Source organism: Streptomyces sp. NPDC002446, from assembly GCF_053595675.1.
The window spans coordinates 56,667-149,654 of record NZ_JBSFYC010000011.1 but is presented as its reverse complement, the minus strand read 5'-3'; the positions used below and the strand labels follow the sequence as shown (position 1 = coordinate 149,654).

At 68.4% G+C, this 92,988-nt stretch carries 80 protein-coding genes and 14 pseudogenes (1 of these 94 cut by a window edge); 40 read left to right on the top strand and 54 right to left on the bottom strand.

Annotated elements, in window-relative coordinates; genetic code table 11:
• Positions 1-1,042 precede the first annotated feature (1,042 nt).
• Both ACWD6P_RS09655 and ACWD6P_RS09650 read left to right on the top strand, forming a co-directional pair.
• Positions 1,043-3,670, top strand: coding sequence for a Helicase associated domain protein (locus ACWD6P_RS09655; protein ID WP_451443475.1), 2,628 nt, complete (start codon positions 1,043-1,045; stop codon positions 3,668-3,670).
• Positions 3,671-3,899: 229 nt separating this feature from the next.
• Positions 3,900-4,019, top strand: a pseudogene (locus ACWD6P_RS09650) (SAM-dependent methyltransferase); the annotation flags it as partial.
• 123 nt (positions 4,020-4,142) lie between these two features.
• On the opposite strand, the gene ACWD6P_RS09645 reads toward ACWD6P_RS09650, so the two are convergent.
• The 3 genes from ACWD6P_RS09645 to ACWD6P_RS09635 all read right to left on the bottom strand — a co-directional run bounded on the left by ACWD6P_RS09645 (position 4,143) and on the right by ACWD6P_RS09635 (position 10,159).
• Complete coding sequence (locus ACWD6P_RS09645; protein WP_451443474.1) at positions 4,143-4,499, bottom strand: DUF6300 family protein; 357 nt, start codon at positions 4,497-4,499, stop codon at positions 4,143-4,145.
• The gene (dnaE, locus tag ACWD6P_RS09640) at positions 4,496-8,140 is read right to left on the bottom strand and encodes a DNA polymerase III subunit alpha (RefSeq protein ID WP_451443473.1); all 3,645 of its coding nucleotides are present in this window, start codon (positions 8,138-8,140) and stop codon (positions 4,496-4,498) included. Before dnaE ends, ACWD6P_RS09645 begins: the two co-directional genes overlap by 4 nt.
• A 606-nt stretch (positions 8,141-8,746) precedes the next feature.
• The gene (locus tag ACWD6P_RS09635; RefSeq protein WP_451443472.1) at positions 8,747-10,159 is read right to left on the bottom strand and encodes an FG-GAP and VCBS repeat-containing protein; all 1,413 of its coding nucleotides are present in this window, start codon (positions 10,157-10,159) and stop codon (positions 8,747-8,749) included.
• 662 nt (positions 10,160-10,821) lie between these two features.
• Between ACWD6P_RS09635 and ACWD6P_RS09630 the strand changes: the two genes are divergently transcribed.
• The 4 genes and pseudogenes from ACWD6P_RS09630 to ACWD6P_RS09615 all read left to right on the top strand — a co-directional run.
• Positions 10,822-12,684 (top strand): ricin-type beta-trefoil lectin domain protein, encoded by a 1,863-nt coding sequence (locus ACWD6P_RS09630; RefSeq protein WP_451443471.1) that lies wholly within the window; start codon positions 10,822-10,824, stop codon positions 12,682-12,684.
• A gap of 524 nt (positions 12,685-13,208) precedes the next feature.
• Complete coding sequence (locus ACWD6P_RS09625; protein WP_451443470.1) at positions 13,209-13,475, top strand: hypothetical protein; 267 nt, start codon at positions 13,209-13,211, stop codon at positions 13,473-13,475.
• Positions 13,476-13,630: 155 nt separating this feature from the next.
• Positions 13,631-13,705, top strand: a pseudogene (locus ACWD6P_RS09620) (hypothetical protein); the annotation flags it as partial.
• 14 nt (positions 13,706-13,719) lie between these two features.
• Positions 13,720-14,049: pseudogene (locus ACWD6P_RS09615) on the top strand (transposase); the annotation flags it as partial.
• 61 nt (positions 14,050-14,110) lie between these two features.
• Here the strand turns inward: ACWD6P_RS09615 and ACWD6P_RS09610 are convergent.
• The 8 genes from ACWD6P_RS09610 to ACWD6P_RS09575 all read right to left on the bottom strand — a co-directional run bounded on the left by ACWD6P_RS09610 (position 14,111) and on the right by ACWD6P_RS09575 (position 23,565).
• Positions 14,111-15,559 (bottom strand): radical SAM protein, encoded by a 1,449-nt coding sequence (locus ACWD6P_RS09610; RefSeq protein ID WP_451443469.1) that lies wholly within the window; start codon positions 15,557-15,559, stop codon positions 14,111-14,113.
• Positions 15,560-15,564: 5 nt separating this feature from the next.
• On the bottom strand, positions 15,565-15,789 hold the full coding sequence (locus tag ACWD6P_RS09605; protein ID WP_451443468.1) for a hypothetical protein: 225 nt from the start codon (positions 15,787-15,789) through the stop codon (positions 15,565-15,567).
• 160 nt (positions 15,790-15,949) lie between these two features.
• Entirely contained in the window at positions 15,950-16,186 is a 237-nt protein-coding gene (locus tag ACWD6P_RS09600; RefSeq protein WP_451443467.1) for a hypothetical protein, read from the bottom strand.
• Positions 16,187-16,408: 222 nt separating this feature from the next.
• On the bottom strand, positions 16,409-19,510 hold the full coding sequence (locus tag ACWD6P_RS09595) for a lantibiotic dehydratase (RefSeq protein WP_451443466.1): 3,102 nt from the start codon (positions 19,508-19,510) through the stop codon (positions 16,409-16,411).
• Complete coding sequence (locus ACWD6P_RS09590) at positions 19,507-20,814, bottom strand: lanthionine synthetase C family protein (RefSeq protein WP_451443465.1); 1,308 nt, start codon at positions 20,812-20,814, stop codon at positions 19,507-19,509. The genes ACWD6P_RS09595 and ACWD6P_RS09590 overlap by 4 nt, the downstream gene beginning before the upstream one ends.
• A complete protein-coding gene (locus ACWD6P_RS09585) occupies positions 20,814-21,218 on the bottom strand; it encodes a hypothetical protein (protein ID WP_451443464.1) in 405 nt (134 codons plus the stop codon). The genes ACWD6P_RS09590 and ACWD6P_RS09585 overlap by 1 nt, the downstream gene beginning before the upstream one ends.
• A 697-nt stretch (positions 21,219-21,915) precedes the next feature.
• Positions 21,916-22,125, bottom strand: a complete 210-nt coding sequence (locus ACWD6P_RS09580) for a hypothetical protein (protein ID WP_451443463.1) — start codon at positions 22,123-22,125, stop codon at positions 21,916-21,918.
• Between the two features lie 807 nt (positions 22,126-22,932).
• Positions 22,933-23,565 carry a type III effector protein gene (locus ACWD6P_RS09575; RefSeq protein ID WP_451443462.1) on the bottom strand — a complete coding sequence of 211 codons (633 nt, stop codon included), beginning with the start codon at positions 23,563-23,565 and terminating at the stop codon, positions 22,933-22,935.
• Positions 23,566-23,692: 127 nt separating this feature from the next.
• On the opposite strand from ACWD6P_RS09575, the gene ACWD6P_RS09570 reads away from it, so the two are divergent.
• The 3 genes from ACWD6P_RS09570 (at position 23,693) to ACWD6P_RS09560 (ending at position 25,024) form a co-directional block, all read left to right on the top strand.
• The gene (locus ACWD6P_RS09570) at positions 23,693-24,124 is read left to right on the top strand and encodes an Hsp20/alpha crystallin family protein (protein ID WP_451443461.1); all 432 of its coding nucleotides are present in this window, start codon (positions 23,693-23,695) and stop codon (positions 24,122-24,124) included.
• Positions 24,125-24,224: 100 nt separating this feature from the next.
• Entirely contained in the window at positions 24,225-24,620 is a 396-nt protein-coding gene (locus ACWD6P_RS09565) for a DUF2267 domain-containing protein (protein WP_451443460.1), read from the top strand.
• 2 nt (positions 24,621-24,622) lie between these two features.
• Positions 24,623-25,024, top strand: coding sequence for a pentapeptide repeat-containing protein (locus ACWD6P_RS09560; RefSeq protein ID WP_451443459.1), 402 nt, complete (start codon positions 24,623-24,625; stop codon positions 25,022-25,024).
• Between the two features lie 39 nt (positions 25,025-25,063).
• On the opposite strand, the pseudogene ACWD6P_RS09555 reads toward ACWD6P_RS09560, so the two are convergent.
• The 3 pseudogenes from ACWD6P_RS09555 to ACWD6P_RS09545 form a co-directional block, all read right to left on the bottom strand.
• Positions 25,064-25,279 (bottom strand): annotated as a pseudogene (locus ACWD6P_RS09555) (IS630 family transposase); the annotation flags it as partial.
• Positions 25,276-25,617 (bottom strand): annotated as a pseudogene (locus ACWD6P_RS09550) (DUF6879 family protein); the annotation flags it as partial. The pseudogenes ACWD6P_RS09555 and ACWD6P_RS09550, both read right to left, overlap by 4 nt.
• Positions 25,580-25,853 (bottom strand): annotated as a pseudogene (locus tag ACWD6P_RS09545) (hypothetical protein). The pseudogenes ACWD6P_RS09545 and ACWD6P_RS09550, both read right to left, overlap by 38 nt.
• 308 nt (positions 25,854-26,161) lie before the next feature.
• Between ACWD6P_RS09545 and ACWD6P_RS09540 the strand changes: the two are divergent.
• Genes ACWD6P_RS09540 through ACWD6P_RS09530 form a run of 3 tightly spaced genes read left to right on the top strand, consistent with a single transcriptional unit; the run spans position 26,162 to position 28,497 of the window.
• On the top strand, positions 26,162-26,800 hold the full coding sequence (locus ACWD6P_RS09540; protein WP_451443458.1) for a hypothetical protein: 639 nt from the start codon (positions 26,162-26,164) through the stop codon (positions 26,798-26,800).
• Entirely contained in the window at positions 26,797-28,173 is a 1,377-nt protein-coding gene (locus ACWD6P_RS09535) for a nucleotidyl transferase AbiEii/AbiGii toxin family protein (RefSeq protein WP_451443457.1), read from the top strand. The genes ACWD6P_RS09540 and ACWD6P_RS09535 overlap by 4 nt, the downstream gene beginning before the upstream one ends.
• A 42-nt stretch (positions 28,174-28,215) precedes the next feature.
• Positions 28,216-28,497, top strand: a complete 282-nt coding sequence (locus ACWD6P_RS09530; protein WP_451443456.1) for a hypothetical protein — start codon at positions 28,216-28,218, stop codon at positions 28,495-28,497.
• Here the strand turns inward: ACWD6P_RS09530 and ACWD6P_RS09525 are convergent.
• The 4 genes from ACWD6P_RS09525 to ACWD6P_RS09510 all read right to left on the bottom strand — a co-directional run bounded on the left by ACWD6P_RS09525 (position 28,422) and on the right by ACWD6P_RS09510 (position 34,086).
• The gene (locus ACWD6P_RS09525; protein ID WP_451443455.1) at positions 28,422-29,120 is read right to left on the bottom strand and encodes an Lsr2 family DNA-binding protein; all 699 of its coding nucleotides are present in this window, start codon (positions 29,118-29,120) and stop codon (positions 28,422-28,424) included. The genes ACWD6P_RS09530 and ACWD6P_RS09525 overlap by 76 nt on opposite strands.
• Positions 29,121-29,315: 195 nt before the next feature.
• Entirely contained in the window at positions 29,316-30,137 is an 822-nt protein-coding gene (locus ACWD6P_RS09520; RefSeq protein ID WP_451443454.1) for a class I SAM-dependent methyltransferase, read from the bottom strand.
• Between the two features lie 548 nt (positions 30,138-30,685).
• Positions 30,686-32,329 (bottom strand): immunity 49 family protein, encoded by a 1,644-nt coding sequence (locus ACWD6P_RS09515; RefSeq protein ID WP_451443453.1) that lies wholly within the window; start codon positions 32,327-32,329, stop codon positions 30,686-30,688.
• 884 nt (positions 32,330-33,213) lie between these two features.
• The gene (locus tag ACWD6P_RS09510) at positions 33,214-34,086 is read right to left on the bottom strand and encodes a helix-turn-helix transcriptional regulator (RefSeq protein ID WP_451443452.1); all 873 of its coding nucleotides are present in this window, start codon (positions 34,084-34,086) and stop codon (positions 33,214-33,216) included.
• A 231-nt stretch (positions 34,087-34,317) separates the two neighbouring features.
• Here ACWD6P_RS09510 and ACWD6P_RS09505 point away from each other — a divergent pair, with 231 nt between their 5' ends.
• The 4 genes from ACWD6P_RS09505 (at position 34,318) to ACWD6P_RS09490 (ending at position 37,930) form a co-directional block, all read left to right on the top strand.
• Positions 34,318-35,169, top strand: coding sequence for an oxidoreductase (locus ACWD6P_RS09505; RefSeq protein ID WP_451443451.1), 852 nt, complete (start codon positions 34,318-34,320; stop codon positions 35,167-35,169).
• 184 nt (positions 35,170-35,353) lie between these two features.
• Entirely contained in the window at positions 35,354-35,758 is a 405-nt protein-coding gene (locus ACWD6P_RS09500; RefSeq protein ID WP_451443450.1) for a VOC family protein, read from the top strand.
• 541 nt (positions 35,759-36,299) lie between these two features.
• A complete protein-coding gene (locus ACWD6P_RS09495; RefSeq protein WP_451443449.1) occupies positions 36,300-36,707 on the top strand; it encodes a DUF6193 family natural product biosynthesis protein in 408 nt (135 codons plus the stop codon).
• A gap of 257 nt (positions 36,708-36,964) precedes the next feature.
• Positions 36,965-37,930, top strand: a complete 966-nt coding sequence (locus tag ACWD6P_RS09490) for an SUKH-3 domain-containing protein (protein ID WP_451443448.1) — start codon at positions 36,965-36,967, stop codon at positions 37,928-37,930.
• A gap of 133 nt (positions 37,931-38,063) precedes the next feature.
• On the opposite strand, the gene ACWD6P_RS09485 is transcribed toward ACWD6P_RS09490, so the two are convergent.
• From ACWD6P_RS09485 to ACWD6P_RS09470, 4 genes are all read right to left on the bottom strand, one after another.
• A complete protein-coding gene (locus ACWD6P_RS09485) occupies positions 38,064-38,321 on the bottom strand; it encodes a hypothetical protein (RefSeq protein WP_451443447.1) in 258 nt (85 codons plus the stop codon).
• 503 nt (positions 38,322-38,824) lie between these two features.
• Positions 38,825-39,412, bottom strand: coding sequence for a hypothetical protein (locus ACWD6P_RS09480; protein WP_451443446.1), 588 nt, complete (start codon positions 39,410-39,412; stop codon positions 38,825-38,827).
• Positions 39,413-39,711: 299 nt separating this feature from the next.
• Complete coding sequence (locus ACWD6P_RS09475) at positions 39,712-39,858, bottom strand: hypothetical protein (RefSeq protein ID WP_451443445.1); 147 nt, start codon at positions 39,856-39,858, stop codon at positions 39,712-39,714.
• 211 nt (positions 39,859-40,069) lie between these two features.
• Entirely contained in the window at positions 40,070-40,426 is a 357-nt protein-coding gene (locus ACWD6P_RS09470) for a hypothetical protein (RefSeq protein WP_451443444.1), read from the bottom strand.
• Positions 40,427-40,512: 86 nt separating this feature from the next.
• Here ACWD6P_RS09470 and ACWD6P_RS09465 point away from each other — a divergent pair, with 86 nt between their 5' ends.
• The 4 genes from ACWD6P_RS09465 (at position 40,513) to ACWD6P_RS09450 (ending at position 42,351) form a co-directional block, all read left to right on the top strand.
• Positions 40,513-41,124, top strand: coding sequence for a hypothetical protein (locus tag ACWD6P_RS09465; protein ID WP_451443443.1), 612 nt, complete (start codon positions 40,513-40,515; stop codon positions 41,122-41,124).
• Positions 41,111-41,326, top strand: a complete 216-nt coding sequence (locus ACWD6P_RS09460; RefSeq protein ID WP_451443442.1) for a hypothetical protein — start codon at positions 41,111-41,113, stop codon at positions 41,324-41,326. Before ACWD6P_RS09465 ends, ACWD6P_RS09460 begins: the two co-directional genes overlap by 14 nt.
• Positions 41,327-41,434: 108 nt before the next feature.
• Positions 41,435-41,884 (top strand): Rmf/CrpP fold protein, encoded by a 450-nt coding sequence (locus ACWD6P_RS09455; protein WP_451443441.1) that lies wholly within the window; start codon positions 41,435-41,437, stop codon positions 41,882-41,884.
• 221 nt (positions 41,885-42,105) lie between these two features.
• Complete coding sequence (locus tag ACWD6P_RS09450) at positions 42,106-42,351, top strand: hypothetical protein (protein WP_451443440.1); 246 nt, start codon at positions 42,106-42,108, stop codon at positions 42,349-42,351.
• A 552-nt stretch (positions 42,352-42,903) separates the two neighbouring features.
• Here the strand turns inward: ACWD6P_RS09450 and ACWD6P_RS09445 are convergent.
• Positions 42,904-43,497 (bottom strand): TetR/AcrR family transcriptional regulator, encoded by a 594-nt coding sequence (locus ACWD6P_RS09445; RefSeq protein WP_451443439.1) that lies wholly within the window; start codon positions 43,495-43,497, stop codon positions 42,904-42,906.
• Positions 43,498-43,605: 108 nt separating this feature from the next.
• Between ACWD6P_RS09445 and ACWD6P_RS09440 the strand changes: the two genes are divergently transcribed.
• Together ACWD6P_RS09440 and ACWD6P_RS09435 are read left to right on the top strand one after the other, a co-directional pair.
• A complete protein-coding gene (locus ACWD6P_RS09440; protein ID WP_451443438.1) occupies positions 43,606-45,030 on the top strand; it encodes an aldehyde dehydrogenase family protein in 1,425 nt (474 codons plus the stop codon).
• Between the two features lie 41 nt (positions 45,031-45,071).
• Positions 45,072-45,496 (top strand): annotated as a pseudogene (locus tag ACWD6P_RS09435) (hypothetical protein); the annotation flags it as partial.
• Positions 45,497-45,580: 84 nt separating this feature from the next.
• Here the strand turns inward: ACWD6P_RS09435 and ACWD6P_RS09430 are convergent.
• Positions 45,581-46,003 carry a winged helix-turn-helix transcriptional regulator gene (locus tag ACWD6P_RS09430; RefSeq protein ID WP_451443437.1) on the bottom strand — a complete coding sequence of 141 codons (423 nt, stop codon included), beginning with the start codon at positions 46,001-46,003 and terminating at the stop codon, positions 45,581-45,583.
• A 114-nt stretch (positions 46,004-46,117) separates the two neighbouring features.
• Between ACWD6P_RS09430 and ACWD6P_RS09425 the strand changes: the two genes are divergently transcribed.
• Entirely contained in the window at positions 46,118-47,041 is a 924-nt protein-coding gene (locus ACWD6P_RS09425) for an NADP-dependent oxidoreductase (RefSeq protein ID WP_451443436.1), read from the top strand.
• 116 nt (positions 47,042-47,157) lie between these two features.
• Here the strand turns inward: ACWD6P_RS09425 and ACWD6P_RS09420 are convergent.
• Positions 47,158-47,270: pseudogene (locus tag ACWD6P_RS09420) on the bottom strand (IS5/IS1182 family transposase); the annotation flags it as partial.
• Between the two features lie 71 nt (positions 47,271-47,341).
• Positions 47,342-48,139: a class I SAM-dependent methyltransferase gene (locus tag ACWD6P_RS09415; protein WP_451443435.1), complete on the bottom strand. Its 798-nt coding sequence runs from the start codon at positions 48,137-48,139 to the stop codon at positions 47,342-47,344.
• A gap of 146 nt (positions 48,140-48,285) precedes the next feature.
• Between ACWD6P_RS09415 and ACWD6P_RS09410 the strand changes: the two genes are divergently transcribed.
• Positions 48,286-49,731, top strand: a complete 1,446-nt coding sequence (locus ACWD6P_RS09410) for an NF041680 family putative transposase (protein WP_451443480.1) — start codon at positions 48,286-48,288, stop codon at positions 49,729-49,731.
• Between the two features lie 227 nt (positions 49,732-49,958).
• On the opposite strand, the gene ACWD6P_RS09405 is transcribed toward ACWD6P_RS09410, so the two are convergent.
• A complete protein-coding gene (locus ACWD6P_RS09405; protein WP_451443434.1) occupies positions 49,959-50,639 on the bottom strand; it encodes a hypothetical protein in 681 nt (226 codons plus the stop codon).
• Positions 50,640-51,591: 952 nt separating this feature from the next.
• Between ACWD6P_RS09405 and ACWD6P_RS09400 the strand changes: the two genes are divergently transcribed.
• From ACWD6P_RS09400 to ACWD6P_RS09385, 4 genes are all read left to right on the top strand, one after another.
• Positions 51,592-52,149, top strand: coding sequence for a Uma2 family endonuclease (locus ACWD6P_RS09400; RefSeq protein WP_451443433.1), 558 nt, complete (start codon positions 51,592-51,594; stop codon positions 52,147-52,149).
• A 610-nt stretch (positions 52,150-52,759) separates the two neighbouring features.
• The gene (locus ACWD6P_RS09395; protein WP_451443479.1) at positions 52,760-53,731 is read left to right on the top strand and encodes a GNAT family N-acetyltransferase; all 972 of its coding nucleotides are present in this window, start codon (positions 52,760-52,762) and stop codon (positions 53,729-53,731) included.
• A gap of 1,155 nt (positions 53,732-54,886) precedes the next feature.
• The gene (locus ACWD6P_RS09390; RefSeq protein ID WP_451443432.1) at positions 54,887-55,339 is read left to right on the top strand and encodes a MarR family transcriptional regulator; all 453 of its coding nucleotides are present in this window, start codon (positions 54,887-54,889) and stop codon (positions 55,337-55,339) included.
• The gene (locus ACWD6P_RS09385; RefSeq protein WP_451443478.1) at positions 55,339-55,650 is read left to right on the top strand and encodes a replication initiation protein, RepL2; all 312 of its coding nucleotides are present in this window, start codon (positions 55,339-55,341) and stop codon (positions 55,648-55,650) included. Before ACWD6P_RS09390 ends, ACWD6P_RS09385 begins: the two co-directional genes overlap by 1 nt.
• A gap of 997 nt (positions 55,651-56,647) precedes the next feature.
• Here the strand turns inward: ACWD6P_RS09385 and ACWD6P_RS09380 are convergent.
• The 4 genes and pseudogenes from ACWD6P_RS09380 to ACWD6P_RS09365 form a co-directional block, all read right to left on the bottom strand.
• Positions 56,648-57,550 (bottom strand): aminoglycoside phosphotransferase family protein, encoded by a 903-nt coding sequence (locus tag ACWD6P_RS09380; protein ID WP_451443431.1) that lies wholly within the window; start codon positions 57,548-57,550, stop codon positions 56,648-56,650.
• A 247-nt stretch (positions 57,551-57,797) separates the two neighbouring features.
• Positions 57,798-58,095, bottom strand: a pseudogene (locus tag ACWD6P_RS09375) (hypothetical protein).
• A gap of 650 nt (positions 58,096-58,745) precedes the next feature.
• Positions 58,746-59,372, bottom strand: coding sequence for a hypothetical protein (locus ACWD6P_RS09370; protein ID WP_451443430.1), 627 nt, complete (start codon positions 59,370-59,372; stop codon positions 58,746-58,748).
• Positions 59,372-60,259, bottom strand: coding sequence for a ParA family protein (locus ACWD6P_RS09365; RefSeq protein ID WP_451443429.1), 888 nt, complete (start codon positions 60,257-60,259; stop codon positions 59,372-59,374). The genes ACWD6P_RS09370 and ACWD6P_RS09365 overlap by 1 nt, the downstream gene beginning before the upstream one ends.
• Before the next feature lie 3,260 nt (positions 60,260-63,519).
• Between ACWD6P_RS09365 and ACWD6P_RS09360 the strand changes: the two are divergent.
• Positions 63,520-64,046: pseudogene (locus ACWD6P_RS09360) on the top strand (transposase); the annotation flags it as partial.
• Positions 64,047-64,133: 87 nt separating this feature from the next.
• Here ACWD6P_RS09360 and ACWD6P_RS09355 read toward each other — a convergent pair.
• The gene (locus ACWD6P_RS09355) at positions 64,134-65,822 is read right to left on the bottom strand and encodes an MFS transporter (RefSeq protein ID WP_451443428.1); all 1,689 of its coding nucleotides are present in this window, start codon (positions 65,820-65,822) and stop codon (positions 64,134-64,136) included.
• Positions 65,823-65,888: 66 nt separating this feature from the next.
• Here ACWD6P_RS09355 and ACWD6P_RS09350 point away from each other — a divergent pair, with 66 nt between their 5' ends.
• Entirely contained in the window at positions 65,889-66,317 is a 429-nt protein-coding gene (locus tag ACWD6P_RS09350) for a MerR family transcriptional regulator (protein ID WP_451443427.1), read from the top strand.
• A gap of 634 nt (positions 66,318-66,951) precedes the next feature.
• Positions 66,952-68,082 carry a hypothetical protein gene (locus tag ACWD6P_RS09345; RefSeq protein WP_451443426.1) on the top strand — a complete coding sequence of 377 codons (1,131 nt, stop codon included), beginning with the start codon at positions 66,952-66,954 and terminating at the stop codon, positions 68,080-68,082.
• A 215-nt stretch (positions 68,083-68,297) separates the two neighbouring features.
• Here ACWD6P_RS09345 and ACWD6P_RS09340 read toward each other — a convergent pair whose 3' ends face one another.
• Positions 68,298-69,323, bottom strand: coding sequence for a tyrosine-type recombinase/integrase (locus tag ACWD6P_RS09340; protein ID WP_451443425.1), 1,026 nt, complete (start codon positions 69,321-69,323; stop codon positions 68,298-68,300).
• Between the two features lie 316 nt (positions 69,324-69,639).
• Positions 69,640-70,377, bottom strand: coding sequence for a dienelactone hydrolase family protein (locus ACWD6P_RS09335; RefSeq protein ID WP_451443424.1), 738 nt, complete (start codon positions 70,375-70,377; stop codon positions 69,640-69,642).
• 522 nt (positions 70,378-70,899) lie between these two features.
• Between ACWD6P_RS09335 and ACWD6P_RS09330 the strand changes: the two genes are divergently transcribed.
• Positions 70,900-71,139 (top strand): hypothetical protein, encoded by a 240-nt coding sequence (locus ACWD6P_RS09330; protein ID WP_451443423.1) that lies wholly within the window; start codon positions 70,900-70,902, stop codon positions 71,137-71,139.
• 92 nt (positions 71,140-71,231) lie between these two features.
• Positions 71,232-74,252 carry a Tn3 family transposase gene (locus tag ACWD6P_RS09325; RefSeq protein WP_451443422.1) on the top strand — a complete coding sequence of 1,007 codons (3,021 nt, stop codon included), beginning with the start codon at positions 71,232-71,234 and terminating at the stop codon, positions 74,250-74,252.
• A gap of 212 nt (positions 74,253-74,464) precedes the next feature.
• On the opposite strand, the gene ACWD6P_RS09320 is transcribed toward ACWD6P_RS09325, so the two are convergent.
• From ACWD6P_RS09320 to ACWD6P_RS09290, 7 genes and pseudogenes are all read right to left on the bottom strand, one after another.
• Entirely contained in the window at positions 74,465-75,607 is a 1,143-nt protein-coding gene (locus ACWD6P_RS09320) for a type III polyketide synthase (RefSeq protein WP_451443421.1), read from the bottom strand.
• Between the two features lie 85 nt (positions 75,608-75,692).
• A pseudogene (locus ACWD6P_RS09315) lies at positions 75,693-76,361 on the bottom strand (MMPL family transporter); the annotation flags it as partial.
• Positions 76,362-76,434: 73 nt separating this feature from the next.
• Complete coding sequence (locus tag ACWD6P_RS09310) at positions 76,435-77,658, bottom strand: beta-ketoacyl-[acyl-carrier-protein] synthase family protein (RefSeq protein ID WP_451443420.1); 1,224 nt, start codon at positions 77,656-77,658, stop codon at positions 76,435-76,437.
• On the bottom strand, positions 77,648-77,917 hold the full coding sequence (locus ACWD6P_RS09305) for an acyl carrier protein (RefSeq protein ID WP_018543077.1): 270 nt from the start codon (positions 77,915-77,917) through the stop codon (positions 77,648-77,650). The genes ACWD6P_RS09310 and ACWD6P_RS09305 overlap by 11 nt, the downstream gene beginning before the upstream one ends.
• A gap of 52 nt (positions 77,918-77,969) precedes the next feature.
• The gene (locus tag ACWD6P_RS09300) at positions 77,970-78,473 is read right to left on the bottom strand and encodes an acyl-ACP desaturase (protein WP_431040778.1); all 504 of its coding nucleotides are present in this window, start codon (positions 78,471-78,473) and stop codon (positions 77,970-77,972) included.
• A 64-nt stretch (positions 78,474-78,537) separates the two neighbouring features.
• Positions 78,538-78,771: pseudogene (locus ACWD6P_RS09295) on the bottom strand (acyl-ACP desaturase); the annotation flags it as partial.
• 198 nt (positions 78,772-78,969) lie between these two features.
• Positions 78,970-79,278, bottom strand: a complete 309-nt coding sequence (locus tag ACWD6P_RS09290) for a hypothetical protein (RefSeq protein ID WP_451443419.1) — start codon at positions 79,276-79,278, stop codon at positions 78,970-78,972.
• A 568-nt stretch (positions 79,279-79,846) separates the two neighbouring features.
• Here ACWD6P_RS09290 and ACWD6P_RS09285 point away from each other — a divergent pair.
• Positions 79,847-80,131 (top strand): hypothetical protein, encoded by a 285-nt coding sequence (locus ACWD6P_RS09285; RefSeq protein ID WP_431040776.1) that lies wholly within the window; start codon positions 79,847-79,849, stop codon positions 80,129-80,131.
• Between the two features lie 56 nt (positions 80,132-80,187).
• On the opposite strand, the gene ACWD6P_RS09280 is transcribed toward ACWD6P_RS09285, so the two are convergent.
• Positions 80,188-80,415 (bottom strand): hypothetical protein, encoded by a 228-nt coding sequence (locus ACWD6P_RS09280; RefSeq protein WP_431040775.1) that lies wholly within the window; start codon positions 80,413-80,415, stop codon positions 80,188-80,190.
• Positions 80,412-80,756, bottom strand: a complete 345-nt coding sequence (locus ACWD6P_RS09275; RefSeq protein WP_451443418.1) for a hypothetical protein — start codon at positions 80,754-80,756, stop codon at positions 80,412-80,414. Before ACWD6P_RS09275 ends, ACWD6P_RS09280 begins: the two co-directional genes overlap by 4 nt.
• A 301-nt stretch (positions 80,757-81,057) precedes the next feature.
• Between ACWD6P_RS09275 and ACWD6P_RS09270 the strand changes: the two are divergent.
• From ACWD6P_RS09270 to ACWD6P_RS09255, 4 genes and pseudogenes are all read left to right on the top strand, one after another.
• A pseudogene (locus tag ACWD6P_RS09270) lies at positions 81,058-81,276 on the top strand (transposase); the annotation flags it as partial.
• Positions 81,277-81,430: 154 nt separating this feature from the next.
• Complete coding sequence (locus tag ACWD6P_RS09265; protein ID WP_014173936.1) at positions 81,431-81,793, top strand: MarR family winged helix-turn-helix transcriptional regulator; 363 nt, start codon at positions 81,431-81,433, stop codon at positions 81,791-81,793.
• Entirely contained in the window at positions 81,790-83,223 is a 1,434-nt protein-coding gene (locus tag ACWD6P_RS09260; RefSeq protein ID WP_451443417.1) for an MFS transporter, read from the top strand. The genes ACWD6P_RS09265 and ACWD6P_RS09260 overlap by 4 nt, the downstream gene beginning before the upstream one ends.
• 33 nt (positions 83,224-83,256) lie before the next feature.
• The gene (locus ACWD6P_RS09255; RefSeq protein ID WP_451443416.1) at positions 83,257-83,550 is read left to right on the top strand and encodes a DUF1330 domain-containing protein; all 294 of its coding nucleotides are present in this window, start codon (positions 83,257-83,259) and stop codon (positions 83,548-83,550) included.
• 130 nt (positions 83,551-83,680) lie between these two features.
• Here the strand turns inward: ACWD6P_RS09255 and ACWD6P_RS09250 are convergent.
• From ACWD6P_RS09250 to ACWD6P_RS09220, 7 genes and pseudogenes are all read right to left on the bottom strand, one after another.
• Positions 83,681-83,755: pseudogene (locus ACWD6P_RS09250) on the bottom strand (hypothetical protein); the annotation flags it as partial.
• A complete protein-coding gene (locus ACWD6P_RS09245; protein ID WP_451443477.1) occupies positions 83,752-84,114 on the bottom strand; it encodes a Tn3 family transposase in 363 nt (120 codons plus the stop codon). The pseudogene ACWD6P_RS09250 and the gene ACWD6P_RS09245, both read right to left, overlap by 4 nt.
• Positions 84,099-84,482, bottom strand: a complete 384-nt coding sequence (locus ACWD6P_RS09240) for a Tn3 family transposase (RefSeq protein WP_451443415.1) — start codon at positions 84,480-84,482, stop codon at positions 84,099-84,101. The genes ACWD6P_RS09245 and ACWD6P_RS09240 overlap by 16 nt, the downstream gene beginning before the upstream one ends.
• 629 nt (positions 84,483-85,111) lie before the next feature.
• The gene (locus ACWD6P_RS09235) at positions 85,112-85,525 is read right to left on the bottom strand and encodes a hypothetical protein (protein ID WP_451443414.1); all 414 of its coding nucleotides are present in this window, start codon (positions 85,523-85,525) and stop codon (positions 85,112-85,114) included.
• A 73-nt stretch (positions 85,526-85,598) separates the two neighbouring features.
• The gene (locus ACWD6P_RS09230) at positions 85,599-85,940 is read right to left on the bottom strand and encodes a hypothetical protein (protein ID WP_451443413.1); all 342 of its coding nucleotides are present in this window, start codon (positions 85,938-85,940) and stop codon (positions 85,599-85,601) included.
• A 166-nt stretch (positions 85,941-86,106) separates the two neighbouring features.
• Positions 86,107-87,171, bottom strand: a complete 1,065-nt coding sequence (locus ACWD6P_RS09225) for an IS481 family transposase (RefSeq protein WP_451443412.1) — start codon at positions 87,169-87,171, stop codon at positions 86,107-86,109.
• 91 nt (positions 87,172-87,262) lie between these two features.
• Positions 87,263-87,628: a VOC family protein gene (locus tag ACWD6P_RS09220; protein ID WP_055548848.1), complete on the bottom strand. Its 366-nt coding sequence runs from the start codon at positions 87,626-87,628 to the stop codon at positions 87,263-87,265.
• 41 nt (positions 87,629-87,669) lie between these two features.
• Between ACWD6P_RS09220 and ACWD6P_RS09215 the strand changes: the two genes are divergently transcribed.
• Entirely contained in the window at positions 87,670-88,689 is a 1,020-nt protein-coding gene (locus ACWD6P_RS09215) for a helix-turn-helix transcriptional regulator (protein WP_451443411.1), read from the top strand.
• A gap of 177 nt (positions 88,690-88,866) precedes the next feature.
• On the opposite strand, the gene ACWD6P_RS09210 is transcribed toward ACWD6P_RS09215, so the two are convergent.
• The 4 genes from ACWD6P_RS09210 to ACWD6P_RS09195 form a co-directional block, all read right to left on the bottom strand.
• Positions 88,867-89,340 (bottom strand): OsmC family protein, encoded by a 474-nt coding sequence (locus tag ACWD6P_RS09210; RefSeq protein ID WP_451443410.1) that lies wholly within the window; start codon positions 89,338-89,340, stop codon positions 88,867-88,869.
• Positions 89,341-89,462: 122 nt separating this feature from the next.
• Positions 89,463-90,683, bottom strand: a complete 1,221-nt coding sequence (locus tag ACWD6P_RS09205) for a glycosyltransferase (RefSeq protein ID WP_451443409.1) — start codon at positions 90,681-90,683, stop codon at positions 89,463-89,465.
• Between the two features lie 219 nt (positions 90,684-90,902).
• Positions 90,903-91,499, bottom strand: a complete 597-nt coding sequence (locus ACWD6P_RS09200; protein ID WP_451443408.1) for a dihydrofolate reductase family protein — start codon at positions 91,497-91,499, stop codon at positions 90,903-90,905.
• Between the two features lie 48 nt (positions 91,500-91,547).
• Positions 91,548-92,603: a GNAT family N-acetyltransferase gene (locus ACWD6P_RS09195; RefSeq protein ID WP_451443407.1), complete on the bottom strand. Its 1,056-nt coding sequence runs from the start codon at positions 92,601-92,603 to the stop codon at positions 91,548-91,550.
• A gap of 242 nt (positions 92,604-92,845) precedes the next feature.
• On the opposite strand from ACWD6P_RS09195, the gene ACWD6P_RS09190 reads away from it, so the two are divergent.
• Positions 92,846-92,988 carry the start of a hypothetical protein gene (locus ACWD6P_RS09190; RefSeq protein WP_451443406.1) on the top strand. The gene runs 415 nt beyond the window's last position, so the window shows 143 of its 558 coding nt (coding positions 1-143); the start codon lies at positions 92,846-92,848; its stop codon lies beyond the right edge, outside the window.

Below are 92,988 nucleotides of genomic sequence, written 5' to 3'. Positions count from 1 at the left end.
ACAGCGCTGCGCGCTGTGCAAGGCAAACCACCTCGCTTCGCTCGGTGGCCCCGACCCGCTTCGCGGGTCGGGGCTGGGGTGCTGCGCACCCCAGTCACAGCGCTGCGCGCTGTGCAAGTGAACACCCCCGCTTCGCGGGGGTGTTGCGCTCCCGCTCAATCTGACTGCGCAGCGGTCAGATTGACGCTCCGTTCGCTGCGCTTCCGGAGCTGACGGGGTTTCGTGTCTCGTGGCTGCGGCTTCCGCTGCGCTTCAGCCTCGTTTGGGTGGGTCCGCTGCGCTCCCCCACCCAAACGGACCTTCCGGCTTCGCCTCCAGGTCCTTGGGGCCCGCTGGCGCGGGCCGGCTGGCTAGAGGGGAGGGGGTCGCTCGATCGGGTCGGGTTTCGAGCATGGCAGTGCATCGCAGTGATGCAGCATGTAGTATTGGTAGAAGTGGGGGACACCCTCTGAGTTTGTTCGCGGCTCGGGATTCTGGAGTAGGAGAATCGCATGTGGGGTGCTCAAGATGTCGCGCGGCATCAGGTGAGGCACCAAGCGGATGGCCTCGATATGGCTGCGGTGACGGAGAAGGCTGCTGTCCGCGAGCGTGAGACAGCGGAGCAGCTGCGGCGGGGCGGCCCCTCCTCCGAGTTCGAGGGCTCGGGGTGGCCGGCCAATATCTGGATGGCCAAATACGCGGAGTGGCAGCGTGTCAGAGACCTGATGGCCACGTCTAGTTGGAGCGCATACCAGCCGGAGCGGGACGCCCAGGGGGTGAGGTGGGCCCAAGAACGGACAGAGAGGCACGAACAGGCTCTGGCGGCACGGTCCGCCTTTGAGCAGCGGCGGCGGGAGGAAGCGGACGGGCTGCGGCTGTCCGCTGCTACCAGCCGGCCGATCCGAGCGGCGGCCGAGCGGACAAAGCTCCGCCCCTTGCAGGTCCTAGCGCAGCTCGCCGAACAGGTCACCGTGGGCGCCGACGGTACCGTGACCATGCCGCCCTTCACACCGTACCGGTAATCTCCGAAACCGCTCAAAGAGGAGTAAGGGAAGGCAAGACAATGTCCGTGATTTCACTTCGTGAGCACCAGGTAGACCAGAAATCGAGTTTCCGAAAGTGGGTAGGATTTCCTACAAGAAATTCTGTGCCCGCTCAGGGTGCGCGGGGCACGATCGTGTCCGCGACCGGTTCAGGGAAAACGATCACGGCCGCTGCCTGTGCGCTGGAGTGCTTTCCGGGCGGCCGGATCCTCGTGACCGTGCCGACCCTGGATCTCCTTGCCCAGACCGCCCAGGCGTGGCGCCTGGTAGGCCACCGCTCCCCCATGGTCGCGGTGTGCTCACTCGAGAAGGACGAGGTCTTGGAACAGCTCGGGGTTCGCACCACCACCAACCCGATCCAGCTGGCCCTGTGGGCGGGGCGCGGGCCTGTGGTCGTGCTCGCCACGTACGCGTCTCTCGTGGACCGCGAGGACATCGACGCACCAGTGGGCCAGGGACGCGTTCGCGGGCCGCTGGAGGCCGCCCTGGCTGGCGGAGAACGCCTCTACGGCCAGTCCATGGACGGCTTCGACCTCGCCATCGTGGACGAAGCCCACGGTACTGCCGGTGATCTAGGGCGGCCGTGGGCAGCGATCCACGACAACGCCCGTATCCCCGCCGACTTCCGGCTCTACCTCACCGCCACCCCCCGCATCCTGGGCGCGGTTCAGCCGCAGAAGGGCGGCGGTCAGGAGGTGGAGATCGCGAGCATGGTGAGCGACCGGGAGGGGACCTACGGCGAGTGGCTGGCCGAGCTCGGGCTCTCGGAAGCGATCGAGCGGGGCATCCTCGCCGGCTTCGAGATCGACGTGCTGGAGATCCGCGACCCCTCGCCGGTCCTCGGGCTGTCGGAGGAGGCGCTGCGGGGCCGGCGCCTCGCGCTTGTGCAGACCGCGCTCCTGGAGCACGCTGCCCGGCACAACCTCAAGACCGTGATGACGTTCCACCAGCGGGTGGAGGAGGCCGCCGCGTTCGCGGAGAAACTGCCTCAGACGGCCGCGGAGCTGTACGTCACCGAGACGTCCGACGAGGCCCTGGCGAAGGCGGAGCAGCTGCCGAAGTCGTCGATCGACGCGGAGTTCTACGGGCTGGAAGCCGGCCGCCACGTGCCTCCGGACCGGGTGTGGTCGGCGTGGCTGTGCGGTGACCACCTGGTGGCCGAGCGGCGCGAGGTGATCCGGCAGTTCGCCAACGGCATCGACGCCGACGGCAAGCGGGTCCACCGGGCGTTCCTGGCGAGCGTTCGCGTTCTCGGTGAAGGCGTCGACATCGTCGGTGAGCGGGGCGTTGAGGCGGTGTGTTTCGCCGACACCCGCGGCTCCCAAGTGGAGATCGTCCAGAACATCGGCCGGGCCTTGAGGCCGAACCCGGACGGCACCGCCAAGACAGCCAGGATCATCGTGCCGGTCTTCCTTGAGCCCGGCGAGGATCCGGCCGACATGGTCGCCTCCGCCAGCTTCCGCCCTCTCGTAGCCGTACTCCAAGGCCTGCGCTCGCATGACGAACGACTCGTCGAGCAGCTGGCCAACCGAGCACTGACCAGCGGAGCGCGCAAGCTCCACGTGCGGCGTGACGAGAACGGCCGGATCGTCGGAACCGACGGCGAGGGCGAGGCCGAGTCAGCGCTACTGCACTTCTCCACCCCACGCGGCGCGGCGACGATCGCGGCTTTCCTGCGCACCCGGGTCTACCGGCCTGAGTCCCTGGTGTGGCTCGAGGGCTACCAAGCCCTGCTGCGCTGGCGGGCCGACAACGACATCACCGGCCTGTACGCCGTCCCCTACGACACCGAGACCGAAGTCGGCGTGACGAAGGACTTCCCCCTGGGACGGTGGGTACACCAGCAACGCAAAGCACTGAGGGCGGGCGAACTCGACCCCCACCGCAAAGACCTGCTCGACGCCCCCGAAGCCGGCATGGTCTGGGAACCCGGCAACGAAGCGTGGGAAAACAAGCTCGCCGCGCTCCGGTCCTACCAGCGCGCCACCGGACACCTCGCCCCCCGCCAAGACACCACCTGGGACAACCCCGCCAACGGAGCACCCCTACCCATCGGCCAACTGATGGCCAATCTGCGCCGCAAAAACGGCCTCGGGAAGGACGTCGCACGGGCCCGGGAACGCGCGGAACAGCTGGCCGACATCGACCCCGACTGGAACTGCCCCTGGCCACTGGACTGGCAACGCCACCACCGCGTCCTCACCCACCTCGCCACCGACGAGCCGGACGGTGTCCTGCCGACCATCAAACCCGGCGTCATGTTCGACGGCGACGACCTCGGCAAATGGCTCCAACGACAGAAGCAGCCGAGCACCTGGACACAGCTGTCCACCGAACAACAACAACGACTCACCCAGCTCGGCATCACACCCACCAAGCAGCCCGCCCCACCCCCGGCCGCCACAAGCACCGGGAAGACATCAGCGGCCTTCCAGCGCGGCCTCGCAGCCCTCACACAATGGATCCAACGAGAAGGCACCCACCGGCCAGTACCAAGAGGACACAGCGAACCCATCACGATCCACGGCGAAGCGGAACCGGTGGTTGTGAAGCTTGGTGTGTGGATCACCAACACCAAAACCCGCCGCCACAAACTCACCCCCGACCAGCTGGACGCGCTGCGGCAGCTGGGCATCGAGTGGGCGTAGCGCTCGTTGGCGAGGACCGGCCGCCGAGCAGCCGCAGGTCAGCGACGCGGGAGCTAACAGGACGGGCGGGACGATGTCACGTACTACGGCCGGTGGGAGACAGTTGAACCCCGTTGCCGAGTCAGTCGCCGTCTACAGCGACCACGCCAACGGCTACGCCGCTGTGCACGCCCCAAAGATGGCAGATCGTGCCGAGCGGTTCGCCGCCTCCCTGCCGACACCCTCGCTGATCGAGGTGCTGCGGGGCCTGCGTCCGGGCGGTGCGCTCGCGATCTGGTGGAACACCACCGCCTTCGACGTGCCTTGGATCCGTGGGCAGCACGAGAGGATCGCGCATCCCTGCGGAGTGACAAGTTGCGTGCCCTACCGCTGCTGGGGAGCCATGTCCGCACCTGCATCGCCACCTCGAGCGACCTGCGTCCCGTAGGAGACGGGCCAGGCCCCGGACCGCACCAGGCCCCGTGCCCATGCCCTACAGCTCGCCGCTGTGCCAGCGCTGCTCCTCATCCACCAGAGCAATCACGTCCAGCTCACGCCGAAGGACGGCTTCCACCCAGGCGAGGGCAAGCCGGATGAACACCGCCGCATCCTGCGGGCGCACCTCCCCATGGACGCCGACCAGCTCCAGCAAGGCCCCAGCGGCCTCGCTGCCGTCGCACTCGGCACACAGGACCACCTCCTTGAATCCGCAGATCCGCTTCCCGGTATGCCCCTGCCACGTGTGGGGAAAGCGGGCCGTCACCAGGCCGACCCGCCCGCAACGTGGGCAGGCCAGAGCGCCGTCAGCCTCCTGCCATACGGGGCGAGCCTCCGCCTGGTCGGCGGTCACGCCGTACCCACCCACACCCCAACACCAAACACACCCTTGATGTCGGAGGCGATGGTGGCGGCGTTCACCAGCCTGCCGAGGGCATAGACCGTGGTCTGCTGGGGGGACCTGACGCGCAGGTGGACAGGCGTGTCTCCGGGGTGGGCGCCCAGGATGCGTTTCAGTTCCGCGACGGCGGCAGCGTTGACACGGTGGACGGGGATGTCGAGCTGTACTGGTGGCCGGCCGCCGCCGTCGGCGGATGAGACATCGAGAGCCTTCAGTTCCCGGCCGTGGATGTTCAGGATGCCGTCGCGTTCCTCGATCCGCCCCAGAACGGAGATCACGTTGTCTTCCACGAGTGCGTGTTGGACGAGTTGGTAGATCGCCGGGAAGAACAGGACTTCGATCGTGCCGTCGCGGTCGGCGAGGTTGGCGATGGCCCAGGGGTTGCCCTGTTTGGTCATTTTGCGCTGCACGTCGGCGATCAGGCCGGACAGCTTGATCTCCCCCGTGGTGCGGCCGGAGCCGAGGAGTTCTGCGATGGAGGCGTCGCGGTGGGCGGCGAGGATGTGCTCTGCGCCGTCGAGCGGGTGGGCGGAGACGTACAGGCCGAGCATCTCGCGTTCGGTCGCCAGCAGCTGCCGGCGTGGCCACTCCGTGTCGCTGACATTGAAGTCGAGGCCGAAGGCGGGGGTGTCGTCGTCGCTCGGGCTGCCCAGGTCGGCGAAGAGGTCGTCCTGGCCGTAGGCGGCGGCCTTCTTGACCGGGATGACGGAGTCGATGGCGTCCTCGTGGATCGCGGCCAGGCCCTTGCGGGTGTGGCCGAGTGAGTCGAAGGCGCCGGCTTTGATCAGGGAGTCGACCGCGCGTTTGTTGAGTGCGGTGAGCTCCGCCTTGTCCAGGAAGTCGGCGAAGGAGGTGAAGGCGCCGTGCTTCTTGCGAGCCTGGACGATGGCGTCGATAACGTTGTCGCCGACGTTGCGCACCGAGCGCAGGCCGAAGCGGACGTCGTCGCCGATGGCCGTGAACTCCGCGGCCGATTCGTTCACGTCCGGCTGCAGGACGCGCACGCCGTTCTTGCGGGCGTCGGCGAGGTAGACGGCGGCCTTGTCCTTGTCGTCGCCGACGGAGGTCAGCAGCGCCGCCATGTACTCGGCCGGGTAGTTCGCCTTGAGGTAGGCGGTCCAGTAGGCGACCAGGCCGTAGCCAGCGGTGTGGGACTTGTTGAACGCGTAGCCCGAGAAGGGGAGCATGACGTCCCACAGGGCTTTGATGGCGGCTTCGGAGTAGTGGTTGGCGGTCATGCCGTCGTGGAACTTCTCCCACTCTGCGGCCAGTACTTCCGGCTTCTTCTTGCCCATGGCGCGACGCAGCATGTCCGCGCCGCCCAGGGTGTAGCCCGCCAGCCGGCGGGCGATGGCCATGATCTGCTCCTGGAAGATCAGCAGGTGGTGGGTGGAGCCGAGGATGGGGTCCAGGGCCTCCTTCAGCTCCGGGTGGATCGGCGAGGGCTGCTGTCTGCCGTTCTGGCGCAGGGCGTAGTTGGTGTGGGCGTTGGCGGCCATCGGGCCGGGGCGGTAGAGGGCCAGGGCTGCGGCGATGTCCTCGAACCGGGTCGGCTCCATCTGCTTGAGGAGGGCGCGCATGCCGCCGCCGTCGAGCTGGAAGACCCCGAAGGTGTTGCCGTCGGCCAGCAGCCGGAAGGTCGCGGCGTCGTCGAGGGGGATGACAAGAGCCGAGGAGTCGCCGTCTTGCGGGTCGACGGTGGCGAGGTGCACGCCGCGGTTGTCGCGGATGTTGGCGATGGCCTGGTCGATGACGCCCAGGTTCCGCAGGCCCAGGAAGTCCATCTTGATCAGCCCCATGTCCTCGCAACTGGGGTAGTCGAAGCCGGTGATCTTCACGCCGTCCTTGGCGCGCATGTGCAGCGGGATGCGGTCGGTCAGCCGGGTCTTGGACAGGATGACCGCCGCGGCGTGCACGCCGGTGCCGCGGGTCAGGCCCTCCACGCCCCTGGCGGTGTCGATCACCCTGCGGACGTCGGGCTCGCCCTCGTACATCTGCCGGATCTCGCCGCACTCGCCGTAGCGCGGGTGGGCGGAGTCGAAGATCCCGTCGAGCGGGATGGACTTGCCGTTCTGGTCCGGCGGGAGGGCCTTGGTGATGCGCTCGCCGTGCGCGAAGGGGTAGCCGAGGATGCGGGAGCTGTCCTTGATGGCGTTCTTGGCTTTGATCTTGCCGAAGGTGTTCACCATGGCGGTGAACTCGTCGCCGTACTTGTCGGTGACGTAGCGGACCATCTGGTCGCGCTGGCGGTCGTCGAAGTCGAGGTCGACGTCTGGAGGGTTGATGCGCTCGGGGTTGAGGAACCGCTCGAACAGCAGGCCGTGCTCCAGCGGGCACAGCTCGGTGATGCGGGTGGCGTAGGCGACGATCGAGCCGGTCGCCGAGCCGCGGCCCGGCCCGACGGAGATCTTGTTGTCGCGTGCATAGCGGCAGATGTCGGCCACGACGAGGAAGTACGAGCTGAAGCCCATCGGGCCGATGACGGACATCTCGGTCTCGAACCGGTCCAGGACGTGCTGCGGGACGGGGTCGCCGTAGCGCACCGCCAGGCCCTTGAGCACCTCCTTGCGCAGCCACGACTCCTGCGTCTCGCCCTCGGGCACGTCCGGGTAGTGGGGCATCTCGTCGACGTAGTCGAAGACCTCGTCGTACGGCTCGACGCGTTCGGCGATCAGGAGGGTGTTGTCGCAGGCCTCGGGCAACTCGGCGAACAGGCGCCGCATCGCCTCGGCGGTCTTGAGGTAGTAGTCGGTGCCGCTGAAGCGGAAGCGGTTCGGGGCGTCCTTGTTCTTGCCCACCCCGATGCACAGCAGGTTGTCGTGCGCGTCGGCCTGGTCCTCGGTGACGTAGTGCGCGTCGTTCGTCGCGAGCAGCGGGAGGTTCAGCTCCTTGGCCAGGCGCAGCAGCCCCTCGCGCACGTCCCGCTCGATGGACAGGCCATGGTCCATCAGCTCCAGGAAGTAGTTCTCCCGACCGAAGATGTCCTGGTACGCCGCGGCGGCGGTCTTCGCCCCGTCGTACTGGTTCAGGCGCAGGCGGGTCTGGATCTCGCCGGAAGGGCAGCCGGTCGTCGCGATGATTCCCGCCGGGCGCTCGGCGATCAGCTCACGGTCCATACGCGGCTTGCCGGCCGGGAACTGCCCCTGGTAGGAGGCCTGCGTGGACAGCCAGAACAGGTTGCGCAGGCCTTCGACGCTCTGAGCCCACATGGTCATATGGGTGAAGCGGCCGCCGCCTGAGACGTCCTTGGAGCCCTCGCCGTCGTCCGACACGGCCCGCTGGCCACCGGGACCCCAGAACTCCTGCCGGCGGCTGTGCCGGGAGGAGGGGGCGACATAGGCCTCGATGCCGATGATCGGCTTCACACCGGCGTACTCCTTGGCCACCTGCTGGAACTCGTAGGCGCCGAACATGTTGCCGTGGTCGCTCATCGCGATGGCCGGCATCCCCTGCCGGGCGACCTCGGCGAACATCGGCTTGAGCTTCTGCGCCCCGTCGAGCATCGAATACTCAGTGTGATTATGCAGGTGGACGAAGCTTTTGCCGGACACCAGGCGGTCACCTCCGGAGCGGGTCAGGGAAGCCGTCACCATATCCCCGCGACCGCTGTCGAACCGCCGTTCACACGAGCGTCAAGAAAATCAACTCGCCTGCACAGCGCCCACCTTGAGGTATCACGCAAAGTTCCTGCCAGCACGGCGCGGCGCCCGGCAAGAGCCGTCGGGACCCAGTCAACATCGGCTCGCGACGAGTAAGACGAGTAAGGGGCCGCCACAAGAGGCGACTACGTTAAGTAATCACAGTGCGGGGGTGGGTCGCTGATCCGGGACAGGCGGAACGCGGATGCCGACATCGACCGCAGCATGTCCTGGCGGGCTACCGGCGGGGGCCAGCCGGCCGGCCGGCGACCGGTGCGGACGGGGTGCTCGCGGTGGCCACGCCCGACGAGCCGGACTTCGAAGCGCAAGCACCGGATGGAGGTATTCAGCGGACGCTACTTCGTCGACCGCCGCGCGGTATCCGTGCAGGTCCTCGCCGGGGACGCTGAATACGACGCGACATCAGCGAAAAGAGCGCGGAACTCAGCGGGCGTGCCCGGGGCCTCGGCCGGTGGTCGGCTGGGGCCCCGGGGTGCTCATGTGGTTCGGCCCGTGCGAGTCGTTTTGCCGGGGGGCACGGGCCGCAGGCGGCGGTGTGCGTCAGCCGGCCAGGTGCACGCCGAAGCCGGGGGTGCCGGTCGTGGCGACGCCGGTGCCGGCAGGGGTGATGCCGGGCGTGCCGTAGGTGCCGATCCTCCCGTCTCCACGGAGGTAGACGACCGCGCCGTCTCCTGAGTTCTCGCCGGCGACGCCGACGATCAGGTCGGTCTGGCCGTCGTTGTGGGTGTCGGCGAGGTGGACGGCGCTGCCGAAGCGGTCGCCGGTCTCGTCGCTGCCCGGAACGTTCGGTGTGCTCTGGGCGAAGAACTGGGCGTGCGTGCCGTCGTTGGGGCCTATCCCGTCGAGCCCGTTGTCGCTGCCGTACACGTAGGTGACCGCGCCTGTGCCGGTGGCGCTCCCCAGGCTCTCGCCCGGGGCTCCGATGGCCAGGTTCTGGTGGCTGCTCCCGTTCCAGCGGGTGACCGCGAGCGAGGCGCCGAAGCGGTCGCCGGCCTCGCTGGAGTCGGGGATGCCGGGAGAGTCCTGGGTGATGCTGTACGACATGGCGGCGGCCGGACCATTGGCGTCACCGTTGAATACGCGAACGATGCCGCCGGACTCGTCCGGGGCGCCGAGCGCGATGTCTTCGTACTTGTTGGCGTCGAAGTCGCCGATCGCGGCGGCGGTGCTGGTGGGCAGCTTGGTGTGGCTGGCGGGGTTGAGGCCTGAGTCGGAGCCGAGGACGTAGTACGTACTGGGGCCGGTGACGACCAGGTCCGCGATCAGGTCATGGCCGCCGAAGTTGCCCGAGGTGAGGGATGCCGGGGCGGACGTGACCGAGGCCGGCGGGACGAAGCGGTAGCTGCCGCCGTTCGTGCCGGACTTGGTGAAGCCTCCGCGGTAGACGTCGATGGTGGGACGGTCGGAGGCGATGGCCAGGTCGGGCTTCTGGTCGCTGTCGGACAGTGCGGTCAGGAGCCGACCGAACTTGTCGTGTGAGGACGGCGCCGGGTCGGCGACCGTCACACCGCTGGTGAGGCCCGTGTCCGAGCCCCACAGGATGGCGACGGTGCCGCCGTCGGTGTCGGTGCCGACATCCTCGCCGGGGGCGCCGACGGCCAGGTCGGCATAGCCGTCGCCGTTGAAGTCCTCGGCGACGATGGCCTCGCCGAAACCGTCACCGGCCTCGGCGGTGCCGGGGACGCCGGTGCTGTCCTGGCTGATGACGGCGCGCCTGGCGTTGGACGGGTCGCTCACACCGCCGTAGACGATGACGACCTGCCCTGCGCCGGAGCGGCCATTGACGTAGGCGCCGGGAGCGGCAACGGCGATATCGCGATAACCATCGTTGTTGAAGTCGCCGGGAACGCCCGAGCCGGCCGCGGCGGCGGTGTCCGCCGTGGCGACGAGCAGACCGCCGGTCAGTACCGCTGCCGTGGCAGTGGCCAGGCCGACGACGAGGTGCTTGCGCAAGCTGAGTCTCCTGTTGCAGGGGGAATCACCCGTGTCTGTCCGGAGCTGTCCTCGGGCACTACACGGGATGGCGCACAGGAGACCGCTGATGTGGCTCAAGGGTTGCGTAAGAAGGCAGAGAAACGCAGGGTGTGCCGGCATGAAGTCCGCCGTCGATGCTGAAGACGCGATGGTGGTCCGGTTTCCTGCTGCGGGCCGGGCCAGGAGGTGGACTTCGAGTGGATGGGCTGGGCCGCCTGGCACTGACCCTTACCGTGCCGCCGACGTCGATGCTCTGCCCGGTGCCCACCCCGAGGTCGACTGGTAGCAGCTGCGCGTGTCGGCAAAGGCCGGCGCTCCCCGCTCGCCTCGCTGCGTTCGCAGCCAGAAGCTGTCCCGGTGTGACGAGTGGCGGGTCGGTGCCTGGTTCCACGGCGGTGCCCATGGGCTTCGGCGCGGCGGGCCGAGCCGGCCAAGGTGGCACCACCCGGCGCCGGCAAGGCGTGACCAAGGACACGTATCCGCTTCAATCGGACACCTGACGGTGCCGCCCCAGGTCCGGTAGTCCGGCTTTGGGAATCGCCAACTTTCCTTGCGAAAAAGGTGAGTTGGATCGTCAGAGGTTCGGCGCGCGGGCAGCGCGCCACCCGACGTATGGGAGAGACATGACGTACGGGAGAGACATGAGGCGATTACTCCGCCCCTTATCGAAGCGGCGCGCGAAGCCGACGACGTACCCCGCGAGAAAGCCGCGCTGCCGGTCGGCCGCCGGGCTCACCGCCCTGGTGACGGTCGTCGCGTCGGCGGCCATCGCGGTCCTGCCCACGACACCCGCGCAGGCCTCGCCGCTCCGCAGCACCCCGCTCATCACGTACAACCTGCTCGGTGCCTCGAGCGGCCAGGACAGCAAGTGGACGTCCACGGTCGGCAATTACATCCAGGCCGCCGAGATCGTGACCCTGCAGGAGGCAGGTCCGACGCCGCCCGGCAGGTTCCAGGGCACCATCCCCGTTCCGGGACTGCCGCAGGTCGGCCGGGCGGGGTACATCCAGCACCACCGCTGGGAGTACAGGTCCGCGAACTACGAGGTCTATTTCCTGCAGACCGACACCATGGCCGGGCGCTACGAGGGCGGCCGCAACAACGTCGCCGTCGTCACGCAGCGCACACCGGACGAGGTGACCGCCGTACCCAGCCCGGTCGCCAACGGGCGGGCCGCGCTCGGGGTGCGGTTCGGCGACGACTGGTACTTCACCTTCCACGCCCGGCCCACCGGCCCCAACCGCCCGTCCAATGAGTCGGACGTGATGCTCGCCCGCATCGCGGCCTTCGTGAACCAGGTACCGGGACGGTCGTGGACCGTCGGGGCCGACTTCAACGACGAGCCGGGAAACTTCGCCCTGCCGCCCGGCGCCCACGCCTACAACACCGGTCTGCCCACCCACGAGGGCGGCCGCGAGCTGGACTACGTGGTGGCGTCCGTCAATATCCCGAACCACCCGATACGGCGGCTCAACGGCGCCTCCGCGGACCACTGGGCCGTCGCTGTCGGCGGCATGCGCGCGGGCGGCGAGCCGCAGCCCCTGTTCACCAGCCCCCGCCACATCGAGAACATGCAGAGCGGCGGGTCGCTGGAAGCCCTGGGCGGAGGCGTGTTCAACGGCCTGCCCGCCGTCACCAACCAGCGCAACGCAGGGTTCGGCCAGCGCTGGGACCTCGAATTCAACGGGACCAGAACCGTCCGCATCCGGCTCCCCAAGGGCAGGTGCCTCAGCAGCCTGCTGGACCGCCGGGACCACGGCAAGGCCCTCATGTTCGACTGCGGAATGACCGGCCGCCTCGAAGACTGGCGGCTGCTCTCGTTCGGCAACGAGCAGTACCAGATCCGCAACATCCCGCTCGGACTGTGCCTGGACGCGGGCACGGCGACCAGCCCGCGTGACCTCTCCGGCCTGGAGCTGAACCCCTGCAAGGCGAAGGAAAGCCAGCACTGGTTCCTCGCTCCCCCGGCCGACTCCGCCCCCAAGGCCAACTTCTTCTCGGGCGACCTGTCTATCGCCCACCCCGGCCCCTTCGGGCTGGAGAACGTCCGCACCGGCCGGATGCTGGCCGGTGAACCCCGCGGGCTCAACGGCACGCGCGTGCGCGCCTACCCGCACCGCACCCGGCCCACGCCCAATGAGGAGAAGTGGATCCCCGAGTGGGTCGACGCCGATCGGCTGCGGCTGCGCGACGCGGCGACCGGCCTCTGCATCGAGACGGACGCGAACGTCTCGAACGACGGGTTGCTCGGCCTCGACCTGCGGGCCTGCAACGGCTCCCGCGCCCAGACCTGGCACGTGGAGCCGGCCCCCGAGAACACCTTCCGGCTCCGCAACGACCAGCGCGTCCTCGGCTCTGAGCCCTGCCTGGATGTGGACCAGTTGTCCGCCAACACCGGCACGGACATCGTCAACACCAATCAGTGCGAACGCGGCCGCGCCTCCCAGCGCTGGTTCTTCGCACCCTTCGACGCCTCCGCGGGGCTCGACGAGACGGGGGAGTGACGCCCGGTGCCCTCGCCGATGCCCGGCGGCCGGCGAGGCCGCCGGGCATCATCACACCCTGGGCAGCCGGCATCGGGCTTCTGGCACCGTCGGGGCAGCAACGGACATCCCTTTCACGGTGAACCCGTGCTTCGTGCCCAGGAGCCGAAGTGAGGCGATACCGGGGACGCCGTCCGGCGGTCCGCCGACGCGGGCCCGCTTCTGCCAGTTCGCGTACGCGATGCACGTCACGGACCCGAACGAGCCGTCGGAGGCCCACCGGGCGTCCAACAGGCCCTCCGCCCTCAGGGCCGGGTCCGGAAGGCCCCGCCGGTAGTGCCCGGCGGGGCCGTTCGTGCGGTTCATCTGGTCGAGTGAAAGACTGACGAAATGCCGCTCGGATGGGCGACCCCCCGACACTTTGATATGAGTGCAGCGGTTAGCGGATGCGGCAGTGCGTAGCGAGCGCAAGCGGACTGGGCGCTCCGGAGGTACGAGGCTCGCACCTCCGCTGTTGAGCGCAACTGCCGGAAGGGATACGAATCGTGAAGATCGCCAAGGCTGCTGCGGGTGTTGTCGGTATTGCGCTCGCTCTGGGGGCCGCGTCCCCGGCGCTTGCCGCTCCCGCGCCGCTCGATGCCGGGAAGCTGCTGGACGCCAACACCGTCAGCAAGCAGGACGTGAAGAACCCGCTCAAGGACATCGACGCCGAGGTGCTCGTCGGCGCGGTGAGCAAGGTCGCCGACAAGCTGGCGACGAAGAACGACCTCGCCTCCAAGACCAAGGCCCTTGGCGGCGCGGCCACCCGCTGATTGTCGGCAGGTGAAACATTGGCGCCCCGCAACCCGGGGCGCCAAAGCCATTTCAGAACCCGAAACTCTTCATGGTCTTTACGATGCGACGCCGTACAGGCGCTGGCGCAGGTCCATACGGTGGACTGTGACGCTTCGAGGGCGGGGAGAAGAACAAGGACGTCGCCGATGTCCTCCGGGTGACGGAGCGGTCGGCGGAGCGGTGGCGGCGCCAGTGGCGTGAGCGGGGCGAGGCCGGAGTCCCGGGTGGCGCGACCTGCGCGACCTGCTGGTCAGGGCGTACGTCCAGCTCGGAGGCCCGATTGTGCTGGTCTGGGACAACCTGCGGATGGACCTGTTGCAGCCACTGTGCGACTTCATCGCCGCCCACGCCGAGTGGCTCACCGTCTTCCAGCTTCCAAGCTACACACCGGGCCTCAACCCACAGGCGGGGATCTGGTCGCTGGTCAAGGGCGACCTCGGCAACCTCACCGCGGCCGACCTCAGCCAGATCACCCGAGCCGTCAAGCGGAGGCTCACACAGATCCAGTACCGCCCGGGCATGGTCGACGGCTGCCTGGCCTGCACTGGCCTGCACCGGCCTGATCATGGACGACTGACCGACATCACGAACTCAGGTTCAGTAGCGTTGGCGATCAACAACCAGAGTCGCATGGGGCCTCGGCAGGGAGGCCCGCGCGAAATTGCTCGGCCTCGGTGAACTCGAAGCCCTCCGCCACCTGGTCCGTGAAACCCGCGGCGACCATCCTGGGGAGGTTCGTGCGCCAGAAACGGCCTTCGGAGCGGATCGCCGCCCCGTCTTCATCCAGGTGCCGCTTGGGGCAACCACCCCAGCAGACGGGGAGGAACGAGCAGCGGGAGCAAGTCGGCAGCGTGGTCGGGTCGAAGTCTGCCCACCAGGACCGGTCAGGGAAGCTTTCAGGTCTGTCGCCGGGACGCACCTCGGGCATCCCCAGGAACCGGCCTGTGGCGCGGCCGCGCTCGCCCACCTGCAAGCCGCAGCGGTACTCCAGGCCGTCCGCCCCGACAACGGCCGAGTCATGCGCCAGGGCGCCGCAGACAGACGTCTTCGGATGGGGGAAGCCAGCCACGATGTCCTGGTCGTCCTGCGCTGTGGACGGTAGCTCTCTCATGGCCAGGTCCTGCAGTTCCTCGAACCGCTCCGGATCGAGTTCGTGAGGGCGCAGGAACGACGAACGCTCCGAGTAGGCAGACAGTTTCGCAACCATGAGGACGCACCGGAACGGGCCGTCGAACCAGCCGCGGGCCTTGGCGAAGTCGATGAACGCCCGCAAATCCCCAGCGTTGCCCTGGTCCGCGTTGTATCTGAGGTCCACTCGAGTGTGCCGCACCAGCTCGTCCACCAGGGCCGCGGCCTGCTCAAACGACGACTGGTCGGCGAGAGATCGATGCTCGGGCCGGTAGCGCCGCCGACGGTCGTGGTTGTCCTTCATACCGTCGAAAGAAATCTGGGCTTCTTTGATCTTGTGGCGGGCGACAAAGGATCCGGGGTCATCGGGCCACCGCGTGCCGTTGGAGATGATGGACGCGTGGTACCTGATCCCTGCGGACCGGCAGTATTCCTGAAGCGCGAGCGATCCCCGTTCCAGGAAGTCGATGCCGAGCATCGGTTCACCGCCATACCAGTCCACGTGCAGCGAGCGCTTGCCCCCTAGCCGCTGCGCCGCAATGTCGACGAGCGTCTCGGCATCCGTGAGGCGGAGCGCGTCAGAGGTGCGGGACTCGTAGCAGTAGTAGCAACCCAGGTTGCAATCCATGGTGGTCGTTACCAGCAGCACGACGGGAGCGCTGCCGCGGGCCGCCCAGTACCGCTCGCGCACCACCGCGACTTCGTCGAAACTCGGCTCCACGAGGAAGCCGTTGCGGCGCAAACGTGCGGTGAGCCGTTCGTCGAGGGTTCCCGGAGGAATCAGCCGACGGTCTCCGCTGAGCAGGGTCGAGATCTCTTCGGCATCCGGTCCGTCAACCTTGAAGACACTTCCGGTACTCGCGTGGAAGAGGGCGTATCCCTCGGACATCGGCACCCGGAAGGTGTAGCGAGAGGTGGCGAGAGCTTGGTCCATTTCGGCTACTCGATCTCGACGATGGCGACGCAGGTCGAACGGCTTCCGCAGAGCCGGGGCGGCCGGGCGGCGCTGCCCAGTGACTCTTCGCTGATGTCCTCCAATTGAGAGTCGACGATCGTGGTGAACGCGACTTCATACCGGGCGCCCGGTGTGAGGCGCACGTGTTGCTGCTCCTCGTCGGAGGCGACGAGGCGGATTTTCGGTGTGGATGCGGGGTTCTCCTGCACAGTGGCACTCCTTACAGCGACCAGATGCGGTGCGTTTGCTCACTCTGGACACCGGGGCTCAGCGGCGCCATTCGACATGGCCATTCGGTGCACTGGCACCCGTTTATGAGTCCAAGATCATCCAGTGGCGGGTTTCTGGCTCAAGCGCCACCGGGCGAGGTCACCAGAAGATCCAGGCCGCGACCTTTCCGTCGGCCTTGTAAGAGGCAATCACTTCCCCGGCCACGGACGGTGGGGATGAATTCGCGACGGTGGCCACATCGCCGGGGTTTTGGTAGTTGCCCATCCAGCGCCAGATCTTGAGTGATCTTTGCGCAGCAATGCGTTGCTTGATTTCAATCCCTTCCTCTGCAGAAAGGACTCGATCAGCGGGGATCTCTTCGTTTGGATACTCCATGCTGCTCCTCCTGCTGCTGCAGTAGCTGGTTGTAGCGGGCGACTACAGAATCTACAGAATGTGTCCAACCGCACCGATGTGTGAGATACGAGGTCGGCGTGTCGGGCGGAGAAGTGCAGGGTCTACCGCATTGGCCCTGAGTTTTGGGCCCTGAGTTTTGGTGAGAGCCCAGCCCGTGGCCGTGCCGATCGCTTGGACCGGCCACTTCCTGCGCATCGGGGTTCAGGCTCCTGATACCAGGCTGTGGCGGGTGCGGTAGAGCAGTTCCAACGCCGTGTCCTCGGCAGCACGGTCCGTGCCCAGGAGGCGGTTGCAGTGCAGGTGTACATAGCTGTGGCACAGCTCGGGCAGCGTCTTGCCGAGTTGCCGGTGGCGATTCAGATCGGCGAGCCGGTCGGCGACGTCTGCCAGGTGAGAACGACGCTGGGTGAGGACGTCGTCGATGAAACGAGGGGGTGGTCTGCGCAGCAGGTCGCAGAATTCCGCCTTGCGGGTGCGGTACTCCGCGCCCGCGAGCCGTCGCTGGGGAGTCTCCCGGTGGTAGAAGCGGAGCCGCTCGGCTTCGCTCAGGCCGAGCCCGGTCAACAGGTCGTCGATGGTGAGCAGCACCAGGCTCGTCCTGTCGAGCTGGGACTTACCGGCGTGGTCGAGGGAGAGCAGGTCGAGAACGGCGGAACTGTCGGCGGAGTACAGCTGTTCGGTGACGTCCATCCCGATGAGGCCGCCGTAGCGTTCGATCTCACGGTCGTAGACGTCGAAGGTGAACCGGGAGACGTGGCCGTCGGCGAGGAGGGTGCCGGCCCAGTCGCTGAGCGCGGGGATGAGCACGGAGGGGTTGCCGCGCAGGCGTAGTCGCAGGTGGGGTTCGGGGTCCGCGTAGCGCAGGAAGACGCGTCGGTCGCAATGGTGGTCCAGCGAGCGGAGGAGCTCGCGGATGCCGCCGACGAGCAGGGATTCCTCCTCCTGCCGGTCGCCGTAGAGCTTGACGAAGGTCCAGTCGCTGCCCGGGGGGCGCAGCCGGTCTGCCCTCGCCACCCGGACGCCGGCTTTGCGGGGTGGAACGGAGCGCGGAACAGGGTCGTTGCGGGTCATGGACACCACGAGTTCAACGGTGTGGCGGCCGTTCGGCCCACTGACCCAGGCGTCGTCGAGGCCGGGAACGGCCTCCTGGAGGACCACGCTGCCGCCGGGTCCCAGACGGTTCAGGGCACGCCGTATCTCGTTGGTGTGGGAATGCGCGGTGGCGTCGATGAGGAGCCGGTGGTCCGCGGCCGTGTCGCTGCTCGTGAGGTACGTGTAGCGGGGCACCCGCCACTGGCGGCGCCAGGCGTCGAACTCGGCTGGGAAGCGGTCCGGCTGCCCGGCCATCTCGTGCGCCGTGGCGTGGTCGATGCGCCATTGGGCCGGGTGCAGGATGACGGGGCCGGAGGTGACGCGGGGCAGGTAGGGGAAGTCGCGGGCCGGGCCCCAATCGAAGCCGATGAGCTGGGCGGTGCCGTCTCGGCTCACATCGGCGAGGAATTGGCAGACGGCGGGGGCTCGGCTGTGGTTGAGCATGTGCCCCGAGCAGACGCTGACCTCTCGGAGTCCCCCCGTGCCGTCGTCCCAGATCAGTGCGAACCTGCCGTTCGTGACGCGGACCGCGAGCTGGTCGAGGGGGATGTAGCGAGCGGGTCCGTCCTCCGCGCTGGTGCGAATGCCGACCTCGTGGTCGCGGATCGCGGGCCGGACGACGACGTTCGCCGAGCGGGTCTTCTCGGGGAGGTACACCAGTTCGGCCAGAATGCGGCCGGCTTCAACGGCTTGTTCGGCGTCGGCGATGTCGCCGAGGGCGGGAACGGCACCGGTGAGCATGCCTGCGAAGCGGCCGAGGTTGCGGCCGGCTGCTCCGGCACCGACGTTGGGGCCCACGACCAGGTGGAAGTCGCCGGCGTCGATGGCGGCGGGTGACGGGGCGGAGACCATGGCGTAGAGGTCGAGCGACGCGGGGAGCCGCTCGGGGGCCGCTTCCCAGAGGGCGAGTCGGTCGATGGTGTCCTGGTTGAGGTCGATGCTGGTGAGGTGGTTGTGGAGAGCGCCGGTGGCGAGGCGGAGCAAGGTGTCGGCCCGGGCGGCTTTGGCGGGAATGACCGGAGGGAGGAGGGACGGTGAGCCGAGGCCTGTGACGGGATCGAGGAGTTCGAGGACGGACACGTCGCGGTCGGTGCCGTAGCGGACCTCGAACGCGCGCCGGTACGCGCTGATCTGCGGCAGCCCGAAAGGAAACGGGGTGAGCCGCAGCAGTAGTTCGGCCGCTCGTACCGCCTCGTCGGCCACTTTGCGGGACACCTCGCAGGCCGCCAGGGGCAGAACCGTGTCGACCTGGAGCGGTGTGGCCGTTTCGAAGCCCGTGACGCGGCGGGCGTGGTCGGCGAGCGCCGGGAAAGCGGCGGCGCCGGTGCCGGCCGGCTGCCTTTCCCAGTCCTGGATCGCGGCCAGCAGTTCGCCGAGGTCCGCAGCGGCGGTGGCGGCTGCCGGTATCCGGCTGAGGTGGTCGAGGACATGTCCCGCGGGGTCGAGGTGGGTCAGCGGTGGGCGGAGGTCCGTCAGGAGGAATGCGTGCCGCCACAGCCGGTACAGCAGATCGTGGACCTTGTCGGGAGTGGCTCCGGGGACGGCTTCCAGGAGGTCGGCAGCGAGGTCGGCGTAGGAGGTGGGGGTGCGGGCGAGGGCGAGGGCGCGAGTGACGGCGCCGGTGGCGCGGAGGGTGACGTTCTCGCCGCCGTTCGCCCCGAGGACCGCTTCGACACCGCTCAACGTGATCCGGCCGGCGCGGTGCAGCACGGCCGGATTGGCGATGACCGTGGTCGCCTCCCGGATCTCGGTTCGCGATTCGAGGGCGGTGACGAAGTGCACGAGTGCATGCATGTCGATACGGGCGTGGACGTCGGGAGGCTGGTCGGCGAGGCGGACGTCGGTGACCGGGCCCCACCGCCCCAGGGCGACGCCGGCGTTCAGCCCGAAGGGAGTGGGCCGGGTGCTGAGGCGAATGAGGTAGCGCAGGATGCTCGACTCGAGGCGCCGCTGGTCGCGTTCGGTGCGTACCGGCCTCAGCAGTGAGGTGGCGAGTGGCAGCGAGGAGACGACGACGGCACGCCGCGCGTGCTCGTTGTCCCGGACGCGAGCGGTTGCGGGCGCGCGCCTGAGGTCCTCGGCTGCGGGGTAGTGCGTGACGGGGAGGATCGGGGTGCGGATCACGAAGTGGTCGAGACAGCGGTAGAGCCCTGATGCCCGGGGGGCGGCTCGTCGCCGACTGTCGGGACCACGGGAGGCGTCGGCGCTCATGACAGCAGGAAGAACCGGTCCCAGGCGGGTGGTTCGAGGGTGACGGCGGCAAGAAGGGTGAGGGCGACGCCTGCGGCGCCTTCCAGGAGGCCGGACCGGTCCTCGCGAGTGCCGTCGGGCTCGACACTGCGATAGCCGAAGGGTGCCTGGGGCTGGTATTCGCCGAGCAGTTGGTCGACCAGGCGGCGCGCGCCGTCGCTGATCTCCTCGTCTCCGGTGTCGACGGCGAACCGCAGGGTGACCTGCAGAAGCCCGGCGATGCCGTGGCAGAACCCGGGCGAGTCGATGCGCCGCCGGGCGACGGGGCGCCGCAGTACGGCCCGCATGGCCGCGACGGCCGTACGGGTCAGATCCGGGTCGCCGAGGGCGGTACCGGCGAGCCAGAGGGCGCGCGCGACACCGGGGCTGCCGTAGCACCAGGCGTCGCGGGCTGCCGACGGTGCGGCGGAGTCCTCACCGAGCGGGACGACCGACGGGTATGCCCCTCCTCGGGCGTCGTCGACCTGGTGTGCGGCGAGCCAGGACGCCGTGCGGCGGATCGCCTCGGTGTGCCCCGCGCCGATCGGACCGTCGGCGTGGGCGAGGGCGAGCATGGCGAGGGGGCCGGTGATGCCGTGGGCGAGACCGCAGTTGGCGACTGCGGTCCGGTACCGATCGCGCAGGCTCTCGTCCGTGATGAGGGCGTGGGGGGTGTGCCAGGCGGGGACGCCGTCGACGGCACGGGACAGGTCCACGAGCCAGGCGAGCACGGTGTGGAGAGCGCGGTCCCGGGCTGGGCCGGTCGGCCGGGAGTGGAGATACGCGGCCACGCCGGTCCACCCCGACACGAGGTCGAACGTGCCGACGGCGAGGCCTTCCCCGGTGACCGCGGGCAGTTGTCGGGGAATCCGGGTGTACAGGCTGTCGTCGATGCCGCCGAGCAGGGTGCGGTACCGCTGTCCGCCGTGAGCCAGGTACGAGGTGGTGAAAGCCACTCCGGTGAGTCCGGCGAAGAGTCCCAGGGTGCCCACGGGGTGCGACGCGGTGCCGTCGACGGCGCGGCTGAGGTGATGGTGGGCCACGAGGTCCCAGCCCTCGCCGGGCAGGCACCGGTCGAGATGTCCGAAGGCGAGCGCGAGGCCGCAAGTGCCTTGGGCGGTGCTGTGGGTCGTCCACCGCGGACGTCCCTGGAGCTGCGCCGTCCGGGCCGCTCCCTCGACGATGTCGGGATCACGCAGCCGCGAGAGCACGTCCACGCAGATGGCGCGCACCGAGTCGGCGGTCTGCGGATCACCGATGGCCGGCTGCCAGGCGGACGGGGCCATCAGCCTTCCTGCGGCGGCGTGTGCTCGACGACGCGGCGGATGACATGCTCACCGGCGACCTTGCGGGTGACCCCGTCGGACCGGACCTGACTGACTTCCAGGACGTAGTGATCCTCGTAGAGACGGCGGTCGCACTCCGAGGTGCAGGAGCCGCACGTCTGACAGGTTTCGGTCTCGCCGCGGGCCTCGTCGCGGGCTTCGTCGCGGGCTTCGAACACGGGGCAACTGCCCGCACAGGTACTGGCGCAGCTGTTCGTGCATTCATCGCCGCAGGTACTGGCACAGCTGTGGGTGTCCTCGATGACGAAGTGGTCGACTTCCCGCGTCGTCATCTTGACGCGGATGTCCAGGTCGAACTGGTCATCGTCATCGTTGTATACGACGTGTGCTTGCTCGTCTTCCATGGCTCAACCCTCGGCAATCGGTCACCGAGCAATGCCTTTGTTTCTACGATGGCACCTCGGGTGAAGGCCGCAACCTGGGCGGGCGCGGGCCTCTCCGCGCCTCCGCGCCTCCGCGCCTCCGCTCCACCGCCCAGGCTCTCCGGCTTCTCGTTTCGGCGGAGCTTCACCGGTTGCTGACGGCGACCTCGTCCTCCCGTGGGCGACCTCGTCCTCCCATGGCGGATCCGACGTGGAGACGGCCTGGAGGACGTGGAGACGGCCTGGAGATGGAGAACGCTGGGGACGAAAAAGCGAACGCCTGGCGGGTGCCCGTACCTTGGATGTCCTGTTCGGCGCCTTCTACGGCACATCCGGGTTCGGCAAGACCGAGCTCGGCCTGGTGCGGTGTTTGGCCCGTGCCTGCGCCGGGGACGGGGTCTGGTTTCCGGGCCTGCGCCGGCGCCTGCCGCGGGTGCCGCCGGGCGGTATGAGGCCGGGGCCTCCTTGTGGGGCGGCGGTTACGGGCGGGTCGGCGTCGGCGTCGGCGTACTGGTGCAGCCAAGGATCCCCCTGCGTCGTCTTGCGGTCATGAGACTGCTGGCCTGTTGTGCGCGGCTCTGGAGCGCGGTGTAGTTGCGGACCAGTCGAGGCCCGTAATCGGCGCGACACGATTGCTTCAGCGACGCGGCAAATGGGCTGAGTCAGCCGTTGTTTGCGATCACTGGCCGGCTCGCGAGACACCGTTGACCAGTTGGGTCAGGAAGTCGAGGATTCCGTGCCCTAGAGGAGTGGGGGCGATCAGCACCCCGAGCGCCAGCACGATGACCACGGTGAGCTTCTCGTCGAAGCGGCTTCGGGCCTCTGTGCGGCGACGAAGCCGCAGGATGACGATGACAGCCAGCAGTATGGCCACGTTGATTGTCAGCAATCGCTCAGCCCCCCGGATCGCGGCCTCCTCGCGCCGAGAGTGCCGGCGCGTCCATGCCAGCCCTTATGTGTAGTGCGATCTCAGCTACGGCGCGTCGTGGTTGCTTGCAATTGGCAATAAAGCGTTTCTTCTGGCCGGATCCTGCAGCCGCGTGGCGCGGTGCCCCTGGCTGCTGGTCTCAGCGGTCGCCACTCCCCCTCCCCCTTCGCGTACTGGCGGCCAGCCCCGACGTCTCCAGCTACGGCCTTGCTTCCGAGGTCGGACCGCAGCACGCCGGTGGACGTTGGGACTCTCACCGATGTGCGCCGTACTGCTGGTCGGCCCACGGGCGAGGCGATGCCGTTCGGCTCTGCCCAGGGAAGTCCGGTCATGGGGCCACAGTAGGACGCCGCCATCGTGCGGCCGCCGCGGATTACGCCGGGACTCGGCCCGTTGCGCTAGAGCCAGCCGTTGCGCGTGCTCCCGCCGACGTGGCGGTGGGTTGATCCCCCGCGCGGGGATGGTTCCGGTCTCAGTGATGGTTTTGTTGCCAGTATCGAGCAGGCTCACGGCAGCCAGCATTCGCGGTCCAGCTGGCACGTACGACCTCCGGCGTCAGCCTTCCACCGGTTGATGCATCCCGAGATCGCCACCGTCAGGGCCGATTCGCCGGCAAGACAAGCATGACAAGCAGCCTGCCTTTCCCGTCATGCCGCGAACGAGGGGCGCGCCTTAGCTCCTCGTTAACTCCTCGTTTTGAAGAGGCGCCGAGTTGCGTCACGTGACGGCAGGGGGATCTTGCGCATGCCTTGGGACAAGCGGGTGGGTTCAGGGGGGTGTGAGGGTGTCGAGCCGGGCGGCGAGGTCGGGGTGGGCGGCGGCCAGGTAGGGGCGGGTGGCGGTCAGGGGGGCGATGAGGTCGGCGGGGTCGTCGTGGGCGAGGGCCGCGTGGAGAGTGTTGAGCGGGCGGCGGGCGGTGGCGGGCAGGTCGGTGAGGGCGGTGATCTGGCCCGCGATGCGGCGCAGGTCGGCGGCGTTTGCGCGGGCCCAGGCGGCGGTGGTGCGTTCGGCGGCCCGGGCCTGGCGGGTGGCCGTCACGCGCTGCTCGCCGGTGGTCCCGGCGGGGCCGGGGCGGCCGCGTAGATAGCGGCGTTCGGCTGCCTGGCGGCTGGCGACGCCGAGGGGATGGGCGAGGTCGGCCCAGCTGGCGCCCGCGTCGCGGGCGGTTTCGATCAGGCCGGTCTCCCATCCGGCGAGCTGCTCGCGCACCTGCCGCAGCAGCATCAGGGAAGCCAGCGCCTGCTCCGGCCCGGGACCGGGACCGTCGGGCATGTCCGGAGAGTCCCGCTGGGCGTCGCGCAGGGCGTCGTCTATGGCGTTCAGGGCCGCCGCGGCGGCGAGGAACGACGCCGGGCTGTGGGCGTTCGTGCTGGTCGTGGACGTCTGGTCGGCTGCGGTCACGGACACCTCCCTCGGATTGTCGTCATTTAGACGACATCATGTTTGTCATCCATTGGATGACATGTTACAACGATGTCAGTGAGCGCATTGGCAGCAACTGCCTGAACCTGCTGGAGGTGTTTTCACGATGTTGATGCGCACTGACCCCTTCCGTGAGCTGGACCGGCTGACGCAGCAGCTGATGGGCCCGGGTACCTGGTCGAGGCCGTCGGCGATGCCGATGGACGCCTACCGCGAGGGCGACGAGTACGTGGTGGCCTTCGACCTTCCCGGTGTCACCGCGGACGCGATCGACATCGACGTCGAGCGGAACATGCTCACCGTCAAGGCCGAGCGCCGGCCGGTGACGAAGGCCGACGACGTGCAGATGGAGCTGTCCGAGCGGCCGCTGGGCGTCTTCTCCCGTCAGATCGTGCTCGCCGACACCCTCGACACCGAGCACATCAAGGCCGACTACGACGCGGGCGTGCTGACCCTGCGCATCCCGATCGCCGAGCGCGCCAAGCCCCGCAAGATCTCCATCGGCGTCGGCTCCGGCCACAAGGAGATCTCCGGCTGACACCGGCCGGACTGGTGCGGAGGACGGGCACCTGATCTCCCCCCTCACCCCGCCCTCCGCACCCCCATGGGCAGTCCGAAGAAGAAGGGGCGGCGGCGAGATGACTCTGCGACGCGAAGCGTTCCTTGACCACGTGAAGGAACGCGGCGAATACGGCACTGCGGAGGAAGCAGAGCGCGCGGCCCGCGTGGTGCTCGCCCTGCTCGGCGCGCACCTGGTCGGCGAAGTCCGCGCCCAGCTCGCGGCGCGCCTGCCAGAGGGCTTCGCCCTGATCCTGCTCAACCCGCTGCAGAGCGCCGAACCGCTCCCCCCGGAGCGGTTCGTCCGGGCGACCGCCGCCTGGATCGAGGGCGCCACCGAGCAGACCGCGGCCTGGGACGTCAGCGCCGTGCTGTCCACCGTCGCCGACGCCGTCGGCGACGACCTGCTGGGACAGATCCTGCTCCAGCTCCCGGCCGGCTACGACCTCCTCTTCGGCCGCCCCCAGCCCACCTGACCATGACTGGTGGTGCCGCACCCCCGGCCCCCCACCCATCCCGGCTCCGCTGCATCGAAGCGGATCTGCGCGGCGCGCGCCTGGTCAAGGCCGATGTGCGGGAGGCGGACTTCTCGCGTGCGGACCTGCGGGAGGCGAACCTGCGCAAGGCACGCGCTCATGACGCCGTGTTCGCCGGTGCGGACCTGCGGTTGGCCGACCTTCGAGGCTGCGACCTGAGCGGCGCAGACTTGAGGCAGGCGAATCTGGAGGGTGCACTGGCCAGCGACCTCACGGTCTGGCCGACCGGGTTCGACGTTCGGACGGCCGGAGTCGTCGTCACCGCAGACCCTGGCACCGAACCGGACAATCTGCTGCCAGCCGCCGCGATCACAAGGCAGGCCCCGCCTCTGCAGTCTGCCTGACGCCCGGTCCTGCATTTTCGTCGAATGGAGATTGAGCGGTCAGGCCACTGAGCCGAGGTGCTGTCCGCCCCAGCGGACACCCTTCCCGCTGCGGATACGGACGCGTTCTCGGCGTTGTGCCGGCGAGAACGTCGGGGTGGCGAGCGCTGGCGTTGCGCCAGCGCAGGTAACGGTGCAGTAACGGTGCAGGGCCTGTGTCTGCGCTGGGTGGCTGCGATGGTTCGAGTTCGCCAGGGTGAACTGCCGCAGCCGGCCTGGCGGCGGGGCAACCACCGCACGTCCTCCCCGGCCTGCAGGTTGAGCACGGTAATGGCGTGCTGGTAGCGGATGTCGTCGGTGACCGGATCGGAGACGATCCGCGCCCGGCGCATCACCACCCCGCGAGCGACCGCATCGGTCACCAGCGGAAGCCATTCGGGCCAGAACGACCGAGACGGGTCGGTGTTGGCCACCCCGGTGCGCAGGAAGGTGGCGTAGTCCTCGGCCTCGTCGCCGACCGCGTACTGGTCGCCCATCTCCAGGTGCACGGCGCTGTGGCGGGTCGCGGCGAGCAGGTCAGCGAACGGTGTCTCGTTGAGCTCGTTCAGCGACATCGCACGCCTCCCTCACGACCGGCACCATGCGAGCCGGGATCCGGATGACCCGCTCGTGGGCGGGGACCCCCGTCGCATGCTCGGGCACCCACCTGGATGCTGCCGATCATCTGCAGCAGGAGCGCTTCGGCTTCCTCGCCCTGCAGGACCAGATCGGCGCTCTCCTCCTCCACCCACACCGCCGGCGATCCCTCGCCTCCGGTGTCCGGGTCGACCCCGACGAACCGTAACGTCACGACCGCCTCCCCCGTCGAGTGGCGCGGGACGGTCGTTGCGCCCGACCCATCCTCTGGTGGCGACGGTTTTCGTCGAGAAGCAGCACGCGTCACGGCCGGACGCGGCAACGCCGGAGGCCGTCCTGTGGCAGGTGCAGGAACATGCTGCTGCACACGCCAGTGGCCGCATCATGGAGGTACAGCCACCCCCAAAATGGCCCTGACGGAAGCTGTGTGATCATCTCGGGATGAGTGCGAGTGGCGGGGCCGCAGTGCCCAGGTGCAGGCAGGAAGCGGCCAGGATCCCTGCTTTCGCGGGGGACTTCGAGGTGCATCTCACCGTCCGGGACGACGGGGACCGCGGGGCGGCCGGGGCGCTGGCCGCGTACGCGGCGGCCCATGACCTCAAGTACATCCACATCCTCCTGGAACAGGGGGACGTACCCTCCCAGCCGATGCTGACGCTGCGCCGGTCCGGGACGTATGAAAAGGTCCGGGCCGAAGCCGCCGCAAGGGCCGGTGCGCTGCGCTCCGCGGGGTTCGACGTGGTGCGGACGAAGATCGAGGCGGCTCCGTGGAACACGGGCGTACCCGGTACGGACGAGGAAGCCACGAGGCTCGGCCCCGGCTACTACTTCGAGCATCACCTCAAGCTGCTGCTGGCGCGCTCCGCTCCCTTCGACTCCCTGCTCGACGTCGTCGTCGGGCACGGTGCGCACCTCTCGCGGAACGCACGCCGGGTGCGGTCCGACGGCAGGGTGGAGCGGTTTGTGACACAGCGGTGCCGGATGATGGGCCTGACCAGCGCGGGACAGCGGCTGGACGCCTTGTCGAGGCAACTGCGCGCCGCGGGCCAGCACCTCACCGCCATCGAGCGGGAGTTCGTGGTGTACGACGGGAATCTGGCGCTCGACGCCGGCTGGCTGGACGGGGAGTACACAACGACGGGGGAAGGGACCGACTCGTGACGGGGACCGACGAGACGGGTGCAGCGGCGCAGTGGCGGGCGTTCCAGTACGGACCTTGGGAGAGCACGGCAGTCGTGCCGCGAGTCAGGCCCGACGAGGCGACCCAGGCCGAGATGGATCTGCCCACCACCCTGATTCCCGTACCGGATGACGGTGTCGTGCAGCGCCCGGTCTTCGACCCAGCGGCGACCCACCACGTCTTCGGGATGCGCCTGGGAGAGCCCAGATTCGCGGACACGGCGGTCGGTGAGCGGTGGTACGAGGCGCGGCAGCATGCCCTGCATCACGTACTGACCGCGCTCTCGCAGTCCCCATGGGCCGACCATCTCGTGCTCCGCGGCAGCATGCTGCTCAAGGAGTGGTTCGGGGACGCGGCACGCGAGCCGGGGGACCTCGACTTCGTCGTGGTACCGGAGACCTGGCAGTTGACGGACGACCGTACGGACCAGATGCTCGACGGCATCGCCGCCGCGGCCGAGGAACTGTCCCACCGCGGCGGCCCCGTACGTCTTGACGCGCACGCTGCGATCGGCGACGAGATCTGGTCGTACGACCGAGTGCCGGGCCGGCGGCTGGTCATCCCATGGACGGCCGAAGCCGCCGGGGTCCCGGCGGGCAGCGTACAGCTCGACTTCGTGTTCAACGAGCACCTTCCCGCGCCCGCGGAGCCCGCCGAGATCCTCGGGCCGCAGGGCGCCACCCCGGTGGTCGTTCACGCGGCGACCCGTGCGCTGTCGCTCGCCTGGAAGGTGCTCTGGCTGGTGAGCGACCGGCATCCCGAGGGCAAGGATCTCTACGACGCCGTCCTGCTCGCGGAGAGCACCGAGTTGCCGTTCGCCCTTCTACGCGAGGTGTTCCGGGGCGTGGATGGCGGCTGCTACGACCGCTATCCGGTGCTGCTGCAGACCATCTCCGAGATCGAACGTGACTGGTCCGAGTTGCGAAAGGAGTACCCGCACCGCATCGAGACCATGACATCGGATCCATACGTCGAGCACACATATGTCCATCGCCTCGTGGCGGCACTGGAGCCGACCTTCGCCTGCGATGACGGCAGTGGCGCCACTGCTGCATACCAGCAGCGAGCCGCCTGGTTCGCATCGCTGACCTCGGAATGCGCGGGGGTTCTGGCTGAGCACGGCATGGACGCGGTGCAGGACCTGCTGCTGGAGCGGAACATAACGTTCGACAACACGGTCGTCATCACACGGGAGCTGGCCGGTCGCGACGTATGTGACCTGCGGGATGCGGCCGCGATGGTGGCGGCCTTCCGCAGGGGCCATCCGGCTGTCGACCGACGGACGTGGCTGCTCGCCGACCCGGATGAGGTGGTGCAGCAGCTGAGCGGCGGCGAGACCGGAACGCCAGGCTGAGCAGAGGGCTTCGCGTCTGCACCTGGACGTATCCCTGGCGGCGTGAACGAACCCGAGGAACGGTCGAAGCCGCTCCGCTGGCTGGGGACAGCCCTGGACACCGGCAAGGAACTGACCTGGCAGAGCGTCACCCTGACCGGGATCAGCTTCGCCATCACGGTGGCCGCGACGTTCACCGGCTACTACAAGTTCCGCGAGCGCAGCTACTTCCTCCAGCAGACCGCCGACGCCATCGAGCAAGAGGCAGGTCAGGGTGATTGGTGTGCAGCGTCATACGCTTTTCGGATGGCGGCGGGGATGCGGCCGCGCTCGGGAACGTCATAGCCGTTGCGCCACGCCCATTCTCTGACGTCTTGGGACCGTACGGGGCCGGCAGCTACGGCACTGCTGCTGCGGTTTGCCTTTTCGATTTCTTCGGGGGTCCCCGTATGGGAGCGGAATGAGGGGCTCTGCTGAAGGAGCCTGTCAGGGAATACCGGCACCGCAATCTCGTGCTGGGCAAGCGCCACGAGGAATTCGGTCAGGTTTCCGTCGTAATGGAACCACTGGTCATCTTTGAGTCCGGCGACAGCGATGGTCCAGCTTTGCGGCTGTTGAGGATCCTTTTTGAGCCACAAGAGGTAGTCGCCATTTCCTGTCACGCCTGCCGGCTGAAGCTCGTGCGGCGAGTGGGGAAGTGGTTGCCGGGTGATGTCCTGGTGTCGTGCGAGCTGGGCACGGACGTCCCGAGTCTGCTGTGCCAGGTCCAAGGCGTTGTAGGGGCAGTCGGGCTGGTAGACACTGAGGAACTCGATGAAACTTCCTGGACCGTAACTCTCGACGAGCTGCTTGTAGTCGTCGGGGAGATGGTGTCCGAGGGTCTGTTCGGTGTTGTGCCAGTTGACGGCGGGCGGTGTGTGGCCAGGCGGGGGCGGGCAGTGGCCCTTGAGGTGTTCGAGGTCGTTCATCAGGGCATTCTCTAGCGTTGCTTTTCGGCGAGTACTACTGGGAAACCTAGCTGGGCAAGGGCCTGAACCCTCACAGATATCGCTGGTCATCGCGTCCGTGGACTCGGACGCGAGGCCGTGATGGAGCACCTGACGTCCATCTCCCTCATCTCCCTTATCTCCCTCGCATGCTCAAAAGCGTCGCCTGCGGCGAAGCTAATGCAGCTGTGCTGTTGCGATGTGGACCTTGAAAGCGCAGGGGACGGCCCCCTCCGGTGTCGTCATATCGCGGACTTCGGCGAAGAAGGCATTACGCAGGTGCTCCACAGCCGCCCCATCAAGCGGCCCGAGGTCATAAAGGCTGGAGACAGCGGCCCATACCTGTTCCACCGGACCGCTCAGATCGATGGGAACAGTCTCCCAGTCCACCTCGGCGAAGCCTGCCGGGGCGAGAATTTCATCGAGCCCGTTGCGACTGCGTGTCCTTCTGTCGCCCAACGCCGGGATGCGCTGCGAGGCGGGCACCTCCTCAATCGTGTCCCGCAACAGCCCGAGAAACCGGTCATAGGCTTCGCCGCCGACGGCCCCGCCTCCCAACACGCATGCCAAGACGCCTCCTGGAGCCAGGACTCGGGCGATCTCTGCTGCGACTTGCTCGATCTCGCCCATCAGCATCAGCGCCATGTGGGAAACACAGGCGTCGAAACTGTCGTCGGCGAAGGGAAGTGCCTGGGCCCGCCCCTCTTCCAGCCTGGCCCCGGAGAGCGCTGGCCGACATCGTGCTAGCGCCAGAGATTGCGGAGACAGGTCCACCCCCGCGAGCTGTCTTTCATTGTCTCGGGCCAGGAACTCAAGCAGTAGGCCGTCACCGCAGCCGAGGTCCAGTACGCGTTTGCGCCCAGCCACCCGATCGCACAAGAGCTCATAGCTGGACCGGCCGTCTGGAGCGCGACCGCGGCCGAACGCTTCTGCGGTTACCGCCGGACGCTCAGCGTGAAACGCCTGCAGAAATGCTTCTTGCGATGCCGTAGTCGTCACTCATCCAACCTACGGCGCAGGCAAGCCCACGCCTGTCCTTAGCCCGGAAAAGTGCGCTCGGCACGCTGACGTGCTCACGAAACGGTCGGGGTCGGCCGAGTCGGCCGTCGGCGTGCTGCTGCGGCATGCAGCTCGGCCACGCTGTGGCTGGATGGGTGATCACAGCAGGCCCGCCGGCGCAGAAACGGCGATCGGCGTACGCGGCTTTGCGTACCCGCGGTGGTTGCCGCCGCTGCCCAGCTATGGCTGGCCTGGGCAAGCGCGCCGCGCGCTGCACCGTCGAAGAGAAGAGCCCTGGCCGAGCGACTCCCCGCACCACAGACACCGCTGCACCTCCGGACCATCGTCCATGACCGGACCGTATGTCCGTTGTCCGTTCCCCGCGACAGCCAGGCGACGCCAGCGTCCGACGGGACGACTCGGCTTTTGTGCCACCGGATCGGCCGCGAGCTGAGATTGCAGAGCTGAGATTGCAGAGCTGCGACCATGACGTTGTCGCACGGAGGTCGGTGCCGTCGCGCTCATTGGACGAGCGCGACGGCGGAGGCTCATCCGGGGATGGTCTCCATGCGTTCGCGGTTGAGCAGGTACTGGGGGAGGTACGGCTGGGGGGCGACGGGGAACTCGAAGTCGTACGCCAGACTCGCCATGGCCAGCGGTCCGAGCGCCACCCGGGCGCGCGGGGCTGCCGAGTCGCCCCAGTAGTTTCGGTGGCACGTTACGGCCTCATCGAGCGCCTCGGCGAAGCGGTCGTGGTCGCGTGTGATCAGGCGATGGAACAGGGCGACCGGTTGGTAGTCGATCAGGTCTACGAAGTCCCTCGGAGCGCGGGTCACCGACTCACGCCCGGACGTTTCCATCGTGGCGATCAGTTTCTGCACGACGTCGTCCATGGGTTGCCGGGCCCAGAAGGTCTGGAGCGTGTCGATCCAATGGACGACGTACTCGTCGATGGAGTCGTCCTGACGCAGCACTTCCAGCGGCACCTGGCACAGCCGGTCGATCCGGGCTTTCTGGCGGCATACGACCGCGAGATAGAGGGCGTCGAGCCAGGCGCGGGCATCGGCGGGTGGTTCGGCGGGGATGGCGGGCAGCTGCTGCACAGGGGCCTCGCCCAGGCGGCACTCTTGCGGCTGCGCGCCGGTGAACAGCGCGGACCCGAGCTGGACTGCGGTCGCCCATGCATCCCAGCTGTCGAGGAGCGCGACGTCGGGGTCGGCCGCAACGTGGGTGTGGGCCAGTTCGAGGGCCGAGGTGAAGGCTCGGCCAAGTCCGTCCGGGGCCTCGGCGAGCTGGGCTATCGACTCGGCTGTGGTGTGCGTGAGCTCGCCGAGGTCTGCGGCCTTGCCCGCGGCGGGGCTGGCCAGCCGCCCGGCGCGGTCGAGGCGGACCAGGCCCTTCATCAGGCCGAGCAACTCCGGCGGCGGCTCGATGGAGAAAGTGCGGGTGGCCTGGTCGAAGACCGTGAGCGAGGTCAGAGCCCCCTGGTGCCACCAGTAGACGCGCGGCGACAGCGCGCCCGGGCCGTCCTCGTAGGCACCCAGACCGTACGCAGCAAGGTCGTTGACGGCGTCGACCACGGATCCGTCGACGATGGGGTGGTACGCCAGCAGGTGCTTCTTCGGCACGACGACAAGGGCCCCGGCGTCGGGGAGCGGCTTCCCGGTGACCTGCCGGGCCAGGTCGGACAGGAACAGCGCCCTGCTCGCGATGAACGGGGAGTCGCCGTAGACGGAGTGCAGCAACGCCCGTCCCTCGATGGCCACTTCCTCGTGCTCCACGGGTACTCGTCCAAGGTTCGCGTACGCGGCCTCTCCCAGCTGCTGCAGCCCGGCGCGCTCCACGTCGGCGTCGGTGAGGATCCGCACAGAGGTCGGCCCGTCCAGGGCATAGGCGAAAACGAGCCCGTCGGCCACCACGCGCGCGTAGGTCATGGCGCCGACAAGCTCCGGGGTAAGCGACTCGGTAGGCAGCAGTCGCGGATGTACGCCGCGGAGCAGCGCCTCAGCGCTCTCCCCTCCCAGGCTCGCCGCCCGCAAGTTGGCGAAATGCGCCTTCACCAGGTCTGGCCAACGGTCCTGCGGCTCGTGGCGGCAGATGTGCGCCAGGTTGGTCAGGGAGGTGCTGTGGCCCTCCGCGAGGTAGGGAGCGGCAAGGTCCCGCAGATGCATCGCCTGGACAGAGGTCAACATCGGCAAGTCACGATCAGGGGCATCTCGGTTCATTCATGCGACCTTACGAGCGCGTGCACGACGATATGACGCCGGGTCGCGAAAACGGCACGGCCGCGCGCGAGCCGTCTACCGACCACCGTCACGGGCGGCGGAGGCCTGCGGGCGCAGGAGTGCGCTGGCCTCATGGGCATGGGTATGCGGTTCGTGGTGTCGGAGCCTTCGGTGAATGCACACCCGAATCCCGAATGCGCAGCGTGACCACCACCCTTCCAATCCGCCATTAGAGTGACCGTGACCACTCACATGAAGGAAGATCGCCAAACTGGGGGTCCTGGCCGCAACCGCCCTGTTTGGGCTGACTGTTCCCACCCCGGCTCAAGCCGCCTCGCCCGCGAAGGCTCCGGAATGCACATCGGCGGCAGCGGCACCCGAAGGGCACTGCGCCGAACGGGAAATCCCCAGCAGCGACGTGCCCAATTTCCTGGTCTCGGGCGCCCTCAACCTCTGCAAGACGCAGGTGCGCTGCCCCCTCCCCCACCATCGCCGCACTGATCGGCGCACTGATCGGTGCCGGGCTCCCGATCTCATCGACGACGACATCGCTGTCCTGGCCAACGACGTCCGGGACAGCGTCCGCCCCTTCGACCGCGCCGACGGATGCGTAAGCCGGCCAGGACGGGGACGAGCGGGGACGAATGTGGACGAACATGGGACTGTCACCGCGCATGGGACCGTCACCGCGCTGTCCGGGAAACGTGTGGCACGTCATCGACCGAGCCCGGTCGTCGGGCAGCAGATGGATCTTGCTGGTCAGCCCGCCCTCGCTGGTCAGCCCGCCCCCGTTCGGGCCGCTGTTCGACGCCGGGAAGCGGACCGGAGGGGCCGGCCGGGCGCGGCGCCGTCTAATGATCTGCCTGCTGCCCGTGCGAGGTCTCGGGCTGACGTATCCACGCGGCCAGTAGCCGAAGCGCCTCTTCGGAGCTGGAGCCTGCCTCGGCGGTGTAGACACTCAGCCGCTGGTCCGGGTCGGCGGGCAGGGTGAGGGACTCGTAATTGAGGGTGAGCGGGCCGACGACCGGGTGGTGGAAGTGTTTGCTGCCATGCGTGTGCCGGTACACGTTCTGGTCGGCCCACCAGCGGCGGAAGTCCTCATCCGTGATCGAGAGTTCGCCGACGAGTTCGGCAAGGAGTGGATCGTGGGGATGGCGTCCGGCGTCGCGCCGGAGTGAGGCGACGATGTCCTGGGCGTGGGTGTCCCAGTGGGCATACAGCGAGCGGGCGGTCTCGTCGCAGAACATGAACCGCACCAGGTTCCGCTCGCGATGCGGCAGCGCGTCGAAGTCGGTGAGCAGCGCACGTGCCATCTGGTTGGACGCGAGTACGTCCAGCCGCCGCCCCAGCACAAGGGCGGGGGTGTGCTCAAGGATCCGGAGCAGGTCGCGCAGCCCCGGGCGGACCGGCTGCGGACGCGTCGCCGCGCGGCGGGTCCTGCCTGCGGCGGGCTTGGCGAGCTGGAACAGATGGCTGCGTTCGACGGGATCGAGGCGTAGCGCGCGGGAGATGGCGTCCAGCACGGTCTCGGAGACGTTCAGTCGGCGTCCGCGTTCCAGGCGTACGTAGTAGTCGACGCTCACGCCCGCCAGTTGCGCGACCTCTTCGCGGCGCAGTCCTGGCACTCGCCGAGAGCCGCCGTCGTCGGACAGGCCCGCCTGGCGCGGGGTGATCCGTGCCCGCCGAGAGCGGAGGAACTCACCGAGGGCTGTGTTGCGGTCCATGCCGTTCACGATAGGGCCCAAGATCGCCCCGACGGCCCGCGAAAGGGGGACTGGCAGTCCCCCGGTCCGGCTGTTCCCCGGTCCGGCTGTCCCCGGGGCGAAGCGGACCCCCCGGAAGCCGATCAGCAGCCGATTCCGGTGCTGAAGTGGAACGTGTCGAGCCCGACCGGGGCCCAACCGCCCCGGTCGGCATCTGGTCGCAATCTGTTCGCATCGTACGAAGGAACTCCTGTGTCGGACACCAAGACATTCCTGATCACCGGCGTCAGCACCGGCCTGGGCCGCGCACTGGCGCGAGCGGCGTTGGCCGCGGGCCACCGGGTGGTGGGCACGGTGCGCACGCCCGCCGACGCACGGGCCTTTGAGGCGTTCGCCGGCGACGCGCACGCCCGCATCCTGGACGTGACCGACCATGACGCGGTGGACACGGTCGTGGACGAGACCGAGCGCGACCTGGGCCCGGTCGACGTACTCGTCGCCAACGCCGGGTACGGCCATGACGGCCTCTTCGAGGAGTCGACGATGGATGACCTTCGCCGTCAGTTCGAGGTGAACGTCTACGGAACCGTGGCGGTGATCAAGGCCGTGCTGCCGCACATGCGGGAGCGCCGTTCGGGCCACATCATCGCCGTCACCTCGATGGGCGGGCTGATCACCATGCCGGGCCTCAGCTTCTACCACGGCAGCAAGTTCGCGGTGGAGGGCATCCTCGAAACGCTTGGCAAGGAGGTCGCCGATTTCGGCATCCATGTCACCGCCGTCGAGCCGGGCAGTTTCCGGACTGACTGGGCCGGCCGCTCGATGATCTTCGCACCCCGTGCGATCGCCGACTACGACGAGCTGTTCGAGCCGCTGCGCGCCCGGCGCATCCACGGCAGCGGGCGCCAGCCGGGCGACCCGGACAAGGCCGCGGCCGCGGTGCTGCGCATCGTGGCGGCCGACCAGCCGCCGACGCGCCTGCTGCTCGGCACCGACGCGCTTCGGCTCGTCCGGGCCGGACGCGATGCCTTCGAGCGCGACATGCTGGCATGGGCCGAGCTGTCGGCTTCCACCGACTTCGACGACGTCAGCCGGTCCGCCTGACGTCACTCGCTGTCGGGCCCCCAGCGCGGGGCCTCGACAGCGGCCGTCATCAGCGGCCGTCATCACCAAGCCGGCCCGCTCTTGGTCCACCACGGCCGGACCTGCTCGCAGCCGTTCACGCCACCCAGCGCCTCCTGGTAAACGGATGGAGGTGAAAACTCAAGCTGAGGAGGATCTAGGATCTATGAGCGTCGCCTTGCGAGCTGTGGTAATCGAGTCGCCGGACCCGGTGGCTCTGGGCGCCTTTTGGAGCGCTGCCCTGGAGTCGACGATCGACTCGGGCACCGACGGCGTGGTCATCAGGTTCGGCCGGCACCGTGAACAGCTTCTGTACATCGTCGAAGGCCCTACGCGTCAGAGCCGCAAGCCTCAGCCGTTTATGTGCGTGGCGGCCGCGGACACGACCCTGGACGAAGAAGCAGATCGCCTTGTGAGTCTCGGAGCCGTCGTCATCAAGAGAGAGTGGAACGTCGACGAAGAGCTCAACGTCGGCTTTGCTCGGATGGCTGACCCGGAAGGGAACTGTTTTGAGGTCCTCTCCAGTGACGAGGAAGTCCAGGCCGCAGAGCGCCTGCTGGAATCGTGGTAAAGCGGGTTGTGTGCTGGCCGCTTCCGACCACCGAGGGCGGCCTGGCCCTGCTGTCACTGTCCACGAAGCGCGTGATCGCCACGCGGCGGCCGGGCCCCGAGGGACGCGGGCCAACCGTTGCGCTGACGCCTCGGTCCAGCTGACCTGCCAAAACGGCCGTGCCCAGACGGCCGTGCCCAGAGTAGGAACGACGCCAGGCTGACCGCCGCTTCGTAGGACGCGGCGGCCTTGTCGTACCTGGTGGTGATGCCGCGGAAGTACTTCAGTCTGTTGAAGCACCGCTCCAGGGTGCTGCGCCGACAGTACGTCTCGCGGTCGAAGCTGGGTGGCCGACCGCCCTGGCGACCGCGGTTGTGTCGGTGCCGCTGTTGGTCGGCCTTCTTGCCGGTCGTCCACCCGTGGTCGGCCAGCCATAGCCCGGGGTATGAGCGGAGCGAGTAAATCCCAATCCTGGTCGGTGAGTTCAAATCTGTGCATCCGACCATGATCCGCCAGCAGGTGATCTTTGATGACGGGGCCGCAGGACCAGCACAATCACGGTATGGCCAACACTGTCGAAGCAGCCTGGCACAAGATCCTGACCACTGCCAGCGAACCTCGCCGGCCGGAAGGATCACCGCTTCTGGAACCGTTTGCCGAGCTGGTGCAGGTGGCGCATGCCGAGCCGCTGCTTCGTCAGCTCTACCCCTGGACCGGCATGTGGGAGCTGCACTTCAGCAGGTGCACGGAGATACGCCACACCTGGGACATCCCCTACATCGGCACACTGAGAGACGGCCAGTACTACGTCGAAGGGCCGAGCCGGAGCAGCCCGCGGATCGCCGAGACGGACAGCGCACAGGCCGCAGTAGCGATGGTCATCGATCGCCTGCCACCACACTGCGGCCCGGCCTTCATCGGCAGTGCAGAGGAACTGACCGCTTACGAGAAGGCACGAGGCAGCAGGTAGAAGCGGCCCATCGGCTTCGCAGAAGCAGAAACCGGCTCCATAAGCGGCTCCATAAGCGGCTTTGAAGACGGGCTCTGACTCGCTGCCTGGCATCTGCCGCTTCGCGTCCGGATCATCCGCGAAGGCGGGTCCTGGATCGGTGCCGACAGAAAATGCCGACAGAAGGTAATTGCGCGGGAAGCTCCAGGTGATCCAGCCGCGATCGTCAACGTCCACCAGTTCACGTACATGTGACTCCACATAGCCTCACCTCAAGGATGCCAGTGGAAATCCAGCCGCGGTGGTCTGCAGCGACCGACTCTGTGCTGCGGAAGTCGGGGTGGTACCCAGGCCGCTCGGTCCCCACCGACACCTGGGAAGCCATCCTGCGCGAGCACGGCGGCTTCGAGATGCACAAGGCCGCGCGGCGCTTCCTTGCCGAGTTCGGCGCGCTGGTGAACGACGGCTGGCCGCCGGGTCCGGTCACGGCTCAGTCGCCTTTCCGGCTGGACCCCCTCACGGCCGAGTGGGACGCAGAGACCTTCGCCCGGCTCAGCCAACGAGCCGGGATCCCGCTCTACCCCATCGGCCAGGCCAACCGCCGCACCAGCCACCTGGCCATCGCCCCGAGCGGCGCGGTCTACCTGGCGCCGCTCAAGGAGAACACCGTCCAGCTGCTGGCGGAGGCTCCTGACGAGGCGCTGAACAAGCTTGTCGAGACCCGCTGCTTCAACGTCCCCCTGCCCCTGGTCGCGGCTGGGTCCACCCCGGCGCGGGATCCACGCGGTCAGCGGGTGGAGGGCGGCAACAGCGATCAGCGGTGGACCGCAAAGACCAACCGGGTGCTGCGTGCCGCCGGGTGGTACCCGGGCCGGTCGGTGCCCACCGGGACATGGGAAGCCATCCTGCTCGAGCACGATAGGTTCCAGATCCACGACGCGGCGCAGTGCTTTCTCGCCGAGTTCGGCGGGCTGGCGTTCGCCCCCGGGAAACCGGTCGAGGCTTCGTCCTGGATGGAGTTCCGGTTCGACCCCCTACTGGCCAAGTGGGACGCGGAGATCTTCGAAGTGCTCGGCGAGCAGACCGGGGAGCCCCGTCTCTACCCCCTCGGCATGGCGAACGGCCGCAACCAGTACCTGGCCATGGCCCCCAATGGCGCGATCTACCGAGGCATGGACTACGCCGAGCTGCTGGCGGACACACCCGAGGGAGCCCTGCGGGCGCTCATCGGGCGAGGCGATTGAAGGCCAGACGCTGAACCACGGCGCCTGCGACGCCTCGCCTCCATCGCCACGGCGTCGTAGGCGTCGTAGGAGTCGCAGGAGTCGCAGGTATGTGACCGCAACACCCCGCCTCGGGGAACCACAGGATTGGCCGTTACGGGTGGGGCGGCACACCGCGCCGCACTTGTCGCCGCGAACGCCCGGTGAACAGCCGCTGCACCGACGCCTCGCCGCACCGCTCAATGTGGTCGAACACCAGCTGGCAGTCGGCGGCGGCGCGGTTGCGCCAGTCCAGAACCTGCTCCCGGGTGAGATCCTCGAGGACCAGCTCCTGGTCGCCGTCGCCGGTCCCCGGGCCTTGCCGGCCGAACGGCCGTGCGGGCAGAACGACCGGGGGCGCCAGCGGGGCCACACCAGAGACCGTCAGGCCATCAGGCCATCAGGCAGACCGTCCTCGATGCTCTCCATGAGGGCGAACCCTGCTCGTAGAAGCCGCCATCCAACCCGTGAGTGGGCGCGGCAAGCTGCTCGCACCGGTGCCGGGCGCAGACGCAGACGCAGCGAGTGCAAGGTGTGACGACGGCCGCCGAACTCCCGGCCCGGTGGCCGTCGGTCATGCGTACGCGTGCCCTACTCGCCGCTCCGGTAGGCCTCACATCCAGCAGATCACGCGCGGGAAGCCTTCGACCTCACCGTCCCCATCCCCGACTTCCATGGCGATCTGTGGCACCCCCACGACGTCGCGGACCACCTGGTGACCATCCCCGGTGTGGTGTCGCAGATCTCCCCCGCGGCGAGAGGCACCCCGAACCACGGCCGGGTGATGGTGATGAGTTTGGGAGGCACCAGGTCTCTTGCCAGGGCAGCAGGGGGATGCTGCCGCGCACCCATCCGCCTTGTCCCCACCGCATTGTCCTAGGGGGTGTTCCCGTCGTATTCGTTGTCCCACCGATTCATCCGTAGGCATCCGCACGTGCCCGTCGCGACGATCAGCGCTGCCAGGCCGCCGATCACCCCTGCGTACGAGCTGGTCTGCGTCTCGTCCGCCGGGCCGGCCGCGCCCTCGGGGTCGTACAACACCTGCACTTGATCGCCTGGCTCAACCCGTTCCGCATCACAGCCGTCGCCCTCCCCCAGCTGAGGGGAGATCTCCTGGCCGTCGCGAGTGCGGAGCGTGCACTTGTCGCTCTTGAGGTCCTCGACCTCGACCACGACGGCCTTGGTCCACCGGCCACGTTCCTGCATTGCCCGATCGTCGCCGGCCCCATGGGAGACGACCGCAAGCCCGGCTGCGGCGATGACGGCGATGGTGAGCTCCCAGGCCACCTTCCGCTTCTTGCGAGGGACGCGGCGGAACCAGAAGACCGGCACCAGAATGAGCGCCAGGGGGATCAGCAGCGCGGAGATGAGGAAACCTGCGCCGCGCAGCACGGCCGGCAGGGGCACCACCGGCGAGAACCACATCAGGGCCGCCGAGGCCGCAGCGCACGCGCTGTTGAACAAGAGCCAGTGAACGGGGCCCGTGCGGCGTCGGGGAGGGGCGTTCCCGGCCGGCTGGGCCGCTCGGCCGGCTCCTGTGGCGAGCCCGCGTACGTTATTGTCCCCCGTCATGCGCTCCCTCTTTGTCCGCGTCGGCCTGTTGACGGACGAGCGTACGGGGTGCGGAATCCACAAGACTTGGCCGCTGTGGTGTCTTCAGTCTCGCGCCAGCCTTCGCCCGTGAGGAACGTGGCGTGCACCCGGGCTGCTGCGAGCGACAGCCCGCGGCCGCCCCGCGCCCACCGCCACACCTGCGCGATTGCCTACTCGATGACCCGCGGCACCGTGTTGCGCCGCGGCAGCCAGGTCTCCTCTTCCTCGACCAGGAAGCTACGGCGGCGGTCGTCGCGGCCCGCGCGGCCCGTACGACGCTGTGCGCCCGCGCCGTTCCTACCCGGGGCGCCCGGCATTCCGCGTCCGCGGGGAGCACACGTCCGGCAGGTACAGCACGGCGTATTGCTCCACGTCACGCCCGCGTCGGACGGGAGCATCAGGCGCCGAAGCGGAAGCGGAAGCGGAAGCGGAAGCGGAAGCGGTCAAGCATCTGGCTTCGCCCGTGCCCCGCCGGACAGCCCGTGGTGTCGCGTGCTGGATGGGTACGGCCCAGAGGTACGGGCGCGGTCACCACACATGCCACGGCGGTACCGCTGGCGGCACCTGGCGCGGTATGTCCTGGCGTCCGGCCAGCGCGTCGAGCCGTTCGACCAGCCTGCGCAACTCGGCCGCACTGCGGGCCGGGAGGGCGTTGACCATGTCCGCCAGAAGATCCCTGGCGTGGAATGGATTGCCGCAGCAGTCCCAGTGCAGTTCGTCGCCCCACTCCCAGTCTGCCCACAACTGGCTCTTGGGGAGCCGCACGTGGTTCTTCCATAGCCGCACCGCCGCTACGGTCTGCCCCGGTTCCAGGTAGGTGCGAGCGCGCTCTATCCGCCGGATCTCGGACATCGCCCGCGCGGACAGGCCGTCGATGTCGGCCACGGCGTCACGGTCCGGTCGGCGGGCGGGGAGCCCAGCCCGGACATTGTGCGGGGGCCTACGCGGCATGGGTCCCGTGGTAGTTCTTCATGCCGCAGATCGTGCCATACCGAGCGCGAACGGGGCCGGCGGTTGCATCCCGCCGCCACAAGTGGGCAACGGCGCTGCAGCCAGGCGCATCGAACCTCCCGGAGAAGCGGACCGAGGCGACCGAGCAACAGGTCCAGGCCGCCCGCATCTGGTCGGGGGACGAGCAGACCGCACGGGAGATGAGCGACGACCAGCTCGCCGCCGCCGAAGGGTCTGGCCTGCTCGACGACCGCGCCCGCGGAAGGATCGAGGCCGAGGCCGACCGCCGCGACCTCGACGCCCTGCTCGCCCGCATCGCACCCGGCGGAACCCTCGCCGAGGACCTGACACAGTTCAGCGACGCCGAACTCGCCCGCACCTACCAGCACCTCGACGACGGCGACGCATTGCGCGTCATAGCCGAGGCCGACCGCCGCGACCTCGCCACCCGTCTGCCGGGCGTCGCCGGAACTGGTCGGCCTGTCCAACCACGACCTCGCCGCCCGCGCCCGTGGCGCCGACCTGGCAACGCTTGCCCAGCTCGCCGCCGAGGCCAACAGGCGCGACTTGCTCGCCCGTCTGTTTCCCGGCGGGCGCCTGCTCGACGACCTCACGGGCGTGTCCGACGATGAACTCGCCTGGTGCATGCAGTACGCCACCAGCCAGGAGCTACTCAAGATCGCCGCGGAGATGGACCGCCGCGACGCCGTCGACCTACCGCAGCCGGCCGAGACCGTCGATGCCGTCGATGCCGTCGATGCCATCGACGACATGCTCGCCGACCGTGACGCCCTCGCCGATGCCATGTCGCCGGCACCGGACCCGCAGGCTTAGGGGCGCCTCGCCGACGACGAGACGTTCGCTGCCGAGGCCGCCGCCGTCGCCGCCACCCACCAGGAGGAAGGCGGCGACACTGCCGAAAGGCGACCGGCCAGACGCAGCGTGGGGACACGCGAGGACAGCGTCAAAGCAGTCACGGCCGGCCGCGAGGCCGGAGCACGCGGCGAGGCGGCGACCGTTTGCCCGTACCCGCACGCATCGATGCTGCGCACTGCGTGGATTCGCGGCTGTACGGAGAGGCGCCCTGTGTCCGCTCAGCCGGAGTCGACCGACCAGGGCGACCGACCAGGACATGTATCAAAGCGACCAGGACATGCACCAAAGTCGGCGACGGTCGTGCAGCCGCAAGAGCGGCCTTCCGGTCAGGGGCGGCACGTTCGGCCGGATTCCGTGTCCGAGCGTTGCGATCTCCTCGGCCTTGTCGGGTCCCGGCGCCGCCGTTTCCGGCTTCACGGCCACGTCAGGGGACTCGCGGACCCATGCGGCAACCTCACGCCTTCGGCTCGAACAAGGCGGAAAGTTGTCCGAAAATGGGTCGTGCCAGTGATTTGATCTTTTGTACGGTCAGGCAACTACTGAACGGGGGGATCTCCATGATTCGTCGTGCCTCACTGGCAGCCGCCGCGTGTGCGGCCGTCGGTTTCTCGCTTCTCACTGTTCCGGCTCACGCGGCTGGAGCGAAGGCGACGCCCACCCAGGCGTCGCAGAAGGTGGCGTCAGGGTCGGACCATGTCAAGTGCACCAGCTTGAGCAAGGGACAACTCTGCATCGCCATGAACAGCCGGCCCCAGTCCATCGACGTCTTCTACACCAAGAAGGGCGGCGCGAACATCAAGGCCCAGCTCGGGTACCGCATGAACGGTTCGTCGTCGTACGACAGGCTGGAGACCATCAGCGACGGCGACCGGGCCACCAGTACGTGGAAGATGAGCTGGCCCTGCAAGAGCGCCGTTGGCCTGATCAAGGTCCAGGGGCAAGGGACCTTCGAAACCCCGCCGGCGACGTTCCCGGGCTGCTGACGAGGTAGCACAGGACGACAAGGGGGAAGTGAGCGGAGGAGCAAGGCGGAGGATCGTCCTCGTACTGGGCGTACTCGGGCGGCTCCGACAACTCGGTGAGGCGCCGTAGCTGTCGTCGCGGCTCCGAGAAGATCGGCCGGACAGGGCTAGCACACGCCACCGACAACACCACCCCAAGGGGCCCGCCAGGAGTGGGCCCCTTTCGCATGTCCGCACGCGCCCGCCAGGAGCAGGCGCCCACCGCACCAGGCGCCCACCGCACCAGGCGCCCACCGCACCAGGAGTGCACATTCGAGGAACTCGTGGTCCCGATCGCCCCGGAAGAACCCGCGGCGCCAGAGCTTGGGCCGGTAAGCCGGAGCTTGGGCCGGTAACTCGGTAACTCGGGGCTGCGGCCGGTTCTTCCAGACACTTCGATGCTGCCCCGGACCCCCACGGCGTGAACGCCGTACCGACGCGGCCGCGCTTTCAGCCGCACCTCCCGCACACCACCCCGCAGACACAGCAGGCTCTGTGTCCTCAAGCCGCTCTCAAGCCGCTCTCAAGCCGCTCTCACGCTGCCGCGCCGACGCCGTCGAGGACCGCCGCCACCGTCCGTCCCGCGAAGTCCTCGCCCAGGGGCTCGCGGCGGAAGACCACGCGCAGCCAGACCGCGCCGGCGAGCAGGTCCATCAGGAGCATCGTGTCGGTGCCGGAGGGCAGTTCGCCGCGTGCGACGGCGCGGTCGATCACCGACTGCTCGCGGGCGAGGCGGTCGGCGAAGAAGGCCCTGATGTGGGTCGCGAGTTCCGGATCGCCGACGGCGGCTCCCAACGCGGCCCGTGCGACGGCGCCCGCGGGCTGCTCGGTCAGGAGACCGATGACGCTGTTGACGAGCTGCTCCAGGTCGCTGCGGAGGTCCCCGGTGTCGGGGATCGCCAGTTCGAGCAGCGGTGCGTCGATCAGGGCCGCGCCGAGGAGCGCGGACTTGGAGGGCCACCACCGGTAGATGGTCGTCTTGTTGACGCCGGAGTGTTCGGCGATGCCCTCGATCGTCATGTTCTCGAAGCCGTCGCGGGCCAGCGCGCGCAACGTAGCGTCGAAGATCTCCTGCTTGCGGCGCGGACCGTCGCCGGGGGCGCGCCGCGGGCGGCTTTCCGTCGTCATGTCCCTGAGGTTAATGCAATGCAACGGTGCGTTGCATATGGGCTCCCGTGGAGGCTACCGTCGAAACGCAACGCACCGTTGCATTGTTGAGGAGGCAGAGGAGGCAAGGTGGCGAACGAACTGCATGCTGACGGGGTGCGAGGCGCCCTCGTCACGGCACCCCAAGACCCGGCCGACACGATCAGCCGGCTGCGCGCGACCTTCGGCACGGGCCGGACACGCCCGCTGTCCTGGCGGCGCCGCCAACTGCGCGCCCTGCGCGCGATGGTGACCGAACAGGCACCCGCCCTCACCGAGGCGCTCCGCGCCGACTTGGGCAAGAGCCCCGTGGAGACGCTGACCACGGAGCTGAGGTTCGTCACCAACGAAATCGACGACACGCTGCGCCACCTGGAGCGATGGCTTCGCCCGCAGCGCGTTCCGGTGCCCATGGCCCTGCTCCCGGCGCGGGCACGGACCATACGCGAACCGCTCGGCACAGTCCTGATCATCAGCCCGTGGAACTACCCGGTGATGCTCTCGCTCGCCCCGATGGTGGGCGCCATCGCCGCGGGCAACTGTGTGGCGCTCAAGCCCAGCGAACTGGCTCCGGCGACTTCCGCCGCGCTGGCCCGGCTCCTGCCCCGCTACCTGGACCCGGCCGCCGTCGCGGTCGTCGAGGGTGCCGCCGAGCGGACCACGCGGCTCCTGGAGCAGCGCTTCGACCACATCCTCTACACCGGGAACGGCACGGTGGGCCGGATCGTCATGACGGCGGCGGCCCGCCACCTCACGCCCGTCACCCTGGAACTGGGCGGCAAATGCCCGGTGCTGGTCGAGCCGGGGACGGACCTGGCCGTCGCCGCGCGCCGCATCGCCTGGAGCAAGTTCCTCAATGCCGGACAGAGTTGCACGGCCCCTGACCACGTCCTGGCCATCGGCGGCACGGCGGCCGCCCTGCACGATCACCTCGCCCGTGCCATCGAGGCCATGTACGGTCCGGACCCAGCCCAGAGCCCCGACTACGGCCGCATCATCAACGAGCGCCACTTCGACCGGCTCACCGCCCTGCTCGACAGCGGCCGTGTGGTGACCGGCGGCGCACACGACCGCGCCTCCCGCTATGTGGCGCCCACCGTGCTCGCCGACGTCGACCCGGACGCCCCCGTGATGCGCGAGGAGATCTTCGGCCCCATCCTGCCGGTGCTGCCCATGCCGGACCTGGATGAGGCCATCGCCTTCGTCAACGCCCGCGACAAGCCACTCGCCCTGTACGCCTTCACCCCGCACCGGCGCACACGGCAACGCCTGCTCACCGAAACCTCCTCGGGTGCGGTGGGCTTCGGCCTCCCCAACGCCCATCTCACCGTCCCCGGCCTGCCCTTCGGCGGCGTCGGCGAGAGCGGCCAGGGCCGCTACCACGGCAGGCACTCCATCGAGACGTTCAGCAACGCCAAGGCCGTCCTGGACAAGCCCCTCTCCCCGGACACGGTACGGGCGATCTACCCGCCCTTCACCGCCGCCAAGGAACGCCTGATCCGCCGCTTGATGTGACCGTGCGACGGCGACGACGCCTGCGTGTCGTCACACCGGCACGGCTACTGGGGCGACGCCGCCCTCCTGCCCGGCATCGCCCCGATGAAGCGATCGGTCGTTCACGTGGCGGCGGGCGTCACGACGAAGATTCATCTGGCGAGTGACGGCGGATGCCGCCCGCTGGCCGTTTCGATCACGCCGGACAGTGGGGTGATGCCCCGCAGATGCCCCGTAGATGACCCCGGTTCTGGACCGTATCCGCGTTCGTATCCTCGTTCCGAGACCGGCTGGAGGTCATCCGCGGACGCGCCCGGACCAGCCCTGCGGGGACAAGGCGTACGGCTCCCGCCACAACCGCCGCTACCTGCGACGACGGCAGATCCGGCATACGATCCCCTATCCCTATCCCTATCCCCTATCCCCGAGCGCCGGGACCAGCGGGCCAACCAACCGGCAGCGGCGAGGCGGTCATGGCGGCCGGCCACCGGTTTCGACCGGTCCCGGTTCACCGAGATCCGGCCCGGCTTCGGCTCCGGTGAGGACCTGCCGGACAGCCCTCGGACAGCCCTCAGTCGCCGGCAGGCCGGATCGGCTCCACCTCGGCCGCCGCCCGCCGGTCATAGGAACGGCGGGCGGCGAGTACCTCACCTTGGTGTTCCTCGGACCAGTCCTGGACCGCCGTCAGCAGGCCGGTGAGGCTGTGACCGAGCTCGGTGAGTTCGTATACGACCTTCGGCGGGATCGTGGGGTAGACGGTGCGGGTGACCAGGCCGTCGCGCTCCAGGGTCCGCAGTGCCTGCGTGAGCATCTTCTGCGTGACGCCGTCCAGGCGGCGGCGCAGTGCGTTGAAGCGTAGCGGCCCCTGTTGGAGGGCGCCGACCGTGAGCAGAACCCATTTGCTGGTGAGCAGTGACAGTACCGGGCGGGACGGGCAGGTCTGGAAGTAGGCGTCGGCTCCACCGTATTGCCGCAGGTCATTGCAGGTATCCATAGGGAACCTGGGTATCAGGAGGGTGCCTTCTTCTCAAGTGTCACTGCGTGGCGCAGGCTGGTGTGCGCCGCGCGGCGACCGTGAGAGATCAGCAAGACGATCAGTAAGAGGGGTATGTCATGCGCCGTCAGTCAGCTTGCCTTCGGCGGTCCCGAGGAGCTGCGTGTGACGGAGGTGGAGCGTCCGGAGCCGGTGGCCACCGAGGTGCTGGTGCGGGTCGAAGCGGCCGGCGTGAACCCGGTGGACGCGAAGTTCCGGGCAGGCGTGGTCCCTTGGGGAACGCTGCCGTTCATCCCCGGCTGGGACGTCTCGGGGGTGGTCGAGGCGGTCACGCCCGGCGTCACCCGCTTCGCGCCGGGCGACGAGGTGTACGGACTGGTGCACTTCCCGTGGCGCGGCGGCGGCTACGCCGAGTACGTCACCGCCCCGCCCCGCCACTTGGCCCACAAGCCCGCCGCCCTCACACACGTCGAGGCTGCGGCGCTGCCGATGGCGGCGCTCACCGCCTGGCAGGGATTGGTGGACACAGCGCGGGTGTCGAGCGGGCAGCGGGTGCTGGTTCTCGGGGCGGCCGGCGGGACGGGCCACCTGGCCGTACAGGTCGCCAAGGCGCTCGGGGCGTACGTCATCGGCACCGCGCGGGCGGAGAAACACGCCTTCGTGCGCGGCTTCGGCGCGGACGAGACCGTCGACTACACCACGACCGATGTCGGTGCGGCGGTACGGGATGTCGACGTGCTCTTCGACTTGGTCCCAGGTGACGACGCTACGCGGGCGGTGGAGGTGCTGCGGCCCGGCGGGATCCTGGTGAGCGCCACCCGTGCGGCGGCCGTGCCGGGCCTGGCCGAGCGGGGGGTGCGCTTCGCCGCACTCGGCGTCGAGCCTGACTACGCCTCGTTGGAGAAGCTCAACGCGCTCATCGAGCAGGGGCGGCTACGGGTACACGTTCAACGCAGTATGCCGCTGACGGAGGTGGCCGAGGCGCACCGTCTGATCGAGAGCGGGCGAGTGAAGGGAAAGATCGTTCTCGTTCCCTAGGACGGGGTTAGGACGTGGTTCCGCGGGGCGGGCAGGTGACGCCATACGGGCTGTCGATCCCACCGTGGCGGAACCGACGGCCCCGCCATCTTCCGGCGGCCAAAAGATCCACAGGACACTGCTTTGTCGGAGCCGGTGGGTCGGCCGCCGTTGCTGCCGCAGCGACGGCGGTTGACCCGTTGGTTCCCGGGCTCGGCATCGTGTGCTTGATCTGCCGTCGGCACAGGTAATCAGCGCCCCCAGCCCCGACCGTCACCGACCCGTCGGACAGGCCCTGAGCTTGTTCCTTATGGTCCGAGCTCAGATGTCCCGCTTCCGCGCCGTCAGCTGGAACAGCCGAGCGGTGTGCATGTAGGGCGGACGCGCAGTCGTGGCGAGTTCCAGTTGCTCAAGGTCGGCGTAGAACGTCGGGTCGTACTTTCGCGCGTCGTCGGTGATGTAGTCGCAGAAGCTGCGGATGCCGTAGTGCTTTACGTCCTGACAGCCGAGGCCTTGCAAGACAGGGATGATCTCTTCGGCCGTGTGGAGTGTCACCGCCGAGTTGAACATCTGGGTCCGGGACTGGTCTGTGCCGAGCGAGGCCAGCGCGGCGGCAGGGTCGGCCTCGCGAAGGGCGATGGTTAGGGCGGTCGAATGACGGTTGATCGCCATCATCGAGAACAGCCCGCCGGACTTCAGCGGCGCAAGGGCCGTGGCGAGGACGCCCGGCACGTCGTCCACGTACTGGAGAAGGTTGTGGCACAGGACCACATCGAAGGCTCCATCGGCGAGATCGGCGGGCAGAGCGGTCACGTCGGCGCGCACGCAGGTGATCAGTTCTGTCAGGCCAGCCGTCGAGGCTCGTTCGGTCGCAGCGGTGAGCATGGCGGGTGCGTAGTCGACGATGGTGACGTGATGCCCACGGGCGGCCAGCCGGATCGCGTCGCCACCGTCACCGCCAGCCAGGTCGAGTATCCGCAACGGCCCGTCGCCCAGGTCGTCGAGATGCCGGGCGAGGTTCGCCTCGGCGATCGCGTATCGCAAACGGCCCCAGGGGGCGTCCTGCCATTCCTGCCAGGTGGTCATCGCGGTGTTGAACTTCTCGGGAGCTTCAGGCATCTGGTGACGATAGCTCGAAAAACGGCCCGAACAGGTTCACTCACCAGGGAGTTCTGCGTATACGGACGGCGGTCTTGGCGTGATCCTTCGTGCTGACCAGAGCGCGAGTTTCACCAGCCCCAAGACCGCCGCCGGAGGTGAGTCTCCTGCCCCACGATGTCCAGCAGGATGCGTTCGCGGTGACGTCACGCTTCCGGGAGGATTTATACGACTGCCTGACCACGCGTGGGGATGAACTGTTCGAGCTCGTCGATGCGTTGCTGTGCGCGGACGGTCCGGTGACGTCGCCCGTGGACCTGACGCTGGTGGCCGAGCACCGGCGGGGGCACGGCGCGATGTATGAGGCGTTGAACAGCGGGAACGTGGACATGCCCCGGCTGCGGCAGGTGCTGGCCGGTCTGCCGATGCCGCGGGCCGCCGACGGGCGCCTGGTCCTGGCCGTCGACGTCAGCAACTGGCTCCGACCCGACGCGCCGACCAGCGCGGACCGCCTGTTCTGCCATGTCTACGGCCGCAGCGGAAGGTCCTCGGGCCAGTTCATCCCCGGCTGGCCGTACTCGTTCGTCGCCGCCCTCGAATGGGGCCGGACGTCCTGGTGCCAGCTCCTGGACGCCGTCCGTCTCGGACCCGAGGACGACGTCGCCGAGGTCACCGCTGCCCAGCTCCGCCGGGTGGTCACCGACCTCATCGAGATGGGCCGCTGGCACTACGGCGACCGCAACATCCTCATTGTCTTCGACGCCGGATACGACGCCCCGCGCATGGCTCACCTCCTCGACGGCCTCCCCGTCGAGGTCCTTGGACGCATGCGTTCGGACCGGGTGATGCGACGGCCGACGCCCTCGCTCAAGGAGTACGCCCTGGCCTATCCCCAGGGCGGGCGCCCGCCGAAGCACGGCAAGGAGTTCCGCTTCGCCAAGCCGGAGACCTGGGGCGAGCCGGACGCGGCAACCGTGCAGGTCACCGACCGGTACGGCACCGCCCGCGCGATGGCCTGGGACCGCATCCACCCCCGCCTGACCACCCGCTCCGCGTGGATCGACCACACCGGCGAACTCCCCATCATCGAGGGCACGCTGATCCGCCTCCATGTCGACCGCCTGCCCGGCGGCGGAGACCCGCTCCCGCTCTGGCTGTGGTCGTCGGCCACCGGTCTGAGCGGCGAAGACGTCGACGTCCGCTGGCAGGCGTTCCTACGGAGATTCGACCTGGAGCACACCTTCCGGCTGATGAAGCAGACCCTCGGGTGGACCCGTCCGAAGCTGCGAACCCCCGAGGCCGGCGAGCGCTGGACCTGGCTGATCATCGCCGCGCACACCCAGATCCGTCTTCTGCGCGAGGCCGCCGCCGACTTGCGGCGGCCGTGGGAGAAGCCCGCCGAGCCCGGCCGACTCACTCCGGCCCGAGTCCGCCGAGGGTTTCGGAACCTCCGCCCGCACCTGCACTGTCCGGCCCGTGCACCCAAACCCTCAACTCCCGGCCCTGGAAGGCCACTTGGCTCGAAGAACCGGCGGCCCGCCACCCGCTACGACGTGGGCAAGACCGTGAAACGACCCGAGAGCATCACCGAACGAAACCAACTCAGACCATAAAGAACAAGCTAAGAGCCTGTTTGCGATCCGACGGCCGGCGGAACCCGCGACACTGCGCCGTGACTCGAGTCGTGGCCGCAGGCGCAGCGATAAGGAAGATGCTGGGCGTCTGGCTATTCGGGTTCAGAGGCGAGGAGGCCGGTGGCCGTGGCCTTCCCGACATGTGACCAGGCGATCCGAATGTGGGCTCCTCGGGTGGATTTCCTGCCTTGTCAGTCCGCGTCTGATCATCGCGACCATGGCGGGCAGAACTCCACGTGGATTTGTTCCCACCCGTGTGCATACAAATCTGGCCAGTGGTAGATGCTCCGGCAGACGTGGTAGTTACATGCGCCGGAAAGGTACAGCTCTGTAGCGGCAGCGGGAGGGCCTTCCTTCGTGACGGTGAATATGTGCGGAGCCGCTTCCCGAAACGCCGTCGTACTGCCTGTCAGGAACAGGGTCTCGGCGTGGACGTGCTGGTGGAGCAGGTTCCTGTTCTTTGGATCGCTTGGTGCCGCGTAATTGATCTCGCAGATGTCGGCCGACAGGTCTCCCTCCGGCAGCCTTGCGGTGCGTATTTCGCGGGGAGCGTTCCCTGCACGAATGTGCGCCCGCAGCTTCTTCCATCGGGATGGCCGGAACTGTAATGCCCGGTGGGCCAGCACGAGGTCGAGCGGCGTCTCGTCGTCGTGAATACCCCCGAGCTCCTTTGCAGGGGTGCGCGTCGGCAGGTAGACCAAGGACCGCGGGGATCGCGCTGCGAGCAGCCACAGGGCGCCAATGCGTCGGCCGTCCGTCCGGTCCACATACATGTTGTATTGGTCAAATTTGGATTGGTAGAGGGCCCCGTTCTTCAGTGGTTTGAATGGGCTGATCACTCGGTATTCCTCATCCCCGAGCCGCACCTGCTGGACGGTGATCTTCATTCGCAGGCTGTCCCGAGTGAGGGCGGCCCTCGATGCGGTCATCCGGTCGTCTCCCGCCTGTGGGTTTGATCTCTCACCATGATTGTCTTGGTCAGAGGCACGGAAGTCCCTGCAACGTAGATAGTGAGGCACCGTCATCTTCTCAACTCCCGCTGCGGATGCTGAGAGAGTCCCACGAGGGTAGGCCTGGCAGAATCCCGGTGAGTGGATCAGGCGGCCCGCACGAGTTGGTCTGGCCGGGTTGCCGGTGGTCCGGTCTGACGGACTGCCTTGCCCCTCCAGGGCCCGGCCATCTCACCCTCATCAGGCCTACCGGAACCCGCCTCCCTCCGCATGGACGACGGCTTCCTGCCCGTTCCCGTCCTGGACGCCTACGACGCAGTGGTCAGCGTGCCGCGCACCACGCTCACAGCGGACGTCGGCGATGAGCCTCATCTTCCGCGCTTGATCGATGGGAATGCGGTTCCCTGGTGAGTCGGCGGTAGCAATGAGGGCGCAGGCCATGAATGGTGCACCACCGCACAAACCGCAGGGGGACTCGTTGGCCGGCACCGCACCCACACCCACCCCCACACCCGCACCCACACCCCGCTCCCGAGGCCTCACCCGAACCCGAACCCTCCGACACTGGAAAGGCCGCCTACCTCGCCGGGCACACCTCCTCCAGCACACCATCACCGGCGACACACGGCGCCAAGGACGCGTTGCCCCTCCCCCGCAACGGAGACACCCGAGCCGCAGCTGCAATCCGCGGCATCGACAAGACCACCCTGCCCACCCTCGCCCGCACCCTCCGGCTCAGCAAAGCCACCATCGCGCAGGCCGCGAAGGGGCGACCGACCGACGAGCGAATACCCCCCCCCACGAAGGACAGCAACCCACTACGCCCCGCCGCCCGGCCCGTGGGGCGCTAGGTTGAAGACGAGCACAGGCCAGCCCAAGGACGGTCCCGGTGAGCGAAGCGCCAGCCGACTACAGCAACGGCGTCGACCCCGAGCGCGCCCTCAAATACGCGCTCCAACACATCCGCGGCGACCGCGCCGAGATCATCGAAGGGGTCATCGAGCCGGTGTCGCCGACCTGGGACCACGAAGCCACCGCCGAGACGATCCGCGACCAGATCCGCGCCCGCGCACGCGAACTGGACTGCGTCACCGGCAGCGGCAACCTCGACCTTCCCGGCTCATCCAACTGGTACGTACCGGACATCGCGGTGGTGCCGGCAGCGGCCGCGAAGGGCGCCGGCGCCCTTCTCCCCGACCAAACGCTGCTCGTCGTCGAAGTCACCTCGGAGTCCAACGCGGACACCGACCGGGTGGTGAAGCGCAAGAGGTACGCCGAGTACGGGGCGCCGCTCTACCTCCTGGTCGACCGTCAGGAGCGGTCCGTCACCCTCTACTCCGAGCCCGGCCAGCTCGGCTACACCCGCGCCGACGGCCCCCACCCCTACGGCACCAGCCTGCGGATCCCGGAGCCGTTCGGCCTCGACCTGGACACCAGCAACCTCTGAGCGGGGCCGCAACTCGTTCTCCTTCCTCTTTTCCTTCCTCATCGCCGAGTCTCTGCGCACCGCGATGAGCTCTTCACCATCTGCACCCTCGGCAGGAGGCAGTCTTCTCCCCGGCGACGCCGTTTCCGAGGACGCACGGATGGCGCGGTTGCGGCGGGCGCCGTACGGCTGAGGGTCGGCCTGGCCCCGGTATCGCCCGACCCGTGCTCGCAGCCGGGCCGCTGAGATGGGCTCTGCCGCGCGGGGTGCCAGCACACGACCAGCCTCCAGGAAGCCAACAGTGCGCACAGCGTCTACGCCGACCGTGTCTGTGCCGACTGCGTTGTTCGCCGCAGTGCCGATCCGGCCACTGTTCAGTCACCAACGACGATGTGGCTTTGTTCACGACTTCCGGCAGCAGATGTTCACGGCTCCGGGAGGCACCCGCCGACCGGAGGCGGCGATGTTCACGAGAACGGACAGCCCCCGCCAGCTACCTGCGCTGCTGTTTCCGCGGAAAGGCAAGGTAGACCGGCTCGGCCCTCGATCCTCGGGGGTGTCGCCGGACCGTTCACCTCGCCTGCGGCGCACCTCCGTGGTGCGATGGAAAGGGGGTAGGAAGGTGAGCGTGATGGTCCCACCAGGAGCGGAGCGCAAGAGTGGCGCGGCCCCGGTATCAGTCCGCCCGCTGGGTGAGGCGGACCTGGATCGGGCCGATGAGATCTGCAGGGCCGCCTTCGGGGCCTTCCTGGGGACGCCTGATCCGTTCGGGACCAGCGACTACGTCCGCACCCGCTGGGCGGCCGATCCACAGGCGGCGTTCGCGGCGACGGTCGAGGGTGAAGTAGTTGGATCGAACTTCGCCGCCAACTGGGGCAGCGTCGGGTTGTTCGGACCGCTGACCGTACATCCGGATCTGTGGGACCAGGGCATCGGCAGGCACCTGATGGAGCCGGTCATGGACTGCTTCGACGCCTGGGGGAACCGCCACCTCGGCCTGTTCACCTTCTCGCACAGTCCCAAGCATCTTGAGCTCTACCGCCGGTACGGTTTCTGGCCTCGATTCCTCACAGCCATCATGAAGAAGCAGGTCACAGACAGTGCTGCAGTCCCCGGCCGGGTGCTCTATGGCGAACTGCCCGCTGCCGAGCGGCTCGACGCGCTGAGCCTCTGTAGCGCACTGACCGGAGCCGTGTACGAGGGCCTGAGCCTGGAACGCGAGATCGTGGCCGCGCACGCGCAGGGACTCGGTGACACCATCCTGCTCCATGGCGCCGGCTCCGAGCTCGACGGCCTGGCCGTCTGCCACTGCGGAGCCGGGTCGGAGGCTGGAGTGGACGTGTGCTTCGTCAAATTCGGCGCCGTACGTCCTGGTCCGGAGGCCGCCGACCGGTTCGAGCGACTGCTCGACGCGTGCGAGCGGCTGGCCACCGAGCGCGGGCTGGGGCAATTGGACGCTGGCATGAACCTGGGCCGCCCGGATGCCTACCGGCGCATGATCGACCGTGGTTTCCGCACCTGGTTGCAGGGCGTGACCATGCACAGGCCCAACGAACCCGGGTACAGCCACCCCGACGCGTATGTGATCGACGACTGGCGCTGAGACCACCGCCGCGCTCGGCCGCTAGGAAGGCCCGGTGCTGTCAGAACGCGTGAACATTCCGAACCAGCGCCGACGGCAAGACACCTAGGCAAGACATCTCCCGGACCACTGTCGAAGTGCTGTCCGTTCTCGTTCTCGCGGACAAAGCCAACGATGTCTCTGTCAACGCCTCGCGCCCGCCCCCGGAGCTGGCAGTGTGCCGACACCGGCAGATTCCCGGGCTGTAGCGCCGTACCCTCTTCGACTCGCCCATGCCTTTCCGCCCAGACCTCTCTTGGCGTGCCGGCGAGTGCCCACACGGCGGTCACAGACGCCCAAGACCGCAAGGAAGGTCGGCCCGTCACGGGGCAACCGGTGCGTGGTGGCATCCCCCGGTGGCTTGGCAGCGTGGTACCAGGGGCCTTCGCCGGCCCCTGGACCCCGCTGCCCCGCCACTTCCCGGCGCGAATCCGTTTCGTCGTGGTGCAGACCGTGCGCGCCGGTAAGCAGCGGGGTCGTGTGTACGGAGCCCCGCCGCGGGACAACCTCAGCGTGCTGGGTTGAGTTTCGACTGCTGACCGGACCGGACCGAGGCGCGGGCAAAGGGCTGAGGTCCGCTTTTCCCACCGTTGAGTGCTTCCACAAGGTGATGATGCGGCAAGTGCGGTGTGGCTGAGCTGACGGGGCAGGGAAGCGGCTCCAGATTGGTGACGTGCAGGTGCGGCCTCCTTCGTAGGAGGAGAGAGCGCAGCCGCCAAAGCGCCTCTGACCTGCGGAAATACCCTGCACCACCAAGATCGGCGGAACTGGCAGGCAGATCCACCGACCGTATAGGACGATCTGCAGACCCGGGTGCCCAGTTCCCTCAGTCGTGCTACACGGTCTCAGGAAACGCACACCACGACTCAGCAACCAGGGATAGCGATCGAGGGATCTGCCACCACGACTCCAGAGTCTGGGTACCGCGATCCTGCAGACGTACCAGATGCACTTCACGTACATGACTGCGCGTCGTAGCTGCCGAACCGCGCGGCGGAACATCGGAGCGTGTCAGCACGCGACACGGCCGACAGGCGGAGTTAATTGACTTCCTGCTCATGTACGTTAGGTTCATCTAGTCGGCCTCACGGCCGTTGCTCATGCACCATTCATCAACCCCCTTGCGCGGAGGGACCGTTGGGAGCAGTACGTAGGCTGGTTGACGCCGACACAGGCGAGCCGGTCCCCTATGCGCCATACGCCTTCTCCGGCAGGCACACACAGGTAGACAAGGCGCGCGTCGAGGCGATCACCGAATCCAAGGCGTTCACGCCCAGCCAGAAGTTCCTCGTCCTGTGGTGGATCGGCGTCTCACCCGAGGGCATGGAACCGTTGAGGGCCACCGGTGCGGACATCGCCAAACGAGTGGGAATGTCCACCGATGCCGTCGGGAAGATCAATAGGAAGTTGGCCAAACACCGCATCCTCGTCGTTAGAGGACGGATCGGGAACTACAACTTCTACCGGATCACCCCCTACATTGCCTTCCACGGAACAGGGGTTGAGCAGCGTGAAGCGGTGAAGACGTGCAACCCGCCGGACATCCCCGGATTCGACGAGAACGCCCCTGCGCGGTGGGAGGCCCAGTGATCAGCAGTGACGACAAGCAGAAGAACCTCGAGCTGCTTGAGAAGACGGCCGGCATGACCGCCAACCAGCGTCTCGTCGTCATGCTGTACGCCCTACACCCGACCGACCGGTCAGGTGCCGTTCTCACGACTGCCGCCGAGCTGGCCAAGCTCGTCGGCATGGCCCCTACCGTCTTCTCCCGCACCCGCAAGCAGGTCATCGAAGCCGGGTGGCTTGAGGAAACCGAGAAGATCGGGCACATCAAGTACTACCGGCTCGATCCCAAGCGCATGGGCGAGAACGTCGTCATCCCCCTCCGCCGCGCAACCTGACGTCCCACAGACCGCACCTCATTGACGTCACGTACATGAGGTGCGGTCTGCAGGACGTTCCCCTTGACCTCTGGGCAAGCTCCACGCCCTGGCAGTGCGATCCTGCTGGCTCGGGCCGGGGCCTGCCCTGGCCCGCTGAGTAGCGGCGGACTCGGTGCCCAGGGCGATGAACATGTGGGACGTGGCGGTGCCGGAGTCCCCGATCAGGCAGAACGGCGGATTGGCCGGGTCCTGACCGCTAGCCGAGCAGCACCCGCGTGCCGCCTGGGGCGTGCGAATCGTGCGCTACACGCCAGACCTACGGCGCAGCCGCGTGCCGCAGGACCAGGAGCACGAGCAGCATGAACCTGCTGGCCTCCGCCCGCGCCCGCCGTCCCAACGGCATCCTGGAGCCGTTCAAGGCATATCTCAACGCCCGCTTCACCGAGGCACAGGGCCAGGTCAGTGGCACCCGGCTCTTCCTGGAGATATCCAGGACCGCGGCTACCGTGGCTACCGCGGCAGCCGCCAGGCCGTTCGCAAACACCTCGCCGCCCTCCGCGCGGGCACCACCGAGCCGGTCCGGGCCGACATCCCCAGCCCTCGCAAGATCACCTCGTGGATCATGCGGCCTCGTGAGACGCTCACCGAGAGCCAGGATGAGCGGTTGCTTCAGGTCCGGCTCGCCTGCCCGGACATCACCCGGGCCTGCGATCTCGCTCGGGCGTTCGCCGATCTGGCCCGTCACCAGCGCGGCTACCTGCTGCAGGAGTGGATCCGGCAGGCCGAGCAAGATGCTCCGAAGCCGATGAAGGGCTTCGCCCAAGCGAGCCACGTACGGCCGAGCCCCGTACGGCCGAGCCTCGTTCGAACTCCTCCGGACCCGGATCCTCAACCAGCCATGAGCTTTGGCCTACCGCAGCGAAGGTTGAGCGTTCTCACCGAAGATTGAGCACCGAGTCGCGCGAGACCGAACGGATGGGAGTCGGGTGGGCCGCTGAAGCTCGTCGCTCCATGTCTACATCAAATCGCCTCTCAGAACACGATCGAGCGCCGCCTGGCCTGCGGGTCCCCATGTCGGCTTGCCGCCAGGAAGACCCCGATCTCCGTTCTGGCCCATAAGCATGAGGAACAGGCTTTTCAGAGCAGCCAGCCCGCGGGCGCGCCGGATCGTCGCCTCGTCCACGTGCGCGTACACGTCGAAGAATCGTGAGGCGGCGCCCGTGGGAAGGACCACCCATGCGGCCGCGAGGTCCCACGCCGGATCGCCGGCGAACATGTCACCGAAGTCGATCACGCCCGACAGCGTGCCGTCCGAGACGACGACATTCGCGGGATGAAGGTCACCGTGCACCCATACCGGCGGGCCCGCCCACTCGGGGGCCGCAACGGCGTCATCCCAGACCGCCCGGACCTCGTTGGCAATGCCGCCGGGGACAACAGCTTGAAAGAAGTGGTCGAAGCCGTCCGTGCACTTCTTGGGGTGAGCGCCGCGGTCCGAATTGGTCGGCGCCTCGGCGGGCGCCTCCACATGGAGCGCCCTGAGGAAGCCCGCCAGCGTGTCGGCCGCGTGGTCGCCGCGGCTGATCGGGGTGTGGTCCAGTGGCTCGCCGGGAACCCACGTCATGATGGTCCAGGGCCTCGGGAAGCGTGCGGACGGTTCACCGGTCCGCACAGGGTTCGGGACCGGGAGCGGCAGGCGCGGGGCCAGGACGGGAAGCCATCGGCACTCCTTGCGTTGGAGATCCGGGGCACGTTCTGTACGCGGCATGCGCACGGCCAACTCGTCGCCAAGGCGCCACTGTTGATTGTCCCACCCGCCCGCTACCTCGCGGATGGCCAGCCCTGCAAGATCCGGATGCTGCTCCTGCAGCAGGTCGTGGACCAGGTCTGCGGTGATCTCGATCTCGGAGTCGGTCATACGAAGCCACAGTACCGGGGCAGGCGAAGCGGCTCTGACTCTCCGGAAGGCCTTCCCCCCAGACAGCCAGACAGCCAGACCTCAAAGCCACTCAACCTTCGCTGCGAGAGGTCAAGCTTCACGAAACTGCGGACAAAGCCACTCTCGTGGATCCTTTGGATCCTCATCAGGATCGGCTGGCCGATGCCGGGGTCGACGGATATAGCGACGAGGGTGCGGTCCAGGGCGCGGATTTCCATCTCTCTGGTCAGGTTCTCCAGCTGCTTGGCGGCAGGGTCGGAGCGGGGCGGCGAGTGGCGAGGCGGGCCTCGCGCAGCTCCTCCCACGGCGTGCAGTCCAGTCCTCCCCCGAGTGGCAGGCCGTTGGCGGCGATGTCCTCCAGGACGACGGAGAACCGGTCCGCGCCGGCCCGTGTTTTGGCCGGACAGAGCCCGGTGCGAGGCTCGGTCCTTGGGGGGCTACGCGCGGACAACGTCGGCGGCCGCGTGCTCCAGCTGCTGCCGGGCGGCCACGGCGGTGTCGGCGGGGGCCGGCTGTTCGCTCATCGAAGGCTTCAGAGGGCAGAACTGGCTTGTCTCACCACGGAATCGGCCGCCTCGGCTCCGGGGACCGCTCCGGCGAACCTGCCCGCACCTAGCCCCAGGGACCGAGCCTCGCACCGGGCTCCGTCCACCAGGGAAAACAGCCAGACCACCCAGGCCCCAGGTACCCAGCGTGCCCTCTCCCCCGACCCACACTTCGCCGAGCGAAGGTGGTAGTCGAAGTGGACTTGGCCGTCGGCCGCCAGCCCTTCGAACCGGGTGCCGCAGCCCGTCCCGTCGCCTCCGCCCATGTGGCGACCCCCAGCTCGCCCCTGCCCGTCGCCCCCGACAAGTCGCCCGCGCGCTGGGCTGCCCGGCCTCATACGCGCGAGCCAGCAGGGCGTTGGCGCCGAGCGCGGCCGCCAGGACGGAAGGAAACGGGCTGTACGCCCTTCTGAGCGCCTTTCACATCGCCGCCGGGCAATGACTCCAACGTGTCACTGTTTGGCCGTCAGGCGCGTTTCCGCAGGTCAGACGGTATGTGTGGTGCGACAATTAGGGACAAACTGACGTGGCTTTGGGAGTGCGGCGAGGCCGTACGAGAAACCCCGAGAAACCCTGCGGGGCCTGTACCAGCTCTCGTACAGGCCCCGCACAGCACGCTCCGCGTCAGTTCAATCCTTCTTGCAGGGCTTCTCAGGAAGGCAGTAGTTGAGGGCAACGGCGATGTACGACGACTCGTTCGCCAGCCCGGACATCTCCACCAACTGCGCCATTACCTGACGGTCCTCAGGACGAGGAGCCCACTGGCGCTGCTCCGATCCCGTCCCCTTCGGAGGACCCGCGACACCTTGCGGCGCGAACAGGGACGTCTGCACCTTGGGCCCCTGAACCGCGTACTTCAGCATCTCCTCCATGACCCCCACGGACTTGTCAGCCATCAGCATGACGACCTCGGTCACCGTGAGGTTCTTGTCCTTACGGAAGCGCTCCAAGCGCTTGGCGACACCCGTCGACACGCGGAACCCGACCGGCTTACGGAAGGGCTCACGCCCGTCCGTGGTGACCGTTTGCTGAGTCTGAGGGACCACCGGCCGGACAGTGGGAGTGCTGGCCGCGGCGGCCGGCGCAGGGGCAGGCGCGGGCACAGTAGGAGCAGGTGCTGCAGCTCCCCCGCCCTGCCAGGCGCCGAAGACCCCTCCCCCGCCGCTCGCATCCGATGCCCCGCCCGAGAACGCGTCCTCCAAGGACTCGTCGGTCCCGTCCGAAGGATTGGTTGCCGCGTCCTTGCTCTTCGCCATCAGGTAGCGCTCCTCAGCATCTGGGCTCGTTCGAAGATCTCAATAGTCAGGGCGTCATGATCCTGGGCCAGCGCAGAAGCTGCCTCCGGAATCGTGCGGTCTCCCTGCAGCCGGCGCTCATGCAGCTCGTAGACAGGGCAGAAGTAGCCAGGCCGACGGGCGAGCTCGGCGGTCTTCTCCGACTGGCCGATCACATTCTGGAACGTGTGCGAGACCTTGCCGAGGATCTTCTTGGCACGCTCGTCGACTTCCTTGTGGATGCCCCTTGCGTTGCGCGGGGAGGAGAAGTGTACGACGCCGAGCAGCGTCAGCATGGGGTTGATCTGCGCCTTCACCATGCCGAAGCTCCGGGCGATGTCCTTGAGGCCGTCCTCAAGTGAGGCGCCGTCACTCTTCACCGGAGTGACGAGCCATCGAGCCGCCGCCAGGCACATGATGAGGAGGTTCGGGTTCTCCGGCGGGCTGTCGATGAAGACCGCATCGTACTTGGGCAGCAGGGGCTGGAGGCACTGAGCCAGGCGCAGGAATGCGGGGAGCGGGCCCTGGCTGGTAGCGATGGAAACGAAGATGTCGTTGAGGTCCCGGACCTTGATCCCGCCGGGCACCACATCGAGGTTCTTCCGCACGTCGGTGATGGGTACGAGCGGCGTTCCACTGCGCATCGACTGCGCGAAGGCCTCGCCCAGATCCTGCTCGCCGTATCCCAGCTCGCGTCGAAGATTGCCCTGACCGTTGACGTCGATGGCCAGGGTCCTGAGGCCCTCACGGGCAGCCTTCGCCGACGCGTTGCCGGTCAGGGTCGTCTTGCCGACGCCGCCCTTGCCGTTGCCGAACATGAACACGTTCGCGAAAAGCCCATGGTCAATGCCCAGATCGGCGGCGGACAACGCGAACCCCCCTGGGGGCGTTGGTGAACTCATACGAACCTCTGCTGCGTTGGGCCTCAGTTGGGCGTCGGTTGTGGACCAGTGACGGCGCACATTCTGCCACGCGATCATCACATCGTCTCTACCGCCACACCCCTCGGCGCGTCCCAGGGCACATGCCCACGCAACAGCCCTCGCACTGAACCTCCAAAACGGACCCGCACCCAGGCACCACAGAGTGCTTGCCCTATGTCCGCAACGCACCCCTGCCAACTGAAGTGCCTACCTGCAAGCTGCCATGCATGCACGACATCAGGCGAACAGGCAGCCGGTCTTCAAACCAGGGTTGCGGACAGGCACGCGGGCGAGCGCTCAAGCGATGGCCGCAAGGGGCACTCCAAGCAGTCCCAAACCTCAGTGTGCGGCTAACTAACCGCCCTCACTCTCTACAAGTTCGTAAGCAGGCCATCCAGCACATCGACAGCCACAGAGCCCTACACGCAAACCGCCACACGTGCTCACAGTGTAGGAAGCACGCATGCCGATTCGTGGTGAGGCGGCACTGCGGGCAATCAGGACAGCGATTAAGTGAGCGGCCGAGTCAGCAAGCTCTCGGCGTCCAAGGCCTTCAAGCATCCGTGTCCGCATGCCAACAAGCACGCGGACCTGTTAGCCATTCGGCACCCCAGCATGCAGGCCACTCCGAACGCTCACATGTAGGCAACTAGGCATTCAATCAATCAACAGGCGTAGTAGTTAGCAGTGAATGAAAACAAACACGTGCCGAAGCTACGATACATATTGGTAGACCTGACTGCAGCGAAAGCAGTAAGCAAGTGTGACTGCACTGCCGCGCACTCAGATGCTAAGAAGCATCTAAGCAAGCAAGTTAACGTAACAGCTTGCAGGCATCATCACACGCATGCGGTCAGTGTTGCAGTCAGTCACGAGCACAGCTTCGTGGCGAAGCTTCCTATGCGGTCTGCCCCCACGCACGCTCAGAGAGATGCAGTCACACGAGCTTCCGCCAGTGGGAGCAAGGTGCGAAGCGAGCATGCATGCGCACAACTCTGGTAGGGGGCTGAGCATGCTCATAACGCGGGAGCCATACAACTTCCAAACATACGTGCATGCATGCTGGACACCTCGTTTGTGCGCACGGTTGCAGCACGATTGGCGACATGTTTGGACTCGTGTTTGGAGGCGTGTTTGACTCCAAACTTGGATACTTGCTTGGCGTCTGGCGAATGACCGAGGTCATCGAAATGGAGAGGGGTCAGGCCAGCCTCAGGAGATGTGAGGCATAAGAGCGGCTCACATCTGGAGGTGGGCCCCGAACATGTCACTGATCGTCAGGCTGGAGGCCCCCACGGGGCGCTGCCTCGCCACTTGAATCGGGTGATCAGTCCGTTCGGAGGGCCCGCCGGGATGCTGTCTGTAGAGGGTTAGCCCTTCCCCCGCCCGCGGCAGCAAATCCGGTCAGCGCAGCGCTGCGGCCGACTCTCGCCCCCAAAAGGATGCTGATCAGGGACCACTCTGCTCAACCATCAAGACCCGAATGGGAAGTCCGAAGTGGTTCAGAAGGCTTCAATCCTTGCGTACCTGCTGGGCCCGCACCGTTGCCTCAACGTGCCCATCCGAGAGGATTGAGCAACAACGGATGAGGGTGGCGGCATCACAGGGGTCGGCGCTGCAGAGGGGGAGGAGAGCACCCGACTAGCGCCGAGGAGACGAAGCCTACGTAGCACGCTTTCACCTGGCGCCCGCGAGACCAATGTCCCGGCGCTGGAGTCGCTCTGCAGAGGAATTCTGTGCACCTTCATCAGCGGGCATCAGGCCATCCCTGAGAGCCCGTCCCCTGGCGCTATAGGCAACGATCTGCCGACGAATCCCGGCACAGTTTGGATGCGTCCTGGCCTCCCCCAGAGGAACAGCCGGCACTGGTACACAGTGAACTGCGCAGCAGGCCTCCCCCCCCTCCAATCAAGTAGCGCTGCCACTCATCGCAACCCTCGGCCCAACACCGCACTGCCGCTCGGAGATACGGGTTCAGCGCGTGCGGGAAGGGGAGTCGGTAACACTTACTGCCCCGGGGTCCTCTGCGCCTATCGGGGAGCGCGCCTGCCTGCACATCACGGCTCAATGCGCCACAGGGAGACAATGGGCGAGAGAAGCGCCGCCTCAAAGTCGTGCATCCTCGGGCGCAGCTGGCCATCGCCCGGCGCAACGAAGGTCACCCTCCTCTGGGCAGTCCGCCTCGCACAATTCAGATAGCCCGAACTCCGAGATCCGTTCGAAGGCCCATGGAAAGGCGCGCGACCGTGTGGCTACCTCAAGCAGCGCACGGACATCAGCCGGCCGTGCATGGAGATCAGCAACGGTAGCGAGTGCACGTCACGCGGGGCACGAAGCTGTGCCTGCCTCATGTGAGTTGCTCATGTTCCGAGCCTGCCCAGAGTGCCGTGGCTGCTGCCTTGCGGCCGGTACGGCAGGCGCCATCGAGCGCGACGGCGACGGCAAGTCCGGGCACCCAGGTCGCGCCGTGCTTGCAGCCGCGCGATGCGGTGATCCCCGCGTCAGGGGCCGACTTGGTAGCCAGTCAGAGGAAGGTCCGTGAACTGCGTTATGCAGGGTGGCGCCCCTCTCGTTGTGAGGCATGGTGTTGTCGTCGGCCACGTCGGCGAGCTTGGGTTCGGGCTCAAAACCATGAGTGAACATGTGTGAACTGAATGCCTTGGCGCACGACCCGCGAGACGTCGGGGTGCCGAATTTTCGCAAATCCATCCAAAAGCGACTCGCGTAAAGGCGGCTCTCGTGGCCTTTCAGGGGCACCCTGGTGTGATCGGATGCGGCACCCTACGAAAGGCCGCCAGATCGCCGTCTGTGGCTTTCAGCCTCTGTCATCGCCCGTCGTGGCGTCGGCGTGCGTGTGTGGGCTCGGTGAATCGGCGTGTGGGCGGCGGCTTGCTTGCGCTCGGCATGGTCGTGGGCGGCGACCGTGTCCACCCAGTCCGGCCCGAGACGGCTGTGGAGGCGCTGGCGGGGGAGTAGTGGTGGGGGAGTGGTGGTGGCGAAGATTCCGATGTGGGGTGCCGTCCTCGTGGGCCAGGGCCAGGGCCAGGACCAGGCCAGGGCCCGGGCGCCGAAGCGGGGCGGCGATGGCGTGATCAGCAGCCGTGATCGACGCGATCGCGTTCAAGTGCCGCCGGAACGCCGTGGATGGACTTGCCCGAGTACTTCGGGTCGTGGAATGGAATTGCCCTCCACCGCCGTCTGCGCCCGTCGTCCGCGTCCACCAGCACGCCGCCGGGGCCCGTCCGAAGGGGGCCTGGACAGCGAGCCGCCCGACCATGCCCTCGTACGGTGCCGCGGCGGGCTGACGACAAGGATCCGCCTCGCCTCAGACGGCCGCTGCTGGCTGCTGCTGGCCCTGGCCTTCGTCATCACGCCCGGTCAGGTCGGTGACGCGCCCGCGTTCGCCGAGGTCATGGCCCGCTTGCGGGTGCCCAGGCCGATTGGGCGGCCCAGGACGACAGGACGACACCAGACGTGGTCCTGGCCGACTAGGCCTACTCGTCCCGCGCGATCCGTTCACGCCTACGGTGGCGCGGGGTCCGGGCGGTGGTCCCGCAGCCCGTCGATCAGGTAGCCAACCGCAAGCGCCTCGGTCGTCGTGGCGGCAGGCCGCCGGACTTCGACCGCGATACCTACAAGCGACGGCACACAACGGAACACAGTCGAGCGGTGCATCAACGAGCTCAAGCAGTGGCGCGGCCTCGTCACTCCATACGCCATACGACAAGACCGTCACCATCTACCTTTACCTTTGCCTCGCCGGAGCCCACCTCGCCGCCATCTGCATGAGGTGGTCAGCGAGGTGACCGCAAGAAACGGCCTAGTGGGGTGAGTCGGCTGCTGCTGGGGTGGGGCCCTCGGCGGTTGCGGTGTTCGTGGTGCCTGCGGCGGCTTTGGGGGCTTCGGCCTTTGTGGGACCAGTGCTGTCCGTGGTGGTTTCGGCGTCTGCGGGGCCGCTCGGCTCTGGAGCCGCGTGGCCAGGGCGGGTTCGTGGCAGCAGCCATACGGCCAGTACGGCCAGGGCGGCGACGAGCAGGGCGCTGATGCCGCTGACGGTGTTCAGGCCATGGGTGAAGGCGTCGCGGGCCGGGTCGAGCACGAGGTCATGCAGCCGACTGGGGAGGCCTTCCACCAGGGCCATGGCGTCGGGCAGGCTTTCGCGGGCGGACTCGGCCTCCTGCGCCGGGACCTCGCTCGGGACGGTGCCGGTCATGCGGTCGCGGTAGACGGCGGCGCCTACGGTGCCGAGGACCGCGACGCCCAGGGCGACGCCGAACTCGGTACTCGTCTCGGACATCGCGGCCGCCGACCCCGCCCGCTCAGGCGGGGCCGCCCCGACGATCAGGTCCGTACCCAGCACGAACATGGGGCTGATGCCCACGTAGACGATGACGAAGCCGGTCACGAGGACGGGCAGCCCGGAGACACTGTCGACCTGGGTGAGCACCAGGTAGCCGACCGCCGAGATCGCCAGCGAGGCCCCGATGACGTACGCGGCGGGCACCTTGCGGGCGAGTGCCGGAGTCAGGGCGGACGCGAGGATGAGCGCACCGGCGGCGGGCAGCAGCCATAGCCCCGCCTTGAGCGGCGAGAGCCCCTCGACCAACTGCGTGTACTGGGTGATGAACAGGTAGACCCCGCCCATGGCGGTGATGCTGAGCAGCTGGATTCCCAGGGCGGCGCTGAACGAACGGTTCCTGAACAGCGTGACGTCGAGCAGGGGACTGGCCAGTTTGGACTGCCGGTGCACGAACAGCACCCCAAGGACCAGACCTCCGGTCAGGGCGGCGACGGGCAGCACCGTGAGGCCGTCCTTGGCCAGCTCCTTGATGCCGTAGATGATCGGCAGGATGGCGGCGAGGGACAGAACGACGCTGGTCAGGTCCAGCCGACCGGCCTGGGTGTCGCGGTACTCGGGAAGCAGCACCGGGGCGGTGACCAGCAGCAGGATCATCACCGGCACGCCCAGCAGGAAGACCGAGCCCCACCAGAACGACTGGAGCAGCAGTCCGCCGAGCACGGGCCCCAGCGCGATGCCGGCCGAGAAGCAGGTCACCCAGACGCCGATGGCCGTGCCGCGCTGCCTTGGGTCACAGAACATGTTGGTGATCAGCGCGAGGGTGGACGGCATCAGGGTCGCCCCGGCGATCCCGAGCAGCGCGCGCGCCGCGATGAGCATCTGGGGGCTGGTGGAGTACGCGGCGAGCGCCGAAGCGACGCCGAACGCGGCTGCCCCGATCATCAGGAGTTTCCTGCGGCCTATCCGGTCGCCCAGCGTGCCCATGCTGACCAGGAAGCCGGCGATCATAAAGCCGTAGATGTCGGCGATCCAGAGCAGTTCGCTGCCGCCTGGCTGGAGGGCGGCGCTCAGGTGCGGGACGGCCAGGTACAGCACGGTGGCGTCCATGGCGAGCAGCAGGGTGGGGAACGCGAGCACGGCCAGCCCGAGCCATTCTCGGGGCCCGGCCAGCTGTCGGGGGAGGGGAGTGGGGGGCGTTTCCGTTGACATGCCGCGTAAGCTAAACCCTCACGTCGACGTCAGAGTCAACTCGCTTTTCGGGGAGCCTGTCATCACATGCGTATCGGGGCCTTGTCCCAGCTGACGGGAGTCAGCGAACGGGCACTGCGGTACTACGAGGAGCAGGGGCTGCTGAGTCCGCTGCGGCGGCCCAGCGGGTACCGCGAGTACACCGATGAGCATGTCCACACGGTGCGGAGCATCCGTACGCTGCTCGCCGCCGGTCTGGGCACCGCGACCATCGCCGACGTACTGCCCTGCATGGTCGACGAGGGCGGGCAACTCGCGGCCGCCTGCCCGGACCTGCTGGTAGACCTGGCCAGGGAGCGGAATCGGATCACCGCCGCCATGGACGAACTACGGGCCGCACGCGAGATGTTGGACGCCATCATCGCCGCGCCCGTCCCTCCTGAGGCGGCCCAGGCACTGGACTGCGACGAGGCAGCAGGCACTGAGGCCGGTGCATCGCAGGCCCTGTCGTCCTGAGTCATCAGCCCCTCAGTCCCTCAGCCACGCCGCCGTGAGCGCCGCGTCGATTGCGGTGACCTGCTGGTCGGGGGAGGGGACCGGGATGACGCTCCGGATTCCGCGGCGTCACAGGTTTCCGCGGATGGCTCGGATGGCTCGGATGGCCCGGATGGCCCGGATGGCGCGGATGGCTCGGATGGCGTGGATGGCGTGGGACGAATACGCCTGGTCGACCTGGGCGATCGACGGCGCCTGGGAACGCGTCTCGCGGACCACTGCCGGATCGGGAGGTGCTGTGCGGAATCCGGATCCCCTGGCCGGCGACCGGGATTGTCGGTGGGGCTTCTTCTCGTGTGAGGGCGGTCCGGGACGGTCGACGGGGTGCCAGCGGAAGCCGGCTGTCGCGGACGTACTGCGCGATGCGGGTGGCGGGGCCGGGCGGTTACACGCGCTCGAACCACAAGGGGGCTGGCTTTGTCTACGAGAACGGGCTGCAGATGTTCACCACTTCGGGAGGCACCCCGCACACCGAGGATTCGAACGGTGACGCTACACACCGTGGCGTTGCGCGGTCTCGCGTTGCGGATGAAAAACACGTTGGCCGGTCCGCGCTGAGCTGCGACGATGCCCCTGTTTCTCTTACGGAGGATGTTTGTTCGTTTTCGTGTGTGCTGGCTGTGGTGCCAGGCTGACCATCCCGCTGTCCCAGGTTGCGCTGCCGGTCCACGCTCATCAGAAGTACGGGAACGGGGTCCAGCTCCCGGTGCTCATGGAGTCGGGCACGTTCGCCGTGGACCCGGAGCCCTGGGGGCCGCCGTGGCGGAGGTGGGAGGAGATCCATCCGGACGAGGCGGCCGCCCGCGGTGTCCACGCGCCCGTGTACGCCCTCTCCGACGGCGCGCCTGGCGCGATCGTCATCGCGCCAGGCGACGCCAGCGGCACGGTGCTGATGCCGGAAAAACGCGGAGGCGGCTACTGCTGCGGCCTCGACGGTGCCGACGGCCCCAACGTGGCCTGTGTGGAGTGTGCCCTGCCCGTGGCCAGCCGGATCGACGACTGCTCGCTCTGGCAGGCGATGTGGCTCGCCCCGAACGCCGTACGCCGCCTTCCCGTCGACGGCGCCGGCGTCTCGCCGCTTTCCTGGTCTGAGCTGATGGCGGAAGGTGCGGAAGGTAAGGGCACGCCGCCGTTTGAGCCGATTGCCACATGGGGGTCGCGGATGGCGGCGGGCCACTGGTCGAACTACTGGTGGTCGTGGAGCCCGCAGTGGGAGGCGGCGGCCGGCCGGGCGCTCGCCCACCTGCTGGCGGCTTCGGAGGGCCAACCGGTGAGCGTTCCGGACGGCTTGGTCGGGCAGGTCTTCCAACGCGCGCTCGACGCCCTGTTGCCCGCGGGTCCGCCCGCGCGGTGCGCCGTCCTGGCCGGACCGGGACTGCCAGCTCCCAGCGGAGACGTCTCCATCTTCCTCGTGCCGTCCCATCCTCAGACGGGGAAGACCTGGGCCCCGGCCGACCCGGCGCCGTACCTGGTGCCGCTGCCGTTCGGGGTGTGGCTGTGGCTGGCCTTCCCCAGGCCGGACCTGCCCGTCCCCGCGTCGGGCGCCCTACCCGTCGGCGCCCTCCGTGACGACTTCGACCCGCCCGCGCTGCGCCCCCGTCACCTGTTCCGGGCCGATTCGGAAGTGTTCCGGCGCACCCTGGTCCGGCTGCCGACCGTCCGCAGCCCGTGGCTGCGCGAGATCCTTGAGAACCTCACGCACCACATGCGCACTGGCCTCTTCTAGCCGACTGACAAGGGGCTGCCGGTCACTCTCCGGCGCCGCCGCTATCGAACAGCACCAGGCACTGGCGCCTCCCGAAGTGGTGAACATCTGCTGCCCGTTCTCGTAGACAAAGCCAGCCGGTCAGCGCGGTGCAGGTCTGTGATGTCGTAGGGGTGTGACCGAGATACGCGCCAAAGGGGCAACGGGATGATCTTGAAGCACTGATCTGCTCGGATTTACGTGCGGCGACGTGCAGCAGGGTCGCGTTCGGCGACGTGCCGGGCGACCGAGTCGACGCCGGGGCGGGCGTAGCGCTCCAGGGAGCGGACGGAGGCGTGACGGGAGCGGGCCAGCAGCATCGGGGTGGAGGTGCAGGTGCCGTCCTCCGCGTCGTGCGTCAGGGCACTGTGACGTAGCCGGTGAAGCGTCCAGCCGTCCAGGTCCTCGATGTCGTCGGGTGAGGCGAGGGGGTTGGCCAGCAGCCGGGTGTTCTCCTCGAAGATCTCCGCAGCGCGGCGGTAGGAGAGCCGGGCCCGGCCGGTCTCCGGGCACACGTCGAGCGTGGGTGTTCCGGCCGGGGCCTTGCGGTCGGTGAGGAACAGCGGGCCGCGGGTACGGCGGGAGATGAGGCGGGGCAGGAGCTGGGCGGTGCCGGACTGCCAGTGGATCCACTCGGTCGCCCCGCCCTTGGCGGTGATCCTGCCGCGCTTGTCCTGCGGGTAGAGGTCTTCCACGTTGAGGCACAGCACCTCGTCGGCCCGTGCGGCGGGCTCGTAGAGCATCTTCCACTGCGTCTTCTCCCGCAGCGCGACGTCGAGGCGCCACAGGACGGAGATCTGGTTCTGCGCCAGGGCCTTGGTGCGGTCGGGCGGCGCCGGCCGCCGCTCGATGCCGATCGTCGGATCGCACTCGATCCAGCCTTGGCGCTGCCACCAGCCGATCGCCTTGCGCGCGATGGACAGCTCCCGGTTGACGGTGTCGGCGTCCATCTCGTCCGCCTGCGCTGCCGCCAGCTCGGCGAGCGCCTCCGGAAGCGCCGGGTCGTCGATCGCGGTGACGGGGAAGGCGGGGGGCTTCGCGCCTCGGCGGGCGGGTCCGGTCGGCGGCGGTTTGCCGGTGAGCATCCATCCCCACGTCGTGAGGGAGATCCGGTAGATCCGCGCGGAGGACTTCGCGATGCCCGCGCCGGTGAGGTACCGCTCGACCGCCGCGGTGTACGACGACGGCGGGGCGGACAGAGGTACGACCCGAGCGCGCGGCAACCGAAGTCCGCGGCAACCGAAGTGCGCCCGCGCTCCCGAGTTCGGTCACCGGTTCGGTCGTCGCGCCGTCCCGCCCTTCCGGAACTGCCGCAGTAAATGCGTACACCTCGCCCCGGCGGCCGGGACGCCCCGTCGCAGGTCGGGAGGTTCACGACAGGGCCCCTGTCGCGGTAAATCCGGTATTTACTGCGGTAGTTGTGAATACGTCTCCGCGATCGAGTAACCGCCCGAATGCGGTTCTGCTGTGCGGACTTGAGGGGAGGGGACTGTCAGTGCCCGACGCCGACCAGGCCCGGCGCCAGCATGCTTACCTGGGTCATGCCCCCAGACCCTCCGTCACGGGCAGGCACTCGGCGAGCAGGTCGACGACGTCGCGCCAGGCTCGCTGCGCGTGCCGTGGGTGGTAGCCGACGCCGGGGACCGCGGGGTGGTCGACCGGTGGGTGGTGGAAGGCGTGCAAGGCTCCGCCGTAGACCGTGAGGCGCCAGTCGACGCCTGCGGCCTGCATCTCGGCGGTGAACGCGTTCCGTTGCGCGGGCGGCATGATCGGGTCTTCCGACCCGACCCCGGCCCACACCGGGCAGCGAATGCGCGCCGCCTCGCCCGGTCGGCCCGTGGTAGTTGCGTTGACTGTCCCGATCGCGCGCAGGTTGACGCCGTCGCGCCCGAGTTCCAGCGCGATGGCGCCCCCGGTGCCGTAGCCGACGGCGGCTATCCGGTCGGGGTCGGTCCGCGCTTCGGCGCGCAGCACATCGAGTGCCGCATGGCCGATGCCTCGCATCCGCACGGGATCAGCGAGCAGCGGCAGGCAACGGGCCAGCATCTCCTCGGGGTCGCCCAAATAGCGCCCGCCATGAAGGTCGAAGGCCAGCGCTATATATCCCAGCTCGGCGAGAGCATCGGCCCGGCGGCGCTCGACGTCGCTGAGCCCCATGCCCTCTGGTCCGAGCAGCACCGCGGGCCGGCGGTCGGCACCGGCCGGGAGCGCGAGGTGCCCGATCATCGTCAAACCGTCGGCCGGATACTCGACCGTACGCGTCGTAATCGTCGTCATGAGACTGGACTGTAGTGATCGTCGAGCCCGGTCCGGCCGGTGTTCTGCCGCTGGCAGAACAGCGCGGGTATCCCTCTGAAATACGGCGAGGGCCCACAAGAACCGTCACAAACCCCGCCCCCACGGCAGCGCTATCGGATCACCTGCCCGGGCCACGGTGTTGGAGGCTGACCTTCGCAGCGGGATTCTGGGGTATACCGGCCCGCTCTCCCGTGAAGGGCGTCACCAGCTGGTTTCCCTCACGGCTCAGGCAGCCTGGCCGAGACCGGCGGCGGTCAGGTCCTGCTCGCGCAGCGGGGTGGAGTCGACGTCGGGTTTCGGGTCGTACGCCTCGGGCTGGATGCCGAGTTCGTGGGTGCTGTACTCGCCGAACCGGTTGATGTGTTCGGTCAGGTACGGCGAGATGTGCGCCAGGTCTTCCGGGTCGGACTCTGTCGGGAATCTTGAGGACGGACAGCCAACGATCGTGACGTTGCGTCAGGTTTGTGGGAGCGTTCTGCCCATGTCCCCCAGGGGCCTGACATGTCCCTCCAGCCCCGTCCCGGAGCCGAGATCCCGGCGTTGACCGTGCGGGTCGCCCGGGCCAGCAACCCCCACGGCACCGCTGCGATGTGGATCCGCGACCGCCTCGACGGCCTGTTCAGCGACGAGGACTTCACCGCCTGGTACCCGTGCGACGGTCGCCCCTGGGCTCTCGCCCGCGCAGCTGGCCACCGTCTGCGTGCTGCAGTAGGGGTCCCGCCGGTATTGCTCCAGGATTGAACGCTAAGGGCTCTGGCCAACGCCGAGTATCGATTTGATCACTGACGGCCTCGTGGTCGTGCCGTCTACCTATGGCCGCAGGTTGACAGGCCGTGTCAGTTGAGTACCTATCGGATGATCAGGTCGACCGGTACGGGCGGTTCGCGGGTGAGCCGTCAGTTCAGGAGCTGGAGTCCTTCTTCAGGCTGGACACCGAGGCGTTGGAGATGGCCCGGTCGAAGCGCCGTTCCCATAACCGGCTGGGCTGGGGAGTGCAGTGGGGGACGGTGCGGATGCTGGGCACGTTCCTTTCCGAGCCGGCCGCGGTGCCGACGTCGGTGGCGGACTTCGTCGCGGAGCAATTGGGGATCGACGATCCGTCGTGCCTGAAGCTGCATCCGGAGCGGTTGCCGACGCAGCACGAGCACGCGCGGGAGATCCGGAAGCTGCTGAAGCTGCGGGACTTCGAGGAGGGCGACCTGCCGCTGCGGGAGTACATCGCGGGGCGGGTGTGGGTGTCGACGGAGGGGCCGCGGGCGCTGTTCGACCGTGCGGTGACATGGCTGCTGCGCAACCGGGTGCTGCTGCCGGGGATGACGCCGCTGGCCTACCTGGTCGCGGAGGTGCGGCGGGGTGAGCAGGCGCTGATCTACTCGGTGGCGGACGCGCCAGTGACACCGGAGTTCCGCCGTGAGCTGCTGGGGTTGCTGACGGTGCCGGAGGGCTCGTCGGTGTCGGTGCTGGAGCGGTGGAGGAAGGCGCCGAGGGACATCTCGGGACGGGGCCAGAAGGCCGCGCTGGAGCGGGCCCGGGACATCCGCGCGATGGAGGGGCGGAAGCTGGATCTGTGGCGGGTGCCGCCGGTGAAGCAGGCGGAGCTGGCCCGGTACGGGCTTTCCACGCACGCGCCGACGCTGCGCCGGCTGGCGGAGCCGCGGCGGACCGCGACGCTGCTGACGACGGTGCGGCATCTGGAGAACTCGTCGGTCGATGACGCGCTGACGCTGTTCGAGCTGCTGATGGCCACCAAGCTGCTGGCCCGCGCGGAGCGCGAGGAGGGCAAGGCCCAGCTGAAGGGCATGCCGAAGCTGCGGAAGGCCGTGGTGAAGCTCAGGGGCGCGGTGACCATCATGATGGACACCCCCGTCGTCGCGGAGAGCGAGGGGGAGCCGGTTCCGCTGAGCATGGCCCAGGCATGGGAGCGGATCGAGCAGTTCGTCACGCGTGAGGAGCTGGCAACGGCCATCGTGGCTCTGGGGGAGGTGTTCCCCGAGGGCGACGACGAGGACAGCGATGCGCTGTGGCGCAAGCAGTTGCTGGACCGGTACGCCACGGTGCGGCCGTTCACGTCGCTGCTCGCGACGGTGGTGCCGTGGGGCGCGAGTGAGGCCGGCACGTCCGTCGTGGAGGCACTGCGCGAGCTGCCGAAGGTCCAGGCGCGGCGTAAGCCGGGGCCCGAGCACATCGACTCGACGCTGTTGCTGGACGCCACGTGGCGGCGGCTGGTGCTCGGCAACCCGGTGTTGGTGCCGAACGGGCTGATCGACAAGCAGGCGTGGACGTTCTGCGTGCTGGAGGCCCTGCACACCGCGCTCAAGCGCCGGGACGTGTTCGCCAAGGGCACCGACGTATGGGGTGATCCGAGGGCGCGGCTGCTGACGGGACCGGGGTGGGCCCTCGCGCGGCCGAAGGTGCTGACTGCGCTGGAGCTGCCGAACACCGCCGACGAACACTTGGGCGAGCTTGGGGCGCTGCTGGATGAGACGTACCGGCATGTGGCCGAGGGGCTGCCGGGGAACGCGGCCGTGGACATCGTCGGCGGGAAGATCCGTCTGGACCGGCTTCAGGCCGAGCCCGAGCCCGCCGGATACAAGATGGTGCACGACGCCGTGCAGGCGATGCTGCCGAAGGTGGACTATCCCGAGCTGCTGCTGGAGGTCCACGCCCACACCGGCATGCTGAACGCCTTCGAGCACATCAGCGGTAAGGTCGCCAGGCCGGACGACCTCGACATCACCCTGACCGCCCTGTTGGTGCACAAGTCCACCAACATCGGTCTGGAGCCGGTCATCAAGCCCGGCGACAAGGCTCTGACCCGCTCGCGCCTGACGTCCGTGGACTGGGGGTACTTCAACACCCCGGGCATCAGCGCGGCCTCGGCGCTGATGGTCCAGAAGCAGGGCGAGATCGACATCGCCGGCGACTGGGGCGGCGGCCACGTCGCCTCGGCGGACGGGATGCGCTTCACCGTCCCGGTCCGCTCCCTGCATGCCCGCCCGAACCGCAAGTACTTCTCCACCGGGCGCGGGGCGACCTGGCTCAACGTCGTCTCGGACCGCGTGATGGGCCTGGGCGGCATCGTGATGCCCGGCACCCTGCGCGACTCCCTGGGCATCCTGGACGCGGTGTTCAACCTCGACACCCGCGAGCGGCCCGAGATCGTCATCACCGACACCGGCTCGTACAGCGACCTGGTCTTCGGGCTGTTCGCGATCTGCGGTTACCAGTTCTCCCCGCGGATCGCCGACATCTCCGACGCCCGCCTGTGGCGCTTCGACATGAGCGCGAACTACGGCCCGCTGGAGCCGGTCTCCCGGCACCGGGTGCAGGCCGAGCGGATCCGCCAGCATTGGGAGGACATGCTCCGTGTCGCCGGGTCGTTGCAGACCGGGAAGGTGCGGGCGTACGACCTGCTGCGGATGATGATGGCCAGCGGCGACCGCATGACCGGCCTCGGGGACGCGTTCGCCCACTACGGGCGGATCTTCAAGACCCTCCACCTGCTCCAGTTCCTCGACTCTGAGGCATACCGGCGCATGATCGGCGTCCAGCTCAACATTGGCGAAGGCCGCCACTCACTGGGCCGGCGGATCTTCTTCGGACGGCTCGGCGAGCTCCGCCACGGCTACCGCGACGGCATGGAAGATCAGCTCGGCGCCCTCGGCCTCGCCCTCAACGCCGTCGTGTGGTGGAACACGCTCTACACCGATGCGGCGGTCAAGAAGCTGGAAGCCGGGGGCGTGACCATCTCCCCCGAGATCCGCTCACGCCTGTCCGTAGAAGGACGGGTACGCCCTGGGCGGGGGCCGTCACACTTCCCGTCCAGGGCACCGGCTTCGGAAACAGGACGTTGACACCCCTTGAGGCTCATGGGGCCGCTCGTCCACTCGGGGCAGACAGTCATCATCCCAACACGCCCTGAGCGTGGCACGGACTCAGATGCCGCCACTGCGCCTCGCAGACACGATCCACAGGTCTTGACAATGGCTTGCATTCTCCCAGGTGGGGAGGGGGGTGAAGCCCGCGTCGGTCATGATGGCATCTCTTTTCCAGTAGCCGCAGCCGGTCACCAGCGGACGAGAACGAGTTCGACAGCGAATCCGGGGCCCATGGCTGCGACGAGCCCATGAGTGCCGGCCGGGGGCGGGCTTCCCATCGCGGTGTCCAGGACATCGAGGACTGACACGGACGAGAGATTGCCCCGGTCGGCCATGGAGCGGCGGGTGAGTACGGTGGCGTCCGACGCGAGGCTCAGAGCCCGTTCCACCGCGGTGAGCACCTTCGGCCCCCCGCCGTGGATGATCCAGCTGCCGATCCGGTCGGTCGTCAGCGCATGCCGGGAGAGGAAGGAGTGCACGGCTTGGGGCAGGTGTGCCTCGGTGAGCGCGGGCACCTCCGGCGCCAGACGGATCCGGAAGCCGTGGGAGCCGATCGCCCAGCCGAGCGCATCGTCGCTGTCAGGCACCAACCAGCTCGCGCCGTCCACTAGTTGTGGCCCCTGACGCTCGCCTGCCCGGTGACCGCCCGCCGCCACCACGACCGCCGCGCCGTCGCCGAACAGGCTGCCGGCGACGATGTTCGCTATCGATCCGTCCTTCTGCTGGTAGGCCAGGGAGCAGAGCTCCACTGCCAGCAGGACGGCGATCTGGTCCGGGTGCGCGCTCAGGTAGTCGCGGAGCAGGGCGAGACCCGCGGCTCCCCCGGCGCAGCCGTTGCCGAACAGCGGAATGCGTCTGATGTCCGGCCGCAATCCCGTCCGCTGGGCCAGTCGTGCTTCCAGCGAGGGTACGGCCAGCCCCGTCACGGTGGTGCTGATCACCGCGTCGACGTCCCCCGGACGTACCCCGGCCTCGCTCAGGGCTCCGGTCAGGGCCTGCTCGCCGAGATCCAGGGCGGTTTGCAGCCATACCTGGTTGGTCTGTGTGAAGTCGTCGAGATCGGCCAGTTCGACGAGCTTGCCCAGGGGCAGGGACAGATGGCGCGTGGCCACGCCCGCGTTGGCCTCGATCTTCCGCAGCATCAGGACGCCGGTCGCGGAGTTCATGAGCGTGGTGCGCGCCAGCGTGGCCATGATCTCGTGCTGGGGGTAGCGGTACGGCGGGAACGCCGTCCTGATCGCCCTGATCCGCGGAGCGGGCGAGGGGCCTTCCGGCGGTCGTGCGTGGCGGTATGTGGTCTGGGTGGTGGAGTCTTGCGTCGGTTCCCCCATCGATTACCCTCCGCTCTTTCCCGGGTGTGCGGTCAGCTTCTGTCATGACGGCGGGCACCAGCACTCCGCGTACGAGTACGGCGTCCACGGCCCCGCCCAGCGCCACGCCGATGCCGATGAGCTTGAGCAGGGCCACGTCCGAAGTGCCCATGGCCGCCGTGGAGACCGCGACGGCCGGTGGGGCGGACGTCATCAGTCTGCCGGTGCGGCCGATGCCGTCGACGATCGTGGTGCGGTTGTCTCTGCAGCGCACGTACTCCTCGCGGATCCGGCCCAGCAGGAACACCTCGTAGTCCACCGACAGAGCCAGGGTGATGATCAGGACGAACAGCAGGGGCGAGGCATCGAGGGTGTGTGTCACCGTGAAGCCGCCCAGCAGGGCGCGGCCATAGCCTTCCTGGAAGATCAGGACGAGGGCCCCGAGGCTCGCTCCGAGGCTGACGGCCGCCACCGTCAGCGCCTTCAGCGGCGCGATCACGCTGTGGGTGAAGGCGCCGAGCAGGAGCGCGAGTCCCACACCCAGCGCAGTGAGGCACCACGGCAGGGCGCCCGCAACGGTGTCAGCGACTTCGGCGGCTCGGCCACCCACGCCCACGGTGCCGGGTGCGGGCAGGGTTCGTACGACGCGTACGGCCGTGACATCCGCCAGGTCCTCCAGTCGACCGGCGTAGGCGTCAGCTCCGGCGGCGGCCTGCGGACCGGTGACCACCACGGTGAGGAGCCGGTCGGGCGGGGCGGCGAACGCGGCGCGCATGCGCTCGGCCGCGGCAGCCGCCGGAGCGGTGGGGGACAGCTGCCTCAACGCTCGCACTCGCATCCTGTCCGTCTCAGGGGGCCGTGAACAGCAGGACGGCGTTCTGCCCGCCGAACCCAAAGGAACAGCTGATAGCCGTCTTTGTGTCGACCGGGCGCGGGCGGCCGGCCACGATGTCCAGCTTGTACTCGCCGTCCTGGCCCTGGAAGTTCGCCACCGGCGGGATGAGGCGGCGGCGCAGGGCGAGGACGGTGTACGCGGCCTGGATCGCTCCAGCCGCGCCAAGAGCGTGACCGATTACGCCCTTGGACGCGGTCACCGGTGGCACGTCGTCACCGAACGCCCGGGTCAGGGCCGCGGCCTCGGCGGCATCGTTCAACGGTGTCGACGTACCGTGCGCGTTGACCAGACCCACGTCACGCGCAGCGCAGGCCCCGTCCTCCAGCGCGGCGCGGACCGCACGGACCGCTCCGGCACCGGCCGGGTCCGGGGCAACCGGATGACGGGCGTCCGCACCGGCTCCATAACCGCGCAGCAGCGCCTGCGCCGGAACGCCGCGGGCCTTTGCCTGTGTGAGGCGTTCCATTACGAGGACGGCGGCGCCCTCGCCCAGGACGAAGCCGTCCCGCGCCGCGTCGAACGGCCGGCTGGCCAGCTCCGGCCGCTCCCGCTGTCGGGAGAGCGCGCGCATCCGGGTGAAGCAGGTCGCCGTCATGCGGGAGCGCCCGGACTCGCTGCCGCCTGCCAGGACGATGTCGCAGGTGCCCGACCGCAGCAGATCCCGTGCGACACCGATCGCGGTCGCGCCGGACGCGCAGGCGCTGGAGGTGATGAAATTCGGCCCCTGGGCGCCCAGATCGATCGCGACCTCGCCGGCCGCCATGTTCGGCACACTGCGCGGCAGCGCCAGCGGTGAGACGCGCTCGGGGCGGCCCGCGCCGAGGTGGCCGAACTCGGTGACATAGGTACTCAGGCAGTTCGAGCCCACACCCAGCACGACGCCCACCCGCTCGGCCGGCCAGGACGTGGGGTCGAGCGCGGCGTCGGCGACGGCTCGCCTGGCGGCGACGAGGGCGAACTGGATGAACCGGTCCACCCGCCGGGCGAACGACCGTCCCAGTTCAGCGACGGCGTCGAAACCGGGTACCTGGCACGAGAAGTCGACGGGCAGTCCGGCGAGTTCCGGATCGGAGGCGGCCAGGGAGCGGCCCCGGCACAGAGCCGCCCAGTTGTCCTCGGCGCTGTGCCCCGCGGGAGTCACCAGACCCAGTCCGGTGACCGCGACCTCAGCGCGCACGTTCGAACACCTGGGCGGCCTCGCCCAGCGTGGCTATCGGGGACAGTTCCACGGCGTCCTCCGGCAGGACGATCCCGAGCTCCTCCTCGGCCGCCACCACGAGTTCCATCAAGGACAAGGAGTCCATCCCGAGGCTTTCGAATGTCGTCGCCGCCGTCAGCTGCTGCGGGTCCGCCTTGACGTCGAGATGACTGGTCAGCAGGGTGACCAAACGCTCGGGAAGCACCGGCTGGATGTCCTGTCCCACTTCCTGTGTCATGCCGTGACCTCCTGTGCAGTGGTGCGGGAACGCCCTGGACCGTCACCGGCGTTCATCCGCTCGTACAGTTCTCGCGCGCGGGACGCCTGCGCCCGCAGCGACTCCAGGTGCTGCCCCAGTCGCTCCTGGGCCTGCTCGCCGGCTGGGCCGAGGCCGGACAGAGACACATCACTCCCAGGGCGCGCAAAAGGGGCCGCACGACGTGCTGGTGGTGGACATCGAGGTCGAAGATGCCGGCGGCCGCGACCCGCAGAGCGCGGGCGCGGAAACCGGGAATCGTCGTGCCCGGCATCCTGAAGTCGCAGATCACGTCGGTCAGGGCCGTCAGCGCGTCGTCCGGGAACACGCGGAGGGCGTCGGCGTACAGATCCCGGCAGAAGAGCATGTGCAAGCTCTCGTCTGCGGCGATACACGCCATCAGCTGTTCACCCACCGGAGCACCGCACATGACGCCCACGTTGCGGTGCGCCTGGCAGGTCGCCAGCTCCTGCACCGTCACGTACGACAGCGCATGCAGGACGGTCGGCAGGTCGCTGCGGTACCCGGCCGCCCGCATGCCGCATCCGTAGCTCCTCAAGGGCCACCGGGTCCATCGCACGACGGGCGTGGACGTAGGCCCGCATGAGACATGCGTGGCGATCCTCCTCCGCCGTGCACCGGTGCACCCAAGCGCCCCAGGCCTCGTCCCTGCCGAAGCGGGCCGCGATCTCGAAGTGATAACTGGGCAGATAGTCCTCGGTGAGCAAGTTGACAAGCAGGGCGCCCTGCACCGCCTGCGGCAGCGCCGACTGCTGCGCACTCCAGCCCGTACCGTCCAGCGGGCCGTCGAAGTCCCGTGCTCCGCTCCACGGCACGTACTGATGGGGGAACCACTCACGGGCCACCGCCAGATGCCGGTCGAGCAGACGCCCACCGACGGCTCCAAGTCCCGCAAGGCACCTGCTGTCGCGCCGCTCATATGCACCATCTCTTCATTGCTGCGCGCCCCGGCTCCGCCGACGCGCGAGACGGAAGAAGACCGGCGCCCCTGTTACCGACCGGTTGATCCAGACTCAGGGCGCTGTCACGACGACCACTTCTGCACCAGTGCCGCCAGAAACACTGCTACCGGTCAGGCAGGCTGCGGTCTGGTTTGCCAGCCGGAGAGGCAGAATATTGATGGTGGCACCCGAGTAGTGCCCATTGATGATGGTGCCCTCGGCATGTCCGACAACGTGGCCTTCCACGCGTTCGGCAGTGAACGTGTTCACGTTGAACGCGCTGGTGGTGCCGTCCGACCACTTGAGCGTGCCATGGTGGTTCGGATCGGTGACGGTGCCCTGGCACTGAGTCACAAAGGTGCCGTCGACCTGAGAGGACACCAGTAGCCTAGTAGGGGCATCGGCACAGGGCACAGGCGGCACAAATGTCGTATCGCTGTGCAAAGTGACCGTCTGCGCGCTCTGGGTGATGGGCGGACTGTAGCTGGAGCTAGCAGTTCCCAAGCCAGCAAGGATGTGAGTCGGCATATGTGATGCCCCTTTGCTCGTCGTCACTTGTCACGGAACGCCTGCCCTGTCCAAGCAGGGCGGGACGGTGAGAAGACACCTCCACACCAAGCGAATCCTGCCCCTGGCCCCTTCGGGTCTTCCTCACAGGAGGGGCGGAACTCGTCCGCATACATACCGAATCCCCACCGTCCCCTCCGGGGCACACGTACGACGGAGGGGCGCACGAAGCAGACTTGGGGCGTACGTCATCGGGGTATCGCCGAGGTGAGCCCAAAAGCCGCCAGTAGTTGATCTTGAGCCTTGGTCTGACCAGGCCGGCGCAATCAACCCGGGACATGACACGTCACCCGGGCAGTCACCTCACGTGCCGTACTCCGGCAACAGCCCCTCCAGCGCGTATACACGGTCTTCCCTGCTCTGTCGTGGCACGCTCAGGGCCATGGTCTACCGCTACCAGCACAAGGCTGTCCCGATCACCGTCGGGCAGCTCCGCCCCCTCTTGTCCGGGCTGGAGGACACCACCATGATCGAGGTCGTCGTCCCCACTGGCCCCAGCATCGAGTGCGGCATCGGCGACGAGCCGCCGCTCATCCTGACCGGCGGTTCCGGCGACTGGACTGTAGAGGAAGAGAGCGGCAGGCCGGTCCTGACCCTGAACGCCGACTACCCGCCAGGTGCATACAAGCGACTGGACGACGGCCGCCACGTTCCCGATCATGGGTAGCGCGTGATGTGTCGGTGGACGGCTACGACACGGTCGGGCGCATTCCGGCTGCCCCCTCAGGTGGAATTCTGTGGCGCCTCGACGACTCGTCCGTGCTCCCAGGCGGTGAGCACACGCTCTCGGCCGTCCGTCTCCTCGATGACGCGGATGACCACCTGCTCATCGGAACCGTAGAGGCCGACCCAGTCTCGCCAAGTCCGGAGGGCGGTGGTGTCCGAGGTCCACTCCCCGGTGACCTTCGGGCCGTTCGCGGTGAACTGGAGGACGGCGAGGTACTTGGTCACCGGGCTGGTTCCGTCTGCTCCACTGTGCGCGGGGCGGGGAGTTCGCCGGCCTGGAGGCCCGCGAAGTCGGCGTGGGCCTGGGCGACGGCTTCGGGGTATGCCTCGCGCTTGGCGTGCTCGGCGAGCGCCCGGTAGATGCTGGCCACCGAGGGGTTCTGTCCCTTGCGCTTGCCGGTGGGGATGATCAGGTCGGGCTGGATCTGCTCGACGGACTCGCCGTTCGCCCTCCGCCAGAGCACGGTGTGCAGCATGTCGTCGGTGATGACCGGCGGCCGGCCGCCGTGCTTGCCTTTGCGGGCCGCGGTGTCGAGCCCCTCCAGCGTCGACTCGCGGATGTTCACGCCGCCGCACGAGCCGTCACCCGCGGCTGGCAGGGTGAGCGACGAACAGCACACCAGCCGACAAGCAACCCGGACATGGTGCTCGATCTGCCCGGCCTACTCGCCGACCACCTGCGCACTCCTGCGAGGTCGAGCCTGAAGACGGCGTCAAGGGCGTGGACATGTGCCGACTCCCGGCGGATCACCTTGGGGACACCACTGGTAAACACCGCCACAGGCCGGAGCGGCAGCCTGGCGATCGACGCTCTGACCTGCGGCGACCCCTTAGCGTTCAATCCTGGAGCGATACCGGCGGGACCCCCAGTACGCGCTGAACCTGTCGGACCGCCAGGCCGCCGAGGCGGTGCGCTGCCGCGTCGACTTCACGTACGTCCTCGGCCTGGAGCTGGAAGACCCCGGCTTCCACCACAGCGTGCTGTCCGACTTCCGCGACCGGCTCGCCGAGGGCGGCCGCGCCGACCGGCTGCTGGGCCTGGCGCTGACCCGGATCCGGCGGGCCGGCCTGCTCAAGGGGCGCGCCGCCCGCGTCAGTCGACCATTTCCATAAACTATGAATATAAAAATGCTATGCTTCGGGCATGAGTCGTCAAGACACCGCTCCTGGCGCGTCCGCCGCCATCGGGGCAGCCCTCTACGGCCTGGCCACCAGGGCCGCGAGACGCCTGCCCCGGGACATGAGCCTGACGTCCGCCGCCACCCTGGCCACCCTGGACCGGACCGGCCCGCGGCGCATCACCGATCTGGCCGCGGTCGAGGGCGTCACCCAGCCCGCGATGACCGCCCTGGTCCGGGTGATGGAGGAGTCCGGCCTGGTCGAGCGGCGGGGCGACGCGTCCGACAAGCGGGTCACACTGGTGTGCCTGACCGAGGCCGGCGCCTCCTATGTCCGGACGCGGCGCCAGGCGGGCGTCCACGCGTTCGAGCGGTTGATCGGCGAGCTCACCGGCGACGAGGTCGAGGCGCTGGTGGCGGCCCTTCCGGCGCTGAAGCATCTGGCAGAGCTCGAAAGCCAGGACCGCGAAGGGCCGAAGCAGTGACCGGGCAGCCGGTCGGCGGGGTCGCGGTGAAGGCGTTACCGGTGGCGCGTTCCGAGGCGCGGCTGCTGGTCCCCGCCCTGATGTTCATCGCTCTGGTCGTGGCGGCGGTCGGCAGCCTCGGGACGCCGCTCATCACCAGCGTGGCGACCTCGTTCCACGTCTCGCTCGGCAGCGCGCAGTGGACGCTGACCGTCGCGCTGCTCAGCGGCGCCGTCGCCACGCCGGTCCTGGGCCGGCTCGGAGCCGGCCGGCACCGGCGGGCCACGATCCTCGCCACGCTGGCGGTCGTCGTCGCCGGCAGTGCGCTCACCGTGCTGCCGCTGCCGTTCGCGTGGCTGCTGGCCGGCAGGGCGGCCCAGGGCGTCGGGCTCGGGCTGACGGCGCTGATGATGGGCGTGGCCCGGGACCACCTCCCCGAGGAGCGCAGCTCGGGCGTGATCGCCCTGATCTCGGTGGTCTCGATCATCGGGGCCGGCGTCGGCTACCCGCTGGCCGCACTGCTCGCCGAGCTCGGCGGGGTACGGGCCGCCTACGGCCTCGGCCTGGTCGTCACCGCCGCCGCCCTCCTGACCGCGTGGCGCTCCATGCCCGAAGCCCCCGAAGGCCGCTTTGCCCGCGTGGACGTGGCAGGCGCGGTCGTCCTGGCCGCTGCGCTGCTCCTGGTGCTGTTCCTCGCCGGCGAACGGAATCTGTGGAGCCGGCACCTCGCCGTGGCGGCGGGCCTCGCCGTCGTCGCGGTGGTGCTGCTCTGCGTCTGGGCCGTCATCGAGCTGCGCAGCACGACGCCCCTGGTCGATGTGCGGGCGGTGCGGCACCCGGCGGTCGCCGGGGCGAACCTCGCCATGTTCGTCGGCGGGATCGGCATGTATCTCCTGCTCACGCTCATCACCCGGTACGCGCAGACGCCGCACGGCGCCGACTACGGCTTCGGGCTGACGACCTTCGTCGCCGGGCTGGTCCTCATCCCGTTCTCGGTGCTGGGGTTCGTCGCCGGCAAGCTCACGCCGCGGGTCCGGACGCGGATCGCCGACCCCCTGCTCCTGGCCGGCAGCGCCGTCGTGGTCGGCGGCGGGTTCGCCGTGTTCGCGGCGGCCCGGTCGGACCTGGCCGAACTGTTCGCGGCGATGGGCGTGCTCGGCTTCGGCGTCGGCGGCTTCTCGGCCGCGATGCCCGGCGTCATCCTGGCCGTCACCCCCAAGAGCGAGACGTCGAGCGCCATGAGCTTCAACTACGTCGTCCGCAGCGTCGGGTACTCCCTGGGCAGCGCCATCGGCGGCCTGATCCTCGCCGCGGGCACCGGCCCCGGCAACCTCTTCCCCGACGACAGCGCCTACACCACCGCGGCGCTGGTCGGCATCGGCGCCATGGCGATCACGACGCTGACAAGCCTCGCTCTCGCCCGCCGACGCTCGTCCGAGACCACCCCGTAAGTCAGATGCACTCATCCCCACACTGGAGGTTCCATGCCCAAGGGCTACTGGGTCAGCGTCTACCGCACCATTTCAGACCCTGAGAAGCTGGCTGCTTACAACAAGCTGGCCGCTCTGGCCGTCGAGCCCGCGGGCGGTCGGACCCTCGTCCGTGGCGGTCGGGTCGTGGCGCATGACGCCGGAATCGCCGAGCGCGTCGTCCTGGTCGAGTTCGACAGCTTCGAGCAGGCCGTCGCAGCGCACGAGAGTGCGGCCTACCAGGAGGCGCTGGTCGCCCTCGCCGACGGCGTCGAGCGCGACTTCCGCATCGTCGAAGGCCTCGACTGACCGAGGTCGTGAAGTCGACGTCGAGTTTCGGGTCGTACGCCTCGGGCTGGATGCCGAGTTCGTGGGTGCTGTACTCGCCGAACCGGTTGATGTGTTCGGTCAGGTACGGCGAGATGTGCGCCAGGTCCTCCGGGTCGATCTCCCATCCCTCTTCCAGCAGCTGGCGGACGATCTCCGCGATGTCCAGGGCATTGTGGAAGATCACCGCGTTCGTGAGCAGGAGAAGGCGTTGAACTTCATCGCCTTCTCCTGCTCGATGGGGTCGTTGTCGGCGATGACGCCGCGGTTGCCGAAGCCGATCCACTGGGAGAACCGGTTGAACGGCTCGACCTTGTTGGTCGCCGCGGTCACCCGTCGGCGAAGCGGCGCGTCCGAGAGGTAGCGCAGGAGCTGGACGGTGCGAATCACGCGGTCGACCTCGCGGAAGGCGGCGTAGGTGGCGTTCTTCCTCGACCCCGAACGCAGGCGCTTGAGCAGTGTGGAGGAGGAGATGGTGCCCTCGCGTACGGAGACGGCCACCCGCATCAGGTGACGGAACTGGGACTCGATCAGGTCGAAGTCGATGACGTGCTTGCCCGGCTCGCCGAACAGGGCCCGATGTGCACGTACTCGCTCTGCTTGGAAGGCCGGTAGCAGGTCAGTTCCTTCCAGTTCCTGATCCTGGGCATCAGGTCGAAGCCCAGCAGGTGGGCGAGCGCAAAGACAGGACGCCGGGCGGCCGGGAGCAGTTGGTGATGCCCGCGGTGGAGGTCGCGTACCGGGAAGTGCGCCGGCTCCGGCGGGCTGCGGGCCGTCCTGGAGGGCTGATTCCGCGTCCCCGGCGGGGTGATCAAACTGCAGGACGGGACCAGATCCCGGATCGGGCGGCGAAAGAGCAGGTCAGCAGGGGTAAATCGAGCCCTGAGGTGGATGCTGCTTCTGCAGGACTTCACGCATACCACTCACCTGTGGCTGATCTGGGAGATGTGAGCGCGGGTGGTTGCGGCTTTTCCGGCTACGGCCGTGGGGGTACCGGTAATCCGCCGGGATGCGCGTGCGCACGCGAAGACTGCGTACGCGACGAAGACCAGGCCGCGCGCACCGATGGCGCTGCTGCGCCGGTGCCGGCAACCGGTGGTGCGGAGGGCCCGCTGCGCGGGGAAATGCCAACGAACTCCGGCACCAAGCAATCCGCCACCAAGAACTCCTCCACCGTCCCGACGCAAAAGCAGCGCCGGGCCCAGGCCTCGGACGCTTCCAGCCCTGGGCTGAATCAGCATGCCGCTACCCGGCTTCTGGCCAACAGGGGAGGGAGAGGGCGTCACCGCAGCTGGCAGCGGGGGAAGGTGCCCCGCCCGCGTCGTGAGCTGCAGGCTGCCCTGGCCCCCGTTGAAGCGTTGTGGGACTGGCTGGAGCGGACCCGCCCCGGCAGCTCGTAGAAAAGGCACCCCACCGAGAGCTGCGGCACATCGCCGCCTGGATCGGCGAGGACCGCGCCGGGAGCTACCTCGCCCAGCGGCTGACACGCCGTCTGACTGCCCAGCCCGGTCGCGCGTCCGGGGTCACGGACCCGGTGGGCTGGTTACTCGGACGGGGCCTGCCGCGGCGCGGTGGCTGCACCGACATACGGTGCGACGAAGGCATCCTGATGCACACCGGAGCCGCCTGCACGCTCTGCGAGGACCGGGTCCTCGACCTCCGCGGCCGCCGCCGACGCGTCGCCGACGAAGTCCGGCGCAGCCTGCCTGCCGACACGCCCCCGGCCGAGCAGCGCGCGGCGTACGAAGACCAGCTGCGCACAGCCGTGGCCTCCGACATCGCGCAGGCCGAGGAGCGACGTGAGCAGGTCGCCGCAGCCCAGGCCGAGGCTGCCGCCGCTGCGGAACGGGCACGGGCCGATGCCGAAGCGGCCGAGCAGGCCCGCCGTACGCTGCCGTGCACCGAGTGCGGCAAACCGGAGGCGGCAGGCCTGTGCGGCGTGTGCCGCGAACTGCACGAGACCGAAAAGCTGATCGGCCGGGCCGTCACCGTGGCCGCCGCCGGATGCGGTGAACCGGACGATCCCGACGTCACCGCCGCCGTCGCCGCCAGTGCGGAGAGCAGCATCCGGAGCCCGCAGCGCCCATGCGGCGCAGATGCGGCGCCGTCACCTGCATCCCACTGCCGAAGCAGCCGAGAAGGCGGCCGAGGCCGCCGGGCGGGAAGCTCGCCGCCGCGCCGCCGAGCATCTCCTTGCCCAGCGGACCACCGACGGGCTGGCCACCCCCACCCCGCAGCACGCCGAGGACACGGCCCCAACCGGCCGCGCCGCCGTCTACGCAGCTGGCGCCGCACAGTCCCGCGTCGCAGCCGCCGCTCCCCACGTGGTCGATCAGGCCGCTGCGGCTCCGAACGCCGGCTCCCGCAGACATTTGCTGCACCCGGAACCTGACGAGCTGCAGGCCGCAGCCGAGGCAGAGGAGGCCGCGGCCGAGGCAGAGGAGAGCGCAGCCGAGGCAGAGGAGACCGCAGCCGAGGCAGAGGAGACAGCCCGGCTGCGCGCGCAGATCGCTGCCGAGATGCCCGGGCTGGCCGCTATCACCGCCGTTCACCACGGAGCCATCTACGCCACGCTGCCTCGTCAGGCCCACCCGAGCGACGACCGCAGCGATGCCATCTGGTGTACTGGTCGGGGAGGTTGATCAACCGTGAGAACGGGGGCTGGTTGCCGCAAGCGCTGTGCGGACGGTGCTGGTTGTACTGGTGCAGCCACGGTGGCAGAGCGTCTCGGCGTTGTTGCTCGCTGGTGTAGCAGCGGGCGTAGGCCCAGCCGTCGGCCATGGTGCGGTGGAAGCGTTCGACCTTGCGGTTGGTCTGCGGACGGTAAGGGCGCGTGTACTTCGGTGTGATCGAGAGGGTGTCGCACGTGTCGCGCCACAGGTAGGACCGGTAGGCGCCGCCGTTGTCGGAGAGAATCCTCTCGATGGTGACGCCGCGCTCGGCGAACCACTCCACCGCGCGATGCAGCACGCCGACTGCGGTCACGGCCGTCTCGCCATCGTGGACCTCGGTGTAGGCGACGCGGGAGTGGTCGTCGATGACGGTGTGCACGAACGCGTATCCGAGCTTCGGGCCGCCGTAGGCGTTGCGTGACTTGCCCGGTGTCGCGACGCGGTGCTTCTCGCCTTGGCGGCGACCGACGTACCGCCAACCGCCTCCATCGGGGATGTTCCCGAGCTTCTTCACGTCCACGTGCACGAGCGATCCCGGGTGGTCGTGCTCGTACCGGCGGACGGGTTCACCTGTCGCTCGATCGACGTAGGCGAGTCGGTTCAGTCGGACCGATCGCAGGATTCGGTGCACTGTCGACGGGGCGATGTCGAGTCTCGCGGCGAGCTGGACCGGCCCTTCTCGCAGGCGCAGTCGCAGGCTGACGCACCGCTTCGTCACGGTCTTGGGTGTTTTGGTGGGTGATCTCCGGGGTCGTGAGGATCGGTCCTGCATGGACTCGTCTGCAAGGTAGCGATCGACCCAGCGCTTTACGGTTGGCCAGGACACCTGGAATCGGGCCGCGACTTCGCTGATCGGCCAGCCGTCGTCAACGACGAGTCGAGCGACTTTCAGACGGTGGCGCGGGGTGAGGACGGCGTTCGGATGTGACATGTTTGAGCTCCTGGACAGCCTGAAGGGCCGACCATCGTGTGCGGGCCGGCCCTTCGACAACTACTAGAAGTGTGGGCAGGGGGCGTGAAGATCAGTCCACCGGGGAGACCCGGATGAGGTTGCCGTCGGGGTCCGTGATGACGAACGTGCGACCGAAGACAGCGTCGTGTGGCTCCTCCGCGACATGGACTCCCTTCGAGACCCAGCTCGTGAAGATCTCGTCAATCGCGGTCGCTCCTCCTGGGACCATCAGTCCGACTTCGCTCGTTCGAGGGGTGCTCGGGACCGCATGCTCGCTGTAGCCCGTCCACAGCGCGAACAGGACGCCGGGGGCAACCTCGAAAGCTACGTAGTGGGGACTGATGAAGGTCGGTTCGATCTCGAACAGGTCGCTGTAGAAGGCAGTAGCGGTCTCGGCGTCGCGGACGCCGATCAGGAACAGGTTGGGTGCGGGCATAGTGCGCTCCTCAGATCGTTGAATTCTCGGTACTGCTCCAGTTGACCGCCGCATCGCGACAGAACCTGTCACCTTTTCCGCAAAGGCTGGTCAGTATGAAGGCTTCGAGGCTGTTGCATCTCTTGCTGCTCCTGCAGACCCGTCAGCGCATCACCACCACCGAGCTCGCCGGGCGTCTGGAAGTGTCTCGGCGGACCGTGCTGCGGGATGTCGAGGCGCTCTCGACAGCAGGTGTGCCTGTCTATGCCGAACGCGGGCGGAACGGCGGGATCGTCTTGCTCCCCAGTGCACGGCTCAACGCATCGCATCTGGAACCATCAGAGCTGGAGGCACTCTCCGTAGCCGGTTTGGACAGTGCGCAACTTGAGCGTATGGGCCTGTCTGCGGTGTGGGAGTCGGCCGCGCGCAAGATCGCCGCTCGGCAGGCTGCAGCACCTGGGTCGCCGAGCCTGCTGCAACTGGCGGACCTGGTGCTGGTAGACAGCACCGCGTGGTTTGCTGACTCAGAGGCAGCGGTCGACGTATCGGATCTGGCCTCGGCACTGCGACACCGCCGCCGGCTGCGAATCCAATACCGGCGCAGCGCCGAGAGTCAGGCCTCAACGCGGGTGGTCGACCCGTACGGGATCGTCGCGAAATCCGGTCGCTGGTATCTCATCGCCGATGACCAGGGGAACGGTCGGCTGTTCGCTCTGGAACGACTCTCGTCCTACGAACAACTCGACGCGCCAGCTGCTCTCCGACCAGGCGAAACCCTCCGCACCAGATGGGCCGCGTTGAAGGAACGCACCGAGGGGCAAGGTCGCGTGAGCGTGACCGTCCGCCTGCCAGAAAACGGACTCGACCTGGCGCGGCGCATCCTCGGCAACCGCATCCACGACGTCTCCGACGCGGAAAACGGCTGGTGCACCGTCGTCGTCCGCTACCCCGACATCGAGTCAGTGCGTCAGCTCCTCCAGTTCGGCGACCACATCGAGATACTCACCCCAGAGACAGCCCGCGAACGCATCAGTCAGCTCGCCAGAGACCTGGTTGAAAGACACTCAACCCCGGCCTCGTGACTGCCGAGCGGAACGCCCTGCTCTCAATCAACGTCTCCGGTCAGTACATCTAGGAATGCCACGCGACCTCATCGACGGATGCCGCGCCGCGAACGGACTCCACAACCCGACAGGTAGATCGGTGTGCTGACACGACGCTTGAGAGCTCAGTAGCTCAGTAGCTCAGCAGCTCGCCCCTTACTGAGCACGGATCAGTGGTTCATGGCGGATGGGGAAGTTCACTGAGCGAGCGATGAAGCACACCGAGTGGACTTCGTCGTGCAGTGCGCGAGCCTTGTCCGTCATCGAGGCATCGGCGACGGTCACCTCGGGACGAAGCACGACCTCGGTTATCTGGCCCCCGCCGCCGCTTGCGTCCATGGTCATGACCCCGTGAGCCCGGTCTTCGTAGTCGACGACGGTCACTCCGCCAACAGCACACAGGTGGAGGTACCAGAGCATGTGGCACTGAGCGACGGAGGCCACAAGCAGTTCCTCGGGGTTCCAGCGGGCCGGGTCGCCGCGAAAGGCCGGATCGGAGGAGGCAGCGATGGGGGTCTTCCCCGTCGCCAAGACTTCATGAGCACGGCTGAAGGAGCGGTAACTATCTGTTCCTGAGCCGAGGTTGCCGGTCCATTCGATCACTACGTCATAGGCGTGCGTCTCAGTCATGCGGCCAGGATAAGGAGGGGCGACCGACCCGACATCACGATGACAACTTCGGTAGCTGCCCGGGTGCGGCCTCGCTGGCAGGACGAGTCCGCGTGGTGCTCGCGGACTCGTCTCGCCCTTTCTCAGCTGCTGACGGCGTCGAGCAGCAGCTTCGCGGCCACCATCGCCCCGTCGGTGCGGACCGTGTCGGCCACGGCCTTCGCCCGGGCGCCGGTTTCGGGGGCCAGGGCCGTCTTGAGCGCGCCCGACAGAGACTCGACGGTCGGCACCGGACCGTCGTGGGCTACGCCGATGCCCAGCTCGGCCACCCGGCCGGCCCAGTACGGCTGGTCCGCCAACTGGGGCACCACCACCTGGGGAGCGCCGGCCCCAGCGGCCGTCGTCGTCGTACCCGCGCCACCGTGGTGCACGACGGCAGCCACCCGTCCGAACAACTGCTGGTGGTTGACCTCGCCGACGGCGAAGCAGTCGTTCCGGTCGTCGATGAGGCCCAGATCCGCCCAGCCACGCCCGACGAGTATCCGGCGGCCGTTCGCGCGAACCGCCTCGATGGCCACCCGGGCCGCATCCTCCCCTCCGCGCACGGCCATGCTGCCGAAGCCCACGTACACGGGCGGCGCGCCGGCATCCAGGAAGGCCACCAGCTCCGCTGGGAGCGGCCGCTCATCGGGCAGCACCCACGCGCCGGTCTGTACGACGTCGAGGTCCGGCGTCTCCAGCCACGGGTCCAGCACCGGGTCCGTCGCCAGCCACGGCCGGTCACCGAAGGCGTAGTCGCGGACGTTGTCCACCGGGGGCAGGCCGATCGACGCCCGGTTGGTGTTGAGCGCCTCACCGAACAGCGCATTGATGCTCTGGGCGTCCAGGTCCCACAGTGCCCGGTTGTCGGTCACCTCCGGCGGGAACGGCCGCCCCGGGTACGCCAGCGGCGGGCGCTGCGGCGAGGGCAGGGTCAGCTGCTGGAAGATCGCGGATACGTAGCCGATGCCCAGCTTCTCGGCCACCGACCGCGCACCGGCGATGGCCGGCATCGCGCCCGTCGCCACCAGCACGTCGCACCCCTCGGCCGCCGCGGGTATCACCTGGAACTGACTGGCAATCAATTCGGCCGCGCGCTGCGGCAGATTGGCCTTCGACGGCGGTGGCGCCGCAGTCGTCAGCGCGCGTGCCGACTGCCCGACGCCCACCATGGACACGCCGACCCCGGCCAGCCGCTCCGCGAAGTCCTCGTCCGGCGGCGCGCACACCCGCACCTCCGCGCCGAGTTCCCGCAACCGCACCGCGAGCCCCACCAGCGGTTCGACATCCCCACGCGACCCATACGTCGACAACAGCACACGCACTTCGTCAATCTCCTCTTTCCGTGTTCTTCTTGGCCAGGCCGACCATCCTGAGGTACGGCCGGGTTTTGCCTCACCCCGGTGCACTACGCGTTGCGCGCGGCAGGGAGCGAGTGGTCTTGCTTTAGCCATGGCGGCGCCTGCGTGGCCCTCTGGCCCTCTGGCCCTCTGAGCGCGCCCGCGCCCGGCCTCCACAAGCACCGCACCGCCCCGCCCGGAGCGTCAGCTGCTGACGCGCGTGTAGGTGAGGAACATCGCGCCGCTCTTGAGAACGGTGTGGTCTGCGAGTGTCCAGGTGCGCGGGTCGAAGACGGCCTTGCGGGAGAACAGCGGGATCCCGTCGCCGATGGTCAGCGGGCCGACCTTGAGAATCAGCGTGTCGATCTCGGCGTACAGGGAGCCCGCAAGCTCGGCGCCGCCGAGCAGCCAGATGCCCTTGCCCTCCTGCTGCTTGAGCTCGCGTACGGTCGCCACCGGGTCGTCGGCGACCAATTCGACGGCCGGGTCCGGGCTCTCGGTCAGGGTCCGGGAAAACACCAGGTGACGCAGGTGGGGGTAGGCGTCGCTGATGCCGGCCGCAAGACCGATCTCGTAGCTGCGCCGCCCCTCGAGCACGGTGTCGAAGTGCGTGCCCTCCGCCGTGACGGACAGTGCCTGCCGGGCCTGGACGGGCAGCGTCTCCGGGTACTCGGCCATGAGGTGCTGGATGTAGTCCTCCGGTATGGGCCAGAACCCGTTCGGACCGGTGGGGTCTCCGCCGTCAGGGCCGGCGATGTGGCCGTCGAGGGTGGCGGCGATGTAATACGTCAGCTTGCGCATGGACTGTCGATTCTGTGCGGAGGATGAGGTTGCGCGTCAGGTTGCGGGTCAGGCTGCGGGCACGGTGAGCTGGAATTGGCGTGTGCGCCGGTAGGAGCGGAAGCCCAGCGCGTGGTTGACCGCCAGCATATGGACGTTGTCGTCGGCGTTGTCCGTCTCGATCTCGACCACGCCCGGGTGTTCGGCGCGCAGTCGGCGCACCATGGCGGCTTTGACCCACAGCCCAAGGCCGTGCCCACGGTGCGCGGGCACGACCGCCGTGTCGTACTGCTGGGCGCGCGGCGGCGCGCCGTGGGGCAGGACTATCTCGGTGTATCCGGCCATGGTGCCGTCATCGTGGACGGCGGCGACGGTCAGCAGTGTGTCTCCGCGGTCAGCGATCACCGTGGCCATGGCGCGGACGCGGTCGGCGTCCCACGGCACGCTGCCGTAGTCCAGGTCTCCGAGGGGCATGTCGTTCATCGCGTTCTTGGCCGTGGCGAACGCGTCGGCGAGGCCGTCGGGAACCGTTCCGGTCCATCCGGTCAGCCGGTAGCCGGCGTTCTCGGCACCGTGCTCGGCACCGTCGGCCCGCAGAACGCAGGCCTCGTTCGCCTGGTCAAGGCGCAGGATCAGGTGATCCAGGGTCAGGGCCCGGCGGAAACTCCACCGCGTACAGAAGGCCTCACCCGGACTGTCGGCCGGAGCTTCGACGACCAGGCTGCGCCGGTTCTCGGTGCGGCAGGCTGCCACGGCAGCCGACAGCAGGCGGGAGCCGGTTCCCAGACGCCGGTGTGCGGGGTCGACGTGAAGTTCCAGTTCGGCCAGATGATCTCTGCCCGGCGAGGTGAACAGCCGCAGCCCCGCGACTCCGACCGGGACGCCGTCCGCCCCGGTGGCCAGCCAGATCAACCGGTGGCTGTCCAGAGCGGGCTTGGTGAGCTGGGCGTGGATCTGTCCGGGGGCGGGCGGCGGTACTCCGGGCAGGTCGTGGGCCATCGAGGCGACGACGACCTGATGCCACGCGACGGCCTCGGCGACCGAGACGTGATCGAGCGGGACGAGGTCGAGGTGGGAGTGGAGGTGGGGGTGGGAGTGGAGGTGGGGGCGGGGGTAGTCGGGCAAGGGAAGACTCCTGTGGTTGCGTTGAACGTACTTCCGGACGGTGCGCATGCAAGCCTCGCCTCCTTCTCATCGGCGGGCATCACGGCCGCGGACACAGAGGTGAGCGGGGGAGTGCGACTTCACGGCCCGGAACGTTTGAGGGCCGACCATTCCGCAGGCTGACGTGCGTTCCCCCTTGCGGGGGAGGGGAAGCCTGCCGTAGGCCGACGACCATTCACCGGAGATCGCGAAGACTTACGGGCATGACGACGATCACCCCCCGGCCCTGTGCGACGTTTCCACAAGGCACGGGCACGGAGCGTCCCGTCCCGAGATGGGCGGACCTCACCGCGCACGCGATCCCGCTTCTGCTGCTGCCACAGTGCCTATGGCGCCTGCCCTACGC

What these genes read in the sequence shown, in the direction of transcription:
- ACWD6P_RS09415 (WP_451443435.1), bottom strand. Translation starts at nt 48,139, where the DNA reads ATGCCTGAAGCTCCCGAGAAGTTCAACACCGCGATGACCACCTGGCAG.
- ACWD6P_RS09490 (WP_451443448.1), top strand. Translation starts at nt 36,965, where the DNA reads ATGCCAGTGGAAATCCAGCCGCGGTGGTCTGCAGCGACCGACTCTGTG.
- ACWD6P_RS09430 (WP_451443437.1), bottom strand. Translation starts at nt 46,003, where the DNA reads ATGGATACCTGCAATGACCTGCGGCAATACGGTGGAGCCGACGCCTAC.
- ACWD6P_RS09265 (WP_014173936.1), top strand. Translation starts at nt 81,431, where the DNA reads ATGAGCCTGACGTCCGCCGCCACCCTGGCCACCCTGGACCGGACCGGC.
- ACWD6P_RS09570 (WP_451443461.1), top strand. Translation starts at nt 23,693, where the DNA reads ATGTTGATGCGCACTGACCCCTTCCGTGAGCTGGACCGGCTGACGCAG.
- ACWD6P_RS09475 (WP_451443445.1), bottom strand. Translation starts at nt 39,858, where the DNA reads ATGCCGGGCGCCCCGGGTAGGAACGGCGCGGGCGCACAGCGTCGTACG.
- ACWD6P_RS09225 (WP_451443412.1), bottom strand. Translation starts at nt 87,171, where the DNA reads ATGTCACATCCGAACGCCGTCCTCACCCCGCGCCACCGTCTGAAAGTC.
- ACWD6P_RS09355 (WP_451443428.1), bottom strand. Translation starts at nt 65,822, where the DNA reads ATGTCAACGGAAACGCCCCCCACTCCCCTCCCCCGACAGCTGGCCGGG.
- ACWD6P_RS09395 (WP_451443479.1), top strand. Translation starts at nt 52,760, where the DNA reads ATGGTCCCACCAGGAGCGGAGCGCAAGAGTGGCGCGGCCCCGGTATCA.
- ACWD6P_RS09320 (WP_451443421.1), bottom strand. Translation starts at nt 75,607, where the DNA reads ATGGGGGAACCGACGCAAGACTCCACCACCCAGACCACATACCGCCAC.
- ACWD6P_RS09495 (WP_451443449.1), top strand. Translation starts at nt 36,300, where the DNA reads ATGGCCAACACTGTCGAAGCAGCCTGGCACAAGATCCTGACCACTGCC.
- ACWD6P_RS09610 (WP_451443469.1), bottom strand. Translation starts at nt 15,559, where the DNA reads ATGGACCAAGCTCTCGCCACCTCTCGCTACACCTTCCGGGTGCCGATG.
- ACWD6P_RS09510 (WP_451443452.1), bottom strand. Translation starts at nt 34,086, where the DNA reads ATGGACCGCAACACAGCCCTCGGTGAGTTCCTCCGCTCTCGGCGGGCA.
- ACWD6P_RS09335 (WP_451443424.1), bottom strand. Translation starts at nt 70,377, where the DNA reads ATGACGACGATTACGACGCGTACGGTCGAGTATCCGGCCGACGGTTTG.
- ACWD6P_RS09425 (WP_451443436.1), top strand. Translation starts at nt 46,118, where the DNA reads ATGTCATGCGCCGTCAGTCAGCTTGCCTTCGGCGGTCCCGAGGAGCTG.
- ACWD6P_RS09565 (WP_451443460.1), top strand. Translation starts at nt 24,225, where the DNA reads ATGACTCTGCGACGCGAAGCGTTCCTTGACCACGTGAAGGAACGCGGC.
- ACWD6P_RS09405 (WP_451443434.1), bottom strand. Translation starts at nt 50,639, where the DNA reads ATGAAGATCACCGTCCAGCAGGTGCGGCTCGGGGATGAGGAATACCGA.
- ACWD6P_RS09590 (WP_451443465.1), bottom strand. Translation starts at nt 20,814, where the DNA reads ATGGCCCCGTCCGCCTGGCAGCCGGCCATCGGTGATCCGCAGACCGCC.
- ACWD6P_RS09330 (WP_451443423.1), top strand. Translation starts at nt 70,900, where the DNA reads ATGTCCCTCCAGCCCCGTCCCGGAGCCGAGATCCCGGCGTTGACCGTG.
- ACWD6P_RS09305 (WP_018543077.1), bottom strand. Translation starts at nt 77,917, where the DNA reads ATGACACAGGAAGTGGGACAGGACATCCAGCCGGTGCTTCCCGAGCGT.
- ACWD6P_RS09595 (WP_451443466.1), bottom strand. Translation starts at nt 19,510, where the DNA reads ATGAGCGCCGACGCCTCCCGTGGTCCCGACAGTCGGCGACGAGCCGCC.
- ACWD6P_RS09350 (WP_451443427.1), top strand. Translation starts at nt 65,889, where the DNA reads ATGCGTATCGGGGCCTTGTCCCAGCTGACGGGAGTCAGCGAACGGGCA.
- ACWD6P_RS09380 (WP_451443431.1), bottom strand. Translation starts at nt 57,550, where the DNA reads ATGACCGACTCCGAGATCGAGATCACCGCAGACCTGGTCCACGACCTG.
- ACWD6P_RS09630 (WP_451443471.1), top strand. Translation starts at nt 10,822, where the DNA reads ATGAGGCGATTACTCCGCCCCTTATCGAAGCGGCGCGCGAAGCCGACG.
- ACWD6P_RS09585 (WP_451443464.1), bottom strand. Translation starts at nt 21,218, where the DNA reads ATGGAAGACGAGCAAGCACACGTCGTATACAACGATGACGATGACCAG.
- ACWD6P_RS09445 (WP_451443439.1), bottom strand. Translation starts at nt 43,497, where the DNA reads ATGACGACGGAAAGCCGCCCGCGGCGCGCCCCCGGCGACGGTCCGCGC.
- ACWD6P_RS09200 (WP_451443408.1), bottom strand. Translation starts at nt 91,499, where the DNA reads ATGCGCAAGCTGACGTATTACATCGCCGCCACCCTCGACGGCCACATC.
- ACWD6P_RS09370 (WP_451443430.1), bottom strand. Translation starts at nt 59,372, where the DNA reads ATGGCGAAGAGCAAGGACGCGGCAACCAATCCTTCGGACGGGACCGAC.
- ACWD6P_RS09500 (WP_451443450.1), top strand. Translation starts at nt 35,354, where the DNA reads ATGAGCGTCGCCTTGCGAGCTGTGGTAATCGAGTCGCCGGACCCGGTG.
- ACWD6P_RS09220 (WP_055548848.1), bottom strand. Translation starts at nt 87,628, where the DNA reads ATGCCCGCACCCAACCTGTTCCTGATCGGCGTCCGCGACGCCGAGACC.
- ACWD6P_RS09465 (WP_451443443.1), top strand. Translation starts at nt 40,513, where the DNA reads ATGCCGCAGATCGTGCCATACCGAGCGCGAACGGGGCCGGCGGTTGCA.
- ACWD6P_RS09230 (WP_451443413.1), bottom strand. Translation starts at nt 85,940, where the DNA reads ATGTCTGCGGGAGCCGGCGTTCGGAGCCGCAGCGGCCTGATCGACCAC.
- ACWD6P_RS09525 (WP_451443455.1), bottom strand. Translation starts at nt 29,120, where the DNA reads ATGAACGACCTCGAACACCTCAAGGGCCACTGCCCGCCCCCGCCTGGC.
- ACWD6P_RS09600 (WP_451443467.1), bottom strand. Translation starts at nt 16,186, where the DNA reads ATGGAGTATCCAAACGAAGAGATCCCCGCTGATCGAGTCCTTTCTGCA.
- ACWD6P_RS09560 (WP_451443459.1), top strand. Translation starts at nt 24,623, where the DNA reads ATGACTGGTGGTGCCGCACCCCCGGCCCCCCACCCATCCCGGCTCCGC.
- ACWD6P_RS09515 (WP_451443453.1), bottom strand. Translation starts at nt 32,329, where the DNA reads ATGTTGACCTCTGTCCAGGCGATGCATCTGCGGGACCTTGCCGCTCCC.
- dnaE (WP_451443473.1), bottom strand. Translation starts at nt 8,140, where the DNA reads ATGGTGACGGCTTCCCTGACCCGCTCCGGAGGTGACCGCCTGGTGTCC.
- ACWD6P_RS09450 (WP_451443440.1), top strand. Translation starts at nt 42,106, where the DNA reads ATGAACAGCCGGCCCCAGTCCATCGACGTCTTCTACACCAAGAAGGGC.
- ACWD6P_RS09285 (WP_431040776.1), top strand. Translation starts at nt 79,847, where the DNA reads ATGGTCTACCGCTACCAGCACAAGGCTGTCCCGATCACCGTCGGGCAG.
- ACWD6P_RS09255 (WP_451443416.1), top strand. Translation starts at nt 83,257, where the DNA reads ATGCCCAAGGGCTACTGGGTCAGCGTCTACCGCACCATTTCAGACCCT.
- ACWD6P_RS09655 (WP_451443475.1), top strand. Translation starts at nt 1,043, where the DNA reads ATGTCCGTGATTTCACTTCGTGAGCACCAGGTAGACCAGAAATCGAGT.
- ACWD6P_RS09210 (WP_451443410.1), bottom strand. Translation starts at nt 89,340, where the DNA reads ATGACTGAGACGCACGCCTATGACGTAGTGATCGAATGGACCGGCAAC.
- ACWD6P_RS09300 (WP_431040778.1), bottom strand. Translation starts at nt 78,473, where the DNA reads ATGCGGGCGGCCGGGTACCGCAGCGACCTGCCGACCGTCCTGCATGCG.